An 84,949-nucleotide genomic window follows, 5' to 3' on the forward strand; every position below is an offset into this window, starting at 1 on the left:
AAATGTTCGTTTGGATATCCAATTCTGGTATCCATTCCTGTAATGTATTCGACCAATTGTTTGATGTGCTTTAATTGTGCACCTCCACCTGTTAATACAATACCTGCAATCAGTTTTTTGCGAGGATCTTCGTGACCGTATGCTTTTATTTCTGCAAAAACCTGCTCTACAATTTCCACCACTCGTGCATGGATAATTTTAGAAAGATTTTTTAATGAAATTTCTTTTGGTTCTCTTCCTCTTAATCCAGGAATAGAAACAATCTCATTGTCTTTATTTTCTCCCGGCCAGGCAGATCCGAATTTGACTTTTAAAAGCTCTGCTTGTTTTTCAATAATAGAACATCCCTCTTTGATGTCATCTGTAATTACGTTTCCTCCAAAAGGAATTACAGCTGTATGACGAATGATACCATCTTTGAAAATAGCCAAATCTGTTGTACCGCCACCAATATCGATAAGCGCCACACCTGCTTCTTTTTCTTCCTGACTTAAAACAGCATCTGCCGAAGCTAATGGCTCTAATGTCAACCCAGACAATTCAATTCCTGAACTCTGAATACATCTTCCAACATTTCTGATAGATGATGCCTGCCCCACTACAACGTGAAAACTAGATTCTAATCTTCCGCCGTACATTCCGATAGGCTCTTTAATTTCAGACTGCCCGTCGATTTTAAATTCTTGTGGTAAAACGTGAATAATTTCTTCTCCCGGTAACATCGCCAGTTTATTTACCTGATCGATTAGAAGCTGAATGTCATTTTCACCAATTACCTCTTCAGGATTATTTCTACTGATGTAATCCGTATGCTGAATACTTCTGATATGTTGTCCGGCAATACCCACGACTACATCTTTAATTTTGTAACCTGAATTATTTTCTGCTTCGATTATCGCCTGCTGAATCGATTGAATCGTCTGCGTAATGTTGTTTACTACTCCTCTGGCAACACCCAAACTTTTGGATTTACCAATGCCCAAAATCTCCAACTTACCATACTCATTTTTCTTGCCAATCATGGCAACGATTTTGGTTGTTCCAATATCTAGACCTACTGCAATATTATCTTTTTCCATTTTCTATTATTTAGTGCAAACTACTTGTTCCGTAAACCTAAGGTCAATTTTTTTGTATTTGTATAACGAACTATCTAAAACTGCTTTCTGAAAAAAAGCTTTATAGTTTCTAAATTTCTTATCAACATTCATCGTTCTGCCAAAATCTATGAAGTAATCATAGTTACGATTAAACATTTTTAAGCTTCCATTCGGCATAATCTCGATTGCAATGATGTTTTTTTTCAAAAACGCATCGTCGTAAATTGTGCGAAATAAAGCGGCTAAATCTTCGTTATTTTTTTCATTAATTGCCCCTGAAACAAGAGGAACTCTCGCAGTGAAATTGTCAGACAAAGGCATTTTATTACCCTCGTAATCAATATAAAAAGAAGCGCCGCCGTCATAAACTCTTGCTATGGGCGTCTTCTGTTTTACTACTGCTTTTAGAACTCCATCGATACTTACAAAAACGTTTGACTTTTCAATCATCTCTTGTGTATCGAGGGTTTTCTCAATCTTATTCAAATCTACTTCATCTTTTCTAATACTGGAAGCGTCTCTTTTATTTTCTATCAACAATTTATTAACCGTCTCCGGCTTCACAAAAAGCGTATTTTCTCCTACAAAAACGACCATTGATTTTTTCAGTTTTCGATCGCCATTTCGATGTTGTGCGAAGGAATATAGAAACAAAACCAGTCCGAAAATTAGTACTAATCGAATATTTGCCCAATTAAATATTTTCATTTAAAACCCTTTTAATTGACGGAACCATTTCTCCCAGATCACCAGCTCCAATTGTTACAATAATAGGTGCATCGCTGGCTTTGATTTCACCCAATAAATCTTCTTTTGCAACAATTTTTTTGTTCGAATTTGTCATTTTACCCAAAAGCCACTCAGAAGTTACTCCTTCCATCGGAAGCTCTCTGGCTGGGTAAATATCCATCAAAAACACTTCATCAAATTTTGATAAGCTTTCTGCAAATCCATCCACAAAATCTCTTGTTCTGCTGAATAAATGCGGCTGAAAAATGGCTAAAACTTTACGCCCTGGATACAATTCTCTAACTGCCTGATGAACAGCATTTATTTCTGTTGGATGATGCGCATAATCATCAATATATACTAAATTTTCGCTCTTAATCTGATACGAAAAACGTCTTCTAATTCCGTTGAATGAAGCAATGGCTTTTGCAATAGAATCGGTCGGGGTGCCGAATGTCTTAGCCATTGCAATAGCCATCAATCCATTCATTAAATTGTGTCTTCCAGGCAATCCAAAACGCAAATCCTTCATAATTTCTGATGGCGTCTGCACATCAAAAACATAAGCCCCATCTTCAATGCGAATATTAAAAGCCTTATAAACAGCGTCTTCATTTACAGCACACTGAACTCCCTCTAAAGGCAATTCTTTTGTAATGAAGAGATTATTTTTATCTTCTACTTTTGAAGCAAATTCTCTAAATGACGCCTCAATTGCATCACTTGTTCCATAGATATCCAAATGATCTGCATCCATAGAAGTCACACAAGCGATATCCGGACGCAAATGCAGAAATGATCTGTCAAATTCATCTGCTTCTACCACTGTTACCGTTTTCCCGCTTCCGATTAAGTTGGAATTGTAATTTTCTACAATTCCTCCAATAAAAGCTGTTACATCTGCACCACTTTGAAACAAAATATGTCCCAAAATACTAGAGGTAGTTGTTTTTCCGTGCGTTCCCGCAACGGCAAAACAGAAAGTATCTTTACTTATAATTCCAAGAACTTCGGCACGTTTTTTAACCTCGTAATGTCTTTCTATAAAATAATTCCACTCTGAATGTGTTTTTGGAACTGCAGGTGTATAAATCACCAACGTATTCTCCACATAATACTCTTTTGGAATTAAGTTTATATCGTCCTCAAAATGAATATCAATACCGCTTTCAATCAATTCATTAGTCAGCATAGAAGGCGTTTTATCGTAACCTGAAACTTGTTTCCCAATAAACTTGAAATAACGAGCCAAGGCACTCATTCCGATTCCTCCGATACCAATAAAATAAACGTTCTGTATTTGATTTAAATTCATTCTAATTTGCTTTAGCCTTACTTATTTTATTTTTTAATTAACTTAACAATTTCTGCTACAATATCCTGTGTAGCTTTTGGTCTTGCCAGTTTTTTAATATTATCACTTAGTTGTTTCTGTTTTCCAGAATCTTTCAGCAGCGCTTCAAAAACAATGCTAAACTCGCTGTCTAACTCAGATTCTTTCAACAAAATCGCGCCTTTAGCATCAACAATTGCCTGCGCATTTTTAGTTTGATGATCCTCAGCCACATTCGGAGACGGAATAAAAATCACCGGTTTTCCAACAATACATAATTCTGATACTGAAGAAGCTCCTGCTCGTGAAATTATCACATCTGATGCTGCATAAACAAAATCCATTCTTTCAATAAAATCAACCACTTTTACATTGGACTGATTGTATTTTTTATAATCCTCAAAATACAACTTTCCACATTGCCAGATTACCTGAACGTCTTGCGAAAGGAAATTTTGCAATTCTTTTTCAATTAATTGATTGATTCTTCGCGCTCCTAAACTTCCTCCAAGAACCAATAATGTTTTTTTGTTTGGATCTAATCCATAAAAAGCAATTGCTTCATCACGTTTGCTTTCAATATCAATTAAATCCTGACGAACCGGATTTCCAGTTAAAACAATTTTCTCTTTTGGAAAAAAACGTTCCAAATTTTGGTATGCTACGCAAATTGCATTGGCTTTTTTACTTAGCAATTTATTGGTTATTCCAGGAAATGAGTTTTGCTCTTGAACCACAGTCGGAATTCCTGCCGAACCTGCTGCTTGCAATAATGGACCGCTTGCAAAACCGCCCGTTCCAATTACAACATTCGGTTTAAATTTTTTAATTATTCTTTTTGATTCCAATAAACTGCTTGCCAGTTTAAGCGGAAACATTAAGTTTTGTAAAGTCAGTTTTCGCTGTAAACCAGCAATCCAAAGACCTTTTATTTCATAACCTGCCTGAGGCACTTTCTGCATTTCCATTTTATCTCTCGCACCTACAAAAAGAAATTCAGCATCTGGAAATTGTAATTTCAATTCATTTGCAATAGCAATTGCAGGATAAATGTGTCCTCCTGTTCCTCCTCCGCTAAGTATGAATTTATACTTTGTCATCTTTCTAAAAATTAGAACTTTTTAAAAAACTTTTATATTTTAACTTTATTTGTTTAAAACCGCATTCATCGGATTTCTTGAATTGTCTTCTATCGAATACACTGGCTCATCTGCATATATTTCTTCTGCAACTAAATCTTCTTCTGCCAATTCTTTATCGATTAATCGCTGTAAAGCTTCTTTTCGTTTTGCTTTTTCTTCTTTCTCTTCTGCGATTTCTTCTTCTTTCTTAGTGACACTAATTATGATTCCTAGAGAAAAACAAGTCATCCAGATCGAACTACCTCCAGAACTTATCAACGGAAGCGTTTGTCCTGTTACCGGCAATAATTCTACTGCAACAGCCATATTAATCATGGCCTGAAATATCATCGGAAATCCGAGCCCGACGACTACTAGTTTTCCAAATAATGTATTGGCTTTATGCGAAGCAACTACAAAACGGAATAACAATAACAGATACAAAACTAATATTGCAACTCCTCCAACTAAACCATATTCTTCTACCACAATCGCATAAATAAAATCGGAAGATGATTGTGGTAAAAAGTTTTTCTGTACACTTTTACCTGGCCCTAATCCGCCAAGTCTTCCAGATGCAATTGCGATTTTTGCTTTTTCAATTTGATAATCATCTTCATCTGGTTTATCTGTGGTAAAGTTCATTATACGACTTTCCCATGTTGAAACCCTGCTAAAAAATCTTGAATCCGGAAATGCTTTTGCTACCAAAAGGAAAAACGCCAACATTGCAATTCCCGAACCAATAATAAAAGCGATATATTTTAATGGGTATTTACCAATAAATGTCAACATCATTACCATTGCAAAAATCAACGCAGTTGTCGAAAAGTTGGCTGGTAATATTAAAGCCAAAGTGATAAAAACCGGAATCCAAAGCTGAATAAACGAAGTTTGAAAAGGTTCGTTTTCTTCTTTGGTTTTCGACAAATAACGTGCAACGTAAATAAATAATACGCTTGCCGCTAAAGTCGAAGTTTGAAACGTAATTCCAATGAACGGCACCTGAATCCAACGACTTGCATTTGCTCCTGCAATTACAGTTCCTTTCAACAAAGTATAAAGCAACAATAACCAAACTACAGGAAGTGCAATTTTAGAAATCGCTCTAAAATAATGATACGGCACTTTGTGAACCCAATAAATAATCAGGAAACCGATACAAACGTGAGCCAAATGCTTAACCAAATATCCCAATGTATTTCCAGTTCCATGACCTATATACGCCAGATTACTACTCGCACTAAAAACAGGCATAAACGAAAACAAAGCCAATAAAGCCACAAATGACCATATTACCCTATCTCCTTTTAGTTTGTTTACCAGCTCTTTCATAATTCTTTCGTTTCAGGTTATTCTTGTTTCAGGTTTCACGTTTCTTCTAACTTGAAACATGAAACTTGAAACTCTTTTTTCTACAAGTTATGTACTGCTTGCTTAAATTGCCTTCCTCTGTCTTCGTAGTTTTCGAATAAATCGAAACTTGCGCAGGCAGGAGATAATAAAACAGCATCACCTTTTTCTGTTAATCTTTGAGCCGTTTTTACAGCATCACTCATATTATTTACTTCCACCATAATATCAACCACATTTCCAAATGCATCGATAATTTTACGGTTGTCAACTCCCAGACAAATAATAGCTTTTACTTTTTCACGAACCAATGACATTAATTCGTTGTAATCATTTCCTTTATCAACACCACCCACAATCCAAACTGTCGGTACATTCATGCTGTCTAAAGCGAAGAAAGTTGCATTTACATTTGTCGCTTTTGAATCGTTGATATATTGGACGTTTTGTATTTTTAATACTTTTTCTAAACGGTGTTCAACACCTTGGAAATTAGATAAACTTTCACGAATCGTTGCATTTCTAATTTGCATCAACTTTGCTACAGAGCTTGCTGCCATGGCGTTTTTCATATTATGTTTTCCTTCTAACGCAATGTGTTCTGTATCCATTGTAAACTCTTCTTGGTTGATCTTTATTTCCATTTTGTTGTTATTTATAGAAGCCCCTTCATCAAATGATTTGGTCAATGAAAAAGGAATTAATTTTGCTTTTGTTTTGTTGTTTTTTAACCATTCTACACTTGCCACATCATCTGCATCATAAATGAGATAATCGCTTTCCGTCTGGTTCATCGTTATTCGGAACTTTGAATTGATATAATTTTCATATTTATAATCATATCGATCTAAATGATCCGGACTTATATTCGTGATTATCGCAATATCTGGTCTGTAATCTATTATTCCATCTAATTGAAAACTGCTTAATTCAAGAACGTAGGCATCAAATTTATTTTCGGCTACCTGCCAGGCAAAGCTTTTTCCGATGTTCCCTCCCAATCCGACATTTAATCCTGCATATTTCAGCAAATGATGTGTCAGCATGGTGGTGGTGGTTTTGCCATTACTTCCCGTAATTCCAATTGTCATTGCTTCTGTGTAAGGAATTGCAAATTCAATTTCCGAAATCACTTTTATTCCTCCCGCAATAAGCTTTTTTACTATCGGGGATTTCTCTGGAATTCCTGGGCTTTTCATTACCACATCTGCATTCAGGATTAAATCTTCTGTATGCTGTTCCTCTTCCCAGGCAATTTTATTAATGATAAGAACTTCTTTATAACTCTCTTTTATCTTTCCAAAATCCGATACAAAAACCTCGTATCCTTGCTTTTTACCGAGGATCGCGGTTCCAACCCCGCTTTCTCCTCCACCTAAAACTACTAATCTCATTTATCTTAATTTTAGGGTGATGATTGATAAAATGGCTAACATTACAGCAACAATCCAGAAACGGGTTACGATTTTACTTTCGTGGTATCCTTTCTTTTGGTAATGATGATGCAAAGGCGCCATCAGGAAAATTCTTCTTCCTTCACCAAAACGTTTCTTCGTATATTTAAAATAAAACACCTGAATTACGACTGAAGCACTTTCTGCTAAGAAAATTCCACAGAATAAAACAATCAATATTTCTTTTCGAACTGCAATAGCTAAAACTGCAATGATACCACCAATTGTTAAACTTCCAGTATCCCCCATAAAAACAGATGCCGGATAAGAATTGTACCAAAGAAAACCAATCAATGCACCCACAAAGGCCGATATAAAGACCGTCATTTCTCCTGAATTGGGGATATACATAATATTCAGATAATTCGAAAAAATGATATTTCCTGAAACGAACGTGAAAATCCCGAGCGCGAGGACAGAAATTGCAGAGGTTCCCGCCGCGAGTCCGTCAATTCCATCGGTTAGATTGGCTCCGTTTGAAACTGCTGTGATAATAAAAATTACTACAGGAATAAAAATTAACCAAGCCCATTTTTCGTATCCATCCCCCATAAAAGACAACACTTCAGCATAATCAAATTCGTTGTTTTTTACAAACGGAATTGTTGTTGCTGTAGATTTCTCTTCAATTGGCGCAGGAAGTACAACCGTTGTATTAGCAGCTGTTCTAAAAACATCTGTACGTCCGGTATCTGTTCTTACTGTAACTGCAGGATTAAAATAAAGAACTGTTCCCACGATGATTCCTAAACCAACCTGACCAATTACTTTGAAAATCCCTTTTAATCCTTGTTTATCTTTTTTGAATATTTTGATATAATCATCCACAAATCCAATCGTTCCCATCCATAACGTAGTTACAATCAGCAATACAATATAAATGTTATGCAGTCTTGCGAATAACAAAACCGGAATCAATGTGGCAAAAATGATAATTAGTCCCCCCATTGTTGGCGTACCTGCTTTTTCATTTTGACCTGCAAGACCAAGCTCGCGAACTGTTTCACCAACTTGCTGACGGCGCAAAAAGTTAATTACCCTTTTACCATAAATAGTTGACAAAAGCAATGAAAGCATAAATGCTAAAGCCGATCTAAATGTGATGTACTGGAAAACTCCTGTACCAGGAACGTCCAATGTTTTGTCAAAATATTCAAATAAATAGTACAGCATAGTTTTCTATTTTTTAAATTCCAATTTTGAAATTCCAAATTCCAATCATTTTGGTGGTATTTGAACTTAATAATTGATTGTTATTTGTTTAATTGTTCTAAAATTTCTTTAATTGTTTCCATATCATCAAAATGATGACGAACACCATTTACTTCCTGATACGTTTCATGCCCTTTTCCTGCAATTAAAATAATATCTTTAGGCTGAGCCAATTGACAAGCTGTTTTAATTGCCTGTTTTCTATCTGTAATTCGAAGCATTTTTTTATAATTCTGAGGTTCGACTCCCTGCTCCATTTCATCCAAAATAACTTCCGGATCTTCATTTCTTGGATTATCCGAAGTCAAAACTGCTTTATCACTTAAATCTGAAGCAATCTTAGCCATAATTGGACGTTTGGTCTTGTCTCGATTTCCTCCGCAACCCACAACTGTAATCAATTGTTCGTTTTTAGTACGAATATCATTTATAGTTTTTAGAACATTTTCTAAAGCGTCTGGTGTATGTGCATAATCTACAACAGCGGTAATGCCACCATCTGAAACGATGTACTGAAAACGACCTGAAACACTTTCTAAATCGGACAATAAACGCAATGCCTCAAGACTATCAATCCCAAGCTCAACTGCTGTTCCATAAATCGCTAAAACATTGTAAGCGTTGAAAGTACCGATTAGCTTTACCCAAACTTCATTTTCGTTAATTTTCAATAATAATCCTGATAATTGACTTTCTAAAATCTGAGCTCTATAATCTGCATAAGACTTTAAAGCATAAGTCAGTTTTTTAGCCACGGTATTTTGCAACATTACAGAACCATTTTTATCATCAATATTTGACAATACAAATGCTGATTTTGGAAGCGAGTCAAAAAATGATTTCTTAACATCTCTATATTCTGCAAATGTTGGATGGTAATCTAAATGATCGTGTGAAAGATTTGTAAAAATTCCGCCTACAAAATGAAGAGCTTCTGTACGTTTTTGATGAATTCCGTGTGAACTTACTTCCATAAAACAATGCGTAACTCCGGCCTCAACCATTTCATTTAAATAATGATTAATGGTTAACGAATCTGGCGTTGTATGCGTTGCAGGATATTCAGTTTGATCTACTACGATTTTTACTGTTGACAACAAGCCAACTTTGAAACCTGCTTTTTGAAACAACTGAAACAATAATGACGCAATTGTCGTTTTTCCATTTGTTCCTGTTACACCAACTAATTTTAGTTTTGCAGAAGGATCTTCAAAATAATTAGCAGCCATAAAAGCCAAAGCCGTATTGGTATCTTTTACTTGAACATAAGTTACCTCGTTTACTATATTTTGAGGAAGCGTATCACAAATAATCGTCTTTGCTCCTAACTGAATTGCTTTATCTATATAATCGTGTCCATTTGAAAGTGAACCACGAATTGCCACAAAAACATCATTTGCTTCTACTTTACGTGAATCAAATTCAATTTTATGAATAGGAGTTTCTGTCGAACCTTTTACAGATTCAATAGCTACTTTATATAATATGTCTTTTAATGCTTTCACGATAATTCTAGTACAATTGTTGTGTTTTTGCTAATACTTGTTCCTGCCTGAATTGATTGATTCTTCACTTTCCCCATTCCATTTACTTTTACTTTCAAACCTAAATTCTCCAGTAAAGCAATTGCGTCCATTCCCGGCATTCCTTTTAAATTAGGAATCTGATTAATCTTTTTATTGGCTTCAACAGTATATTTATTATAACTGTCATCCTGCTTTGGAATCCTAGTATCTAATTTTTTAATTTTATTTGTCGAAGGTGCATCTGTAAAAATCTTTTGAGCAATTCTTTTAAAAACCGGTCCTGCTACGTCTGCTCCATAATAATTATTCTTTGATGTATTGGGTTTATGAACCACGACAATACAAGAATATTTAGGGTGATCAGCTGGAAAATATCCTGCAAAAGAAGAAGCATAATACATTCCCTCTCTTCCTGCATTACCATAATTTACCATAGCTGTTCCTGTTTTTCCTGCCATTGAAAAATCTTTCGAATACAACTTAGAACCTGTTCCTTTTTTTACCACATTCGCTAAAACTGCTTTTACCTTTTTAAGTGTTTCCGGCGAACAAACCTTTGGATTCATTACTTCTGTATCAAACTTTTTAATGGTTTTGTTCCATTCTTTTATTTCCGACACAAACTGTGGTTTTACCATTACACCATTGTTTGCAACTGCATTATATAAGGTTAAAGTCTGCATTGGTGTAACCGAAACGTTATACCCAAAAGCCATCCATGGAAGCGTAGTTCCTGACCAGTGCTTATCTCCCGGTTGCGGAATATAAGGCCTTCCTTCTCCTTTAAAATGTAATCCTAATGGCTTATTTAAACCCAATTCATTGATATGATTTACAAATTTAGAGGGGTTGCTTTTGTAATTTTCATAAACTGCCTGAACCATTACTGTATTTGACGAAAGCTCAAATCCACGTGCTAAAGAAACTTTCCCGTAACCCCCTTTATGCGAATCACGAACGGCTCTTCCATAATATCTGATTTCTCCGCCATGACTATCATAAACCGTACTTGTATCAGCTACTTTATCTTCTAAAATCGCCATTAAATCCACCAATTTAAAAGTTGATCCAGGTTCATGAGATTCAGCAACCGCATAATTTGTTGTCTCGTAATAAGACCCATCTTCTGCTCTTCCTAAATTCGAAATCGCTTTTATATAACCTGTTTCTGTTTCCATTACTACCACACAACCGTGATCTGCTTCGTAATCTTCCAATTGTTTCAGCAAAGCGTGATGTGCAATATCCTGAATAAAAACATCTATCGTCGAAATCACATCGTAACCATCAATTGGATCTACTTCATTTACATCACGAATCGGTTTCCACTGTCCTTTTGCAATTTTTTGCTTTAGAATTTTACCATCTTTTCCGTTTAGATAATTTTTAAAAGCCCACTCAATTCCTTTTCCAACTTCTACTCCAGTTGCAGGGTCAATTTTGTCATAACCAATAGTTCTTTCAGCAATTTTACCTATTGGATGTTTTCTAACGGTTTCTTGTTCAATTATAATTCCACCTTTAAAAGCCCCTAAATTGAACAATGGAAAACTTTTTATTTTTACATATTCTGTATAACTCAATTTGCGAGCGATCAAATAATAACGATTTTTATTCTCACGCGCTTTTCTTAATTCTTTTTGAAAATAACTGCTTGGTTTATCTAAAACAGTTGCCAATGAATCTGACAAGGGCTTTACATATTTTTCAAAAGTTTCTGTTTTAGGCGCTTTTGCATCAAAACGAATCTCATAATTCGGAATTGAAGTTGCCAGTAAGCTTCCATCAGCAGAATAAATATTTCCTTTGTTGGCAGGAATTACAAAATTTCTAACGGTACGCTGCTTCGCCAGTTTTCTGTAATAATCACCTTCAACCCATTGAATATTGGTTAATTTAACAACAATAGCAATTGCCATCACAAAGATGAAAAATGCTACGAGGTAAATTCTGTAGGATATATGTTTATCGTCTACTGCCATATTCTTTTAAAGAAACTTTTTTCTTCTTCTTTTTTAACTTCTATTTTTACTGGAGGAACTGTCGACGGATGAATATCTTTTTTTTCCATTTCACTTGTTACAGTAGACTCCATTTTTAGTTTCTGCAATTCTGAACGTCGATCAACAAATTCAGATCGCAATTCTTTTACTTCATTATTTAATTTCGCGATTTCAAAAACTTTCTGCTCGTATCGCTGTGTATTGGCAATCATCAAAATGGCCAGTAAAATTATAAAGACAATAAATCTCCAGTTTTTTACTGCATCTTCATGAATCAGGAACCTTGCTTTTAATATGCTAAATACACCACTTTTCATTATTTCCTACCTTAATATATATTATAGCTTTTCTGCAACTCTTAATTTGGCACTTCTTGCTCTATTATTTATTTTGATTTCCTCATTATCGGGAACAATTAATTTTCCTATTGTTTTAAACGGAACTGAAAAGTTTCCGTAAAAATCTCTTTCTGGCTCTCCTTCAAACATTCCATTTTTGATAAATCTTTTTACCAATCTATCTTCTAGAGAATGATATGAGATTACAGAAAATCTTCCTCCTGGTTTCAAAATCTCTAACGACTGTTCGATAAACTCTTTCAAAACATCCATTTCCTGATTGACCTCAATTCTGATGGCTTGATAAATCTGAGCCAAGATTTTATTTCGAACTTTCTCTGGTAAAAACTTTTTCAGAACGTCTTTTAATTCGTCTGTCGTTTTGATCGGATAATCTTTTCTCGCTTCAACAATTGTTCTTGCCAAAACCGGTGCGTTTTTCAACTCCCCATAATCAAAAAAAACACGACGTAAATCCTGTTCTTCATATTCGTTAACCACCCGATAAGCATTTAAATCATTTTTCTGACTCATCCGCATATCCAGTTCGGCATCAAATCGGGTTGAAAAACCTCTTTCCGGAACATCGAACTGATGTGATGAAACTCCCAAATCTGCCAAGATTCCATCTACCTCTTTTACTCCATGAAAACGTAAAAACCTTTTTATGAACCTAAAATTCTCATTTATCAAAGTAAACCTTTCGTCTGGTAATGCATTTGCCAACGCATCTTCGTCTTGGTCAAATGCAAACAGCCTTCCGTTTGGTCCTAATCTTCTTAAAATCTCTTTTGAATGACCACCGCCTCCAAACGTAACATCTACATACACGCCATCAGGTTTAATATCTAAACCATCAACTGTTGGATGAAGCAAAACCGGATTATGATATTCCATCTTCGTCGTCATTAATATTTCCCATTACTTCTTCGGCTAAATCTGCAAAATCCATATCTTCGCCACTTATTGATTTTTCGTATAAATCCTTATCCCAGATCTCTACAATATTAACCGCCGATGAAAAAACCACATCTTTAGAAATACTTGCAAACGTTACCAAATCTTTTGGAACCAGCAGTCTTCCCAATGCATCAACCTCAACCACTTTAACACCAGCAGTAAACCTTCTAATGAAATCGTTGTTCTTTTTTACAAAGCGATTAAGCTTGTTGATTTTTTTCATCATTACATCCCATTCTTCCATAGGATACAATTCTAAACACGGCTGAAAAACAGAACGCTTCAAAACAAATCCGCTTTGAAGAGAAGCTGTCAATTGCTTTTTCAAAGGTGCAGGCATCATTAGCCTCCCTTTAGCATCGACTTTACATTCATATGTTCCAACAATTGTGTTCAAAAAAACTAGTTAACATGTTATACAGCAAAAATATAAAAAAAAATACCACATTTTACCACTTTATACCACTTTGTTAATAAGTTTAACCGCTTTACTACCACTCCATATAACCATCAACTAATCAATATCTTAACTAATAATTAACAGATTTATAATTCCATTATTCATTCAAAAAAATAATGCGCTAATTTTCTTAAAAAACTGATTATAATGCAGATTTCTTAACATTTAGGTAATTTTGCAAATAAGACATTAATTACTGATTTTAAGTTAATTAGAAATTCTACTGAAATTATCTAGTTAAAAAATGGCAGCAAAAATTCATTTTTATTTATTTAACCCTATATTTGTCGAAATTGAAATTGGCATTAGATTAGATGGACAAACACTACAAAAAAGAAGGCAAATACAGCTATTTTGAAGCTGGAGAAGGTACACCTATCGTTATTCTGCATGGGTTAATGGGAGGGCTGAGTAACTTTGATGGTGTAGCACAATACTTCCCAACAAAAGGATATAAAGTTGTTATCCCGGATTTGCCAATATACACACAAAGCATTTTAAAAACGAACGTAAAAAGTTTTGCCAAGTACGTAAAAGATTTTATCACTTTTAAAGGGTTTGACAAAGTAATTCTTCTGGGAAATTCTTTAGGAGGACATATTGCATTGTATCACACAAAGCTATATCCTGAAAAAGTCGCAGGACTTGTAATCACCGGAAGTTCCGGACTTTACGAAAGCGCAATGGGAGACAGTTACCCAAGAAGAGGAGATTATGAATACATCAAAAAGAAAGCTGAAGATGTTTTTTATGATCCAAAAATTGCAACACCTGAACTAATTGACGAAGTGTATGCAACCGCTAATGACCGCATCAAATTAATTAAAACCTTAACGATTGCCAAGAGCGCAATTCGTCACAATATGGCTAAGGATTTGCCAAAAATGGACGTTGAAACCTGTATCATCTGGGGTAAAAATGATTCTGTTACACCACCAAATGTAGCAGAAGAATTTGATAAATTATTGCCAAATTCTACGTTATACTGGATTGATAAATGTGGCCACGCTGCAATGATGGAACACCCGGAAGAATTTAACGAAATTCTTGAAAAATGGCTTACTGAAAAGAATTTATAAGCCATTACTATTTATTTTTTAGGAGGTTTTAAAACTAAGAAACATGAAAATTAACACCGCCGAATTTATTGTCAGCAATTCTGACGCCTCAAAATGTCCTAAGGATTTTTTGCCGGAATATGCCTTTATAGGAAGATCAAATGTAGGTAAGTCATCGTTAATAAACATGCTTACCAACCATAAGAATTTAGCCAAAACATCTGGAAGACCCGGAAAAACCCAACTAATAAATCACTTTAAAATCAACAACAATTGGTTTTTGGTCGATTTACCGGGTTATGGTTATGCTAAAGTTTCAAAGAAAACGAAATCTGTTTTCCAACAGTTTATCACTGATTACTTTGAAAACAGAGAACAATTAGTGTGTGCATTTGTTTTGATTGATATACGACATGAAGCTCAAAAAATCGACATTGAGTTTATGTCGTACATGGGCGAAAGCGAAATTCCGTTTTGTATTATTTTCACTAAAGCTGATAAAATCAGTAAAGTTAAAATAGACTCTCATATTGCCGCTTATAAAAAACAAATGTATGCCAACAATTGGGCTGAAATGCCACAATATTTTGTAACCTCATCTACAGAGTCAATTGGAAAAGAAGAACTTCTGTCTTATATCGATGAAGTCAACCAAGAGGTTTTTAAAAACAACAGCGGATTTTTAAATTCTATCTAAGACGCTAAATTCCAAACATAAAATTTCTAAATTCCAATCGTACTGATTGGAATTTTTATTTTAAAGAAAAATCTTAAGTAAAATATTTTTTTAAGTTATATTTGACCCTATCAAATCTAACCAATGAACAACTTAAAATCAATTTGTTTTGCTTTTTGCATTTCCTCTTTATTACTCTTTTCTTGTCAATCGTCGCATTATATGTTCACAACCGGACAAAGAACCGGAGTTGATTTTTCTTCTGGAAAATGGCTTTTAAATGAATTAGACTGCCCAAAAAACTCAAAAGAAAAATTGACTGAGGAATCCTTAAAATTCTTCAAAAAAAATGTAGGCGATCGAGTAACTTATATTCATGATGCAAAAGGATTACTTATAACTCGAAAAATTCCTTTAAATCCTAACAGCATAAAATTAAAAGAGTTAAAAGACGGAACAGGTTTTGATTTCTTTATCAACATTTCGACAAAAAAAGATAAAAGCGATTTATCTTCTATAGAACTTTACCAAACCGAATATGGCTCGGAAAAAAACGAAGCTTCAGTAACTTTGGAAATATACGATTTGAATTTACAGCAAATAATCTATTCTCAAAAAGTGGTAGGCATAACCAACAAAGGCAATACAAAATCGATGTGGGAAACCGAAAAATCGAGTAAACTTATAGATAATGTAACTCTTTATAAAAATTCAAATGCCTTAATGACAGGAGCATTAAAACGTATTTTTAAAGATGTTAAGAAAAGATCTGTACATTAAAACTCTATTTTAAAATTACGGAATTTAGATTTTTTATTTATCGAAATCTCTTATTCAAAACTTTCCATTCTTTAAAGATTAAAAACTGATATAAGATATAGAACAAAGAATTAAAAAACCAAAAATCCAAAATAAATGGCTCTGTAAAAATGACCGAATCAGAATTACCACTTAAAAAAATAGTAGAACTACTGACGAGATAAATTATCAATCCATTGGAGAAAAACAAATACTCTGCCTTTATGTTTTTAAAGTTCTGAATCAAGTAAATCAATGCATACAAAACTAACAACGTTGAAGTGATTCCAATTTCCAACAAATTAAATCTCCAATAAAGATCGGGTGTTTTGTAGTATTGTATTGCCAATACAATCAAAACCAGCACCAGAAAAAAAAGAATTACTTTTCTCAAAATAAAATTCGAAAACAAACTTCGAAAAAATATACTTAAAGCAATAAACTGAAAAATAAAATAATAATGTGAAAGGAAAAAATTGGATCCGGGAGCATAAAATCCAATTATGTTACAAAACAATTCATGCACAAATAAACAAATCAAATAAACCATTATAATTTTATAATGGAGATCTTTATTTTTTCGCGTCTTGTAAAAAGAAATACTATTTATCAACAAAAAGAATAGTCCCACAAGACTTACTAAAAACGGAAACAACATATTTTAAATTTACTTCACTAAAGTAACATATTAAACAAATCTTTTTTACAATTTATGTTCAAACTCGTTCAAATACAATAATTAAGCATTAATATTTAATAAAAAACTGAAAATTCTGACCAGTTTATTTCAATACAAACAATAAAAAATCCCAAACTCCAAGTTCAAAAATTGGAATTTGAGATTTCTATATACGTAAACTTTTTACTGTTTTGTTAATTCTAATTTCTCTGCAAAATAATCGCAGAAATCTTTCATTGTATCAGCCATTTTTTCATCGTCTGTAGCACGTTTAAAAGTATCTGACATTGCTACCAAAGTCTGGTGAAAGAAAATCTTCATTTCATCTACCGGCATATCTTTTGTCCATAAATCGATACGCATTGTTTCTTTTGCTTTACTGTCCCAAATCGACAGCATGATTGCTTTTGCCTCTTCGGCTTGTACACCACCATCTTGTGCACTCCAGGTTAATTTTTCCGGAACACGGTTTTCGTCTAATTCTATATTGAATTTAATCTCTGAGTTTATATTTGCCATTATTTCTTAGGTTTATATTTTGATTTTTCAAAAATTTCTTTTGGCTGAATTTTAAATAATTCAGCTAAAGAAACATCACTATTATTTTTCATGTAAGAACGTACCATCTGCCACCCAATCCAAGCACCGACGCGGCCTGGAGAATCGTTATCAATCTCTAAAAAGAATTTAGAAAAAGGAGCTGGCGCTATAAATCTTGAAGTTAATTTTGGATCGTCGCTGTAAAGCATTTCATTTTCTATAAAATAACGCCACATATACCCTTCATTTTCCTCACACCATTTAATCTGTTCCGGTGTATATCCCATTTTATCAGCATCAGTATAATCCGGAAGAAGCAAATCTTTCGCATAAAGCTGTTTTCCTTCAAAAATCATTTGTGAAACCAAACTTTTATCTACTGAATTTGAAATATTTCGGTAAGAAAAACTGGAAACTACATCAGGCATGATTTGTTTTTCTTCGAAATTCTGTTTTAAATAATTTGGAAACTCGTAAAACTTATGTTCCTTTCCAAGATAAAGCTCTAAAGCTACAATAACAAGACTATCTGCATAAATTGATTTTGCTGTATAATCCATCTCTCCAATTATTGTTATAACTTTTGGTGTTTTAGTTTTCGGAAAATAATATTTTATATGTTGAAAAAGAGCATTAAATTCTTTATGAACAGGTTCAAAATTACTGTATTTTTTTTGCACCTCATCATAAACTTCTCTCCAAATTGGATCGTTCATCTTTTGAAGCCAGACATTGTCATCATTTCCTGCCGGAAAGAAAAAAGGATATTGTTTTTTAACCTTTGCAAGATCCTGAGGTTTTGTTTCAAAAAACACCTTATCAAAACGTTCTACCTTAATATCTACAGGTATTTCTTCTACTTCTTTTTCAACCTTGGATTTTTGTCCGCAAGACAAAAAAAACAGGCATAGAACCACTGCAAAGCGATATATTTTCATTTTATTTTAATTAGATTTGTGTTACCAGAATTTTAAGCAACTATGTACTTAAAAATAATTCTGCAAATATACATCCCTGTACTTTAAAACTTAAACTATTATGGCTAAAAAAAGCACAATTCAGACAGAAAAAGTAAATACACATATTGTAGAGTGGCTAAAAAATTATGCTGCTAATGCAAAAGTAAACGGTTTTGTTATTGGAATTTCCGGAGGCGTAGATTCTGCTGTAACCTCAACTTTATGTGCACAAACCGGACTGAAAGTTTTATGCGTGGAAATGCCAATTCATCAGGCAGAAAGCCAGGTAAACAGAGCAAAAGAACATATTGAACAACTCAAAAAACGTTTCCCAAATGTTTCTGATGTACAAACTGATTTAACCGGAGTTTTCGAATCTTTTAAAAGTGCTGTTCCTAAAACCGATGACGAAGCAAAAGTAAGTTTAGCGCTAGCAAATACAAGAGCTCGTTTAAGAATGACCTCTTTATATTATTTAGCCGGAATTCATGGTTTATTAGTTGCCGGAACTGGAAATAAAGTGGAAGATTTTGGAGTAGGATTTTATACTAAATATGGAGATGGTGGTGTTGATTTGAGCCCGATTGCTGATTTAATGAAATCTGATGTTTATGCTTTAGGAGAATTTTTAGAAATTCCACAATCAATTTTAACAGCAGCACCTACAGATGGATTATTTGGGGATAATCGTACCGATGAAGACCAATTGGGAGCAAGTTATGATGAATTGGAATGGGCAATGTTGGCCGCGGAGTCAGGAAAGACGGCAGCTGACTTTGACGGGAGAGAAAAATCTGTCTTTGAAATTTATAAACGATTAAACACCAATAACAAGCATAAAATGGACCCAATTCCGGTCTGCATTATACCAAAAACGTTAAAATAATTTTTTTTAACATTTGTCAGCTATAAACTACAGAATTTATTTATTAATTTTACAGTTCCAAAAACATGAACAATTCTAAAAAAGGTAAAAATTATGATTAAAGTATGTCTAGCAGACAATCATCCTGTGACGCACTTTGGCGTTAAGTCTTATTTCAAAGACCACGATCAAATTTCAATTGTTGCCAACGTAGGCAATTTTTCAATGGTAAGAGATATTCTTCAAACGAAGGAAATCGACATTCTAATTTTAGATTTAGAATTAGAAGGTCTTTCCAGTATCTTTGAAATCAAATCAATCCTGAAAAATTTCCCAAAAACAAAAATTGTTATTTTCAGTGATCTTGCTGAGCAAATGTACGCTCCAAACGCAATTAAAGCAGGAGTTTCCGGGTATGTACACAAAACAGAAAAACTAGAAACTCTAGGACATTCTATTATTAAAGTACAAGAAGGAAAAATCATCATCAACGAAACAGTACGCAAAAACATGGCCCTTATTGCTAAACAAAGCAAAAGTGAGCGTCTGTACAGAAAACTTTCTAATCGCGAGATTGAAGTTTTACGTTACTTAAGTGATGGAAAGAAAAACAATGAAATCTCTAAAATCTTAAACCTGAACGAAAAAACGATCAGTACTTACAAATTAAGATTATTGACTAAATTAAATGTTACTAATTTAGTTGACTTAGTTAACAAAGCTAAGACTTTAGAAATTATCTAAATTTAAATCGAAAAGCTTAGTTATTAAGCTTTTCAAACTTTTATAAAACTCTATCTATTTTGATCCCTCAAAAAGATAGAGTTTTTTCTTTTTTAGTGGTAAGGCACCACCACGCGTCCAAGCTTTTTAGAAAAATTATTCAGCAATTTAGAATAATCTATAACCATACTCAAAATTTCTGAATTGTCTTCTTGCGGATTGGTTAAAAGAGAATTCTTTAATTCTGCAATAATTGCAGACACCAAATACCATCTCATTGCAAATATTGTCTCAGAAACATTCTGCTCGATTGTTTCACTTTTTTGTTTTGGAAAAATATTCTGTCCTTCCCAATTATGAATGGTCAGTCTTTCGTCTTCCATCAAAATATTGGTTACTTCCTGAGCAAATTCAGGCTCTAAGTGCATCAAATATTTATCTAAACTAAAGGTCTCATTCTGATTATAAAAATCAATAATGTTAGTGTAAATATTTTGAAATAAAACATTCGACAACTCTATCTCATCTTCCTGAAGACTTAAATATATTTTTTCGAATACTTTATATTTTCTTTTTTCCGAAACTTCTTTCACATTTCCTTCTTCATCTGCTTTCAGGAAAACATCTTCAAAATCTTCTACTACACTTCCGTACAAAAGCAAAACCTCAATGACTTTCCTTTCGAAACCATATAAAATATCAATTTTTTGATTTTGTTCTTGCGGATAATATCCCGGATCTCCCGGATAATCGTAACCTTCCGGCGGACCATTTCTTGGATCTTCAGGATCTCCTCCTGAGAATGTTCCCGCATTTGGAGGCTGGTTTCTATGAACTTCAAAAGGTTTTTGTTCTTGTTTTTGCTTTTTGTTTGCTTCCGCAAGATCTTTTTGAATCAGCTGCGCTAATGTGCTTACTAAAACCTGCTCCGAAATATCCATAATTCGGGCACATTCCTGAATATAAACTTCACGCTGGATACGGTCCGGTATTTTAGAAATACTTGTCACCATATCACGAATCAAATCGGCTTTTTTGATTGGATCATTTTTAGCTTCATTCATCAAAATAGAAGCTTTAAACTGTATAAAGTCTTTACTATTTTCTTCTAAATAAGTAACTAAATCATCATGTGAATTTTTGCGGGCGAAACTATCTGGATCTTCCCCATCAGGAAAAGAACAAACCCTTACGTTCATTCCTTCTTCCAGAATCAAATCAATTCCTCGAATGGATGCTCGCAAACCAGCCGCATCTCCATCAAAAAGAACGGTTATATTTCTGGTCAGACGATTAATCAAACGGATTTGATCTGGTGTTAAAGCCGTTCCAGATGAAGCCACAACATTTTCAATTCCAGCTTGGCTAAACTGAATAACATCAGTATAACCTTCAACTAAATAACAATTATTTTGTTTGGCAATAGATTGCTTGGCATGAAATATTCCGTAAAGCACTTTACTTTTATGGTAAATATCACTTTCAGGCGAGTTTAAATATTTAGCAGCTTTTTTATCATTGGTTAAAATACGTCCTCCAAAACCCAAAACACGCCCTGACATACTTTGAATAGGGAACATTACGCGTCCTTTAAATCGGTCAAACGGACGGTCTTCTCTGGCAATAGTCAAACCTGTACTTTCTAAAAATTCCAATTTATATCCTTTTCCTAAGGCTTCTTTCGTCAAAGCATCCCAAGTTTCCGGAGAGTATCCTAAATTGAATTTTTTGATGGTTTCATTTGTGAATCCTCTTTCTTTAAAATAAGAATATCCAATCGCTTTCCCTTCTTCATTATTTAAGAGTACGTCGTGAAAATATTTCGCAGCAAATTCAGAAACCAAATACATACTTTCGCGAACATCTGTCATCGCTTTTTCTGCATCTGTCTGTTCGGTTTCTTCGATTTCTATATTGTATTTTCGGGCTAAATACCGAATGGCTTCCGGATAAGTAAATTGCGAATGTTCCATTAGGAATTTAACAGAGTTCCCGCCTTTTCCTGTACTGAAATCTTTCCAGATTCCTTTTGCAGGCGAAACCATGAACGACGGAGAGCGCTCATCTGAGAATGGGCTTAACCCTTTGAAATTGCTTCCTGCGCGCTTCAAATTCACAAAATCGCCGATAACCTCCTCTACTCTAGCGGTTTCAAAAACAGTATCAATGGTCTTTTGTGAAATCAAAGTGTAAAATATTTTAAAAATTAGGAGCTTGTAAAATTACGTAAATCCGATTGGAATTTTACTGCTTTTTTGAAACAAAAAAGCATCTCGTATAAAGATGCTTTTCTGACTAACTAAACTTAATTTATTCTTAATTGAAATCGAAGCGAATACCTAATGAAATATTATTCTCATCAACTGCATTATTTTTAAAGACAGGATTTAAATCATATTTCAAATACAAGCTTATCTCTTTATAACCTATATAAGAACTTAATCCATAAACAAAGTTATTTACATTATAATCGCCTTTTGTTTTTTGTGTGGTTTTATAATCATTATCTTCAAATTTCAAAATCTGTTTCGATTTCACATTAATTCCGGCATATCCTCCAAATCCCATTCTAAATCCTTTGTGTGTTCTGTAATATGATTTTCCGTCATGATTTCCATCTTTCGAAAAATCAAACTCCAAATGAACAGGCGCAACTAAATACACATTTCTAAATCGGGATTCTTTTAAATGTATCGGATTTGTTACTAAATCTGTCTGATCTCCATTCACAACAAAACTGCGATTATCTGTTGGTCGAAGATTATTATACATTAAGGAAAGTCCGTATTTTGCGTGAAGTAAATTATTATCATTTAAAATTCTGGAATTAAAAGTCAAACCCCATTCGTAAAAATGTGAACCAATAAAATTATAATTTGAATCCTGTAGTTTACCATCAACCATTGTACTATTTAAGCCCATAGCAAATACAAACTGAGAAGTGGTTCTTTTTGATTCTCTTTTTACTTTATCATCCTGCCCCTCATAGACTTTCATTGCAGGAATTTTTATTTCTGTCTGATTCGATTTAATTGAATCACTGCCACTGCCAATATATAATACAGCTCCACCTTTCTCTTTACTGTAATTTATCTTTCCGTCTACTTTTTGCTGAACCAGCTCTTCTAATTTTTCCTGTTCAATGGCAACTCTGTTTTCAATGTTTCGGGCTCTTTTTTCAGCAAAATCTTTTTTCTTTTTTTCTGCTTCTTCTTTTGAAATCGTTCCTTCGACCAATTGATTATTAACCTCGTCAACTTCTTTTTTCAATGCTGCTTTCTCTTCATTGGTTATTTTTTCGATAGTAACAGCAATAGCTTTTGCTTTGTTCTCAAAAGTTTCCTGTCCTACCATTTTGGTAACAAATAAGAAAACTAAGAGAAATAAATAAATTGTAAAATTCTTCATGATTACTTTTTTTGATTGATTTGATTGATGATTATATTTAATTTTTAACATTACGATTTTCTACCGCAACTTTTACAGTGTGATAACTTTTATTAATTTTCGCTATCATTTTTTCTCTAAACGAAAGTTCCAGTTCTCCATCAACCTGATCTAACAGATCATTTGCATTGATTTTTACTTTTGGCTTAGATTTTACTGTATTTTCTGCCAGAATCGTACTTTCTGCTGTTTCTAATAGTTTATCGATATTTTCCTTTTTAGAATTATCTGCAACTACAGTTTGATTGTTTACTGATTGTTTTTCCTGATTGTTTTTGATGATGATTGAAGACTCCGCTATTTGATTTGATTCATTTTTACTGGTTTTATTTGAAATTGGATTACTTGTTTTTTCTACCTTATTTGAAATTACTTCTGAAGGCTTTTCAGAAACAACAACTTCTTTTTTTACAGAATTCGAAGTATTTAAAACCGGTTCTGCAACCGATTCTTTTTCGGTTTCTTTTTCTACAACAACTGTTTTTGGCGCAATAACTGCGTTTTTATTTTGATTGAAAAAGATTGTTCCAACCAATAAAAATCCGATAAAACTTGCAGCGATATACAGCCACTTTCTGTTTTTCTTAGGCTTCTTTTCCTCTGTTACACTCAACATAGCGTCTAATCGATCCCAGGCTTTATTGCTTGGTTCTATTTGGCGTTGGTTTAGTTTTTCACGGAAATCCTTTTCAAAATTATTCGGTTCCATTATCTTGTTTTTTTAAAATAGTAATTTGTGTTTGCAGCATTTTTCTGGCGTGCGATAATTGCGATTTTGATGTTCCTTCATTAATTCCTAACATCTTGGCAATTTCATTGTGTTTGTAACCTTCAATGGCGTATAAATTGAAAACCATTTTATAGCCGTCCGGCAAAGCATCAATCAAATACTGAATCTGTTCTACGGTAAATTGACTGTCGATTTCATTAAAGCTTTCTTCTACAAAAAACTCATCTTCAGCAAATTTTACTTTTTTCTGAACTCTTAAATAAGAAATACATTCGTTTACCATGATGCGACGAATCCAGCCTTCAAAACTTCCTTTGTGTTCAAACTTGCTTAAATTGGTAAACACTTTCATGAAAGCCGTTATCATTACATCTTCTGCCAATTGAATGTCCTTTATATATTGACGGCATACACTTAACATTTTTGAAGAATATTTACCGTAAATCTGCTGTTGTGCCTGACGATTGTTCTCGACAGCCAGCTTTATGATTTTGGTTTCTTCTTGATGTAAGGAAATAATTTTCATTAATAAGCTTTTCGGTTTTTGGTTTTAGAAACAGACTTCTATTAGCATAGACGATTGTCGATTTGAAATGGTTGCATGGGAGTGAAAAATTTTCAAAAAAAATAAAATTCAAATTCCAAAAATTGAGTCGAATTTTTAAATTTTATTCCCTGTAAACTTAAACAAAATTCTTCTGAATAGGTGTAAATAGGCGTTCTCATTACTTAAAAACGTTATTTCAACAATTATTAAATTAGTATTTATTTACGTATTAAATCTCTTATATTTACATTCGAAAATTTACCAAAAACAACCTAAATCTAATTAAATGAGAGACAAATTCGGATCTATTGTAGTTCTTCTTATTGCGGTTTTCTGTTGCAAAAATTGTGCAGGCGAATATATTAAAGGAGGCGACAACAAGGCTATTTCTAATTACGAAAAAATGATTTTTGACAACTCGACAGTTCAGGCAGAATTGTATAATGAATACAAAGAAACCACCATTAAAATTGCCGGGATACCAATGAAAACCTACAAATTTAGATATCATTTTGATATCGATGGAAACAACTACGAAGGAGAACACACTTTCAATACTGATCTCCCAAAAACAAACAAATTGACAGTTTATTACCTGAAAACCGACCCAAATTTTAATCTTGTTGATCCAAAAGGAGAACTGAAAAAGGAAAAAGGAAAAAACACTTCAAACAGTAGCTTGTATTGGGCAATTGGATGGGGAATATTTAGCTTGATGGGATTATTGAGTGTAATCGATCAATTTAAGAAAAAACCAGAAGCCGAGACGGAAATTGAACCCGCAGAGTAAATCTGCTTTCATAAAAAAAGACCTCTTTTAAAATTTTAAAAGAGGTCTTTTTATTTTATGGTCAACTCAATTATCTAATTGGAAAATTTCCTAATTATCTAATTAAAGAAACTTATTTTTTTCTTTCAATAACATAATTCACCATCAAGGTCAGCGCCTCTTTATATTCAGAATCTTCAAAGTTTTGAAGTAATGAAAGTGCTTCTTGCTGGAATTCAACCATTTTATTTTCGGCGTAAGCCAAACCATTATTATTTTTTACAAAGGCAATCACTTCTTTTACGCGTTTTTTGTCTTTGTTGTGGTTTTTGATGGAGTTGATTAACCACTTTTTTTCCTGCGGTGTACAAGTATTTAAAACATGAATTAAAGGCAAAGTCATTTTTTGCTCTTTAATATCAATTCCAGTTGGTTTTCCAATGGCTTCTTCGCTGTAATCAAATAAATCGTCTTTGATTTGAAATGCCATTCCGATCAATTCACCAAACTTTCGCATATTTTCTACCTGAACATCGTCTTCGATTACAGCTTTTGCACCAAGCGCACAACAAGCAGCAATAAGCGTTGCCGTTTTCTTTCTGATGATTTCGTAGTAAACGTCTTCGGTAATATCCAGTCTTCTTGCTTTTTCGATTTGAAGTAATTCTCCTTCGCTCATTTCACGAACAGCAACCGAAATAATTCTCAATAAATCAAAATCGCCATTATCGATAGAAAGCAATAAACCTTTAGACAATAAATAATCTCCAACCAAAACAGCAATCTTGTTTTTCCAAAGTGCATTGATAGAGAAAAATCCACGACGGCGATTACTATCGTCCACCACATCATCGTGTACTAAAGTTGCGGTATGAATTAATTCGATAACCGAAGCTCCACGATAGGTTCTTTCGTTTACAGTTCCTCCAGAAACCATTTTTGCAGTAAGAAAAACAAACATCGGACGCATTTGTTTTCCCTTGCGATTTACGATATAATAAGTGATTCGGTTTAGTAAGGCAACCTTTGAAGACATCGATTCATGGAACTTCTTTTCAAAAAGTTCCATCTCGTTAAAAATAGGCTGCTTTATTTGAGACGTAATATTCATTTAGATTTCAAATATACTATTTTAAATAAAAATACGTTGTGTATTTTAGGTTAGGATTTTAAAATTTTACGTCTTAATCTAAAAACACCCACCAAAAATAGCTCTAACTAATACTGATTTGAATTCATTTATTTAAAAGAAGAACCCAAAACTATTTATTTATGAAAACAAAATTTTTATTACTTAGCACTTGTATTACGATGTCTTTTTTCATCGGCTGTAATTCTGATGAAAAAACAAATGATGGATCAGGAACAGCGATTACAAACGAAGAAATTATTACCAATTCTAAAATCGATGCCACTGTAGATGATGTTACGAATATTGCCGAAGATCAATTTACTTCACAACTTAATATAAATTCAAAATATGGTGGCCCTAAAAAGAATTTCCTTCCAAGCTGTGCCACTATAACAACTGTTTTAACGAATAACACCTGGACAAAAACTGTGGACTTTGGTGTAGAAGGCTGTACTTTGAATAATGGAAATACGGTTAAAGGAAAGATGGTTGTTTCTTTTTCTAATGATTTTAGTTCTTCTACTCAAACCATTAGTTACACTTTTGAAGGATTTTATCATAATGGTAAAAAACTTCAGGGAAGTAAAAGCATTGTTCGAACCATTAAAGAAACCAATCTGCTGGTTACGGCTCATCCCGTTTCTACAGCTTCTATAGATCTAACGATTACTTTTGACGATGGTAGTGTTTACACCAGAAAAGGAACTTTAATTAAAGAAATGACTTCGGGCTATGACACCTGGTATGATTGGGATGACAATGTTTTTGTAGTGACAGGAAGCGGTTCAACAACTTTCCCTAACGGCGATACATACTCGGCAGAAATTACAACTCCTTTAGAATTTAATGCAATTTGCAGAAAACCTTTTGCTGTAAAAGGAATTGTTTCTGTTACTAAAAATGGTGCTTCGGCGACTATAGATTATGGAAGCGGAGACTGTGACTCTCTTGCAACGGTAACCAAAGACGGGGTTACAGAAGAAATTGATTTGAAAAAATAAATCCTTTTTGCCCAAAAAAAGCATTAAGAACAGATAGCTTCTGTTTTTAATGCTTTTTTTATCGTGCAATGTCAAATATCCCAAATGTATATATTACATCTACGTCATATTTTTTCTACCGATGAGATACTCCTAGCGGAGTATGGTATTCTGGCGAATATTTTTTTTACGCTTCTTTGTTGGCTAGTTGTCCGCAGGCTGCGTCAATGTCTTTTCCTCGGCTTCTTCTTACTTTTACCACTACTCCAATATTTTCTAAGGCTTTTATATAGGCCATAATAGCTTCTTCTGATGCTTGCTGGAATTCGCCATCATCAATTGGATTATATTCAATTAGATTCACTTTACATGGAACATATTTACAGAATTTCACTAAAGCGTCAACCGAAGCTTTGTCGTCGTTGATTCCTTTCCAAACTACATATTCGTATGAAATTTTACTTTTGGTTTTTCTGTACCAATATTCTAAAGCTTCTCTTAGATCTTTTAACGGAAAGTTTTTACTGAAAGGCATAATTCTCGCACGAGTTTCATCAATTGCTGAATGCAGAGAAACGGCTAATTTGAACTTCACATCATCATCTGCCATTTTTTTAATCATTTTCGGAATTCCGGAAGTCGAAACCATAATTCTTTTTGGAGACATTCCTAAACCTTCTTCTGAAGTAATCATATCGATTGCTTTAATGACATTATTATAATTCATTAAAGGCTCTCCCATTCCCATAAAAACAATATTCGAAAGCGGATGATTGTAATACAAACGGCTTTCTTTATCAATAGCCAAAACCTGATCGTAAATTTCGCCTGGTTCCAGGTTACGCATTCTTTTTAATCGTGCTGTAGCACAGAAATTACAATCTAAACTACATCCAACCTGACTTGAAACACAAGCCGTAGTTCTGGTATCTGTCGGAATTAAAACCGATTCCACTACAAGTCCGTCATGAAGTCTTACGGCATTTTTTACAGTTCCGTCACTACTCTTCTGCATGGTATCAACCTTAATATGATTGATTACAAAATTATTCTCCAGCATAGACCTTGTAGTCTTGGCTACATTTGTCATGTCTTCAAAACTGTGAGCTCCTTTGCTCCACAACCATTCATAAACCTGATTACCACGAAACGCTTTATCTCCGTTTTCAATAAAAAAATCACGAAGCTGATCTTTTGATAAGGCGCGTATGTCTTTTTTCTCCATTTGCATGCTGCAAAGTTAATCACTTTTGTCATTTTTCTTTGCTTTTTAGACATATTCTTAAAACCTAGTTCAAAAAAAGCGAATCATTAAAGCTTTCGCAAAAAAACATACAACTCCATAAAAGACAAATATTTACAATCGAAACCATTCTTCATAAATCCTTCCTATATAAGTAACCTCTACAATTCATCCTTTACAATAAAGATTTAATAAAACTTTTGCCATGATTTTTATCATTCCGTTTCTTTTATGTGAACAATAATTTTGATCCAAGAAATAAGGTCAGTTCACAACCACGCTACAGAACTCTCCTGATTAAAATTAACCTATACATAATCAAGATGAAAACAATTAAATCAATCCTATTAACGGTACTCTTTACAACCACTTCGTTACAAATAAACGCGCAAAGAACTTTTAATGTAAATGCAAGCTCCACTTTTGAAGTTGCAGGAACTTCAACTGTACACGATTGGGTAATGAAATCTACAGAAGGAACAGGAACAGCCAACTTAACTATTAAAGATTCTAAACTAACTGGGATAAACAGTTTAAACATTTCATTATTAGCAGAAAGTTTAAAAAGTTATAAAACTAGTATGGACAAAGTGGCTTATGAAGCTCTAGACACCGAAAATCATCAAAACATTGAATACGTTTTGAAATCTGCTACTAAAATAGACGACACCACTTGGAATCTTACTGGAGTTTATACCATTGCAGGTGTAAGCAGAGAGTTTGTCACACAAGTAAGAGTGACCTATAATAATGGAACATTTACTTTACAAGGTTCCAATCAAATCACTTTTGCCGATTTTGAAATGGCTCCTCCAAAAGCGGCTCTTGGTGTTGTAAAAGCAGGAAAAGATCTTACGGTAATATTCAACATTATTTTAAGCTAAATAAAAACGTTTTTGACTGTTAAAAATCTTCCTAATTATTTCGGAGATTCTTACTTCCAAAATCTTAAAAATTCATAATTCAATAAAATTCTACGTTCTTTTTTGCCTTAGTGATCGATTTCGTAAAAAATGAAAACGTTGTAGTTATTAAATACCTATTTAATAAAATTTTAACAATGATTTTTATCATGTATTTCCCTGATTTATAGGAGGATCTTTGATACAAGTTAAAACAACATTCTTAGTACTAAATAGAAACTGGCCGACTTATTAACTTATTCTTTTACAATAAAAAACATGACAAACATGAAAACAAATACATTAAAAATTTTCGCAGTTGTAACCGCATTTTTAGGAATCACTTCAATTACTTCAGCACAAAAATCATACAATTTAGACAGTAAATCGACTTTCTCTGTTGCTGGAACTTCAACACTTCATGATTGGGAAATGAAATCGGCTTCCGGAACCGGAACAGCATCTTTAAATATTGCTAACGGAAAATTAACTGACATCGATGCTTTAACAATAACTCTTCCGGCTGAAACGGTAAAAAGCGAGAAAAAAAGCATGGATAAAGTAGCTTACGAAACTTTAAAAACAGACAAAAACAAAAACATTAAATATGTTCTAAAATCTGCCGAAAAAGTAAACGAAACTACTTGGGAATTAACTGGAACTTACACCATTGCAGGAGTTAGCAAAGTTTATAAAACTACAGCAAAAACAACTGTCACAAAAGATGGTTTAAATCTTCAGGGATCTAACAAAATCACTTTTACAGATTTCGGAATGAAATCACCAACTGCAATGTTGGGAACCATTAAAACAGGTCAGGACCTAACTCTAAAATTTAATTTAAACTTTAATCTATAGCCGCCATGAAAAAGATTTATATCCTATTTATTACATTAATAAGTACGTTTGCTGTTAATGCACAAGTCAGCTTTGGAAACATGCAAAATCAAATCTCTAGAAGTAAAGATGGTATCAATGTTTTCGACGTACAAAAAGACACTAGAGAATTTAAAGGCCTAAGTATTGACCTTGGTGGTGCTTTCAATATGGATTTCCAGGCAACAAATTCATTCAACGACCAACCTGCTAGTATTACGACTACGACTACTACAGCTACAGGGACTACTGTTAGATCAATTACCGGATATCGTTTGATGAATACTGAAAACAATTTTACTCTTCCTGGAGCTGATATGTATATTGGCGCTCAATTGTTTGACGGGGTAAGAGTAAATTTAGATATTTATTTAGCTTCAAGACACCATAATGATTCTTATGTGAAAGGTGGATACTTACAAATTGACAAACTAGACTTCATCAAAAAAGATTTCCTGGCTGATTTCATGAAATATGCTACAATTAAAATTGGACAAATGGAGAACAATTTTGGTGATGCCCACTTCAGAGGTTCTGATAATGGTAATACAATACGAAATGCATTTGTTGGAAACAACATCATGTATTCTTTCACTACAGAAATGGGTATGGAGGTTTACTACAACAGAAACGGATTAGTAAGTATGTTAGGTGTTACAAATGGTAATTTAAATCAAAGTAATGAAGAAGTTTTTTACACTAGCGGACCAAACACTAATACAACACACAGCCCTTCAATCTTAGCTAAATTAGGTTACGATAAACAGCTTAATGAAGATTTAAGAGTAAGATTAACAGGTTCTTATTATCATAATGCAAATCTTGGTAACGCAAACATATATTCTGCTAATAGATCAGGTTTTGGTTATTGGGGTATATTAAACAATAATCCTTATAAAAATACCATCACTAAAACCGATGCTAATGGCGTTGTTACTACAACTACTACAGATGTTGCTACTAGTTTCAGCAAAACATCTACGCCAGAGGCAACGTTCAACCCTAATTTCAAAAACTGGGCTACTACCTATATGATTAACCCTTTTGTGAAATATAAAGGACTTGAATTCTTCGGAACAATCGAATTAGCTTCAGGAGGAGATAAAGCTGGTACTGATGACAAACGTACAGCTAATCAATATGCTTCAGAGCTTATTTACAGATTTGGAAATACTGAACAATTCTATATCGGAGGAAAATACAATACTGTATCTGGAAAATTATCTAATGCTGATACCAAAAAGGTTACTGTAGATAAATTTGAAGCAAGTGCTGGCTGGTTTATGACTAAAAACATTTTAGCTAAATTAAACTACGTTAATCAAAAATATAAAGATTATTCACAATTTACAGGAGATCCTGCTACTGGAAATCTAAACAACTTTTATGGTGGTAAATTTGAAGGTTTAGTATTCGAAGCAACCATTGCATTCTAATATAAAAAACAATGAAAACGAGATTTCAAATATTAATTATGGGTTTAGCACTATTCTTTTTACTAGGAAGTGCTAAACCCACTTTTTTCGCAGAAGATAGTGCTGTGGCAATTAATAAAATTAAAATAGAAATCACAGGACTATCTACAGTGGGCAAATACAATTGCTCTAATACCTTTACTATAAAGGATACGGTTTATGTTAACTGCATTAAAAAAAATACTTTTAATACCGAAATTAAAATGTCTGACTTTGATTGTGGCAACAAAATCATGACCAAGGATTTACAAGGAACTGTCAAAGTAAAAAAATTTCCAAACAGCACGGTTTCTATTTCGGACATCAAACCAAGCGGTAAAAATTACAAATGCAGACTTAACTTTTACATTACAGACAAAACTTTAAAATACAAAGATTTCATTTTATACAATACAGATGACAAAATTCAGGGAACATTGAGTTTAAAATTCTCTGATATCGAATTAGAACCGCCAGTAAAAATGGCTGGTTTAATCAAAGTAAAAGACGATATTGTAATCAATTTTAGTTTATACAAAAAATAACTTTTTTCTTCATAAAAAATTAAATAGCGAACAGACAAAAATTAAAAATTTGGCACAGGAATTGTTTTGCTCTCAAAAGAAAAATAATCTTACAAAGAGCTCAATCATTTTAAAATTTGTATTTTTATTTTTCAGCCATATAACCTTTAAGTTTTATCAACCTAAAAAAATGTAATTATGAAAAAACAAATTTTAAGTTTAGCTGTTGTTGCTTTATTAGCGTTTGCTGTTCAATCATGCGAGAAAAAAGAACCTAAACCAGCTGAAGATGAATTAACTCTTGGCAATAAAGTAGATTCTCTTACTTCTGACATTGAAGAAGTAAAAGACAGCGCTGTAAGCAAAGCAGAAAGTGCTGCAACAAAAGCTAAAGATGCTACAGAAACTGCAGCTCAGGACGTTAAAAATGCTACTAAAAAAGCAGCAAGTGATGTTGAAAATGCTGCTAAAAAAACAGCAACCGATGTAAAAGATGCTACCAAAAAAGGAGCAGAAAAAGTTGAAAATGCTGCTAAAGCTGCCAAAGACGGAACTGTAAAAACCGCTAAAGAAGTAAATGAAGCTTTGAAAAAATAAATTAATTAAAAGCTAATAAACAGAAACCATCCGCCTGCGGCGGATGGTTTTTTTTATGCAAAATAGTGCGCCGATATTTTTTGTATTTTTGCTCTGAAATTACAAGATACTACAACATGCATTTTATATCACAAGAATTAGAAGATTACATCGAACAGCATTCTGAAAACGAACCGGAATTGCTAGCTAAACTAAATAAGGAAACGTACCAAAAAATATTATTACCAAGAATGTTAAGCGGCCATTTTCAAGGACGTGTTTTGAGCATGTTATCAAAATTGATTCGTCCCGTAAATATTTTGGAGATTGGAACTTATACAGGTTATGCCGCTTTATGTTTGTGCGAAGGAATGCAGGAAAACGGACAATTACACACCATAGATATTAAAGAAGAATTAGTCGATTTTCAAAGAAAATATTTCGATGCATCTCCTTGGGGAAACCAAATTTTTCAGCATTTAGGAGAAGCTGTAAATATCATTCCTGATTTAGATTTAAAATTCGATTTGGTTTTTATTGATGCTGATAAAGAGAACTACCTTAATTACTGGGAAATGATTGTTCCAAAAATGAATAAAGGAGGAATCATTTTGTCCGATAATGTTTTATGGAGCGGAAAAATTCTGGATCCGGTTCATCCAAATGATGTTAGTACAAAAGTGCTTTTAAAATACAATCAATTATTGAAAGATGATCCTAGAGTGGAGACAGTTTTATTACCAATCCGCGATGGCTTGACGGTTTCGAGAGTATTATAATTTTTGAGACGCTAAGATTCTTTTTTTTCATTTATAACTTTTGAAATGAATTATTCGGACCAAATAGAAAATGAGGGATTTTCTATAATAAATAATGTTTTTACTGAAAATGAAATTGAAAAATTGATTTCATTAATTGAAAATGCAACCAAAAAAGATTCTGATAATGCTACTTTCAGAAAATCACAGGATTTATTCGCCATCAGACAATTTCACAAAGAAGTACCAGAAACTTTAGATTTTATTTTTAATGAAAATTTAAAAGAAATTATCGAATCTAATTTTGGAAGCGGTTATTTCATAACCAAATCAATCTATTTTGATAAACCGGAAAAATCAAATTGGTTTGTAGCTTATCATCAGGATTTGACTATTTCAGTTGACAAAAAAATTGAAGTCGAGAATTTTGAAAATTGGACTTTAAAACAAAATCAATTTGCAGTTCAGCCTCCAAAAGAAATTCTGGAAGATAATTTTACCATCAGAATTCATATTGATAAAACGACTAAAGACAATGGTGCTTTAAAAGTCATTAACAACTCTCATTCAAAAGGAATTCTACGAATTGAAAATCTGGATTTTGAAAACGAAAAAGAAACAATCTGTGAAGTTGACAAAGGCGGTATTATGATTATGAAACCTTTATTATTTCATGCTTCAAACAAAACCACAAATAACGAACGAAGAAGAGTTATTCATATTGAATTCAGCAAACAACAACTCCCTGATGGATTGGAATGGAGTGAAAAAACTTTTTTTCAAAATTAATCTCATAAAAATAACCTCCAGTTAAAGCTGGAGGTTTTTTATTATAATTTGAAATTTTTCGCATTTAATTTTAGACGCACTGCGGTGCGTCTCTACAGAAAACCGTACTAAAAATAAACCTCAGAATCTCAGCAGCTTAGCATCTTAAAAAAATCATCCTGGAAAATACTGCGGTTTCAATCTTTTGTAAACTAAATAGATTAGAAAACCGAAAACAGCCCCAAAGAAATATCCGGCAAGAATATCACCTGGAAAATGCAATCCTAAGTAAATACGGCTGTAAGCAAAAATTAGTGGCCATAAGAACAAGAATCCCAGATATTTGAAATGTCGTTTTAAAACCAAAAATAAAAATGTTGCAACAGCCATTGTGTTAGCTGCATGTCCGGAGAAAAAACTAAAGGATTGCCTAACCTGAACAACTCTAATAATTGTATTTACTTCTGGATCATTACATGGACGTAAACGCTGGAAAGTGTGTTTGAATAAATTACAGGTCTGATCTGTAAAAGCAATCAAAATGGCTATAAAAAGCAATAAATACAGAGTTTGTTTTCCTCCTATTTTTTTATAAATAAGATAGAATAAAAACAAGAAAAATGGCGTCCAATACAGCTGTTGGGTAATAATCAGCCAAAGTTTATCGTATGTTTCAGAACCCAATCCATTAAGATATATTAAAAGATCTTTGTCTAATTCCTGTATTTTTTCAAGCATTATCTTTGGCGTTTAATAGGTCCGGAAAGAGAATCAATATCTTCTTTTACTTTGTCAATTTCAGTTGCCGTATCTCCCAACAAGTTTCCTGTATCTCCAAGCAGATTTGATTTTGCATTATTAATTTCTGCATTGATATTTCCAGTGAGATCATTCAGAGACTTTGAATCAAGACCATTTGCCTCAGCTCCTTTCTGAATTTCGCTTTTAATATCATTAGTTGCATTTTTTAACTGAGCCATAGCTTTTCCCATAGTACGAGCAATTTCAGGCACCTTGTCTGAACCAAAAAGCATTAGCACTATAAATAGAATAAAAACTAACTCTCCTCCTCCTATACCAAACATAACTTTTATTTTTGTTGTCGCAAAGATATTAAATTTTGCAGCTTAGAGTTTTAAAATTAACTTAAAAAGTCCTTTAAAATACATTTCTTAAAAAGTAAAAAGTTCATCAGGCTTTCCAGTCTGATGAACTTTTTACTTTTTATTTATTTCTTTTTAGTCAAATTTTGACTTAGTCTCTACTTTTGGCCAAGAGTTATTTGTTACGTCGACATCCGCTGTCAGCAATTTTGGATCGATTTGAATGCTCTTGATTGCTTTAGTTGTAGCGTATACTTTTTTAGCCGTTTCATTACTTTTTCTCCAAATTTGTGCCGGATATTGGTAATTATCTTTAGAACCGTCTTCGTAAGTAATCTCAACTAAAATTGGCATAATCATTCCGCCTGGTTTATTAAATTCTACTTCATAGAAATATTTAGGCGATTTGATACTTGCTTTTTCTTCAGCAGTAAAAGTCTGATCTACGTAATCTGCTAAAGGTTTGAAATCTTCAATTTTTAAAGCTTTTTTCTTAGATTGATTTACCTCTGTATTATCTCCTGCAACTAAGTAAACAAAAGGTCCTTTTTCATAACCAAAACGTCCTTTTCTCACTTTTACATCTTTAAGATCTGTTGTTGGAGTATCTGAAACGTAATATTGTTTTACCTCTTTAATTCCGATATCTACAAAATCAGTTGAATAGAACCATCCTCTCCAGAACCAGTCTAAATCTACTGCAGAAGCATCTTCCATTGTTCTAAAAAAATCTTCTGGTGTCGGATGTTTGAATTTCCATCTGTTTGCATACGTTTTAAAAGCATAATCAAACAATTCTCTTCCCATTACCACTTCTCTTAAAATATTAAGACCTGTAGCCGGTTTTCCGTATGCGTTATTCCCAAATTGATGAATTGTTTCAGAGTTAGACATAATTGGCTCTAAAAACTTTTGATCTCCACTCATGTAAGGAACAATATTTTTCGCAGGTCCTCTTCTTGAAGGGAAATTTGGATCTAATTCCTGTTCCGCTAAATATTCCAAAAATGAATTTAACCCTTCATCCATCCAAGTCCATTGACGTTCATCAGAGTTTACAATCATTGGGAAGAAAGTATGCCCAACTTCGTGGATAATAACTCCAATCATTCCGTTTTTAACTTCTCTGCTGGTTACACCATTTTCGTCAGGACGACCATAGTTCCAGCAAATCATTGGATATTCCATTCCCTGATCTTCTGCAGAAACTGAAACTGCTTTTGGATAAGGATAATCAAAAGTATGTGAAGAATAACTTTTTAAAGTATGAGCCACCACCATTGTAGAAGTTTCTCCCCAAAGCGGATTTGCTTCTTTTGGATAAACAGATTCTGCCATAACAGTTCTGTTTCCAATTTTTACCGCCATTGCATCGTAAATGAATTTTCTTGAAGAAGCAATTCCGAAATCACGAACATTTTTAGCACTGAATTTCCATGTTTTTTTCTTTTCAGAAAACCCTTTTTCAGCTGCTTCTGCTTCCGCCTGCGTTACAATAACTACCGGTTTGTCAAAAGATTTTTGAGCCTGTTCGTAACGTTTAACCTGCTCCGCTGTAAATACTTCACTTCTATTCGTTAATTCTCCAGTAGCATCAATTACATGATCTGCAGGAACTGTAATATTCACATCAAAGTTTCCGAAAGGAAGAGCAAACTCGCCGCTTCCCCAAAACTGCATATTCTGCCAGCCTTCCACATCATTATAAACTGCCATTCTTGGATAAAACTGAGCAATAACATATAGTTTGTTGCCATCTTTTTCAAATAGTTCATATCCTGAACGTCCGCCTTCTTTTCTGTAATTATTGATATTGTACCACCATTTTATAGAAAAAGAAATTTTTTCACCAGGTTTTAATGGAGAAGCCAAGTTGATACGCATCATTGTTTCATTGATTGTATAAGACATTGGATTTCCTTTAACATCTTTTACCTGCTCAATATTGAAACCACGCTCCAAATCTTTTTTCAAATATTTAGAAGAAAAACCTTCAAGTGGTAAAACCTGATTGATTTTTTCACCTTCGGCCAATGAAGTCTGTCCATTTGCCCTAGCCTGATTTTGATCCAGCTGAACCCATAAATACTCCAGACTATCCGGTGAATTATTACTATAAGTAATGGTTTCTGATCCAGTTAATTTTGAATTTTTATCATCCAATTCAACATCGATTTTATAATCTGCCTGTTGTTGGTAATATGCTGGTCCAGGAGCTCCAGAAGCGGTACGAAACATATTGGGAGTCGCCAGTAAATCATACATTTGACTGAACTTATTGGTATCGTATTTTCCCTGTTGTCTTGTAGGTGCGGTTGTTGCTTTTTCCTGCGCAATCAACATTGCCGGAAAAAGCAATAATAATGAAATTTTTTTCATAAAAATCTAATGGTAATTTATCAAGGCGTGAAAATAACAATTAAAACCATAATTCAACACCCTCATTAATACTTTAACACTTCTTTCCTTGAAGATTCTGTAAAAAGAACACTCTTTTTAGTGTCAAATGCTGTAATATGTGTAATGTTTTGCTGTTCTGAATTCCAATCAACTAAAATAGTATTTGAAATTTCTAATGTTTTAAATTTGTCCACATTTTGAATTCGGGAATAACACACCAAAACATCATCTGCTTCAACTTCTTTAGATAAAAAAGTTATGATTTTTGACTGACCATTAACTTTAATTGAAAAATGCTCAGAGAGATATTTTTTTAATAATTCGACATCTTCAGGCCTTTCTTTACTTGTTCCGACAAAAGTCTTTTTATGATATTTCTTCTCCATTGCATTATTCAAATCATCAATAAAAATACGGGAAGTAATTTGCAGCATTTTTTTCTCAGAGGCATAATTCACCTGAAAAACACCAACATAAAATTTATGAAATGTAAATGCTGAAGACAATACGAACAAAAAAGCAAGCAGACAGTAAATTAATTTGTTTTTCATTTTTTAGAAGCAACAGCTTTCTTAAACTCTTTATTCTTATTCACCATAAAGTCCATCAACTGAAATTTTTGGTCCGGATTCACAAATTCTTTAGAATGTGGATCATTAGAACAGTACATTAAAAACAATTCTACTTCATCATCTTTAAGACCAAGTGTTTTATTATAGAAATCTTTCGTAAAATTATCTTTGGCATATTCTACAAAAGCAATATCTGTAATTTCTTCTTCTTTAACCTCTTCTTTTTTACTCAAAAGTTTTTTGACATCTTTGAAGATTCGGACAAAATCAGTTCCATATTTAATAGTTTGATCTGAAAGCATCGCTTTGTTTTCAGGTGAAGATAATTTATCGTCTTCAAACTGCATATCAACAATCCCCTGTGAGCCGCCTTGCAACGATTTCACTTTCAATTCTTTATGAACAACAACCTCTTTAAGCTGATTATTTACTAAATCTAATTTTGCTTTAAAAAGAATTTCAGCACAGTCTTTTTCTGTTAAAACGATTTTTTTTGATTGAAATGTCAGACCAGAGAACAGCAAAGTATCTTTTGGTTGTGCAACAATATCAAACAAACCGCCAGATCCAATAAACGTTCTTACATTAGCATTAATATTCATTACATAACCACTTTCTATGGCTAAAAAATCATTGATGACCTGACCATGTAATGGTTTCCTGAAACCGTTTTGCCCTAATACAAATTGACAAAATAAGCAGACAACGAGTACTCCTAATTTATTTTTCATTTTCGAGAATTGTTAGATATTTTCTTGCTAGATCTGTGATTAAAAACATACTCATTGTTTTGTTTTTAGTATTCAAAGATACAGCAAAATCGGCATCTTCCACACAAAATAATTGAAATCCTTTGATATCATCCACAGGAATTCGTAATCTTTCTGTATAATAATTCTCTTCAAAAAGATATTCCAGCTTTCTAAAAAGCGCTTCTTTTTGCTCTACTTTCACCTCTTTTTTCAACATTGTGGTACGTCCTGAAATTGCATTCAAAAGCTTATCTACAGATGTTGATGTCGCAGTATAAACTTTGCGTTCTGCAGGCGTATATTTTTTTTGTCCGTACGGAATAATCCCTAAATTCTCAGCAGTAATGTTCGCATTTTCATTAACAATTACTTCTTTTAATTCTACTTCCTTAGCTGTCATTTTAACAGTTAGCAAATTAGGATAAAAATCTGCTGCAACAATTCTGCGCTTGAACGGTTCCAGATTGACAGCAGAAAAAACCAAAACCTCACCTTCTCTGGCAGTAATTAAAAAATTACCATCAGAGTCTGAAACTGTCGCTACCTGAGTTGTATTATTAATCACATTCACCCCTTCAATTGGGGTAGATTGTTCAATCACTTTCCCTACCAATTGTTTTGAATCATTTTTCTGTCCAAAACTCATCTGAACAAAAACTAACAAAACAATTGCCAATATCAATTTACTTATTTTCACCAGTAATTATTTCTTTATACTTTACCGCTAATTCTCCTAAAAGAAATTCGATTGAAGTTTTATTTTTCGAGTTCATAGCATCACAAAAACTATTGTTTTCGACTGCATAAAATTTAAATTCATTTACATTCTCTATAGGCACCTTTAGCTTTTCAACAAAATAAATTTCATCAAATAAATAACCTAATTTTATAAAATTCTTTTCTTTTGTCTCTGCTTCCAGATTCGCTTTGAGACGCTTAGTCCTTCCGTTTATTTTATTTATCAAAGGATCGAGCTGCATAGATCCTCCCAAAAGCCCCAACAACATTATAGGCTTAAAATCTCCTGCCGTCGCCAATTGTCTTTCTGCCTGCGTATATTTTTTCTGACCTCGCGGAATAATTCCTAACTTTTCCGCCGTAATATCAGCATTTTCATTTACAATTACTTCTTTCAACTCTACTTCCTTCACAATCATTTGCACGAGAATCATCTCCGAAGATTTCATGTCATCCGATGTAATTCGTCGTTGCAACGTCTTTAGATTAACTGAAGAAAAAACTAAAACCTCACCTTCTTTTACTTTTATAGAAAAACCGCCTTCTGCATCTGAAATCACCGAGGCCTGAGTATTATTATTAATTATACTAATCCCTTCGACAGGCTTAGAAAGCACCATAATTTTACCATACAACTGTTTCGAATCTGCCTGACCAAAACTACTTTGAGCAAAAAACAGAAAAAAGACAGCCGATATGGTTTTATTTGTTTTCACTCGCAATAATTTCTTTATATTTTGTAGCCAATTCTCCTAAAAGAAATTCTGTAGAAGTTTTATTTTTAGAATTCAGAATCACAGTAAATTTTTCATTTTCTACAGCATAATACTCAAATCCTTTTACATATTCTGCCGGAATTTTCAATCGATCAATGAAATGTTCCAAACTAAACATATTCTCCAAAAGCCTCATAAAGAATTCTTTTTTCTCTACCGCAACTTCCTTTTTCAACATTGCAGTTCTCCCTGAGAAAAAATTCAACAAAGGATCAGCAGAAACAGATCCTCCTGCCATAGTCCCTCCATTTGCTGTTGCATTTAATGCCGTTGCTGTTTTTAGCTTTCTTTCTGCTGCCGTATATTTCTTTTGCCCTTCCGGAATTATTCCCAAACTTTCAGCATTAATATTATCATATCGTTTAATTACAACTTCTTGCAGTTCATGCATCACCATCGTAAGCTTTACAGTAAAATTAATATTTGAAAAATCTTCCGGTTTCAGCATAACTCTTTTTTCCTTAACACTTATTGAAGAGAAAACCAACACATCATCTGCTTTTGCTAAAATTGAAAAAGACCCGGTTGGATCTGTAGTTACAGTTTCTTCTGTTTGCGCATTAATCACATAAATCCCTTCTAAATCCGAGGTATTTGAAACTAACTTACCATTAAAAACAGATCGATCCTGACTTTGAGACAAACAAGCCTGACCAACCATAACAATTAAAAAACAAGTAATTTTCTGAAACAAAACGAAATAAATTAAAAATATTCTTAAAACGGTAAAAATATCTTAATATCCTCCAAATTTAATACTAACGAGTTGGTAAAAATATGTTAATTAAAACCATAAAATTTCAGACTCAAAAAGGAGTTTTTAATACCTTTATCCAACAAATTTTTGAGTAAAAAAATTATGAAAAGCATTATCATTGCAAGCACCTCTACTTTACACGGCGGTAAATATTTAGAATACATTTTACCGGCTTTAAAATCGCATTTTAAAAACTGCAAAACCATCTTATTCATCCCTTACGCCCGTCCGAGCGGTATATCACACGAAGAATACACACAAAAAGCTGCAGAAGCATTTAATGCGATCGATATAGAAGTAAAAGGAATTCATGAATTTAAAGATCCGCAAGAAGCCGTAAAAAATGCAGAAGGAATTTTCACAGGCGGAGGCAACACATTTTTATTAGTCACACAACTTTACAAAAACAATGTTATGCAGTTACTTTCTGAAACTGTAAAAAACGGAACACCTTATCTGGGATCAAGTGCAGGAAGCAATATTTGCGGTTTGTCTATGCAGACCACAAACGACATGCCTATAATTTATCCGCCAAGTTTCCAGACTTTAGGCTTAATTCCTTTCAATTTAAACCCGCATTATCTGGATCCCGATTTGCAATCTAAGCATATGGGAGAAACCCGCGAAACAAGAATCAAAGAATTTCATGCATTCAATTCTATTCCTGTTTTAGGATTAAGAGAAGGAAGCTGGCTGGAAGTAAAAGGAGACAAAATCACTTTAAAAGGAGATTTATCTGCAAGATTATTTAAACAAAATCAAGAAGCTCAAGAGTTAGAACCAGAAACTGATTTAAGCAATCTGAATTAATTTTTAAACCATATAAGTTATATAAGTTCATTAAAAAATTAAGCTTCAACCAAAACTTAATTTACTTATATAACTTATATGGTTCAAAAAAGAATAAAAACAAAAAAGCCTCAAACAATGTTTGAGGCTTTTGAAGAGCGAAAGACGAGGCTCGAACTCGCGACAACCAGCTTGGAAGGCTGGAGCTCTACCAACTGAGCTACTTTCGCATTAACAGGGTGCAAATATAAACAATTTAATCTTTAAAAAAAATAAAAATCAAAAAATATTTATTTTTGACAAAAAAATCGAAACTTATTTGTTTGGATTTCTTAGAGCGAAAGACGAGGCTCGAACTCGCGACAACCAGCTTGGAAGGCTGGAGCTCTACCAACTGAGCTACTTTCGCATTGGTGGTGCAAATATAAAGAGAAAGTTAAGTTCAAAACAAGCTTTTGGACAAAAAAATTCAATAAAAAACAACATTTTTTTATAACTTATTTAAAATTAAAAAGTTATAAATTCGCTATTTTTAAAAAAAATCATGATTACAATTAAAGAAATTCCATCAAAAGAAACTTATGCCGTTCGTCAACCTGTTTTAAGAGAAGGCAAACCAATCGAAAGTTGCATCTTCGACGGCGACGATCTGGAAACGACGCACCATTTCGGTTTATTTGATGATGAAAATTTAACAGGAATTATTTCGTTATTCAATAAAATCAATCCTATATTTGCCGAGCGAAATCAAGCCCAGATTCGAGGAATGGCAGTTTTAGAAAACCATCAAAAAAAAGGATTTGGAGAAGCTTTAGTTAAACATTGTGAAACCTACTGCAATGAAAACAAAGTCGATTTGATTTGGTTTAACGCCAGAACAGCAGCTGTTGGCTTTTATCAAAAAATGAATTACCAACCCCAAGGTGACTCTTTTGATATTAAAGACGTTGGCGAACATTATTTGATGTTTAAAAAATTATAATATGAAAAAACTTTACTCTTTAGTAGTAATATGTCTTTTTGTGAGTTGTAAAAAGGAAACTCCAAAAACTTCTCCCGTCATCAAAAAACCGGTGCCGGCAATCATACTTACTGACGAAAGAAAAGTTGAAATAGACACTGCTGCAATTGGTACTTTTAAGAGCGAAACATTAAAACAGTTTTACATTGCTTCTGAAAACCAAACTGTTTGGGGAAATCTTGCAAAAAGAAAATACGTTTTAGATCAATTAGAAAATTCAGATAAATTTGGCTTAGATCCGGAAGACTACAAAGCTTCTCAGCTAAAAAAATTCGAAAGTAAAATTGGCACGTTGAATGATAAAGATTTAGCTACTTATGATATATTATTGACTTATAATTTTGAAAAATATTTAAGTCATTTATATAAAGGAAAGTTAGACCCTAAAAAACTTTACAACAATTGGGACCTGGATGAAAAAGTATTTGATGTAAATAATATTTTGATCAAGGCCTTCAATAAAAACAAATTAGACAGCATTGTCGACAACATTCAGCCAAAAACAGAAACTTACAAGCAATTATTAAAAGCCCTCGATATTATCAATACTTTTCCAGATGATAACATAAATAGTATTGAAGGTGTAGAGAAAATAGTTTTAAATAATACAAATTCAGCTTTAATAAATATCAAGAAAAGGCTTTTGTATTGGAATGATCTATCAGGAAAAGATAGCCTTACAAAGATTTACAATCAAAAAACTTTTGAAGCCGTTAAAAGATTTCAGGAAAGACATGGCTTAGCTTCTGATGGCGTTATTGGTATCGGGACCATTAAAGCCTTAAATTATTCTAAAGAAAACAGAAAAAAACAGATTATTGCCAATTTAGAGCGATGGAGATGGTATCCATCTGAATTAGCCGAGAACTATTTCATCATTAATATTCCTGATTACAGCTTAAATGTTGTGGAAAACAAAGACACTACTTTGGTTAGAAATGTTGTGGTAGGAACCAGCAAAAGAAGAACTCCTGTTATTACATCTTTTTTAAAAACGGTGGTTTTTAATCCAACTTGGACAGTTCCTCCAACCATTTTAAAAGAAGATGTTGTTCCCGCAATGAAACGAAACCGAAATTATTTGGCCAAGAAAAACATCACGATCTATGATACATCTGGAAATACTGTAGATCCAATGGCATGGAATGAAAACAAGCCAAACAATTATCGCTATGTGCAAAGTCCAGGATACTCAAACTCATTAGGTTTAATGAAAATTTTGTTTCCAAACCACCACAGTGTTTATCTGCACGACACCAATCACCGCAATATTTTTGGACGAAACAATCGTTCTATGAGTTCTGGATGTGTTCGCGTTGAAAATCCCTTAGAACTGGCACAGCATATTTTGGATGTTGACGGAAACTGGCCTCAGGATAGAATTGATACAATTATCGCTTCTAAAAAAACAATGAGTTTTAAAATCACCAAAAAATATTCATTATATCAATGGTACTGGACAGCGTGGAGCAAAAAAAATCAGCTCCTGTTCAGAGCTGATATTTATAATTTAGATTCGGATTTATATGCAAAACTAAGAGATTAACCTCTCCTCCATCGTAAAACTTCTTGATGGATGATAAATATATAAACACGATTTATCTTTTATTGTTTCGATAATTTCATCAGTCAATTCAACTGGAACTGCAGGACAACCTTGGCTTCTTCCTAATCTCTTGTGATCTCTGATAAAAGATTCAGAAACATAATCTGCACCATGCATTACAACACCTCTTTCACGGGCATTGTCATTTACACCATTTTCCAAACCATCCAAACGCAATGAAGCACCATGTTTTCCCTGGTAAATTTCGCCTGTAGCATAAAAACCTAAACTACTTTTAAATGAAGAGTTTAAATTTGAAAATGCAGAAGCAAATTCTTCTCCGGTATTTCTTCCGTGTGCAACTAGAGAATTAAACAAAATAGTGTTTGTAGTCAAATCAATCACCCACAGACGTTTTGTGTTTGATGACAGACTGAAATCAATAAGAGTCAAAATGTTCTTCTTAATAACTCCTTTTTCTTTCAACAAATAAAATCCCTTTAAAGCTTCTGAGAAAGTTTTAAGTTCCGGCATTTTAAAATTGTTTGAATTTAGGGCATTGTAAACGCTTTCGATTTTGGAATCAACTGTTACTTTTTCAACTTTAGCAATCGATTTTACAGTAGCGTTCTTTTTAAGATCTGTAGTGTTTTTTGAATCTTTTCCAAAAGACAATAGCAAAAACACAAATAGCGGATAAATTTTGTAAATCATTGAATTTCTTTAGGTTAAACAAAAATTTGGGTAAGGCAAAAGTATAAAAAATTCATTCCTTGCAAAATATAAGCCTGATTTTCAAGCCTTTTTTGTTTAAACTTTAACATAATTAACATAAAAACATTGTTTCTGTAAGATTTTTTCTTATGCTAAAAAACCTAACATTTTCACCTTTTTTCTTAAAAAAACATCAAAAAGTGGAAATCTTGAAACCGAAACCATATAAAATGAAACAAAATAATTTCTATTTGTCGTAAATTAAAAGAGTTTTCATTCTCTTTAACCCAAAACGACAAAAGACAATAAATAATTGATTACATTAAAAACACATTTTTTTATAAGCGTCAAATATTTATTGACTACAATGCTGTCAAAAATAAAGTCGGGAATAGAGCTTAGCGTGAATTAATTTTAAAAAATAAAGACTTCTATAATTAAATTAATATTTTTTATCTGAGTTCTTTTTATTAAATATAAATGTCGTTACGCTTTCTCTTCAAAGTTTAGAAATGCCTTATCTTTGTAGAAAACAAAAATATAATGAACAAAAAAGTTATCCTTATGATTTTAGATGGTTGGGGAAAATCTCCTGACCCTAAAGTATCTGCAATAGACAATGCAAATGTTCCTTTTATAAACAGTCTTTACAAAAACTACCCAAGTGCACAGCTTAGGACTGACGGTTTAAACGTTGGTTTACCTGAAGGGCAAATGGGAAACAGCGAGGTTGGACACATGAACCTTGGTGCCGGAAGAATTGTATACCAGGATTTAGCCAAAATTAATTTAGCTGTAGAACATAAAACTTTAGCAAAAGAACAAGTTTTGATTGATGCTTTTACTTATGCTAAAGAGAACAATAAAAAAGTACACTTTTTAGGATTAGTTTCAGATGGTGGTGTTCACTCACATACTTCACACCTTAGAGGATTAATCGATGCTTCGCAGCAATATGGTTTAGATCAGGTTTACATTCACGCTTTTACAGACGGACGTGACGTTGATCCAAAATCCGGAGCAAAGTACATTCATGATCTTGAAGATTATATCAAAGATACTCCTGTAAAAATCGCTTCTATCATTGGCCGTTACTATGCAATGGATCGTGATAAAAGATGGGAACGTGTAAAATTAGCTTATGATTTAGTTGTAAACGGTATTGGAACTCCATCAACAAATCCCGTTTCAAGTGTTTTGTCAAGCTATGAAAAAGATGTTACAGACGAATTTATCGAACCAGTTGTGATGGTTGATGCAAATGCAAAACCTCTTGGAACTATTGTTGAAGGTGATGTTGTAATTTTCTTTAACTTTAGAACAGACAGAGGCCGTGAACTTACTGAAGCGCTTTCGCAACAGGATTTTCACGAACAAAATATGCATAAACTAAACCTGTATTATGTAACATTGACAAACTACGACGAAACATACCAAAACGTAAAAGTAGTTTACAATAAAGATAATATCACTGAAACTCTTGGTGAAGTTTTAGAAAAAGCAGGTAAAAAACAAATCCGAATTGCGGAGACTGAGAAATACCCTCACGTAACTTTCTTCTTTTCCGGAGGTAGAGAAACTCCTTTTGAAGGTGAAGAAAGAATCTTAAGAAATTCTCCAAAAGTAGCAACTTACGATTTAAAACCAGAAATGAGCGCTTACGAATTAGCAGACGCGCTTGTTCCTGAATTAAACAAAGGCGAAGTTGATTTCGTTTGTTTAAACTTCGCAAACGGAGACATGGTTGGACATACCGGAATTATGGAAGCTGCAATTAAAGCTTGTGAAGCAGTTGACGCTTGCGCTAAAAAAGTAATCGAAGCTGCTCTTGCAAATGACTATACCACAATCGTAATTGCCGATCACGGAAACTGCGAAACCATGATTAATCCTGACGGTTCTCCAAATACGGCTCACACCACAAACCCAGTGCCAATCATTTTAGTTGACAAACAACTGAAAAGTATTCAAAATGGTGTTTTAGGCGATATAGCTCCGACGATTTTAGAGTTAATGGGCGTGCAACAGCCAAATGCAATGACTTGTCATTCGCTTTTGTAAAATTCTGCAAACCATATAAGTGATATAAGTTCATTTAAACTGAACTTAAAAAAATCTCGCAAAGACGCTAAGTCGCAAATGAAAATAAACTTTGCGCTTCTTCGTCTTTGCGAGAACTATTTTACGGCAAAATGTAAATCTTAAAAAATAATTCGATTACAATTGCTTATATGATTTTTGTCCCATAAATTTTAACGTGCTGCTTATATTTTCTTATATACTTATATGATTAAAAAACAAAATGATACAATTGTTCAACTCCATAAATAATTAATCCAATAATCCCTCCAACCAAAGTTCCGTTGATTCTAATGTATTGAAGATCTTTTCCGATTTCAAGCTCCAGTTTTTCAGAAACCTCTTTTCCATCCCAACTTTTTACGGTTGACGAAATTAAATCTCCTATTACCTTTTTATTATTTAGTAAAACCGAAAGCAGATCGTCTTTTATAAAATTGTTGATTTTATCAATCATAATCGAATCTTCTTTGATTCCGTTTCCAAAGGTTTGAATTAAACTTGAAATACTATTCTTTATCGAAGATTCTTCTCCTTTGTCTAAATCATTTGTAATTGAAAGTTTGATTTCATCCCAAATTCCATTGATGTAATCCTGAACTTCTTTTTTTCCAACGAAACCTAAAATCATATCGTTGATTTTAACTCTCATTTCTTCGGAGTTTTTTACTTTCTCTAAAAAGTCAAAAATATATTCATCAATCTTTAATCGGACAGCACTTTCAGGCTTTTTGGCTTCATTTAAAAAATCCTGTAAACCATTAAAAACACCTTCAGTAATACTTTTGTCAGCCAAACCAAAACTTAATAAAGGTGTTGAAGCTTTTACTTTCTGCCTGATTAAATCTTTGTTATTGGTTAATTCAGCACTCATTACTTCCAAAAGATTCGTCAGCATCTGATTTTTTAAATCTCCCTTTTGTAAAGGTTCTAAAGCAACGGCAACCCAATTTCCAAAATTTATTCCTTCCATTTTTTCCTTAAACTGAACCTGAATAAATCTTTTGACATCTTCATCTTTTATAGTTCGTAAAATTCCCGGAATGATATTTACTGCAACAACATTGGCAATTTTAGCTGCATTTTCTTCCTGCGAAAGCCAATCAGACGCTTTTGTTGCAAAATTGAATTCATCGAGTTTAATTTCCAGTTTTTCTCGATTTAGAAATTCTTCTGAAACAAAATTCCCAAGATTCTCCCCTATTTCATTTTTCTTGGTTGGAATAATAGCTGTATGCCAAATCGGAATTCCTAATGGATGACGAAATAATGCTACCACCGCGAACCAATCAGCAATTCCGCCGACCATTGCGGCTTCACTAAAAGCCTGAAGAATTGGAATTTTATAATATATTGCTACAATAAACAATAAGACTGCAATACCTAAAAGTGACAAAGCATTTCTTTTCATTTTCTTTAAAGCCTTTACTTTTACTATATCCTGATCTGTAACAGTTTCCATAATTACATACGTTTTTACTACTAATTTAAGCCTTTTTTCTGAGACCGTTCTTCATTCTTAGTCTTTAAATAGCCACGAATTCACGAATTTTCTTTGAAAATCTATTTATTCCTCTTAGTAATACGTTTTACAAAATTTTGTTTTGAGATAATTAGTGAATTCGTAGCAGAAAAAAATAACTCAAAAAATAATATTAAAAATTGTACTTTTGCCAACTGAAAATCTGAAAAAATATGATCATCCAAAAAACCAGAGAGGAAATCGAATTAATGCGCGAAAGTGCTTTAATCGTATCAAAAACATTAGGAATGATTGCTTCTGAAATTAAAGAAGGAGTGACTACATTATATCTTGACAAATTAGCTGAAGAATTTATTCGTGATCACGGCGCAGTTCCAAGTTTCCTTGGACTGTATGATTTCCCGAATTCACTTTGTATGAGTCCAAATGCTCAGGTTGTTCATGGTATTCCTAATAATGTTCCGCTTAAAAATGGTGATGTTATTTCAGTAGACTGTGGTGCTTTTAAAAATGGTTTCCACGGAGATCATGCCTACAGTTTCGAAATTGGCGAAGTGGCTCCTGAAGTAAAAAAACTTTTAAGAGTAACTAAAGAATCTCTTTACGTAGGAATCAGAGAATTTAAAGCGGGGAATCGTGTGGAAGATGTTGGAAATGCGATTCAGAAATATACCGAAGCTCACGGTTACGGAGTGGTTCGTGAATTGGTTGGACACGGTGTTGGACAAAAAATGCACGAAGAACCAGAAATGCCTAACTACGGAAAACGCGGACGTGGAAAACTTTTTGTAGAAGGAATGGTTGTGGCGATTGAACCGATGATTAACATGGGTACAAGAAACATCAAACAACTAAAAGACGGCTGGACAATTCTAACTGCTGATGGAAAACCAAGTGCACATTTCGAGCACGATGTAGCGTTAATTGATGGAAAACCAGAATTATTATCGACTTTCCAATACATCTACAAAGCTCTTGGAATTGAGAGTAACGAAGAAGATGAATTTAGAAAAGTGCCGTTAGTACTATAATACAACCCCGAATCTAAACCTGTGAAAAAACTTTTCAAATTAGTTCTAAATACCATTCCAAGACCATTATTAATTCGTTTGAGTTATGTGGCACGTCCTATTTTAGCTTTTTCTTTAAGAGGAGATAAGTTTACCGATCCTATTGACGGAAAAAGCTTTAAATCTTTTCTGCCTTACGGATACGGAAAGCAGCGTAACAATGTGCTTTCACCAAGTACACTTTCATTAGAAAGACATCGTTTGCTTTGGTTGTATTTAAACGATCAGACTGATTTTTTTACGGCTCCAAAAAAAGTATTGCATTTTGCACCGGAACAGGCTTTTTACAAACTTTTCCGCAAGCAAAAAAACCTTGATTATACTACAACCGATTTATTTTCGCCTTTGGCAGATGTAAAAGCGGACATTTGTAATTTGCCTTTTAAAGACAACGAATATGATGTGATTTTATGTAATCACGTTTTAGAACATATTCCGGATGATACAAAAGCAATGCAGGAATTATTCCGTGTTTTAAAACCAGGCGGAATGGCAATTCTTCAAATTCCTCAGGATTTAAATCGTGAAGTTACCTTTGCAGATGATTCTATTACAGATCAAAAAGAGCGTGCTAGAATTTTTGGTCAATACGATCACGTTCGTATTTACGGACGCGATTATTTCGACAAATTAAGAAGCATTGGTTTTATCGTAATTGAAGAAGATTATACTAATAAAATAGCACCAGAATTGGTTGAAAAATATTGTTTAGCAAAAGGAGAAATTATTCCACTTTGTTTTAAACCTGAAAACTAATTTTTTACCATATAAGTGATATAAGTTCATTTAAAAGAGTTTTCAAATTATTTCTATTTTGAAAACTCTTTCTTTTTTTGCCCTATTCCCAAAATATAAGCCTAACCAAATCCCTAAATCTTGGAACCTACAAAATCATTTCAATTTTGCTTTGACATCAGTTTAGAAAAAAATCTCAATACTTATATCCCAACCGCCTACATTGTTGAGAATACTGATGAAATTAAATATCTGGATAAAAAAGCAAGTCCCGGCGTAATGCAAAGCTTCGGGATTGTTTACGATAATCTGGATTCTAATTCAAAAAAAATTCTGACCGCCTGCGAATCTTTAAAACCTGAATTCATTTTCAAAAAATTCAGTGTCAAAATCAAATCCGCTAAGACGATTACCGATTTGCAAAAAGATTCCAAAATTGATTTTGCAATTCGTCAGCATTTAAAATTTCATTTAGGTTCTTTTTATGATTTAATTGTAAAAGAGCAATTTCCGTTGTCATTAAACCTCGGGCCTGAGAAAGATTTTTATCGTTCCAGAGTTGATGTGAGTCCGCTTTATTTTGAACCTCAGATTCAATTCGACAAACACGACGAAGGAATTACCTATACCCTTTCTCTAAAAGAAAACGAAACTGCCTTTTTACCTATGGATAAAAAAGCCGAGATTCTTTTAGACGAGCCAGGGTGGTTAATTATCAATAAGAAACTGGGGCAGTTAACAGCGCTTAACGCTAAAAAACTGATGCCTTTTCTAAAGAAAAAATCAATTGAAATTCCATCAAAATTAGTCGATGATTATTTCAAAAGTTTTATTCCTGAAATAGCAAAGAAAATCGACATTGAATCAACAGGTTTTGAAGTCGAAAGTCGTGATCAAATTATTTCCTGTACGATTCAGCCGGTTCATGATTTCTTTAAAAATTGTTATTATCTTAATCTTTATTTTGATTATGATGGATATTTGTTTGATGCTTCCAAAACCAAAAAAACACATTCGTTTGTTGATTTCAGCATTGCCAATCAGCCTAAAATAATTCAATTTAAAAGAAGTTCTGAAGAGGCTTTTTATACCGATAAATTGGCCGAACTTGGCTTGACCATAATCAAAAATGAATTCTACGGACTGGACTCAGAAACTGAAAATCCAGATCCTTACATTAATATTCAATTCATTATTGACCATAAAGAAGAATTGGAAAATCTGGGATTTACAATTGAAAATCTAAAAGCGGAAAGCAAAGAAATTATCACTGAAAATCATATTGTTTCAGCTTCAAAAGAAACAGCCGGAGATTGGTTTGATATTAAAATTATCATTACGATTGGAACGTATAAAATCAATTTCAGCGAAATTATTCCAAACATAAAAAGCAAAGAACGACTTTTTCAATTGCCTGACGGAAACTACTTTTTAATTCCGCTGGAGTGGTTTAGCAAATACAGTTCACTGGCCAAACTAGCCAAAACAGAAGGAGGAAATCTTCTTTTGCGTAAGAGCAATTTTACCGCTTTGGATGCGATTCCTGAAATTAAAGACGATATAACAACAAAAGCCGAATTCAAAGCTTCTGATTTATTAAAAGCAACTTTAAGACCGTACCAAATTGAAGGTGTGCAGTGGCTTTTGGGGCATTTCAACTCCAATTTAGGCGCTTGTTTAGCCGATGACATGGGACTTGGAAAAACCTTGCAGACCTTGGCTGTTTTGGTTGCAGTGCAAGAACAATTGGGATTTACAACCAAAACAACCAATTTTGATCTGTTTTCAAATGAAACTACAATCGAAAGAGAACCACTCAAAACACTGATTGTTTTACCATCTTCACTGGTTTTTAACTGGTATAATGAATCTCTAAAATTCACTCCGCATTTTTCAAAAATGCAGTATGTAGGAAATGACAGAAAACAATTAGCAAGCAGATTAGCCACAACAGATTTGATTTTTACGAGTTACAGCATTGTTCATCGTGATATTGCTGTTTTAGAAAAATATGATTTCCGTTATCTGATTTTGGACGAAAGTCAATATATTAAAAATAAAGATTCTAAGATTTTTAAAGCCATCAACAAGATTAGCACAGCTCATAAAATTGCTTTGAGCGGTACGCCGATCGAAAATTCGCTTGACGATTTATGGTCGCAGATGCAGTTTATAAATCCTGATATTTTAGGAAATTATAAGTTTTTCATGGATAATTTTAAAACTCCAATTGAAAAAAGACAGGACGAAACTATTTTATCAGAATTAAAAACTCTTGTTCAACCTTATATTTTGCGACGAACAAAAGAACAGGTTTTAAAAGATTTACCTGAATTATCAGAGCAGATTTACTACTGTGAAATGGATCCTGAACAGGAGAAATTATACGAAAAAGAAAAATCGAAAGCCCGTAACTTTTTATTGAAAACAGATGGTTCAAGTCCGGATAAAATTAGCATTATAAACACTTTGATGAAGTTAAGACAATTGAGTAACCATCCGAAAATGGTTGATCAGGAATCAGAAATAGATTCTGGAAAATATATTGCGGTTACCAATTATCTGGAAACTTTAGTCCACGAAAAACAAAAGGTGATTATTTTCAGTTCGTTTGTCACTAATCTTAGTTTTTACACCGACTGGTGCAAGCAAAACAAAATCCAATATTGTGAAATCACGGGAGAAACTCCAGCCAATAAAAGGGAACAACAAGTAAAATTATTTCAGGAAAAAGAAGAACCCTTATTGTTTTTCATTTCGTTGAAAGCAGGAGGCGTTGGTTTAAATATTACCAAAGCTTCTTACGTTTTATTTTTAGACCCATGGTGGAATCCTTTTGCAGAAAAACAAGGAGTTGGACGAGCACATAGAATTGGACAATTGAACAAAGTAAATGTTGTTCGATTTATTTCTAAAAATACGGTTGAGGAAAAAATCATTAAACTGCAGGAAAATAAAAAACTGTTATCTGATTCGCTTTTAGAGGAAAGCTATATTAACAATGAAATCGAAGCTAATTTAGAATACATTTTGAATTCGTAATACGTTAAACCAATAAATCTGGCTGTTTTTCGTTGTATAAAATTGTTATATTTACAATCTTACAACATAAATAAGATGTCAAAATTTTTATATCAGAGCCTTTTATTTTTTTTCTTCTTTAGTGCGATAACTGCTCAGCAAATTCAAAACGAGGTTGAACCTCCTTATAATATTAAAACTGTTTCTTTTGTTCAAAACGGAAGTAATGTTGTTCCTATTTTTGAATTAGGTTCTTCGTTTGCTTTTCAGTTTGATGATTTATTTGGAAGTGAGGCCAATTATTATTTTGAAATTCTGCATTGTGATTATAACTGGATCCCAACTGATATTCCGAAAACAGATTATATTGGCGGCTTGGATAATCAAAGAATTAATGATTATTCTAATTCGTTTAATACACTTCAGATTTACTCGCATTACAGACTATCTTTTCCAAATCAGTTCACAACACAAATAAAGCTTTCCGGGAATTACATGTTGAGAATTTTAAATGAAGACCGTGAATTAGTGCTTTCGAGAAAGTTTATTTTATACGAAAATCATTCAACTGTAACAGCGCAGGTAAAAAGAAGTCGAAATCTGAGTAATATTGATTACAAACAAAACTTAGATTTTGCCATTTTATCTAATGATATTGTATTTCAGACGCCTTTACAAAATGTAAAAGTTCTTTTATTACAAAATGGAAATTTTAATACAGCTATAAAAAATATTGTTCCTCAATATACAATAGGTAATCAACTGGTTTATAAATACGATAAAGAAACTCAGTTTTGGGGCGGAAATGAATTTTTGTATTTTGAAAACAAAGACATTCGTGCCGCCAGTAATAATGTTGCTAAAGTGGGTTCTAACGGCGATATTTATAACGCTCACTTATATACTAATGCTGCAAGAGGAAATCAGATTTATACGAACTATGAAGATGTAAACGGAAATTTTGTTGTTAAAAACATCAATGCATCTAACAATGATATTGAAGCTGATTATGCCTGGGTTTACTTTACATTATCTGCTCCGGCATTCCGACTAAATAAAGACATTTATATTACAGGAATGTTTAACAATTACAGCCTTTCGCCAGAATATAAAATGGATTACAATACTGATAAAGCAGTTTTCGAAAAAGCCATTATGATCAAGCAGGGATTCACTAATTTTCAGTACACTGTTGCTGATAAAAAAGGCGTTATTGATTATGAAAATGCTATTGATGGAAACTTCTATCAGACTGAAAACGAATACACAATTTTGGTCTATTATAAAGAAGCAACAGACCGTTATCAGCGCGTTATTGGAAAAGGAAATGCAAACTCTATCAATATAGTCAATTAAAACAATGTTAAGGTTCTAGATTAAACGATTTTTTTTCTTAACTTTGCCACTATAACACACACATATATACTGCGTTAGTATGGTTTCTCAGATTACACGAGGCATAAAAATATCCGTTTTGACTAGTTTTGAAGGTACTTACTTCAAGAACTACAAGATACATTTTGCTTTTAGTTATGTAGTTACAATTGAAAACCACAGTAAAGATTCTGTGCAGTTAACTTCACGCCATTGGGAAATTTTTGATTCTCTAAACGATTTAGAAATAGTAGATGGTGAAGGCGTAATTGGGAAAAAACCAGTTCTAAAACCTGGCGAAAACCATACTTACAGTTCTGGCTGTTTACTATCATCTCCTTATGGGGCCATGAAAGGTCATTTCAATATGATCAACTTTACTACAACAAAAACATTCAAAGTAATCGTTCCTACTTTTAGAATGTGCGCTCCTTTTGCTTTAAATTAAAGGCATCCCTTTAGTACGATTCTTTTTATCGTTATCTTAATCATAAAATTATCAATTTATTAATTTATCCTTTGTACTTTTGTGCAGCGTTAGATTATTCGTAACAAATCAAATTATCTAACTATAAATTATCTAATAATCTAATTTTAAATAACATGCTTAAAGGATTTTTTCATGTACCAAAAGCGGTAAACGAGCCTGTAAAAGGATACGCGCCGAACTCTCCAGAAAAAGCAGCTGTTCAGGCAGCTTATACCACGATGTGGAATTCTCAAATTGACGTTCCTTTATATATTGGAAGCGAAGAAATCAAAACTGGAAATACAAGAAACATTACTGCTCCACACGATCACAAACATATCGTTGGAAAATACCACTTAGCTGAAAAACAACATATCGAAAAAGCGATTGCAAATGCTCTTGAATCAAGAAAAGCATGGGCAAACATGGCATGGGAACAGCGTGCTGCTATTTTCTTAAAAGCTGCTGAACTTATCGCTGGACCTTACAGAGCTCGTATCAACGCTGCTACAATGATTGGTCAGTCTAAAAATATTCATCAGGCAGAAATCGATGCTTCTTGCGAGTTAATCGACTTTTTACGTTACAATGTTGAGTTTATGACTCAAATCTACAACGATCAGCCAAAATCAGATTCTTCTGTTTGGAATCGTGTAGAATACAGACCTCTTGAGGGTTTTGTTTACGCTATCACTCCATTTAACTTTACTGCTATTGCTGCAAACTTGCCTGCAAGTGCTGCTATGATGGGTAACGTTGTAGTTTGGAAACCAAGCGATAGCCAGGTATTTTCAACAAAAATCATTTTAGAAGTTTTCAAAGAAGCCGGAGTTCCGGACGGTGTTATCAACGTAGTTTTTGGAGATGCTTTAATGATCACTGATACTGTTTTAGCAAGCCGTGATTTTGCCGGTGTTCACTTCACAGGTTCAACTCACGTATTTAAAGATATTTGGGCTAAAATTGGAGCGAACATCCACAATTATAAAACGTATCCAAGAATCGTTGGAGAAACTGGAGGTAAAGATTTTATCATTGCTCACCCAAGTGCAAACGTAAAACAGGTAGTTACAGGAATTACTCGTGGTGCATTTGAATTCCAGGGACAAAAATGTTCTGCTGCTTCCAGAGCTTATATTCCTCAAAGTTTATGGCCAGCTGTAAAAGAACAATTAATTACTGATGTAAAATCTATGAAAATGGGTTCTCCGGAAGATTTTGGAAACTTCATTACAGCAGTTATCCACGAAGGTTCTTTTGATAAATTAGCAAGCTACATTGACCAGGCTAAAAAAGACGCTGATGCTGAAATCATCGTTGGTGGTAATTATGATAAATCAGTTGGATACTTTGTTGAGCCAACAGTTATTATAACTACAAATCCAAAATATACTACAATGGAAACTGAGTTGTTTGGACCAGTTATCACAATTTATGTTTACGAAGATGCTAAATGGGAAGAAACTTTAGAATTAGTTGACACTACTTCTGAGTATGCTTTGACTGGAGCAGTTTTCAGCCAGGATCGTTATGCTATTGAAGTAGCTACAACGAAATTACAAAACGCTGCTGGTAACTTCTACATTAACGACAAACCAACCGGAGCTGTTGTAGGAATGCAACCATTTGGTGGAGCAAGAGCTTCCGGAACTAATGATAAAGCAGGTTCTGCATTGAACTTATTGCGTTGGGCTTCTCCAAGAACTATCAAAGAAACTTTTGTAACTCCGGAAGATTACAGATATCCTTTCTTAGGATAATTTTTACTTAAGATTTTAGAATCTGTCAATATAAAAAGCCGAGTCTTTATGAGACTCGGCTTTTGTTTTAGGATTTTAAATTTATCGCTTACATTTTTTAAATCTGAACAATTTAAATAACGCTAAAAAAACAATTTACCAACGTCTGGATAGCTCAGATAATGTTTTGTAGTAATTTTCTTATTTTACTGATTACCAATTACATAGCGGACTTAAAAAACTTATTTTGTTATTTTAAAAACTTCTAGTTCCATTTCAAAAAAAAACATCATAATACATTTGTCTCATAAAAATCAATTAGAATTATTTAAACAATTTTAGCTTATGAGAAATTTAAACAATGTTCCTAAAGTCATTTTAGAATCAAAAAGCATTGGTCATGCAATTGATTTTAAATGGAATAAAAAGAAAATAAATGAATTATTGGATCCGTTTGGAAAAAATGAAGATTTAGAAAGCCTATTAATACAAATTAACCACAAAGCTTCAGTTGGATTAGCAGCTGCGTTGTTAGAATGGGTTCATTGGCGTTTTATTGGATATACAAAAGACACAAATGATACTCAAAAACGTATTGAAGCGCTTTGGTGTTCAATAGACAGTCTTGAGCAAACTAATCCATTGTTATTTGATACCGATTTTGAAATTCCGGCTTCAGGAAGTATAAACGGACCTTTATGGATTGCTCACATGAATGTAAGAATGATCGACACACTCTACAGAAAAGGATCTTATTATTTACAAAATGAGCTTACAGGCTTAGTATTATTAGCACGTCATATTACTCCTAAAAAGAAAGTATTTGACCAATGGTTCAACCGGGTTATGATTGAATTAATCTGCCTATATCCATCTGAATATCAAAACTTTGATTTAAATGAAATGGATGAAGCCACTTACGATTCTTCTAATGAGCCTGTAATATGTCGTGACTTCTTCTTTGACGCTGAATTCAAGCCTACAAATGAAGCATCAGAAAATGCGATTCATGGATTTATAGATAACTTAAATTATCAGGCAAATCAATTTTTGAATCTTTCAAGAATACATTCTTAGTTTTAATAATTTTTTATTTATTCAAAATAACCCGGAAGACTCTACTTTTCCGGGTTATTTCTTTTAGGGTTTAAATTTTAGAGGTAAATGAACCACCTTTTTAGTTTCAAAAAACTCATCTTCAAACACATCTGCTAAATCGTATAATGTAGCGTTTGGAAAATCTTTTAATTCTTCTGTCAAATCACCACCTTTCAAATAAAGAATTCCATTTTTTAATTTATGTTTATGTTGTTTCTTTATTTTATCATGTATCCAGGAAACAAAATCTGGCATATTGGTAACGGCGCGGCTTACGATAAAATCGAAATCGCCTTTTACCAATTCAGCACGTTTTTGTTCTGCTTTTACATTCTTTAATTCTAATGCATCAGCAACACCCTGAACTACTTTTATTTTTTTAGCAATTACATCAATTAAATAAAAACGAGTTTCAGGAAAAAGAATCGCTAATGGAATTCCTGGAAAACCGCCTCCAGTTCCAACATCCAAAACAGTTGTTCCTGGTTCAAATTTCATAATTTTAGCAATCCCTAACGAATGCAAAATGTGTTTTGTATATAATGAATCGATGTCTTTACGCGAAATAACATTGATTTTTTCGTTCCAATCGTGGTATAAAAAGTCTAATTTTTGAAATTGTTCGATTTGAAGATCGGTCAAATTTGGAAAATATTTCAATATCTCATCCATTGCTGTAAATTTTTAACAAAAGTACTACTTTACGATTGAAATATTTAACTCAATTTTGCAAATTGAGAATTTATAATAATTACCTTTGAAAACTATTTAAAACAATTATGAATAACAACGCTCCAATTTTTGCAAGGCAAGACAATCTGAAGTTTTTCAGAACACTTAACTCACGGGTAAACAATTACTTTAAGGAGAACAACATTCAGAAAACCGGAAACTGGAAGTTACACTTAAAAGCCGTTATTCTATTCGCAGTTTTCCTAACACCATACTTTTTAATCCTTACATTAGAAATGCCTTTTTGGGTAATGCTGCTTTTATCAATTGTAATTGGTATTGGAATGGCAGGGGTTGGAATGAATGTAATGCATGACGGAAATCACGGTTCCTATTCTACCAAAAGCTGGATTAATAAATTTATGGGAGGAACAATTTATGTTCTTGCCGGTAATGTTTACAACTGGCAGGTACAACATAATGTACTTCATCACACTTATACTAATATCCCTGGCCACGACGAAGATCTTGATGCAGGAAGAATTATTCGTTTTACAGAACATGCTGAATGGCATAGTTTTCATCGTTTTCAACATTATTATTCTGTTTTTTTATATGGCTTATTGACTTTCAATTGGGCTATTACAACAGATTTCAAGCAGATGCGTAATTACTTAAAAAGAAAATTATCTTACGGAGAACCAAAAAGTCCTAAAATTCTTTGGACAACATTAATTATTACTAAAATCATTTATATTTCAATCTGGATTGTATTACCAATGTTAATTGGCATTACATGGTGGAAAGTACTTCTAGGATTTTTTGTAATGCATTATACAGCAGGATTAATTTTAAGTGTAGTTTTCCAATTAGCACATGTTGTTGATCACACAACAAACCCAACTCCAAACGATTTAGGAGAAATGGACAATACTTGGGCAATCCACCAATTGTATACTACAACTAACTTTGCACCAAAAAATGCAATTGTAAATTGGTACACTGGCGGTTTAAACCATCAAATCGAACATCATATTTTTCCAAATATCAGCCATATTCATTACGGTAAAATTGCCAAAATTGTAAAAGAAACAGCAAAAGAGTGCAACCTGCCTTATTACGAATATAAAACAATGCGAAGTGCTATTATTGCTCACTTCAAACATTTGCGTGATTTGGGAATGAAACCAGAATTATCAGTTTAAAAACTAAAAAAAATCTATTAATAATAACCTTCCTTAATCAACACAGCAAATTAAGGACATTCAAAATTTTTATAATGAACCATATTCTTTCGGACAGAATCAACAACCTTGCGACTTCACAGACATTAGCAATGGCCGCTTTGGCAAGAGAATTAAAAGCACAAGGAAAAGACATTATCAGTTTAAGTTTAGGGGAACCAGATTTCAATACTCCTGACTTTATCAAAGAAGCTGCAAAAAAAGCCATCGACGATAATTACAGCACATACTCTCCAGTTGATGGATACCAGGATTTAAAAGAAGCTATCTGCAGAAAATTTAAAAGAGACAATGATTTAGAATACAAACCATCTCAAATCGTAGTTTCTACAGGAGCAAAACAATCTTTATACAACATTGCACAAGTAATGTTAAACGACGGTGACGAAGTAATTTTACCAGCACCTTACTGGGTTTCTTATTTTGAAATCGTAAAACTTTCTGGCGGAGTTCCAGTTGAAGTTCCAACTTCTGTTGAAACTGACTTTAAAATTACTCCAGAACAATTAGAAGCTGCCATCACACCAAAAACAAAAATGATGTGGTTTTCTTCTCCATGCAATCCTTCAGGATCTGTTTACAGCAGAGAAGAATTAACAGCATTGGCAAAAGTTTTAGAAAAACATCCAAATATTTACGTAGTTGCAGATGAAATTTATGAGCACATCAATTTCTCAGGAACTTTCTGCAGTATCGGTTCCATTCCGGGAATGTTAGAAAAAACAATCACTGTAAACGGAGTTGCAAAAGCATTTGCCATGACAGGATACAGAATTGGTTACATTGGAGCTCCTGAATTTATTGCAAAAGCATGTACAAAAATCCAAGGGCAAGTAACATCTGGCGCAAACTCTGTAGCACAAAGAGCTACAATTACAGCCGTAGATGCTGACCCAAGCGTATTAAACGAAATGGTTCAGGCTTTCCACGGTCGTAGAGATTTAGTGGTTGGATTATTAAAAGAAATCCCGGGAGTAAAAATCAACGTTCCAGAAGGAGCATTCTACGTATTCCCAGACGTTTCTTCTTTCTTCGGAAAAACATTAAAAGGAACTGAAATTAAAGATGCAAACGATGTTTCGATGTATCTTTTAGCTGAGGCAAACGTAGCAACAGTAACCGGAGATGCTTTTGGAAATCCAAACTGTATTCGTTTCTCTTACGCAACAAGCAACGACATTTTAAAAGAAGCATTACGCAGAATCAAAGAAGCTTTGACTGCATAACAATATTCTAAAGTTTTATTAAAACGGCTTAAGGTTCAAAAGTTTCATCACTTTTATACTTTAAGCTGTTTTTTTATGGGCTTATTTTGGGCGTGTCCCTCCGGGTCGGGCTATCCGTTACAAGTCCTCGCCTGTTCGTTCCTCACGGCTGTGGGCTTTTCTCTCCTATCCCTCACGCAAACCGTAAAACAAGAAAATTCATTTTCAAAAAAAATTACTTGAATCTGCTTAATCAGCGTCAAACAAAATATAAGTTTCAAAATTCCCATTCCACAATATTGTAAAACCACGCTTGCAATCCTGTAAAACATAACTCTTTAGAAATCGACAACTTTGTAATGTATTAATTTAAAAATTATTAGTCATGATACATACAGATGAAACCACACAAGAAGCAGTAAAAACTTTAGAAGGATTAATTTCAATTCTTGAAGATGGAAAACTAGGATATACAAACGCAGCAGAACATGTAGAAAACCCAGCCATTAAAACTGATTTTCTAGAATACGCCCGCGAAAGAGCCTTATTTATTGTTGAATTACAAGATGAAATCAACAAACTAGGAAAATCAACCGACACTTCAGGCGGAGGTCCATTAGGCGCTTTGCACAGAACTTGGATTGATATTAAATCATCTTTTACAGGTGGCGACACAGAAGCCATTATTAATGCTTGTGTTACTGGAGAAGAAGCTGCTATTGAAAAATACAAAAAAGCACTCGAAGATAATCATTTGGAACACGGCCAGATTTACATTATTTCAAAACAATTAAATAGTATTGAAAATACGTTGTCACAAATTAAAATAAAAGCGAACTAATTACCATTAATACTTTTATTTTAGAAAAACTATCTGGTTTAAATAATCAGGTAGTTTTTTTATTATTAAATTTTGAAATAATATTCCTACTTTAGTCGCGTCTTTTAAAAAATTAAAAAAATCGTTTTTATGACCTTAAATCAACGCTATTTTATTACTATTGTTTTTACAATATTATTTGTATCCCATTCAAAAGCCCAAACAGAAGGCAAATTTATTAAAGGATCTATTGGTTACGGAGCCAGCAGTTCTTATTACATCGAAGATTATGGAAGTCAGGAGGAAGTAGACGTTATGGGAGGCGGGCTTTACCTTCAAGGCGAATATATTATAGGAGTAAAATCATGGTTTAGTATAAGACCTTACGCGGGAGCTATTTTTGAATCTGTAGAAAAAAATCAAAATATCCAAAATCAACCTCAGTATAAAGTAACAACTAACGCATTTTTAATAGGAAGCAAAATCCGTCTTTGTGCCCCAATACCATGGGTTGCGCCATTTATTGAAGGCGGTATTGGAACCTCTATAGGAAAATTTGAAACCTTTACACCAAATGTTAATTTCAACAAAAGTGATGTTTTGCTGCATATCCCGTTTAGTATTGGATTAGCAGTTGGCAGACATAACAATTTTGAGATCGGGATTTCCGGGTATTTCCATCCAGCTGCAAAACAGTCAACCGCTGTATTTGCCTTGGGATATTCTTTTCCAATTGATTAATATAAATTTATCATCATTCCATATTAAGTTAACAAATTCAAAAAAATCGCTTCATCACTAGCAAACTCAAATAATTTATCAGACCTTTGCACACTTTTTTTCGGGAATACCACAAAAGTCTAAAGTTTTAGTAATGAAGAAGAAAATCGAAATATTAGCTCCTGCTAGAGATTTAATTGGAGGAATCGCAGCCATAAATAGTGGTGCCGATGCCGTATATATTGGTGCACCGCAATTTGGCGCACGTTCTAATGCTAACAACTCAATCGAAGATGTTGCTGAACTAGTAAAATATGCGCATTTATTTAACGCACAAGTTTTTGTGGTAATGAATACCATTTTATACGACAACGAATTAGAAACGTGTCGTGCCATGATCTGGGAGTTATACGATATTGGTGTTGATGCCTTGATTATTCAGGACATGGCGATTATGGAAATGGACTTGCCTCCTATCGTACTTCATGCCAGTACACAAGCCAATAATCGTGATGCTGATAAAATTAAATTCTTAAAAGACGCTGGTATCAAACGTGTAGTTTTAGCACGTGAATTAAACTTGCATCAAATTAAAACTATATACGATCACGCAGATGTTGAATTAGAGTTTTTCGTAACGGGAGCATTATGCGTATCTTTCAGCGGAAACTGTTATATGAGTGTGGCAAACGGAGAACGTAGCGCGAACCGTGGTTCTTGCGCTCAAAACTGCCGTTTACCTTATAACTTAATCGACGGAAACGGAGATACTTTAATCAGAAACAGTCACTTGCTTTCGATCAAAGATTTAGATGTTTCAGATCAGATTCCGAATTTGATTGAAGCTGGAATCGTTTCTTTCAAAATCGAAGGAAGATTAAAAGATGTTGCTTACGTTAAAAACAACGTTTCTTATTTACGTCAAAAATTAGACAGCTATTTAGAAGGAAGTGATAAATACACAAAAGCTTCTTCTGGAAAATGTACGTATACTTTTGATTCTACTTTAAGCAGAACTTTCAACCGTGGTTATACCGATTATTTCGTAAACGAAAGACACGCTAGTATTGGTTCTTGGGAAAGTCCAAAATCAAAAGGTCAATATATTGGTAAATTAATCCGAACTGTTGGAAACGCTTACGAAATCGAAAATGGCGAATTACTAAACAACGGCGACGGACTTTGCTTCATCAATGAAAATAATGAAGCTGACGGAATCTACGTAAACAAAGCCGAGAACGGAAAAGTTTATCCAAACGTTTTAAAAGAAATAAAAGACGGAACTTTCATTTACCGTAATAACGATATTGCTTTCATCAAAATTGTAGAAAGAGAAGACAGTGCGATCCGTAAAATCGGAACGACTTTATTACTTACTGAAAACGAAAACGGTTTTGAATTAATCGCAACCGACGAAGACGGAAACGTAAGTACAGTTATTTTAGAGCATTCAAAAGAGCATACTAAAACCGGCGAATCAATCGAAGAAAACATAAAAGTTCAATTGGCAAAAACTGGTTTTACACCTTACAGCGCTGACGAAATCAACATTATGTTCTCTCAAAACTGGTTCCTTCCAATTTCAAAAATCAACGAAATGAGAAGAACGGTTTACGAGCAATTATCAGAAATTCGTTTGGCAAATTACAAACGCGAAGAACACCAATTAGTAAAAACGTCACATCCGTATCCTGAAACTAAATTGGATTTCATGTACAATGTTTCGAACAAAACGGCTCGTAAATTCTACGAACGCCACGGTGTAACCGAAATCGAAAAAGCATTCGAATTACAATGGGATCCAGGAAAATCTCGTGTAATGACAACCAAATATTGCATCAAATACGAATTAAAAAAATGCCCGATACACCAAAAAGATATCGTTGGTGTTAAAGTAAAAGAACCTTTAGTTTTAAAACAGGGAGAATTGGAATACAAACTAAAATTCAACTGCAAACCCTGCGAAATGGAAATCTGGGAAAAAGATGCTGAATTTGAAATTGAAGAAGATCATTTTCATTAACATACAAACCGATACTTTTTAAAAGAAGTATCGGTTTTTTATTTTGGGCGTGTCCCTCCGCGGCGAACCGGGCTATCCGTTACAAGTCCTCGCCTGTTCGCTCCTCACGGCTGTAGGCTTTCCACTTCTATCCCTCACGCAAACGGTTTCATAAGAACTTTCACGTTTATAATTTCATTTCATACTTTCCACAATCTTGTCATTCCGAGGAACGAGGAATCTCCACGAGTAACTCCGTTCCAATAAACCAATCTTTGTCGAGCTACTTGCGGAGATTCCTCGTTCCTCGGAATGACAAACGGTGTGGTTACTTAATGTAAAAATTAAACTAAAATCCGCCGAATCTCCAAAATCTACATGAGAATAATTCTCATTTTATTTATCTTTACTCTCAAAATAATTTTAAATGGAATCAAAAAGCAACATTCAAAAATACGCAGTCATTGCTGGAATTTTTGTGACCGCTTTTTTTCCACTTTTAATTTTTTCAAAAAGCCTTTTCATCGACTTATGTATACAAATATGTGATTTTGGTGTATTTTGGAACCCAATATTTTGGGGGATTCTATTTCCATTATTTATTGTATTCCTCTTTTGGAATACCTCAAAGAAACTTTATTATTCATTAAATCAAATCACTTATTTTCAAGCTTGTTCTCAATTTTCCTTTGGTGTGAGCTCAAAAATCATAATATCTTTTTTCACAATTTATATCATCGGAAAATTTATTAATGAAATATCTGCTCCATTACAATCACAATTTTTAGATCAAATCGTTTTTTCAATATTAATGATGTTATTTTTATCATTCATATTAATGGCCCTAACCTTTATAAGCAGTTTAATAATTGTAAAAGCAAGCCAAAACACCCAAACTTTAAATCAAACAAAATGAAAATACTACTCCTAGGTTCAGGCGAATTAGGCAAAGAATTTGTCATTGCCGCACAACGAATCGGACAAACCATAATTGCAGTTGACAGTTACGAAAATGCACCAGCCATGCAAGTTGCACACGGTTTTGAAGTCATCAACATGCTCGACGGCGAAGCGCTTGACCGAATCGTAGCCAAACACCAACCCGATTTTATAGTTCCAGAAATAGAAGCCATTCGTACCGAACGTTTTTACGATTACGAAAAGCAAGGCATCACTGTTGTTCCTTCAGCGAAAGCGGCAAACTTTACCATGAACCGTAAAGCTATTCGTGATTTAGCGGCAAAAGAACTCGGACTAAGAACTGCAAAATATCAATACGCAACTTCAGCAGAAGAATTGCAAAAAGCCGTTCAGGAAGTTGGAATTCCGTGCGTGGTAAAACCCTTAATGTCTTCATCAGGAAAAGGACAATCGACTATCAAAACAGAAAGCGATATCGAAAAAGCGTGGCAATATGCCGTTGCAGGTTCGCGTGGCGATGTTATTGAAGTTATTGTAGAAGCTTTTGTAAATTTTGATTCTGAAATTACGCTTTTAACGATTACTCAAAATAATAACCCGACTTTATTTTGTGCTCCAATTGGTCACAGACAAGAAAGAGGCGATTATCAAGAAAGCTGGCAACCGGCTTTGGTTTCAGAAAAAGACTTGTACGAAGCACAGGATATGGCTGAAAAAATTACCGAAGCACTTGGCGGAGCTGGACTTTTTGGCGTTGAATTTTTCCTAACAAAAGAAGGCGTTTATTTCTCTGAACTTTCTCCGCGTCCGCATGATACTGGCATGGTAACTTTGGCGGGAACGCAAAATTTCAACGAATTTGAATTGCATTTAAGAGCAATTTTAAGTCTTCCGGTTTTTGAAATTACTTTAGAAAAAGCCGGAGCAAGTGCCGTAATTTTAGCATCAGAAGATTCTGCAAATCCAACTTTTACCGGAATCGAAAAAGTAGCCGCTTTACCAAAAACTGATTTCAGGATTTTCGGCAAACCGACTTCAAGACCTTACCGCCGAATGGGAGTTGTTTTAAGCCACGATTCACTTGCGACTCCAATTAACGAAATAACAGAACGCGCCAAAGAAACGGCAAAATTAATAACTGTAAATTCATAGAAAATGAAAAAACTTATATTCATGATTTTCCTTTTTATTGGGATTTCAACTCAGGCACAAGACAAAAAGAAATTTGATAAACCAACAATTGTTGAAGCTTCATGCGGAGAATGCCAATTCGGAATGAAAGGCAAAAGCTGTGATTTAGCGGTTCGCATCGAGGGAAAAAGCTATTTCGTGGACGGAACTACAATTCACGATCACGGAGACGCACACGCCGAAAAAGGGTTCTGCAATGCGATCAGTAAAGCTTTAGTTACGGGAGAAATTAAAGGAAACAGATTTAAAGCGACTTCATTTTCCTTAATCGACGATAAAAAATAATGGCTTTAATTCTTCAAAACATTGCCAAACACGTTTCTTTGACACCAGAAGAACAGGCGCTTTTTTTATCTAAACTGGAAACCAATACTTACAAAGCTAAAACGCTTTTATTAAATGCCGGCGAAGTCTGCAAACATTCCTATTTTGTGAACTCAGGTATCCTAAGAAGTTTCAATATCAACGATAATATCGTAGAACACGTTCTTTCTTTTGCCTGCGAAGGCTGGTGGATGAGCGATATGTATAGCTTTTTTTCGCAAAAACCAGGACAGCTTTTTATTGAAGTTCTGGAAGAAGCTGAAGTAGTTTCGTTATCTAAAGAAAATCAAGAGCAATTGTATCTTGAAATTCCAAAATTGGAACGCTTTTTCAGGATTTTAATTGAAAACTCTTTAGTTGCGAATCAACAGCGATTAATGGATAATTTAAGTTTACCTGCAGAAGAACGTTTCGATAAATTCACTAAGAAATACGGAACATTAGTTCACAAAGTTCCTCAAAAACAAATCGCTTCTTTCATTGGCGTAACACCGGAATTCTTCAGCAAAATGAAAGCTAGGCTTTTAAAAAAATAAAATTTTCCGCCACGAATTCACGAATTATTTTTTTATAATCTTTGAGAATAAAAATTCGTGAATTCGTGGCGGAAAAAAAATTAAAATTGCTCAACCTCTGTAGAATGTTCCATCGCCGTTATTGCTGATTTTCCAAGCATTACTGTATTTTGAACAGCGTCAAAATAAGAAGTCCCTACAAAAGCTTGATGTTTTACGGCTCTGAATCCGTTTTTCTGCAAAGCGAATTCACGTTCCTGCAATTCAGAATATCCGGCCATTCCTCGCTCTTTGTAGGCTTTAGACAATTCGAACATACTGGTATTCAAGGCATGGAATCCTGCTAAAGTGATGAATTGGAAACTATATCCCATTGCTGCCAAATCTTCTCTAAATGTTTCCATTTCAGCAACCGTTAATTTTGCTGCCCAATTGAAAGATGGCGAACAATTATATGCTAACATTTTATCTGGGAATTCTTTTTTCATTGCTTTTGCAAACTTTCTCGCATAATCTAAATCGGGATTACTAGTTTCCATCCAAATTAAATCGGCATAAGGCGCGTAGCTCAAACCTCTTGCAATTCCCTGATCGATTCCGTTTTTTACATAGAAGAAACCTTCTGCCGTTTTTTCTCCTGTTAGAAATTTTCTGTCTCTAGGATCGGCATCGCTTGTTAATAAATTAGCTGCATCGGCATCCGTTCTGGCAACAATTAAAGTTGAAACGCCCATAACATCTGAAGCCAATCGTGCTGCAATTAATTTATTAATCGCTTCCTGAGTTGGCACCAAAACTTTTCCGCCCAGATGCCCACATTTTTTAGCCGAACTTAATTGATCTTCAAAATGCACTCCAGAAGCTCCTGCTTCAATCATCGACTTCATTAATTCGAAAGCATTTAGGTTTCCCCCAAAACCAGCTTCGGCATCAGCCACAATCGGAACCAGATAATCTTTTTTATCTTCAATATTATTTACAGTCTGAATTTGATCAGCGCGCAGTAAAGCGTTGTTGATTTTTTTAACAACCATCGGAACGCTGTTTACCGGATAGAGCGATTGGTCAGGATACATTTCGCCTGCCAAATTTGCATCAGCAGCAACCTGCCATCCGCTCAAATAAATCGCTTCTAAACCCGCGTCAACTTCTTGAATCGCTTGATTTCCAGTCAACGCTCCCAAACCCGCAACATAATCCTGACTTTTTAACTTTCTCCATAATTTTTCTGCACCTATTTTGGCAATAGAATGCTCAATTTTATAAGACCCTTGAAGTGTTACTACTTCACTCGCAGTGTAAGGACGTTCAACACCTTTCCATCTCGGGTTCGTGATCCAATCGTTAATCAATTCCTGAATTCTGTCTTCTGTTGTTTTCATAAATAGTATAGTTAAGTTGGTTAGTAAGTAATAGTGTTCAGTTCACAGTTAAAAGTGTTCAGTTTTTAACTGGAAGTTTTTTTTAAACACATAGAGACATAGCTATCCTTTGTGGTTAAAGGCGTTTCACTTATTTCAATGCACATAGCTATGTGTGAAAAACTAGTTTTTTTATCTTTTATTTAAAATTAAAATCTATGTTTCTATGTGTTTCAAATAAATTATAAATATTTATAACACGGAATAGTTAGAAAATCCACAAAATGTAGATTTACAACCAGTCTTTCCAGCATTTTCTCTGCTAATGGAAACTGTTGTTTTTCATAGTTTTCTACTCCTAATTCGGTTTTTATTTTTCTGAATTCATCTAAAGCCAATTCATGATAATACGCTAAATCTAATTTTCGTCCATTATCTAAAATCACTTTATTTTGAAGCCATTGCCACAATTGCGATCTCGAAATTTCGGCCGTTGCGGCGTCTTCCATTAAATTATGCAAAGCTGCGGCGCCTTGTCCGTTTAGCCAGGAAGCCAGATATAAAACTCCAACATTAATATTTTTTCGAACACCATTTTCAGTTATCATTCCAATTGGTGGTTCAATCAAATCAGCTTCTGTGATTTTTCGATGTTCTCTTTTAATGTGAATTTGATTTGGCGTTGGCATTCCTTTATCAAAAATTTCTTTTGCAAGGGAAACCAAATCTGGATGCGCTACCCAAGTTCCGTCGTGTCCGTTTTTTACTTCACGTTCTTTGTCGGTTCTTACTTTTGCGAAAGCGACTGCATTGGCTTCTTCATTATTTCGAATCGGAATCTGTGCGGCCATTCCGCCGATCGCATGAATTCCTCTTTTATGACATCTTTGAATAACTAGATTCGAATAGGCATTCATAAAAGGTGAAGTCATAGTTACCTGATCACGATCCGGAACGATGAATTTTGGATTTTTTCTGAACTTTTTGATGTAGGAGAAAATATAATCCCAACGTCCGCAGTTCAAGCCAACAATATGTTCTTTCAATTCGTAAATAATTTCGTCCAGTTGAAAACTTGCCGTTATGGTTTCAATTAAAACCGTCACTTTTATCGTTCCTCTTTCCAGTTTCAAATAATCCTCGGTAAAATCAATTACATTATTCCACCAGCGTGCTTCTAGATAATGTTCTAATTTCGGAATGTAGAAATACGGCCCAGAATTGTTTTCTAAAAGGCGTTTATAATTATGAAAAACATACAAACCAAAATCTACCAAAGAACCTGAAACTTCTTTTCCTTCAACTAAAAGATGCTTTTCTGGCAAATGCAAACCTCTCGGACGTACAATTAGCGTTGCGATTTTTTCATTTAAATGATAGGATTTCTGTTTTACCAAATCCGTATAAGTAATTGTTTTGTTTACCGCATCGATTAGATTTACTTGTCCGTCCATCAAATTTTGCCAAGTTGGCGAAGTGCTGTCTTCAAAATCTGCCATAAAGGTTTTTGCTCCCGAATTCAAAGCGTTGATGATCATTTTACGATCAACTGGTCCTGTGATTTCTACTCTACGATCTAATAAATCTTTCGGAATTTCACCAGCTTTCCAATTGCCTTCTCTTACGCTTTTGGTTTCCGGAATAAAAACTGGCATGATTCCCTGATCAAAAGTGACTTGTTTTTGTTCTCTCTGTAAAAGCAATAATTTTCGTTGTGATTCGAATTTTCTATGCAATTCAGTTATAAAAACAATCGCTTCTTCTGTCCAGATTTTTGGATAACGAAGCTTCTTTTCGGCTAAAAATTCCATTGCCGTTTCGGTAATTTCTAATTGGTTCTTCATAGCTGTGGTTTTATTTTTTTATTATAAAAAAAATCTCGTCGTTACATCATTGTTCATTCATTTCAGAATATCAAAATCGTAACGTTTTGATTTTTAATAATTTCTACATGACAATATTATAAAAAAGTTTTTTACAAAACAAGCGAACGTTCGCTAAATATTAAAAATAATTTTTTGGCGATTATTTTTAGAATAACTATATTTGGTTCATGGATATCGAAAAAGACTATATAAAGCTGATCTTCGGACTAAAATTGAAGCAAGTCAGAACGCAAAAAAATCTGTCACTTTTTGGCTTAGCCAAATTGACAAATCTTTCAAAATCGTATTTAAACGAGATTGAAAAGGGAAAAAAATATCCAAAAACAGATAAAATTTTATTGCTCTGCGAGCATTTGGACGTGACTTACGACCAAATGGTGTCTTTGAAACTCGACAACAACCTGGCTCCGATTGGCGAAATATTAAAATCCGGAATTTTAAAAGAGATTCCGCTAGAGCTTTTCGGGATTCAGGAAGCCGATTTAATTGATATTATTGCCAATGCTCCGGCAAAAGTCAATGCATTTATTAGTACGATTATCGAAATTGCACAACATTATAATTTAAGCCGTGAAAGCTTCTTTTTGGCTTCTTTGCGTTCGTATCAGGAAGCGCACAGTAATTATTTTGAGGATTTAGAAGAGAAAGTAATTGCGTTTTCGAAGTCGTTTCAGATCAATTTAGATTCTAAAATTACTGTAGAAGAATTAGAGGCGATTTTAAAAGAAGAATACGAATACAATATCAAAGAAATTGTGTTTGCAGATCAGGAAGCTTTAGACGATTTGCGTTCGATTTATGTTCCGAAAAGCAAAACTTTATTGCTTTCTACAGAACTTGACGCTCCGCAGAAAGCGTTTATTTTAGCCAAAGAAATTGCGTACAATTATTTGAAAATTTCAGATCGGCTGTTGACTTTCAGCTGGATCAAGTTTGAAAATTTCGATCAGGTTCTGCATAATTTTTACGCTTCTTATTTTGCCGGTGCTTTATTGTTGCCAAGAAAATTGGTTGTAGATAAAATCAATACTTTTTTAGAAAATGAAAATCCAAAACCGGAAGAATTTGTTCAATTAATTGAAAGTTTTGAAGTTTCGCCTGAATCTTTTTATCAGCGATTAACGAATTTATTACCGAAAGATTTTCAGCTGAAAAACTTATTCTTTTTAAGATTATCACATAAAATTGGCTCCGATTTTTATCAGATAAATAAAGAATTGCACATTACGCACCAACAGGAACCGCATGCCAATGAAACGAACGAGCATTATTGCAGAAGATGGGTTTCGGTAAAAACGATTGACGAAGCGATCAAACAAAATAAATCTCATTTTTTTGATGCGCAAATATCGAGTTATGCGAATAGCGGAAACGAATATTTAGTATTTTCATCAGCCACAAAAGATCCTTTTGCAGAGAATTATATCCGCAGTATTTCTGTTGGTATTTTGATTAATTCAACAATGAAAAAGAAATTCAAATTCATTGACGGAAAACCTTTGGTCAAAAGAATTGTTGGTGTAACTTGCGAGACCTGCGCTGTACAAGATTGTTTAGAAAGAAGCGCTCCGCCGACTGTTTTGGAGAAAGAGAAACGTCATGAGAATACGGATGCCGTTGTTCAGCAGTTTATAAATCAATATAGTTAGAATATCATGAAATATCTCGCTTTGCTAATCACTTTAGTTTCGATTAACTTCATTCAGAAAACGGATAAACTTACTGGCCGTTATAATTATTTGATTGAAGATGATAATGCTTATATTCAAAAAGACAAAATTACTTTTAAGGATAGTGTTTTTGTTTTTGATAACAAGTATTTACCAAAAGGAAAAATTTCTTATGGTAATGTAATATTGTTGGATAATTTCATTAATACTGATTTGATTATAAGTATTCCTAAAGATCAAATTGCAAAAGACACGATTCCTTTTTTTATGCATGATAAGAAAAGTTCTTCTGCGAATTACCTTGATGAAGTGGTTGGAAAAGGGAAATTGATTAGGATTAAATAATTCAGCGCAATCTTGTCATCCTGAGGAACGAAGGATCACACTCGGAACTCGACAAAGATTGGCGATTATGCATGCCGAATTTCTTGTGTGACCCTTCGTTCCTCAATGACAAACTGCGTGGTTGCTTTAAGGCAAAAAAATATTGTAATTTCTAATCTTTGCCGAACTTCATGCGTAGAATGGATTAAAATCCATCCCTGCAATATGTTTCGTTCCTTCGGAACTTTTAAATGAATTAAAATATACATTTCTTATAAAAATGAATTTTCTAATATAGCCCCGATAGAAGTGGAAATCCTTTTGTGCCGGTCCCAATAACTATCGGGAGGCACAAAAGATTGAAACGGATAGCGGGACGTCAGGTCTTTTGAAAACGAAAATTTCTGCTCCAGAAAAAACTTAGCATCTTAAAGCCTCAGAACCTTTCTTAATCTACATTAAGTGCTTTTCCTCTACATCGACCGTATCTTTGTACTATAAAAATCAAAACACACAAAATCATGGAAAATATAGTATTGCACAAAGCAGAAACAAGAGGAAACGCAAATCACGGTTGGCTAAACGCTTATCATAGCTTTAGTTTTGCGAGCTGGTACAATCCGGATAGAATTCAGTTTGGAGCGCTTCGTGTTTTGAACGATGATACAATTGCGGGCGGAATGGGTTTTGGAACGCATCCTCACGATAATATGGAAATTATTACGATTCCGTTAGAAGGTGATTTGGCTCATAAAGATAGTATGGGAAATACTGAAATTATCAAAAACGGAGATATTCAGGTAATGAGCGCCGGAACTGGTGTTCAACATAGTGAGTTTAACCCAAATGCTGATCAGCAGACAAAATTGTTGCAGATTTGGCTGTTTCCAAATAAAAGAAATGTTACGCCACGCTACCAACAAATCACTTTGGATGTTGCTGACAGACATAATAAATTATCTCAAATTTTATCTCCAAATGCGGATGATGAAGGAGTTTGGATTCATCAAGATGCTTGGTTCAACATGGGAAATTTTGATGCCGGAATCGCAACAGAATATAAAATTAAAAAAGAAGGAAATGGAGTTTATGCTTTCGTTTTAAAAGGAAATGTTACGATCAACGGCCAGGAATTGAATACTCGTGATGCGGTTGGAATTTCAGGAACTGACGCTTTAAATATCCAAGCCAATACAGATGCGGAATTTTTATTGATGGACATTCCGATGAATTATTAATTCAAACAAAAACAATTAATACCTGTACCTTGAAACGATAACAAATCTGTAAATCAGATTATTATCGTTTCTTTTTTTACCTAAACTTTACATTGAACTAAAAAAGAAAACTTAAATTTATAAGTAATAAATCTGTTTTACAGAAATTGAAAATCTTTTATTTCTTAATCTAGGTTAAGTGCTTCAGGACAACTGTCACCGTAACTTTGTCCTATCAAAATGAAATTAATTAATTATTTAAAAAATAAAATTATGGCAACTACAAAATGGTCAATTGACCCAACTCACTCAGAAATTGGTTTTAAAGTTAAACACATGATGTTTACAAATGTTTCAGGTAAATTTGGAACTTATGACGCTACAATTACTACAGACGGAGACAACTTCGAAAATGCTCAAATTGAATTTTCTGCTGATATCGCATCTGTTGATACTGCAAACGCAGACAGAGACGGGCATTTAAGAAGCGGGGATTTCTTTGATGCTGAGAATCATCCAAAATTAACTTTCAAAGCTTCTTCTTTCAAAAAAATCAATGAAGGAACTTATGAAATTACTGGAGATTTAAACATTAAAGGTGTTTCTAAAAGCGTAACTTTTCCTGTAGAATACAGCGGAATCCTTACTGATCCTTGGGGAAATACTAAAGTTGGTTTAAGCATTGAAGGAAAAATTAATCGTAAAGATTGGGGTTTAAACTGGAACTCAGCTCTTGAAACTGGAGGAGTTTTAGTAGGAGAAGAAGTGAAATTAAACATTGAGTTACAATTTGTAAAACAAGCTTAATACTTTATAAATAGGTTTTAATTTGGTTGGTTAAAAAGCCTGTACTTTTTCTCGGGAGTGCAGGCTTTTTTTATAGCCACGAATTCACGAATTATTTTTTTCTTTTACCACAGATTAAAAGGTTTTCACAGATTTAATCCAAATAATCCTTTAAATCTGTGGCAAATAAAATTCGTGAATTCGTGGCTATAAAAAAATCAACGCACTGTATTTCGAAATTCTGTGGGTGAAATTCCTGTTTGTTTTTTGAAGAATCGAGAGAAATAGGAATAATCTTCGTAGCCTACTTTGAATGCCACTTCGTTTACGGCTAATTGTTTGTCGATTAACATTCGTTTTATTTCTAGGATTACGCGATCTGTGATAACTTCCGTAGCGGTTTTTTGCAAAATTTCGTTGCAGATTCTGTTTAGATGTTTTAGCGTAATATTTAATTTTTCTGCGTAGAAAGAAGGTAGTTTTTGGGTTCTGAAATATTCTTCTAAAAGTGATTCGAATTTGTTGATTTTGATATTGTATGAATGCGTTTGATGCGAATAGGTTTCTCCATATTTTCTCGCTACTTCAATGTGAATGCAGTCCAGTAAATTCAATAATTTATCTAATTGATATTTGTTAACTTGACTATTTTCCTGAATCAGTAAATCAAAATACGGAAGGATTTTCGGGATTTCTTTTTCTTCAAAAACCATTTCAGGTCGATTTTGAATGGAATGATAAAAATTATATTCGTTGATCTTTTTTTGTCCAAAATACAGATTGTACAATTCCTGCGAAAAGATAATTACAAAGCCTTCGATATCTTCGGACAAACTCCAATGATGCATTTGTCCTGGCTGAAGCACAAATAAACTCCCTCTTTTAATTTCGAATTGGTCAAAATCAACTTCGTGCTGTCCTGAACCTTTCGTAAAAAATACCATTAAATAGGAATCATGCCTATGCGGTTCTTCGACAAAACTGTGGTTTTTTAGATGTTCTTTAAATGTATTTACATAAAAATCCTTGTGAATATCGTTACAACTAAAATTCTGAACACTATAAATTGGGTATTTTTTCATATATGTAGAATTTATTTTTAATTGGTATATATGCAATCGCCGAATCACTTTTTAGTTCTTAAGATAGCTTAAGGTAGGCAATGTCATAACAAATGTCTTTATTGTGCTATAATAAGCGAAGATACTAAAAAGACTATTATCCTGCTCTGATTTACCTTTGTATAAACAAAAATCAACACTATCATGTCAAGCGCATTAACACATATTTTAAAAAACGAATGTCCTGTTTGTCATAAAGGAAAAGTTTTTACAGACAAAAATATTTTTCTGAATTTCAGCTTTCCAAAAATGAATGAATATTGCAGCCATTGCAATTATAAATTCCAAAAAGAACCTGGTTATTTCTTTGGCGCCATGTACGTAAACTACGGATTAACCGTGGCTCAGGGAATCGCAACCTATTGTATTGCACAGTTTTTCTTTGAGAAGAATTTTGATTTGAGAATCTTTCCAATTATTGCTGCTGCAATTGTTTTATTCACTCCTTTTAATCTTCGATTTTCAAGATTAGCGTGGATTTACATGTTTAAGGATTATACGAAATAAAAAAATAGTACTTTTGCGCACCAATTGAAACTAATTTTCAATTTAAAAAAAGTAAAAATTAAATTAGACAAATGAAAGCATACGTATTTCCAGGTCAAGGTGCGCAATTCACAGGAATGGGTAAAGACCTTTATGAAAATTCGGCTTTAGCCAAAGAATTATTCGAAAAAGCCAATGAAATTTTAGGCTTCAGAATTACTGATATTATGTTTGAAGGTACTGCCGAAGAACTAAAAGAAACTAAAGTTACACAGCCAGCTGTATTTTTACACTCTGTTATTTTAGCTAAAACTTTAGAAGATTTCAAACCAGAAATGGTTGCAGGACATTCATTAGGCGAATTTTCAGCTTTGGTTGCTAACGGAACTTTATCTTTTGAAGATGGTTTAAAATTAGTTTCTCAACGTGCTCTTGCTATGCAGAAAGCTTGCGAAATCACTCCATCTACAATGGCTGCGGTTTTAGGTTTAGCCGATAATGTTGTAGAAGAAGTTTGTGCTTCTATCGACGGTGTTGTAGTTGCTGCCAACTATAACTGTCCTGGGCAATTAGTAATTTCTGGAGAAACAACCGCTGTTGAAAAAGCTTGTGAAGCCATGAAAGCTGCCGGAGCAAAACGTGCTTTAATTTTACCTGTTGGAGGTGCGTTTCACTCGCCAATGATGGAACCAGCAAGAGAAGAATTAGCTGCTGCAATTGAAGCAACTACTTTCTCTGCTCCTAGCTGTCCAGTATACCAAAACGTTACAGCAAATGCTGTTTCTGATGCCGCAGAAATTAAAAAGAACTTAATCATTCAATTGACTGCTCCTGTAAAATGGACTCAATCTGTACAGCAAATGATCGCTGACGGTGCAACTTTGTTTACTGAAGTTGGCCCTGGAAAAGTATTGGCTGGTTTGATTAATAAAATTGATAAAGAAGCTGCTACTGCTAACGCATAATTAGTGTTCAGTATTCAGTTTTTAGTGATCAGTTAAAAACTATACGCATAAAAAATCCTCATAGACTTATGTTTATGAGGATTTTTTTTAATGCTATTTTTTCCAAGGATAATTTTGAATTCTTTTAGACATTTCATTCTTAAATTCAGCTGGAGTTAAGCCTTTTTTAAATTCAGCCTCAAAATCAAAAGTTTTTATATCTATTCCTTTCTGTTTATTTTTTTCTTCTTTATAATTTCTTCCATTCCACCATTCTCCAATCCTTCTTTTCGATTCTTCTTTTGCTTCCTCAAGAGTTAAACCTTTTGCAAACTCGGCATCAAAATCAAAAGTTTCAGGATCAATTCCTTTAAATTTAGGCTTTTGAACTTCGTATCAACTCTAGGCTCTTCAACCTTATTTTTCTTTTATTTTCTTTATCCGAATCCATTATTCCTACACTTTTAATTCTTACAAATTTACAAAATAAATTGAAGCGAAATTTACACAACTTTCTTTTCCTTTTTCTTGTAATTCACAATGAAAACTCCAAGAATAATCAACGCTGTAGCAATAATAAAATCAATTGTAATGACTTCATCCAAAAGTAACCAACCCAGAAAAACCGCAATTATAGTATTGATGTAAGACAAAATAGAAACCTGAACTGCTGTAACATGTTTTAAAGCATAATTATAACAGAAGAAAGCAATCACAGATCCAAAGATTGATAAATACAAAGCCGCAAAAATACTTCTTGAACTCCACGAACTAAAGTCAGGATTTGGCGAAAAGACAGAAGCCAAAACCAACTGAATGCAAGATGCGATTGTAAATTGGTAAAACAAATTAAGGGTTATATTTTTCGATTTATTAGCATGTGTTTTAGTATAAATTGTTCCTGCCGCCCAAGCCAGAATTGCAAATCCCATAAACATCATTCCTGTTCTGTAATTGACATCTAAAAACGACACAAGTCCATCTTTAAAAATAAAAACGACACCAGAAAACCCAATAATCACTCCTGTAAACCCCTTTAAACTCATTTTTTGCAATCCAAACATAATACTGCCTAAGAAAATAAGAATTGGGGTTAGTGCATTTATTACTGATGCTAGTCCGCTTGGGATATTCTGTTCTGCAATTGTCGTAAAACCATTTGCAATCACTAGCATTAAAACCGAAGCAATAAGCTGTTGTTTAAAATTCCCCCAGCCAATCCATTTTAATTCCTTTTTGAATAATAAAATGATCATCATAATCAATCCCGCCAAACCCTGACGAATTGAAGTCACAAACCAGGGCGGAATCGTTTCAACTGCAACCTTAATCCCTAAAAATGTTGTCCCCCAAACAATCCCAACAGCTGCAAGGGCTATAATTAATTTATAATCTAAATTTTGTTTCATAAAATACCAGTTAAAAAAAAATCCCAAATTATATTGCTATAATCTGGGACTTTAAAAATTTATAGTTTTATTAAAAAACTATTTATTCCTCACTTTTTGTTCCCATTTCCAAGCACTCGCCATTGCTTCGTCTAAACTTAATTCAGCCTTCCATCCTAAGACATTATTCGCCTTATCTGTGTTTGCATAAGCTTCTGTAATATCGCCTTCACGACGAGGCTTAATTACGTATGGCAATTTTTTGTCGCTTACTTTTTCAAAACTATGAATAACCTCAAGAACAGAACTTCCTTTTCCTGTTCCTAAATTGAAAGTTTCCACTTTTGCTAAATTCTTTTTATTTAATAAACGTTGCAATGCAATTACGTGTGCTTTCGCTAAATCTACTACGTGAATGTAATCACGAATTGCAGTTCCGTCTGGTGTTGGGTAATCGTTTCCAAAAACTGATAATTCCTGACGCAATCCTACTCCTGTTTGTGTAATAAATGGAACTAAATTTTGCGGAACTCCTAATGGCAATTCTCCAATTTCAGTTGAAGAATGTGCTCCAACCGGATTAAAGTAACGCAATAAAATAGCGCTGATATTAGTCACTTTCGCTGTATCTGTAATAATTTCTTCTCCAATTTGTTTGGTATTTCCATAAGGAGACATTGCTGCCTGAACTGGAGCATCTTCTGTAATTGGCATTTTTTCGGCTTGACCGTAAACCGTACAAGATGAACTAAAAATAAAACTTGCTTCAGGTTTTTGCTGTAATTCTTGCAGCAAATAAACTAAACTGCTAATATTGTTTTCATAATACAACAAAGGCTGTTCAACACTTTCTCCAACTGCTTTTGAAGCTGCAAAATGAATCACACCAGTAACGTCATTATGTTTTTTAAAGAAATCCTGAACGGCACTTTTTTCTCTTAAATCAATTTTTTCGAATAAAGGCGTTTTTCCTGTAATGGCTGTAATACCTTTTAAAACATCTTCTGAAGAATTCGAAAGATTATCAATTATCACTACTTCATAGCCTTCATTTTGCAATTCGACTACTGTGTGAGAACCTATAAATCCTAATCCTCCTGTTACTAATACTTTCATTTTGTGGTTGTTTTTTTATGTAGTTAATTTATAAGCTTGTCGGGCAATAAGTATCCATTTACTTTTTTGCTTCTGCCAAACCAACATTATTCCTATTTTAATATCCCTATCTATTCCGTCATCTTTGGTATGAGCCGACAAAACATGTCGAACTATGGCAACATCATTCTGAACAGAGATAGTCTGGTTTTGAAAATCAATAGATACAAAATCTGATTTTCCACTAACTATTCCGTCGATAAATTCAGCTTGATTTTGAAAATTACCATTGGAATGGACATAATTTAATTGATCTGAAGTCAATGCTTTCAATTTTGCTCCATCAGCATCAATCATTGCCTGACGCAAAATTTCAACTTGACTGCTGACAGCATTTTCTTCTTTAGCATTCGCTTTTTGAGCCAAAACTGAAAACTGAATAAGAATCATCAAAATTAAAAGGCTAAGTCTTCTCATCTTTTTTACTTATTTAAAAATTCTAAAATAGAATCGGTAATAAATTTAATTTGCTCGTCATCAAGTTCTGTATGCATTGGCAAAGCAATCACTTCCTGCACTAATTGATTGGTAACCGGAAATTGCTCTTCTTTATAACGAGGATCCAAATATGCTTTTTGAGAGTGTAACGGAATTGGATAATAAATTGCACACGGAATTCCTTTATCCAACAAATGCTGCATTAAAGCATTTCTGTCCGCATCTAAAATTCTCAAAACATACTGATGAAAAACATGATCATTTTCGTTTGCATCAAAATCTGGAGTTATGATGTGAGCATTACCGGCAAAAGCAGCATTGTACTTAGTTGCAGCCAAACGACGCGCTTGATTGTATTCATCTAAAAGCGGCAATTTTGCATTTAAAACTCCTGCCTGAATACTGTCTAAACGTGAATTTACTCCCACAACATCATGATGGTAACGTTCGTACATTCCGTGATTTACGATTCCACGAATGATGTGTGCTAATTTATCATCATTTGTAAAAATTGCTCCACCGTCTCCATAACAACCTAAGTTTTTAGAAGGAAAAAATGAAGTTGCCGCAACATGACCAATTGTACCCACTTTAACTTTTGATCCGGATTTAGAAATATAATCTGCTCCAATTGCCTGTGCGTTATCTTCAATTACATATAAATTATGTTCTGCAGCAATTTCCATAATCGCATCCATATTAGCAGCACGCCCAAATAAATGTACCGGAACAATTGCTTTTGTTTTTGGTGTAATTGCTTTTTTTACTGCTTCAATATCAATATTCATATTATGCAAATCAACATCTACTAAAACCGGAGTTAATTGTAGCAAAGCAATAACCTCAACTGTAGCTGCAAAAGTAAAATCGGCAGTGATAACTTCATCGCCTGGCTTCAAATCTAATCCCATCATGGCAATCTGCAAAGCATCGGTACCATTTGCACAAGGAATAACATGTTTTACCCCTAAATAGTCTTCAAGATTTTTTTGAAACTGGTGAACTAAAGGCCCATTAATATAAGTATTGGTATCTAAAACCTCCTGAATTGAGGCGTCTACAGTAGATTTTATTTTTTCGTATTGACTTTTTAAGTCAACCATTTGTATTTTTTTCATTTTTGAATAATGTTTAAAATTAAAGACTCTATTTTAGCAGAAATCTCTAAAAGGAGGAACAAAAATAGTTATTAATAGCTTCAAACCAATGAAAATAGTCGAAAGAAATGTAATTTAGCCACAAAAATTATTACATGCTTTTTTTATATAATTTAACCATATACATCGCAGGATTTTTCTTAAGAATTATAGCGCTATTTAGTCCGAAAATTAAGCTTTTTGTTGAAGGCAGAAAAAACATATTTTCTATTTTAGAAGAGAAAATTAAAGCAGACGATAAAACAATTTGGTTTCACGCTGCTTCTCTCGGTGAGTACGAACAAGGTCTGCCTGTAATAGAAAAAATCAAAGAAAGACATCCTAAACACAAAATAATTGTAAGTTTCTTTTCTCCATCCGGATACGAAGTGCGTAAAAACAACACAATTGCAGATGTTACGATTTACCTTCCTCTTGATACCAAAAGCAATGCTAAACGGTTTTTAAAATTAATTCATCCTGAATTTGCCTTTTTTATCAAATATGAATTCTGGCTAAACTATTTAAAAGAGCTAAAGAAAAGCAAAACACCAACTTATTTAATATCCGGCATTTTCAGAGACAGCCAAATGTTTTTTAAATGGTACGGAGGATTTTACAGAAATGCTTTAAAAGCTTTTACCTATTTCTTTCTTCAAAATGAAAGTTCAAAGCAAAAAATTGAAGCAATTGGATTTAAAAATGTAATTGTTTCAGGCGACACTCGTTTTGACCGTGTAAATGCAATCTTAGAAAGAGACAACTCGCTTGATTATATTGAAAATTTCAAAAACAACCAACAAACTATCGTAATTGGAAGTTCCTGGCCAAAAGACGAAGTTTTACTTGCCGAATACATCAATCAGGCTCCTGAAAACATCAAATTCATTATCGCACCACACAATATCAAAGCCGATCAGATTGCAAACCTTAAATCAGAGATTACAAAATCAACCGTTTTATTTTCTGAAAAAGAAAACAAAGATTTATCCGGCTACAATGTTTTTATAATTGACACTGTCGGAATTTTAACCAAAATCTACAGCTATGGAACAATCGCTTACGTTGGAGGTGGTTTTGGTAATCCGGGAATTCATAACATTTTAGAACCCGCAACTTTTGGAATTCCAATTGTAATTGGACCAAATTATTCCAATTTTGCTGAAGCAGTTTCCCTTGTAGAATTACGAGGTTGTACCGTTATCTCCAATCCGGAAGAATTAAAAGTTATTTTTGACAAATTACTATCCGACAATTCTTTATACAAAGAGAAAAGTGAGATCTGCAAATCATTCATTCAAAACAATAAAGGTGCAACTGAAACTATCTTAAAAAACGTTTTTCAGCCGCTTAAATAACAATTCAAAAAACAAAAAAAGACATTTTTATGAAAATTAAACTGATTAAAATGTATTTTTTAAAAAGATGAATGTTTACAAAATCACTCAAAAAACAAAATAAAGCACAAAAATTCCAATTGAAAGAGCCAAAACAACGATAGAATTTTCAACAAAAAATTATTTAGACAAAACATACGATAATATAAAATATTTTTTCTATTTTGGCATATTATTTGATAACTAAGATAATCGTGAGTAAGGAAAATATTTTAAAAAAAAAGTGAAAAAATATTTTACGTATTAAAAAATTTATATCTTTGCCACGAATTAATAATTAACCTTTTATAATAAAGTAAGATGAAAAAAGTATTTTTAAGTTTAGCTGTTGTTGCTGTTTTAACTGTTGTATCTTGTAAAAAAGCTGACGCTGCTGCTACAGAAGCTGCTGTAGATTCTACTGCTGTAACTGTTGATTCTGCTGCTGCTGTTGTTGATTCTGCTGCTGCAACTGTTGATTCTGCTGCTGCTAAAGTTGATTCTGCTGCTGCTAAAGTAGAAGAAGTAAAAAAATAATTAGAACCTAGTTTCTAACGATTTTAAAACCATCTTTTGAGATGGTTTTTTTTTGTGATCAATTTTAAAATTGATTTACTTCAAAATAAAAAAGCGCTCACAATTGTGAACGCTTTTTTTTATATTTATTCCGCCGCTTCTTCAAGTTCCTCCTCAACATCTTCATCTCCAAAAATAGACTCGCTCGAAGAAAAATCCAAAATTTCCGACCTCGAAGAATAAGTCACAATTTCTTTAATCCCCTTTTGCAAAAGCAATTCCGTACTATACTTTCGGCTTGTCGCAAAATGAACTTCTCCAAGCATCAGTTTAAAAAAATACTTCCCTCCAGAGCCTTTAAACTTCAAAAACTTCGCAAGCTCAATATTCGCTTTAAATTTCTCAATATCTTCCTCACACTCAAACCTCAATTCATAACTCAAACTCGTAAAAATCACTTTTCCCCTTCGAGAAGTAAACGTAAATTTATATTCATCATTAAATCGCTTACTAATTACAAAAGCACCCATTTAGAAATTTTAGATTTTAAATTGTTGATTTTTTTTCTGAGATTCTGAGATTCTGAGATTCTGAGATTCTGAGATTCTGAGATTCTGAGATTCTGAGATTCTGAGATTCTGAGATTCTGAGATTCTGAGATTCTGAGATTCTGAGATTCTGAGATTCTGAGATTCTGAGATT

Annotated in this window: 82 protein-coding genes and 2 tRNA genes (1 of these 84 running past the window's edge); 42 read left to right on the forward strand and 42 right to left on the reverse strand. The window is 33.5% G+C overall.

Features of this window, described 5'->3' with window-relative positions; all coding sequences use genetic code 11:
- The 12 genes from ftsA to mraZ form a co-directional block, all read right to left on the reverse strand.
- Window positions 1-1,079 carry the 5' portion of a cell division protein FtsA gene (ftsA, locus tag ACFS3A_RS15285; protein WP_379826436.1) on the reverse strand. It extends 331 nt beyond the left edge of the window, so only the first 1,079 of its 1,410 coding nucleotides appear in the window; it begins with the start codon at window positions 1,077-1,079; its stop codon lies beyond the left edge, outside the window.
- A gap of 6 nt (window positions 1,080-1,085) precedes the next feature.
- A complete protein-coding gene (locus ACFS3A_RS15290) occupies window positions 1,086-1,808 on the reverse strand; it encodes a cell division protein FtsQ/DivIB (RefSeq protein ID WP_379826437.1) in 723 nt (240 codons plus the stop codon).
- Complete coding sequence (murC, locus tag ACFS3A_RS15295) at window positions 1,795-3,144, reverse strand: UDP-N-acetylmuramate--L-alanine ligase (protein WP_379826438.1); 1,350 nt, start codon at window positions 3,142-3,144, stop codon at window positions 1,795-1,797. Before murC ends, ACFS3A_RS15290 begins: the two co-directional genes overlap by 14 nt.
- A gap of 26 nt (window positions 3,145-3,170) precedes the next feature.
- Window positions 3,171-4,262, reverse strand: coding sequence for an undecaprenyldiphospho-muramoylpentapeptide beta-N-acetylglucosaminyltransferase (gene murG / locus ACFS3A_RS15300; RefSeq protein WP_379826439.1), 1,092 nt, complete (start codon window positions 4,260-4,262; stop codon window positions 3,171-3,173).
- A gap of 45 nt (window positions 4,263-4,307) precedes the next feature.
- On the reverse strand, window positions 4,308-5,618 hold the full coding sequence (locus ACFS3A_RS15305; RefSeq protein WP_379826440.1) for an FtsW/RodA/SpoVE family cell cycle protein: 1,311 nt from the start codon (window positions 5,616-5,618) through the stop codon (window positions 4,308-4,310).
- 80 nt (window positions 5,619-5,698) lie between these two features.
- Window positions 5,699-7,030: a UDP-N-acetylmuramoyl-L-alanine--D-glutamate ligase gene (gene murD, locus ACFS3A_RS15310; protein WP_379826441.1), complete on the reverse strand. Its 1,332-nt coding sequence runs from the start codon at window positions 7,028-7,030 to the stop codon at window positions 5,699-5,701.
- Window positions 7,031-8,263 (reverse strand): phospho-N-acetylmuramoyl-pentapeptide-transferase, encoded by a 1,233-nt coding sequence (gene mraY, locus ACFS3A_RS15315; protein WP_109191947.1) that lies wholly within the window; start codon window positions 8,261-8,263, stop codon window positions 7,031-7,033.
- Between the two features lie 80 nt (window positions 8,264-8,343).
- Window positions 8,344-9,807, reverse strand: a complete 1,464-nt coding sequence (locus ACFS3A_RS15320; RefSeq protein ID WP_379826442.1) for a UDP-N-acetylmuramoyl-L-alanyl-D-glutamate--2,6-diaminopimelate ligase — start codon at window positions 9,805-9,807, stop codon at window positions 8,344-8,346.
- On the reverse strand, window positions 9,804-11,810 hold the full coding sequence (locus ACFS3A_RS15325) for a penicillin-binding protein (protein WP_379826443.1): 2,007 nt from the start codon (window positions 11,808-11,810) through the stop codon (window positions 9,804-9,806). Before ACFS3A_RS15325 ends, ACFS3A_RS15320 begins: the two co-directional genes overlap by 4 nt.
- On the reverse strand, window positions 11,801-12,148 hold the full coding sequence (locus tag ACFS3A_RS15330; protein ID WP_379826444.1) for an FtsL-like putative cell division protein: 348 nt from the start codon (window positions 12,146-12,148) through the stop codon (window positions 11,801-11,803). The genes ACFS3A_RS15325 and ACFS3A_RS15330 overlap by 10 nt, the downstream gene beginning before the upstream one ends.
- Before the next feature lie 21 nt (window positions 12,149-12,169).
- On the reverse strand, window positions 12,170-13,078 hold the full coding sequence (gene rsmH, locus ACFS3A_RS15335; protein WP_379826445.1) for a 16S rRNA (cytosine(1402)-N(4))-methyltransferase RsmH: 909 nt from the start codon (window positions 13,076-13,078) through the stop codon (window positions 12,170-12,172).
- On the reverse strand, window positions 13,053-13,526 hold the full coding sequence (gene mraZ / locus ACFS3A_RS15340) for a division/cell wall cluster transcriptional repressor MraZ (RefSeq protein WP_379826446.1): 474 nt from the start codon (window positions 13,524-13,526) through the stop codon (window positions 13,053-13,055). Before mraZ ends, rsmH begins: the two co-directional genes overlap by 26 nt.
- A gap of 377 nt (window positions 13,527-13,903) precedes the next feature.
- On the opposite strand from mraZ, the gene ACFS3A_RS15345 reads away from it, so the two are divergent.
- From ACFS3A_RS15345 to ACFS3A_RS15355, 3 genes are all read left to right on the forward strand, one after another.
- Window positions 13,904-14,668 (forward strand): alpha/beta fold hydrolase, encoded by a 765-nt coding sequence (locus ACFS3A_RS15345; RefSeq protein WP_263524363.1) that lies wholly within the window; start codon window positions 13,904-13,906, stop codon window positions 14,666-14,668.
- A 43-nt stretch (window positions 14,669-14,711) separates the two neighbouring features.
- Window positions 14,712-15,344, forward strand: a complete 633-nt coding sequence (yihA, locus tag ACFS3A_RS15350; protein ID WP_379826447.1) for a ribosome biogenesis GTP-binding protein YihA/YsxC — start codon at window positions 14,712-14,714, stop codon at window positions 15,342-15,344.
- A 201-nt stretch (window positions 15,345-15,545) separates the two neighbouring features.
- The gene (locus tag ACFS3A_RS15355; protein ID WP_379826448.1) at window positions 15,546-16,103 is read left to right on the forward strand and encodes a hypothetical protein; all 558 of its coding nucleotides are present in this window, start codon (window positions 15,546-15,548) and stop codon (window positions 16,101-16,103) included.
- A gap of 880 nt (window positions 16,104-16,983) precedes the next feature.
- Here ACFS3A_RS15355 and gldC read toward each other — a convergent pair.
- Together gldC and gldB are read right to left on the reverse strand one after the other, a co-directional pair.
- Window positions 16,984-17,319 carry a gliding motility protein GldC gene (gldC, locus tag ACFS3A_RS15360; RefSeq protein WP_186296587.1) on the reverse strand — a complete coding sequence of 112 codons (336 nt, stop codon included), beginning with the start codon at window positions 17,317-17,319 and terminating at the stop codon, window positions 16,984-16,986.
- Entirely contained in the window at window positions 17,319-18,278 is a 960-nt protein-coding gene (gene gldB / locus ACFS3A_RS15365) for a gliding motility lipoprotein GldB (protein ID WP_379826449.1), read from the reverse strand. Before gldB ends, gldC begins: the two co-directional genes overlap by 1 nt.
- Before the next feature lie 100 nt (window positions 18,279-18,378).
- Between gldB and nadE the strand changes: the two genes are divergently transcribed.
- Both nadE and ACFS3A_RS15375 read left to right on the forward strand, forming a co-directional pair.
- The gene (nadE, locus tag ACFS3A_RS15370) at window positions 18,379-19,185 is read left to right on the forward strand and encodes an NAD(+) synthase (RefSeq protein WP_379826450.1); all 807 of its coding nucleotides are present in this window, start codon (window positions 18,379-18,381) and stop codon (window positions 19,183-19,185) included.
- A gap of 93 nt (window positions 19,186-19,278) precedes the next feature.
- Window positions 19,279-19,908 (forward strand): response regulator transcription factor, encoded by a 630-nt coding sequence (locus tag ACFS3A_RS15375; protein WP_091492550.1) that lies wholly within the window; start codon window positions 19,279-19,281, stop codon window positions 19,906-19,908.
- Between the two features lie 92 nt (window positions 19,909-20,000).
- On the opposite strand, the gene dnaG is transcribed toward ACFS3A_RS15375, so the two are convergent.
- The 4 genes from dnaG to ACFS3A_RS15395 form a co-directional block, all read right to left on the reverse strand.
- On the reverse strand, window positions 20,001-22,073 hold the full coding sequence (dnaG, locus tag ACFS3A_RS15380) for a DNA primase (protein ID WP_379826451.1): 2,073 nt from the start codon (window positions 22,071-22,073) through the stop codon (window positions 20,001-20,003).
- A gap of 130 nt (window positions 22,074-22,203) precedes the next feature.
- Window positions 22,204-23,295, reverse strand: a complete 1,092-nt coding sequence (locus ACFS3A_RS15385; protein ID WP_379826452.1) for a hypothetical protein — start codon at window positions 23,293-23,295, stop codon at window positions 22,204-22,206.
- 37 nt (window positions 23,296-23,332) lie between these two features.
- The gene (locus tag ACFS3A_RS15390) at window positions 23,333-24,043 is read right to left on the reverse strand and encodes a hypothetical protein (protein WP_379826453.1); all 711 of its coding nucleotides are present in this window, start codon (window positions 24,041-24,043) and stop codon (window positions 23,333-23,335) included.
- Entirely contained in the window at window positions 24,030-24,590 is a 561-nt protein-coding gene (locus tag ACFS3A_RS15395) for an RNA polymerase sigma factor (protein WP_379826454.1), read from the reverse strand. The genes ACFS3A_RS15390 and ACFS3A_RS15395 overlap by 14 nt, the downstream gene beginning before the upstream one ends.
- 307 nt (window positions 24,591-24,897) lie before the next feature.
- On the opposite strand from ACFS3A_RS15395, the gene ACFS3A_RS15400 reads away from it, so the two are divergent.
- On the forward strand, window positions 24,898-25,401 hold the full coding sequence (locus ACFS3A_RS15400) for a hypothetical protein (RefSeq protein WP_379826455.1): 504 nt from the start codon (window positions 24,898-24,900) through the stop codon (window positions 25,399-25,401).
- 112 nt (window positions 25,402-25,513) lie between these two features.
- On the opposite strand, the gene ACFS3A_RS15405 is transcribed toward ACFS3A_RS15400, so the two are convergent.
- Window positions 25,514-26,491 (reverse strand): polyprenyl synthetase family protein, encoded by a 978-nt coding sequence (locus ACFS3A_RS15405; RefSeq protein ID WP_379826456.1) that lies wholly within the window; start codon window positions 26,489-26,491, stop codon window positions 25,514-25,516.
- Between the two features lie 161 nt (window positions 26,492-26,652).
- Here ACFS3A_RS15405 and ACFS3A_RS15410 point away from each other — a divergent pair, with 161 nt between their 5' ends.
- Entirely contained in the window at window positions 26,653-27,513 is an 861-nt protein-coding gene (locus ACFS3A_RS15410) for a hypothetical protein (protein ID WP_379826457.1), read from the forward strand.
- 166 nt (window positions 27,514-27,679) lie between these two features.
- On the opposite strand, the gene rlmN is transcribed toward ACFS3A_RS15410, so the two are convergent.
- Window positions 27,680-28,723: a 23S rRNA (adenine(2503)-C(2))-methyltransferase RlmN gene (gene rlmN / locus ACFS3A_RS15415; protein WP_379826458.1), complete on the reverse strand. Its 1,044-nt coding sequence runs from the start codon at window positions 28,721-28,723 to the stop codon at window positions 27,680-27,682.
- A gap of 335 nt (window positions 28,724-29,058) precedes the next feature.
- Here rlmN and ACFS3A_RS15420 point away from each other — a divergent pair, with 335 nt between their 5' ends.
- The 7 genes from ACFS3A_RS15420 to ACFS3A_RS15450 all read left to right on the forward strand — a co-directional run bounded on the left by ACFS3A_RS15420 (window position 29,059) and on the right by ACFS3A_RS15450 (window position 34,614).
- On the forward strand, window positions 29,059-29,619 hold the full coding sequence (locus tag ACFS3A_RS15420) for a YceI family protein (protein ID WP_379826459.1): 561 nt from the start codon (window positions 29,059-29,061) through the stop codon (window positions 29,617-29,619).
- A 306-nt stretch (window positions 29,620-29,925) separates the two neighbouring features.
- Complete coding sequence (locus ACFS3A_RS15425) at window positions 29,926-30,495, forward strand: YceI family protein (RefSeq protein WP_379826460.1); 570 nt, start codon at window positions 29,926-29,928, stop codon at window positions 30,493-30,495.
- Between the two features lie 5 nt (window positions 30,496-30,500).
- On the forward strand, window positions 30,501-31,949 hold the full coding sequence (locus ACFS3A_RS15430) for a hypothetical protein (protein WP_379826461.1): 1,449 nt from the start codon (window positions 30,501-30,503) through the stop codon (window positions 31,947-31,949).
- 11 nt (window positions 31,950-31,960) lie between these two features.
- Window positions 31,961-32,512: a hypothetical protein gene (locus ACFS3A_RS15435; RefSeq protein ID WP_379826462.1), complete on the forward strand. Its 552-nt coding sequence runs from the start codon at window positions 31,961-31,963 to the stop codon at window positions 32,510-32,512.
- Between the two features lie 177 nt (window positions 32,513-32,689).
- Window positions 32,690-33,088, forward strand: a complete 399-nt coding sequence (locus tag ACFS3A_RS15440) for a hypothetical protein (protein ID WP_379826463.1) — start codon at window positions 32,690-32,692, stop codon at window positions 33,086-33,088.
- Window positions 33,089-33,204: 116 nt separating this feature from the next.
- Complete coding sequence (locus ACFS3A_RS15445; RefSeq protein WP_379826464.1) at window positions 33,205-33,846, forward strand: O-methyltransferase; 642 nt, start codon at window positions 33,205-33,207, stop codon at window positions 33,844-33,846.
- Between the two features lie 45 nt (window positions 33,847-33,891).
- Window positions 33,892-34,614 (forward strand): phytanoyl-CoA dioxygenase family protein, encoded by a 723-nt coding sequence (locus ACFS3A_RS15450; protein WP_379826465.1) that lies wholly within the window; start codon window positions 33,892-33,894, stop codon window positions 34,612-34,614.
- Window positions 34,615-34,767: 153 nt separating this feature from the next.
- Here ACFS3A_RS15450 and ACFS3A_RS15455 read toward each other — a convergent pair whose 3' ends face one another.
- The 8 genes from ACFS3A_RS15455 to ACFS3A_RS15490 form a co-directional block, all read right to left on the reverse strand.
- Window positions 34,768-35,331, reverse strand: coding sequence for a phosphatase PAP2 family protein (locus ACFS3A_RS15455; RefSeq protein WP_379826466.1), 564 nt, complete (start codon window positions 35,329-35,331; stop codon window positions 34,768-34,770).
- A complete protein-coding gene (locus ACFS3A_RS15460; protein WP_379826467.1) occupies window positions 35,331-35,678 on the reverse strand; it encodes a Sec-independent protein translocase subunit TatA/TatB in 348 nt (115 codons plus the stop codon). The genes ACFS3A_RS15455 and ACFS3A_RS15460 overlap by 1 nt, the downstream gene beginning before the upstream one ends.
- Before the next feature lie 153 nt (window positions 35,679-35,831).
- On the reverse strand, window positions 35,832-38,075 hold the full coding sequence (locus ACFS3A_RS15465) for a M1 family metallopeptidase (RefSeq protein WP_379826468.1): 2,244 nt from the start codon (window positions 38,073-38,075) through the stop codon (window positions 35,832-35,834).
- A gap of 65 nt (window positions 38,076-38,140) precedes the next feature.
- Window positions 38,141-38,647: a DUF6702 family protein gene (locus tag ACFS3A_RS15470; protein WP_379826469.1), complete on the reverse strand. Its 507-nt coding sequence runs from the start codon at window positions 38,645-38,647 to the stop codon at window positions 38,141-38,143.
- The gene (locus tag ACFS3A_RS15475; RefSeq protein ID WP_379826470.1) at window positions 38,644-39,399 is read right to left on the reverse strand and encodes a hypothetical protein; all 756 of its coding nucleotides are present in this window, start codon (window positions 39,397-39,399) and stop codon (window positions 38,644-38,646) included. Before ACFS3A_RS15475 ends, ACFS3A_RS15470 begins: the two co-directional genes overlap by 4 nt.
- On the reverse strand, window positions 39,389-40,117 hold the full coding sequence (locus ACFS3A_RS15480; protein ID WP_379826471.1) for a carboxypeptidase-like regulatory domain-containing protein: 729 nt from the start codon (window positions 40,115-40,117) through the stop codon (window positions 39,389-39,391). Before ACFS3A_RS15480 ends, ACFS3A_RS15475 begins: the two co-directional genes overlap by 11 nt.
- Window positions 40,104-40,874: a carboxypeptidase-like regulatory domain-containing protein gene (locus ACFS3A_RS15485; protein ID WP_379826472.1), complete on the reverse strand. Its 771-nt coding sequence runs from the start codon at window positions 40,872-40,874 to the stop codon at window positions 40,104-40,106. Before ACFS3A_RS15485 ends, ACFS3A_RS15480 begins: the two co-directional genes overlap by 14 nt.
- On the reverse strand, window positions 40,861-41,628 hold the full coding sequence (locus ACFS3A_RS15490; RefSeq protein WP_379826473.1) for a hypothetical protein: 768 nt from the start codon (window positions 41,626-41,628) through the stop codon (window positions 40,861-40,863). The genes ACFS3A_RS15485 and ACFS3A_RS15490 overlap by 14 nt, the downstream gene beginning before the upstream one ends.
- Before the next feature lie 165 nt (window positions 41,629-41,793).
- Here ACFS3A_RS15490 and pepE point away from each other — a divergent pair, with 165 nt between their 5' ends.
- Window positions 41,794-42,501, forward strand: coding sequence for a dipeptidase PepE (gene pepE / locus ACFS3A_RS15495; RefSeq protein WP_379826474.1), 708 nt, complete (start codon window positions 41,794-41,796; stop codon window positions 42,499-42,501).
- 136 nt (window positions 42,502-42,637) lie between these two features.
- Here the strand turns inward: pepE and ACFS3A_RS15500 are convergent.
- A tRNA-Gly gene (locus tag ACFS3A_RS15500) sits at window positions 42,638-42,710 on the reverse strand.
- Between the two features lie 106 nt (window positions 42,711-42,816).
- A tRNA-Gly gene (locus ACFS3A_RS15505) sits at window positions 42,817-42,889 on the reverse strand.
- Window positions 42,890-43,024: 135 nt separating this feature from the next.
- On the opposite strand from ACFS3A_RS15505, the gene ACFS3A_RS15510 reads away from it, so the two are divergent.
- A complete protein-coding gene (locus ACFS3A_RS15510) occupies window positions 43,025-43,462 on the forward strand; it encodes a GNAT family N-acetyltransferase (protein WP_379826475.1) in 438 nt (145 codons plus the stop codon).
- 1 nt (window position 43,463) lies between these two features.
- Entirely contained in the window at window positions 43,464-45,047 is a 1,584-nt protein-coding gene (locus tag ACFS3A_RS15515) for a L,D-transpeptidase family protein (protein WP_379826476.1), read from the forward strand.
- Here the strand turns inward: ACFS3A_RS15515 and ACFS3A_RS15520 are convergent.
- The gene (locus tag ACFS3A_RS15520) at window positions 45,036-45,761 is read right to left on the reverse strand and encodes a murein L,D-transpeptidase catalytic domain family protein (RefSeq protein WP_379826477.1); all 726 of its coding nucleotides are present in this window, start codon (window positions 45,759-45,761) and stop codon (window positions 45,036-45,038) included. The two genes, ACFS3A_RS15515 and ACFS3A_RS15520, sit on opposite strands and share 12 nt — an antisense overlap.
- 543 nt (window positions 45,762-46,304) lie before the next feature.
- Between ACFS3A_RS15520 and gpmI the strand changes: the two genes are divergently transcribed.
- Window positions 46,305-47,822: a 2,3-bisphosphoglycerate-independent phosphoglycerate mutase gene (gene gpmI / locus ACFS3A_RS15525; protein WP_379826478.1), complete on the forward strand. Its 1,518-nt coding sequence runs from the start codon at window positions 46,305-46,307 to the stop codon at window positions 47,820-47,822.
- 229 nt (window positions 47,823-48,051) lie between these two features.
- Here gpmI and ACFS3A_RS15530 read toward each other — a convergent pair whose 3' ends face one another.
- On the reverse strand, window positions 48,052-49,302 hold the full coding sequence (locus tag ACFS3A_RS15530; RefSeq protein ID WP_379826479.1) for a DUF445 domain-containing protein: 1,251 nt from the start codon (window positions 49,300-49,302) through the stop codon (window positions 48,052-48,054).
- Window positions 49,303-49,535: 233 nt separating this feature from the next.
- Between ACFS3A_RS15530 and map the strand changes: the two genes are divergently transcribed.
- The 7 genes from map to ACFS3A_RS15565 all read left to right on the forward strand — a co-directional run bounded on the left by map (window position 49,536) and on the right by ACFS3A_RS15565 (window position 58,808).
- Window positions 49,536-50,354 (forward strand): type I methionyl aminopeptidase, encoded by an 819-nt coding sequence (map, locus tag ACFS3A_RS15535; protein WP_289665088.1) that lies wholly within the window; start codon window positions 49,536-49,538, stop codon window positions 50,352-50,354.
- A gap of 21 nt (window positions 50,355-50,375) precedes the next feature.
- The gene (locus tag ACFS3A_RS15540) at window positions 50,376-51,149 is read left to right on the forward strand and encodes a class I SAM-dependent methyltransferase (RefSeq protein WP_379826480.1); all 774 of its coding nucleotides are present in this window, start codon (window positions 50,376-50,378) and stop codon (window positions 51,147-51,149) included.
- A gap of 120 nt (window positions 51,150-51,269) precedes the next feature.
- Window positions 51,270-54,170 (forward strand): DEAD/DEAH box helicase, encoded by a 2,901-nt coding sequence (locus ACFS3A_RS15545; protein ID WP_379826481.1) that lies wholly within the window; start codon window positions 51,270-51,272, stop codon window positions 54,168-54,170.
- Window positions 54,171-54,245: 75 nt separating this feature from the next.
- Window positions 54,246-55,505 carry a type IX secretion system plug protein gene (locus ACFS3A_RS15550; protein WP_379826482.1) on the forward strand — a complete coding sequence of 420 codons (1,260 nt, stop codon included), beginning with the start codon at window positions 54,246-54,248 and terminating at the stop codon, window positions 55,503-55,505.
- Window positions 55,506-55,584: 79 nt separating this feature from the next.
- Complete coding sequence (apaG, locus tag ACFS3A_RS15555; protein ID WP_041517556.1) at window positions 55,585-55,971, forward strand: Co2+/Mg2+ efflux protein ApaG; 387 nt, start codon at window positions 55,585-55,587, stop codon at window positions 55,969-55,971.
- 155 nt (window positions 55,972-56,126) lie between these two features.
- Window positions 56,127-57,752, forward strand: a complete 1,626-nt coding sequence (gene pruA, locus ACFS3A_RS15560) for an L-glutamate gamma-semialdehyde dehydrogenase (protein WP_379826483.1) — start codon at window positions 56,127-56,129, stop codon at window positions 57,750-57,752.
- Between the two features lie 324 nt (window positions 57,753-58,076).
- The gene (locus tag ACFS3A_RS15565; RefSeq protein ID WP_379826484.1) at window positions 58,077-58,808 is read left to right on the forward strand and encodes a hypothetical protein; all 732 of its coding nucleotides are present in this window, start codon (window positions 58,077-58,079) and stop codon (window positions 58,806-58,808) included.
- Between the two features lie 63 nt (window positions 58,809-58,871).
- Here the strand turns inward: ACFS3A_RS15565 and rsmG are convergent, their stop codons facing one another.
- Window positions 58,872-59,501 carry a 16S rRNA (guanine(527)-N(7))-methyltransferase RsmG gene (gene rsmG, locus ACFS3A_RS15570; protein ID WP_179001450.1) on the reverse strand — a complete coding sequence of 210 codons (630 nt, stop codon included), beginning with the start codon at window positions 59,499-59,501 and terminating at the stop codon, window positions 58,872-58,874.
- 107 nt (window positions 59,502-59,608) lie between these two features.
- Here rsmG and ACFS3A_RS15575 point away from each other — a divergent pair, with 107 nt between their 5' ends.
- From ACFS3A_RS15575 to ACFS3A_RS15615, 9 genes are all read left to right on the forward strand, one after another.
- Window positions 59,609-60,706, forward strand: a complete 1,098-nt coding sequence (locus ACFS3A_RS15575; protein WP_379826485.1) for a fatty acid desaturase family protein — start codon at window positions 59,609-59,611, stop codon at window positions 60,704-60,706.
- Between the two features lie 74 nt (window positions 60,707-60,780).
- Complete coding sequence (locus ACFS3A_RS15580; RefSeq protein WP_379826486.1) at window positions 60,781-61,971, forward strand: pyridoxal phosphate-dependent aminotransferase; 1,191 nt, start codon at window positions 60,781-60,783, stop codon at window positions 61,969-61,971.
- 364 nt (window positions 61,972-62,335) lie between these two features.
- Window positions 62,336-62,791 carry a ferritin-like domain-containing protein gene (locus tag ACFS3A_RS15585; RefSeq protein WP_379826487.1) on the forward strand — a complete coding sequence of 152 codons (456 nt, stop codon included), beginning with the start codon at window positions 62,336-62,338 and terminating at the stop codon, window positions 62,789-62,791.
- Window positions 62,792-62,920: 129 nt separating this feature from the next.
- Window positions 62,921-63,511, forward strand: coding sequence for a hypothetical protein (locus tag ACFS3A_RS15590; protein ID WP_379826488.1), 591 nt, complete (start codon window positions 62,921-62,923; stop codon window positions 63,509-63,511).
- Between the two features lie 133 nt (window positions 63,512-63,644).
- Window positions 63,645-65,513, forward strand: coding sequence for a peptidase U32 family protein (locus ACFS3A_RS15595; protein ID WP_379826489.1), 1,869 nt, complete (start codon window positions 63,645-63,647; stop codon window positions 65,511-65,513).
- 406 nt (window positions 65,514-65,919) lie between these two features.
- On the forward strand, window positions 65,920-66,408 hold the full coding sequence (locus tag ACFS3A_RS15600; protein ID WP_379826490.1) for a hypothetical protein: 489 nt from the start codon (window positions 65,920-65,922) through the stop codon (window positions 66,406-66,408).
- On the forward strand, window positions 66,405-67,565 hold the full coding sequence (gene purT / locus ACFS3A_RS15605) for a formate-dependent phosphoribosylglycinamide formyltransferase (protein ID WP_379826491.1): 1,161 nt from the start codon (window positions 66,405-66,407) through the stop codon (window positions 67,563-67,565). Before ACFS3A_RS15600 ends, purT begins: the two co-directional genes overlap by 4 nt.
- A 3-nt stretch (window positions 67,566-67,568) precedes the next feature.
- Window positions 67,569-67,889: a DUF6370 family protein gene (locus ACFS3A_RS15610; protein ID WP_379826492.1), complete on the forward strand. Its 321-nt coding sequence runs from the start codon at window positions 67,569-67,571 to the stop codon at window positions 67,887-67,889.
- Window positions 67,889-68,464 (forward strand): Crp/Fnr family transcriptional regulator, encoded by a 576-nt coding sequence (locus ACFS3A_RS15615; protein ID WP_379826493.1) that lies wholly within the window; start codon window positions 67,889-67,891, stop codon window positions 68,462-68,464. The genes ACFS3A_RS15610 and ACFS3A_RS15615 overlap by 1 nt, the downstream gene beginning before the upstream one ends.
- An 80-nt stretch (window positions 68,465-68,544) precedes the next feature.
- Here the strand turns inward: ACFS3A_RS15615 and aceA are convergent, their stop codons facing one another.
- Both aceA and aceB read right to left on the reverse strand, forming a co-directional pair.
- A complete protein-coding gene (gene aceA, locus ACFS3A_RS15620; RefSeq protein ID WP_379826494.1) occupies window positions 68,545-69,825 on the reverse strand; it encodes an isocitrate lyase in 1,281 nt (426 codons plus the stop codon).
- A gap of 221 nt (window positions 69,826-70,046) precedes the next feature.
- Entirely contained in the window at window positions 70,047-71,648 is a 1,602-nt protein-coding gene (gene aceB, locus ACFS3A_RS15625; protein WP_379826495.1) for a malate synthase A, read from the reverse strand.
- A gap of 209 nt (window positions 71,649-71,857) precedes the next feature.
- Here aceB and ACFS3A_RS15630 point away from each other — a divergent pair, with 209 nt between their 5' ends.
- From ACFS3A_RS15630 to ACFS3A_RS15645, 4 genes are all read left to right on the forward strand, one after another.
- A complete protein-coding gene (locus ACFS3A_RS15630; RefSeq protein WP_379826496.1) occupies window positions 71,858-73,339 on the forward strand; it encodes a helix-turn-helix domain-containing protein in 1,482 nt (493 codons plus the stop codon).
- Between the two features lie 6 nt (window positions 73,340-73,345).
- Window positions 73,346-73,705, forward strand: a complete 360-nt coding sequence (locus ACFS3A_RS15635; protein WP_379826497.1) for a hypothetical protein — start codon at window positions 73,346-73,348, stop codon at window positions 73,703-73,705.
- A gap of 500 nt (window positions 73,706-74,205) precedes the next feature.
- Window positions 74,206-74,922, forward strand: a complete 717-nt coding sequence (locus tag ACFS3A_RS15640; protein ID WP_379826498.1) for a pirin family protein — start codon at window positions 74,206-74,208, stop codon at window positions 74,920-74,922.
- 252 nt (window positions 74,923-75,174) lie between these two features.
- Window positions 75,175-75,708, forward strand: a complete 534-nt coding sequence (locus ACFS3A_RS15645; RefSeq protein ID WP_379826499.1) for a YceI family protein — start codon at window positions 75,175-75,177, stop codon at window positions 75,706-75,708.
- 197 nt (window positions 75,709-75,905) lie between these two features.
- Here the strand turns inward: ACFS3A_RS15645 and ACFS3A_RS15650 are convergent, their stop codons facing one another.
- Window positions 75,906-76,769, reverse strand: a complete 864-nt coding sequence (locus ACFS3A_RS15650) for a helix-turn-helix domain-containing protein (protein WP_379826500.1) — start codon at window positions 76,767-76,769, stop codon at window positions 75,906-75,908.
- Window positions 76,770-76,952: 183 nt separating this feature from the next.
- On the opposite strand from ACFS3A_RS15650, the gene ACFS3A_RS15655 reads away from it, so the two are divergent.
- Both ACFS3A_RS15655 and fabD read left to right on the forward strand, forming a co-directional pair.
- Window positions 76,953-77,315, forward strand: coding sequence for a DUF983 domain-containing protein (locus tag ACFS3A_RS15655; RefSeq protein WP_379826501.1), 363 nt, complete (start codon window positions 76,953-76,955; stop codon window positions 77,313-77,315).
- Window positions 77,316-77,386: 71 nt separating this feature from the next.
- Window positions 77,387-78,259 (forward strand): ACP S-malonyltransferase, encoded by an 873-nt coding sequence (fabD, locus tag ACFS3A_RS15660; protein ID WP_379826502.1) that lies wholly within the window; start codon window positions 77,387-77,389, stop codon window positions 78,257-78,259.
- 482 nt (window positions 78,260-78,741) lie between these two features.
- On the opposite strand, the gene ACFS3A_RS15665 is transcribed toward fabD, so the two are convergent.
- From ACFS3A_RS15665 to ACFS3A_RS15680, 4 genes are all read right to left on the reverse strand, one after another.
- Window positions 78,742-79,647 (reverse strand): DMT family transporter, encoded by a 906-nt coding sequence (locus tag ACFS3A_RS15665; RefSeq protein ID WP_379826503.1) that lies wholly within the window; start codon window positions 79,645-79,647, stop codon window positions 78,742-78,744.
- A gap of 78 nt (window positions 79,648-79,725) precedes the next feature.
- Window positions 79,726-80,742 (reverse strand): UDP-glucose 4-epimerase GalE, encoded by a 1,017-nt coding sequence (gene galE, locus ACFS3A_RS15670; RefSeq protein ID WP_379826504.1) that lies wholly within the window; start codon window positions 80,740-80,742, stop codon window positions 79,726-79,728.
- A 15-nt stretch (window positions 80,743-80,757) separates the two neighbouring features.
- Window positions 80,758-81,198 (reverse strand): nuclear transport factor 2 family protein, encoded by a 441-nt coding sequence (locus tag ACFS3A_RS15675; RefSeq protein ID WP_379826505.1) that lies wholly within the window; start codon window positions 81,196-81,198, stop codon window positions 80,758-80,760.
- Window positions 81,199-81,203: 5 nt separating this feature from the next.
- The gene (locus ACFS3A_RS15680; RefSeq protein ID WP_379826506.1) at window positions 81,204-82,337 is read right to left on the reverse strand and encodes a DegT/DnrJ/EryC1/StrS family aminotransferase; all 1,134 of its coding nucleotides are present in this window, start codon (window positions 82,335-82,337) and stop codon (window positions 81,204-81,206) included.
- 134 nt (window positions 82,338-82,471) lie between these two features.
- On the opposite strand from ACFS3A_RS15680, the gene ACFS3A_RS15685 reads away from it, so the two are divergent.
- Together ACFS3A_RS15685 and ACFS3A_RS15690 are read left to right on the forward strand one after the other, a co-directional pair.
- Entirely contained in the window at window positions 82,472-83,713 is a 1,242-nt protein-coding gene (locus ACFS3A_RS15685; RefSeq protein ID WP_379826507.1) for a 3-deoxy-D-manno-octulosonic acid transferase, read from the forward strand.
- A gap of 339 nt (window positions 83,714-84,052) precedes the next feature.
- A complete protein-coding gene (locus ACFS3A_RS15690; RefSeq protein WP_091492463.1) occupies window positions 84,053-84,268 on the forward strand; it encodes a PG1828 family lipoprotein in 216 nt (71 codons plus the stop codon).
- 125 nt (window positions 84,269-84,393) lie between these two features.
- Here the strand turns inward: ACFS3A_RS15690 and ACFS3A_RS15695 are convergent, their stop codons facing one another.
- Together ACFS3A_RS15695 and ACFS3A_RS15700 are read right to left on the reverse strand one after the other, a co-directional pair.
- Window positions 84,394-84,777 carry a DUF1508 domain-containing protein gene (locus tag ACFS3A_RS15695; RefSeq protein ID WP_379826508.1) on the reverse strand — a complete coding sequence of 128 codons (384 nt, stop codon included), beginning with the start codon at window positions 84,775-84,777 and terminating at the stop codon, window positions 84,394-84,396.
- Window positions 84,762-84,949: hypothetical protein (locus tag ACFS3A_RS15700; protein WP_379826509.1), on the reverse strand; the 188-nt coding region annotated here is incomplete at its 5' end. The genes ACFS3A_RS15695 and ACFS3A_RS15700, both read right to left, overlap by 16 nt.

The sequence above is a fragment of the Flavobacterium notoginsengisoli genome (genome assembly GCF_042686225.1).
Classification (GTDB): Bacteria; Bacteroidota; Bacteroidia; order Flavobacteriales; family Flavobacteriaceae; genus Flavobacterium; species Flavobacterium notoginsengisoli.

Excerpts from the sequence above, each read along its gene's own strand:
- ACFS3A_RS15290 (WP_379826437.1), bottom strand. The coding sequence starts at position 1,808 with ATGAAAATATTTAATTGGGCAAATATTCGATTAGTACTAATTTTCGGA.
- murC (WP_379826438.1), bottom strand. The coding sequence starts at position 3,144 with ATGAATTTAAATCAAATACAGAACGTTTATTTTATTGGTATCGGAGGA.
- murG (WP_379826439.1), bottom strand. The coding sequence starts at position 4,262 with ATGACAAAGTATAAATTCATACTTAGCGGAGGAGGAACAGGAGGACAC.
- ACFS3A_RS15305 (WP_379826440.1), bottom strand. The coding sequence starts at position 5,618 with ATGAAAGAGCTGGTAAACAAACTAAAAGGAGATAGGGTAATATGGTCA.
- murD (WP_379826441.1), bottom strand. The coding sequence starts at position 7,030 with ATGAGATTAGTAGTTTTAGGTGGAGGAGAAAGCGGGGTTGGAACCGCG.
- mraY (WP_109191947.1), bottom strand. The coding sequence starts at position 8,263 with ATGCTGTACTATTTATTTGAATATTTTGACAAAACATTGGACGTTCCT.
- ACFS3A_RS15325 (WP_379826443.1), bottom strand. The coding sequence starts at position 11,810 with ATGGCAGTAGACGATAAACATATATCCTACAGAATTTACCTCGTAGCA.
- ACFS3A_RS15330 (WP_379826444.1), bottom strand. The coding sequence starts at position 12,148 with ATGAAAAGTGGTGTATTTAGCATATTAAAAGCAAGGTTCCTGATTCAT.
- rsmH (WP_379826445.1), bottom strand. The coding sequence starts at position 13,078 with ATGACGACGAAGATGGAATATCATAATCCGGTTTTGCTTCATCCAACA.
- ACFS3A_RS15345 (WP_263524363.1), top strand. The coding sequence starts at position 13,904 with ATGGACAAACACTACAAAAAAGAAGGCAAATACAGCTATTTTGAAGCT.
- yihA (WP_379826447.1), top strand. The coding sequence starts at position 14,712 with ATGAAAATTAACACCGCCGAATTTATTGTCAGCAATTCTGACGCCTCA.
- ACFS3A_RS15355 (WP_379826448.1), top strand. The coding sequence starts at position 15,546 with ATGTTCACAACCGGACAAAGAACCGGAGTTGATTTTTCTTCTGGAAAA.
- gldC (WP_186296587.1), bottom strand. The coding sequence starts at position 17,319 with ATGGCAAATATAAACTCAGAGATTAAATTCAATATAGAATTAGACGAA.
- gldB (WP_379826449.1), bottom strand. The coding sequence starts at position 18,278 with ATGAAAATATATCGCTTTGCAGTGGTTCTATGCCTGTTTTTTTTGTCT.
- nadE (WP_379826450.1), top strand. The coding sequence starts at position 18,379 with ATGGCTAAAAAAAGCACAATTCAGACAGAAAAAGTAAATACACATATT.
- ACFS3A_RS15375 (WP_091492550.1), top strand. The coding sequence starts at position 19,279 with ATGATTAAAGTATGTCTAGCAGACAATCATCCTGTGACGCACTTTGGC.
- ACFS3A_RS15385 (WP_379826452.1), bottom strand. The coding sequence starts at position 23,295 with ATGAAGAATTTTACAATTTATTTATTTCTCTTAGTTTTCTTATTTGTT.
- ACFS3A_RS15390 (WP_379826453.1), bottom strand. The coding sequence starts at position 24,043 with ATGGAACCGAATAATTTTGAAAAGGATTTCCGTGAAAAACTAAACCAA.
- ACFS3A_RS15395 (WP_379826454.1), bottom strand. The coding sequence starts at position 24,590 with ATGAAAATTATTTCCTTACATCAAGAAGAAACCAAAATCATAAAGCTG.
- ACFS3A_RS15400 (WP_379826455.1), top strand. The coding sequence starts at position 24,898 with ATGAGAGACAAATTCGGATCTATTGTAGTTCTTCTTATTGCGGTTTTC.
- ACFS3A_RS15405 (WP_379826456.1), bottom strand. The coding sequence starts at position 26,491 with ATGAATATTACGTCTCAAATAAAGCAGCCTATTTTTAACGAGATGGAA.
- ACFS3A_RS15410 (WP_379826457.1), top strand. The coding sequence starts at position 26,653 with ATGAAAACAAAATTTTTATTACTTAGCACTTGTATTACGATGTCTTTT.
- rlmN (WP_379826458.1), bottom strand. The coding sequence starts at position 28,723 with ATGCAAATGGAGAAAAAAGACATACGCGCCTTATCAAAAGATCAGCTT.
- ACFS3A_RS15420 (WP_379826459.1), top strand. The coding sequence starts at position 29,059 with ATGAAAACAATTAAATCAATCCTATTAACGGTACTCTTTACAACCACT.
- ACFS3A_RS15425 (WP_379826460.1), top strand. The coding sequence starts at position 29,926 with ATGAAAACAAATACATTAAAAATTTTCGCAGTTGTAACCGCATTTTTA.
- ACFS3A_RS15430 (WP_379826461.1), top strand. The coding sequence starts at position 30,501 with ATGAAAAAGATTTATATCCTATTTATTACATTAATAAGTACGTTTGCT.
- ACFS3A_RS15435 (WP_379826462.1), top strand. The coding sequence starts at position 31,961 with ATGAAAACGAGATTTCAAATATTAATTATGGGTTTAGCACTATTCTTT.
- ACFS3A_RS15440 (WP_379826463.1), top strand. The coding sequence starts at position 32,690 with ATGAAAAAACAAATTTTAAGTTTAGCTGTTGTTGCTTTATTAGCGTTT.
- ACFS3A_RS15445 (WP_379826464.1), top strand. The coding sequence starts at position 33,205 with ATGCATTTTATATCACAAGAATTAGAAGATTACATCGAACAGCATTCT.
- ACFS3A_RS15450 (WP_379826465.1), top strand. The coding sequence starts at position 33,892 with ATGAATTATTCGGACCAAATAGAAAATGAGGGATTTTCTATAATAAAT.
- ACFS3A_RS15455 (WP_379826466.1), bottom strand. The coding sequence starts at position 35,331 with ATGCTTGAAAAAATACAGGAATTAGACAAAGATCTTTTAATATATCTT.
- ACFS3A_RS15460 (WP_379826467.1), bottom strand. The coding sequence starts at position 35,678 with ATGTTTGGTATAGGAGGAGGAGAGTTAGTTTTTATTCTATTTATAGTG.
- ACFS3A_RS15465 (WP_379826468.1), bottom strand. The coding sequence starts at position 38,075 with ATGAAAAAAATTTCATTATTATTGCTTTTTCCGGCAATGTTGATTGCG.
- ACFS3A_RS15470 (WP_379826469.1), bottom strand. The coding sequence starts at position 38,647 with ATGAAAAACAAATTAATTTACTGTCTGCTTGCTTTTTTGTTCGTATTG.
- ACFS3A_RS15475 (WP_379826470.1), bottom strand. The coding sequence starts at position 39,399 with ATGAAAAATAAATTAGGAGTACTCGTTGTCTGCTTATTTTGTCAATTT.
- pepE (WP_379826474.1), top strand. The coding sequence starts at position 41,794 with ATGAAAAGCATTATCATTGCAAGCACCTCTACTTTACACGGCGGTAAA.
- ACFS3A_RS15510 (WP_379826475.1), top strand. The coding sequence starts at position 43,025 with ATGATTACAATTAAAGAAATTCCATCAAAAGAAACTTATGCCGTTCGT.
- ACFS3A_RS15515 (WP_379826476.1), top strand. The coding sequence starts at position 43,464 with ATGAAAAAACTTTACTCTTTAGTAGTAATATGTCTTTTTGTGAGTTGT.
- ACFS3A_RS15520 (WP_379826477.1), bottom strand. The coding sequence starts at position 45,761 with ATGATTTACAAAATTTATCCGCTATTTGTGTTTTTGCTATTGTCTTTT.
- gpmI (WP_379826478.1), top strand. The coding sequence starts at position 46,305 with ATGAACAAAAAAGTTATCCTTATGATTTTAGATGGTTGGGGAAAATCT.
- ACFS3A_RS15530 (WP_379826479.1), bottom strand. The coding sequence starts at position 49,302 with ATGGAAACTGTTACAGATCAGGATATAGTAAAAGTAAAGGCTTTAAAG.
- map (WP_289665088.1), top strand. The coding sequence starts at position 49,536 with ATGATCATCCAAAAAACCAGAGAGGAAATCGAATTAATGCGCGAAAGT.
- ACFS3A_RS15550 (WP_379826482.1), top strand. The coding sequence starts at position 54,246 with ATGTCAAAATTTTTATATCAGAGCCTTTTATTTTTTTTCTTCTTTAGT.
- apaG (WP_041517556.1), top strand. The coding sequence starts at position 55,585 with ATGGTTTCTCAGATTACACGAGGCATAAAAATATCCGTTTTGACTAGT.
- pruA (WP_379826483.1), top strand. The coding sequence starts at position 56,127 with ATGCTTAAAGGATTTTTTCATGTACCAAAAGCGGTAAACGAGCCTGTA.
- ACFS3A_RS15565 (WP_379826484.1), top strand. The coding sequence starts at position 58,077 with ATGAGAAATTTAAACAATGTTCCTAAAGTCATTTTAGAATCAAAAAGC.
- rsmG (WP_179001450.1), bottom strand. The coding sequence starts at position 59,501 with ATGGATGAGATATTGAAATATTTTCCAAATTTGACCGATCTTCAAATC.
- ACFS3A_RS15575 (WP_379826485.1), top strand. The coding sequence starts at position 59,609 with ATGAATAACAACGCTCCAATTTTTGCAAGGCAAGACAATCTGAAGTTT.
- ACFS3A_RS15580 (WP_379826486.1), top strand. The coding sequence starts at position 60,781 with ATGAACCATATTCTTTCGGACAGAATCAACAACCTTGCGACTTCACAG.
- ACFS3A_RS15585 (WP_379826487.1), top strand. The coding sequence starts at position 62,336 with ATGATACATACAGATGAAACCACACAAGAAGCAGTAAAAACTTTAGAA.
- ACFS3A_RS15590 (WP_379826488.1), top strand. The coding sequence starts at position 62,921 with ATGACCTTAAATCAACGCTATTTTATTACTATTGTTTTTACAATATTA.
- ACFS3A_RS15595 (WP_379826489.1), top strand. The coding sequence starts at position 63,645 with ATGAAGAAGAAAATCGAAATATTAGCTCCTGCTAGAGATTTAATTGGA.
- ACFS3A_RS15600 (WP_379826490.1), top strand. The coding sequence starts at position 65,920 with ATGGAATCAAAAAGCAACATTCAAAAATACGCAGTCATTGCTGGAATT.
- purT (WP_379826491.1), top strand. The coding sequence starts at position 66,405 with ATGAAAATACTACTCCTAGGTTCAGGCGAATTAGGCAAAGAATTTGTC.
- ACFS3A_RS15610 (WP_379826492.1), top strand. The coding sequence starts at position 67,569 with ATGAAAAAACTTATATTCATGATTTTCCTTTTTATTGGGATTTCAACT.
- ACFS3A_RS15615 (WP_379826493.1), top strand. The coding sequence starts at position 67,889 with ATGGCTTTAATTCTTCAAAACATTGCCAAACACGTTTCTTTGACACCA.
- aceA (WP_379826494.1), bottom strand. The coding sequence starts at position 69,825 with ATGAAAACAACAGAAGACAGAATTCAGGAATTGATTAACGATTGGATC.
- aceB (WP_379826495.1), bottom strand. The coding sequence starts at position 71,648 with ATGAAGAACCAATTAGAAATTACCGAAACGGCAATGGAATTTTTAGCC.
- ACFS3A_RS15630 (WP_379826496.1), top strand. The coding sequence starts at position 71,858 with ATGGATATCGAAAAAGACTATATAAAGCTGATCTTCGGACTAAAATTG.
- ACFS3A_RS15635 (WP_379826497.1), top strand. The coding sequence starts at position 73,346 with ATGAAATATCTCGCTTTGCTAATCACTTTAGTTTCGATTAACTTCATT.
- ACFS3A_RS15640 (WP_379826498.1), top strand. The coding sequence starts at position 74,206 with ATGGAAAATATAGTATTGCACAAAGCAGAAACAAGAGGAAACGCAAAT.
- ACFS3A_RS15645 (WP_379826499.1), top strand. The coding sequence starts at position 75,175 with ATGGCAACTACAAAATGGTCAATTGACCCAACTCACTCAGAAATTGGT.
- ACFS3A_RS15650 (WP_379826500.1), bottom strand. The coding sequence starts at position 76,769 with ATGAAAAAATACCCAATTTATAGTGTTCAGAATTTTAGTTGTAACGAT.
- ACFS3A_RS15655 (WP_379826501.1), top strand. The coding sequence starts at position 76,953 with ATGTCAAGCGCATTAACACATATTTTAAAAAACGAATGTCCTGTTTGT.
- fabD (WP_379826502.1), top strand. The coding sequence starts at position 77,387 with ATGAAAGCATACGTATTTCCAGGTCAAGGTGCGCAATTCACAGGAATG.
- ACFS3A_RS15665 (WP_379826503.1), bottom strand. The coding sequence starts at position 79,647 with ATGAAACAAAATTTAGATTATAAATTAATTATAGCCCTTGCAGCTGTT.
- galE (WP_379826504.1), bottom strand. The coding sequence starts at position 80,742 with ATGAAAGTATTAGTAACAGGAGGATTAGGATTTATAGGTTCTCACACA.
- ACFS3A_RS15675 (WP_379826505.1), bottom strand. The coding sequence starts at position 81,198 with ATGAGAAGACTTAGCCTTTTAATTTTGATGATTCTTATTCAGTTTTCA.
- ACFS3A_RS15680 (WP_379826506.1), bottom strand. The coding sequence starts at position 82,337 with ATGAAAAAAATACAAATGGTTGACTTAAAAAGTCAATACGAAAAAATA.
- ACFS3A_RS15685 (WP_379826507.1), top strand. The coding sequence starts at position 82,472 with ATGCTTTTTTTATATAATTTAACCATATACATCGCAGGATTTTTCTTA.
- ACFS3A_RS15690 (WP_091492463.1), top strand. The coding sequence starts at position 84,053 with ATGAAAAAAGTATTTTTAAGTTTAGCTGTTGTTGCTGTTTTAACTGTT.
- ACFS3A_RS15695 (WP_379826508.1), bottom strand. The coding sequence starts at position 84,777 with ATGGGTGCTTTTGTAATTAGTAAGCGATTTAATGATGAATATAAATTT.